The organism is Bradyrhizobium icense, from assembly GCF_001693385.1.
GTDB classification, from domain to species: domain Bacteria; phylum Pseudomonadota; class Alphaproteobacteria; order Rhizobiales; family Xanthobacteraceae; genus Bradyrhizobium; species Bradyrhizobium icense.
Map to the genome: position 1 here is coordinate 898,673 of NZ_CP016428.1, position 108,918 is coordinate 1,007,590.

Annotated in this window: 115 protein-coding genes, 2 tRNA genes and 2 pseudogenes (2 of these 119 only partly in view); 65 read left to right on the top strand and 54 right to left on the bottom strand. The window is 62.9% G+C overall.

All coding sequences use genetic code 11. The annotated features are described in order from the left end of the window. The 14 genes and pseudogenes from LMTR13_RS04270 to LMTR13_RS04335 form a co-directional block, all read left to right on the top strand. Positions 1-701, top strand: the 3' portion of a protein-coding gene (locus LMTR13_RS04270) for an alpha/beta hydrolase (protein WP_065726812.1). The gene continues 154 nt to the left of window position 1, outside the view; the window shows 701 of its 855 coding nt (coding positions 155-855); its start codon lies beyond the left edge, outside the window; the stop codon is at positions 699-701. A gap of 4 nt (positions 702-705) precedes the next feature. After that, positions 706-1,474: pseudogene (locus LMTR13_RS04275) on the top strand (calcium:cation antiporter). 191 nt (positions 1,475-1,665) lie between these two features. Further along, complete coding sequence (locus LMTR13_RS04280) at positions 1,666-2,145, top strand: Na+/H+ antiporter subunit E (RefSeq protein ID WP_083218688.1); 480 nt, start codon at positions 1,666-1,668, stop codon at positions 2,143-2,145. Further along, complete coding sequence (locus tag LMTR13_RS04285) at positions 2,145-2,426, top strand: MrpF/PhaF family protein (protein WP_065726814.1); 282 nt, start codon at positions 2,145-2,147, stop codon at positions 2,424-2,426. The genes LMTR13_RS04280 and LMTR13_RS04285 overlap by 1 nt, the downstream gene beginning before the upstream one ends. Next, on the top strand, positions 2,423-2,782 hold the full coding sequence (gene mnhG / locus LMTR13_RS04290) for a monovalent cation/H(+) antiporter subunit G (RefSeq protein ID WP_065726815.1): 360 nt from the start codon (positions 2,423-2,425) through the stop codon (positions 2,780-2,782). The genes LMTR13_RS04285 and mnhG overlap by 4 nt, the downstream gene beginning before the upstream one ends. Positions 2,783-2,805: 23 nt before the next feature. After that, entirely contained in the window at positions 2,806-3,336 is a 531-nt protein-coding gene (locus tag LMTR13_RS04295) for a DUF4040 domain-containing protein (protein WP_065726816.1), read from the top strand. Further along, positions 3,333-3,749, top strand: a complete 417-nt coding sequence (locus LMTR13_RS04300) for a Na(+)/H(+) antiporter subunit B (protein ID WP_065726817.1) — start codon at positions 3,333-3,335, stop codon at positions 3,747-3,749. The genes LMTR13_RS04295 and LMTR13_RS04300 overlap by 4 nt, the downstream gene beginning before the upstream one ends. Then, entirely contained in the window at positions 3,746-4,114 is a 369-nt protein-coding gene (locus LMTR13_RS04305; RefSeq protein ID WP_065726818.1) for a cation:proton antiporter subunit C, read from the top strand. Before LMTR13_RS04300 ends, LMTR13_RS04305 begins: the two co-directional genes overlap by 4 nt. Beyond that, positions 4,111-5,604 carry a monovalent cation/H+ antiporter subunit D family protein gene (locus LMTR13_RS04310; RefSeq protein WP_065726819.1) on the top strand — a complete coding sequence of 498 codons (1,494 nt, stop codon included), beginning with the start codon at positions 4,111-4,113 and terminating at the stop codon, positions 5,602-5,604. Before LMTR13_RS04305 ends, LMTR13_RS04310 begins: the two co-directional genes overlap by 4 nt. Then, positions 5,601-7,070 (top strand): monovalent cation/H+ antiporter subunit D family protein, encoded by a 1,470-nt coding sequence (locus LMTR13_RS04315; RefSeq protein ID WP_065726820.1) that lies wholly within the window; start codon positions 5,601-5,603, stop codon positions 7,068-7,070. The genes LMTR13_RS04310 and LMTR13_RS04315 overlap by 4 nt, the downstream gene beginning before the upstream one ends. Positions 7,071-7,074: 4 nt before the next feature. Then, the gene (locus LMTR13_RS04320) at positions 7,075-7,314 is read left to right on the top strand and encodes a hypothetical protein (RefSeq protein ID WP_065726821.1); all 240 of its coding nucleotides are present in this window, start codon (positions 7,075-7,077) and stop codon (positions 7,312-7,314) included. Further along, positions 7,304-8,989: a Na(+)/H(+) antiporter subunit D gene (locus LMTR13_RS04325; RefSeq protein ID WP_065726822.1), complete on the top strand. Its 1,686-nt coding sequence runs from the start codon at positions 7,304-7,306 to the stop codon at positions 8,987-8,989. The genes LMTR13_RS04320 and LMTR13_RS04325 overlap by 11 nt, the downstream gene beginning before the upstream one ends. Before the next feature lie 17 nt (positions 8,990-9,006). Then, on the top strand, positions 9,007-9,291 hold the full coding sequence (locus tag LMTR13_RS04330) for a cupin domain-containing protein (protein WP_065732416.1): 285 nt from the start codon (positions 9,007-9,009) through the stop codon (positions 9,289-9,291). A 208-nt stretch (positions 9,292-9,499) separates the two neighbouring features. Continuing rightward, a complete protein-coding gene (locus tag LMTR13_RS04335) occupies positions 9,500-10,549 on the top strand; it encodes a hypothetical protein (RefSeq protein WP_065726823.1) in 1,050 nt (349 codons plus the stop codon). A 118-nt stretch (positions 10,550-10,667) separates the two neighbouring features. Here LMTR13_RS04335 and LMTR13_RS04340 read toward each other — a convergent pair whose 3' ends face one another. Together LMTR13_RS04340 and rpsU are read right to left on the bottom strand one after the other, a co-directional pair. Next, on the bottom strand, positions 10,668-11,312 hold the full coding sequence (locus tag LMTR13_RS04340; RefSeq protein WP_065726824.1) for a tetratricopeptide repeat protein: 645 nt from the start codon (positions 11,310-11,312) through the stop codon (positions 10,668-10,670). A gap of 218 nt (positions 11,313-11,530) precedes the next feature. After that, positions 11,531-11,833, bottom strand: coding sequence for a 30S ribosomal protein S21 (gene rpsU / locus LMTR13_RS04345; RefSeq protein ID WP_028350145.1), 303 nt, complete (start codon positions 11,831-11,833; stop codon positions 11,531-11,533). Positions 11,834-12,152: 319 nt separating this feature from the next. Between rpsU and aqpZ the strand changes: the two genes are divergently transcribed. After that, positions 12,153-12,875 carry an aquaporin Z gene (gene aqpZ, locus LMTR13_RS04350; protein WP_065726825.1) on the top strand — a complete coding sequence of 241 codons (723 nt, stop codon included), beginning with the start codon at positions 12,153-12,155 and terminating at the stop codon, positions 12,873-12,875. A 31-nt stretch (positions 12,876-12,906) separates the two neighbouring features. Here aqpZ and LMTR13_RS04355 read toward each other — a convergent pair whose 3' ends face one another. Together LMTR13_RS04355 and purE are read right to left on the bottom strand one after the other, a co-directional pair. Next, the gene (locus LMTR13_RS04355; RefSeq protein ID WP_065726826.1) at positions 12,907-14,010 is read right to left on the bottom strand and encodes a 5-(carboxyamino)imidazole ribonucleotide synthase; all 1,104 of its coding nucleotides are present in this window, start codon (positions 14,008-14,010) and stop codon (positions 12,907-12,909) included. Continuing rightward, positions 14,007-14,495: a 5-(carboxyamino)imidazole ribonucleotide mutase gene (purE, locus tag LMTR13_RS04360; RefSeq protein ID WP_065726827.1), complete on the bottom strand. Its 489-nt coding sequence runs from the start codon at positions 14,493-14,495 to the stop codon at positions 14,007-14,009. Before purE ends, LMTR13_RS04355 begins: the two co-directional genes overlap by 4 nt. A 151-nt stretch (positions 14,496-14,646) precedes the next feature. Between purE and LMTR13_RS04365 the strand changes: the two genes are divergently transcribed. Continuing rightward, the gene (locus tag LMTR13_RS04365) at positions 14,647-15,330 is read left to right on the top strand and encodes a GGDEF domain-containing protein (RefSeq protein WP_065726828.1); all 684 of its coding nucleotides are present in this window, start codon (positions 14,647-14,649) and stop codon (positions 15,328-15,330) included. Between the two features lie 27 nt (positions 15,331-15,357). On the opposite strand, the pseudogene LMTR13_RS04370 reads toward LMTR13_RS04365, so the two are convergent. From LMTR13_RS04370 to LMTR13_RS04380, 3 genes and pseudogenes are all read right to left on the bottom strand, one after another. Then, a pseudogene (locus LMTR13_RS04370) lies at positions 15,358-15,608 on the bottom strand (hypothetical protein). A gap of 28 nt (positions 15,609-15,636) precedes the next feature. After that, the gene (locus LMTR13_RS04375) at positions 15,637-15,843 is read right to left on the bottom strand and encodes a hypothetical protein (RefSeq protein WP_065726829.1); all 207 of its coding nucleotides are present in this window, start codon (positions 15,841-15,843) and stop codon (positions 15,637-15,639) included. A 199-nt stretch (positions 15,844-16,042) separates the two neighbouring features. Continuing rightward, positions 16,043-16,249, bottom strand: a complete 207-nt coding sequence (locus LMTR13_RS04380) for a YdcH family protein (protein WP_028350152.1) — start codon at positions 16,247-16,249, stop codon at positions 16,043-16,045. A gap of 240 nt (positions 16,250-16,489) precedes the next feature. Between LMTR13_RS04380 and LMTR13_RS38640 the strand changes: the two genes are divergently transcribed. Next, positions 16,490-16,675 (top strand): YdcH family protein, encoded by a 186-nt coding sequence (locus tag LMTR13_RS38640; protein ID WP_057858669.1) that lies wholly within the window; start codon positions 16,490-16,492, stop codon positions 16,673-16,675. Positions 16,676-16,762: 87 nt separating this feature from the next. Here LMTR13_RS38640 and LMTR13_RS04385 read toward each other — a convergent pair whose 3' ends face one another. Then, positions 16,763-17,866 carry an NAD(P)/FAD-dependent oxidoreductase gene (locus tag LMTR13_RS04385; protein ID WP_065732417.1) on the bottom strand — a complete coding sequence of 368 codons (1,104 nt, stop codon included), beginning with the start codon at positions 17,864-17,866 and terminating at the stop codon, positions 16,763-16,765. 258 nt (positions 17,867-18,124) lie between these two features. Here LMTR13_RS04385 and LMTR13_RS04390 point away from each other — a divergent pair, with 258 nt between their 5' ends. Together LMTR13_RS04390 and LMTR13_RS04395 are read left to right on the top strand one after the other, a co-directional pair. Beyond that, entirely contained in the window at positions 18,125-20,830 is a 2,706-nt protein-coding gene (locus tag LMTR13_RS04390) for a sensor domain-containing protein (protein ID WP_065726830.1), read from the top strand. 78 nt (positions 20,831-20,908) lie between these two features. Continuing rightward, on the top strand, positions 20,909-22,381 hold the full coding sequence (locus LMTR13_RS04395) for a glycerol-3-phosphate dehydrogenase (RefSeq protein WP_065726831.1): 1,473 nt from the start codon (positions 20,909-20,911) through the stop codon (positions 22,379-22,381). Positions 22,382-22,391: 10 nt separating this feature from the next. On the opposite strand, the gene LMTR13_RS04400 is transcribed toward LMTR13_RS04395, so the two are convergent. Together LMTR13_RS04400 and LMTR13_RS04405 are read right to left on the bottom strand one after the other, a co-directional pair. After that, complete coding sequence (locus LMTR13_RS04400) at positions 22,392-23,717, bottom strand: tetratricopeptide repeat protein (protein WP_065726832.1); 1,326 nt, start codon at positions 23,715-23,717, stop codon at positions 22,392-22,394. 36 nt (positions 23,718-23,753) lie between these two features. Further along, on the bottom strand, positions 23,754-24,254 hold the full coding sequence (locus tag LMTR13_RS04405; protein WP_065726833.1) for a GlcG/HbpS family heme-binding protein: 501 nt from the start codon (positions 24,252-24,254) through the stop codon (positions 23,754-23,756). Between the two features lie 169 nt (positions 24,255-24,423). Here LMTR13_RS04405 and LMTR13_RS04410 point away from each other — a divergent pair, with 169 nt between their 5' ends. Genes LMTR13_RS04410 through LMTR13_RS04420 form a run of 3 tightly spaced genes read left to right on the top strand, consistent with a single transcriptional unit; the run spans position 24,424 to position 27,316 of the window. Then, on the top strand, positions 24,424-25,590 hold the full coding sequence (locus LMTR13_RS04410; RefSeq protein WP_065732418.1) for an ABC transporter ATP-binding protein: 1,167 nt from the start codon (positions 24,424-24,426) through the stop codon (positions 25,588-25,590). Then, positions 25,587-26,501, top strand: a complete 915-nt coding sequence (locus LMTR13_RS04415; protein ID WP_065726834.1) for an ABC transporter permease — start codon at positions 25,587-25,589, stop codon at positions 26,499-26,501. The genes LMTR13_RS04410 and LMTR13_RS04415 overlap by 4 nt, the downstream gene beginning before the upstream one ends. Beyond that, on the top strand, positions 26,501-27,316 hold the full coding sequence (locus LMTR13_RS04420) for an ABC transporter permease (protein ID WP_065726835.1): 816 nt from the start codon (positions 26,501-26,503) through the stop codon (positions 27,314-27,316). The genes LMTR13_RS04415 and LMTR13_RS04420 overlap by 1 nt, the downstream gene beginning before the upstream one ends. Positions 27,317-27,321: 5 nt before the next feature. Here LMTR13_RS04420 and LMTR13_RS04425 read toward each other — a convergent pair whose 3' ends face one another. The 7 genes from LMTR13_RS04425 to LMTR13_RS04450 form a co-directional block, all read right to left on the bottom strand. Next, positions 27,322-28,173 carry a carbohydrate ABC transporter permease gene (locus tag LMTR13_RS04425; protein WP_065726836.1) on the bottom strand — a complete coding sequence of 284 codons (852 nt, stop codon included), beginning with the start codon at positions 28,171-28,173 and terminating at the stop codon, positions 27,322-27,324. Beyond that, positions 28,170-29,042: a carbohydrate ABC transporter permease gene (locus LMTR13_RS04430; protein ID WP_065726837.1), complete on the bottom strand. Its 873-nt coding sequence runs from the start codon at positions 29,040-29,042 to the stop codon at positions 28,170-28,172. The genes LMTR13_RS04425 and LMTR13_RS04430 overlap by 4 nt, the downstream gene beginning before the upstream one ends. Positions 29,043-29,261: 219 nt before the next feature. Beyond that, on the bottom strand, positions 29,262-30,647 hold the full coding sequence (locus tag LMTR13_RS04435; protein WP_065726838.1) for an ABC transporter substrate-binding protein: 1,386 nt from the start codon (positions 30,645-30,647) through the stop codon (positions 29,262-29,264). A gap of 232 nt (positions 30,648-30,879) precedes the next feature. After that, positions 30,880-31,356, bottom strand: a complete 477-nt coding sequence (locus LMTR13_RS04440; RefSeq protein ID WP_065726839.1) for a DUF2269 family protein — start codon at positions 31,354-31,356, stop codon at positions 30,880-30,882. Further along, a complete protein-coding gene (locus LMTR13_RS04445) occupies positions 31,356-32,615 on the bottom strand; it encodes an SDR family oxidoreductase (protein WP_065726840.1) in 1,260 nt (419 codons plus the stop codon). Before LMTR13_RS04445 ends, LMTR13_RS04440 begins: the two co-directional genes overlap by 1 nt. A gap of 123 nt (positions 32,616-32,738) precedes the next feature. Then, positions 32,739-32,900, bottom strand: coding sequence for a DUF2934 domain-containing protein (locus tag LMTR13_RS38645; RefSeq protein WP_083218692.1), 162 nt, complete (start codon positions 32,898-32,900; stop codon positions 32,739-32,741). 302 nt (positions 32,901-33,202) lie between these two features. Next, positions 33,203-33,382 (bottom strand): DUF3072 domain-containing protein, encoded by a 180-nt coding sequence (locus LMTR13_RS04450; protein WP_065726841.1) that lies wholly within the window; start codon positions 33,380-33,382, stop codon positions 33,203-33,205. 109 nt (positions 33,383-33,491) lie between these two features. Here LMTR13_RS04450 and LMTR13_RS04455 point away from each other — a divergent pair, with 109 nt between their 5' ends. The 3 genes from LMTR13_RS04455 (at position 33,492) to LMTR13_RS04465 (ending at position 34,754) form a co-directional block, all read left to right on the top strand. Further along, positions 33,492-33,764 (top strand): hypothetical protein, encoded by a 273-nt coding sequence (locus LMTR13_RS04455; protein ID WP_156795427.1) that lies wholly within the window; start codon positions 33,492-33,494, stop codon positions 33,762-33,764. 147 nt (positions 33,765-33,911) lie between these two features. Continuing rightward, on the top strand, positions 33,912-34,139 hold the full coding sequence (locus tag LMTR13_RS04460) for a hypothetical protein (protein ID WP_065726843.1): 228 nt from the start codon (positions 33,912-33,914) through the stop codon (positions 34,137-34,139). Between the two features lie 129 nt (positions 34,140-34,268). Continuing rightward, the gene (locus LMTR13_RS04465; RefSeq protein WP_065726844.1) at positions 34,269-34,754 is read left to right on the top strand and encodes a hypothetical protein; all 486 of its coding nucleotides are present in this window, start codon (positions 34,269-34,271) and stop codon (positions 34,752-34,754) included. Positions 34,755-34,830: 76 nt separating this feature from the next. Here the strand turns inward: LMTR13_RS04465 and LMTR13_RS04470 are convergent, their stop codons facing one another. Beyond that, positions 34,831-36,762, bottom strand: a complete 1,932-nt coding sequence (locus tag LMTR13_RS04470; RefSeq protein WP_065726845.1) for an AsmA family protein — start codon at positions 36,760-36,762, stop codon at positions 34,831-34,833. Between the two features lie 266 nt (positions 36,763-37,028). Here LMTR13_RS04470 and LMTR13_RS04475 point away from each other — a divergent pair, with 266 nt between their 5' ends. The 3 genes from LMTR13_RS04475 to LMTR13_RS04485 are packed head-to-tail and all read left to right on the top strand — an operon-like array spanning position 37,029 to position 39,075. Then, positions 37,029-37,766, top strand: a complete 738-nt coding sequence (locus LMTR13_RS04475) for a CoA transferase subunit A (protein ID WP_065726846.1) — start codon at positions 37,029-37,031, stop codon at positions 37,764-37,766. Then, a complete protein-coding gene (locus tag LMTR13_RS04480) occupies positions 37,766-38,416 on the top strand; it encodes a 3-oxoacid CoA-transferase subunit B (RefSeq protein ID WP_065726847.1) in 651 nt (216 codons plus the stop codon). Before LMTR13_RS04475 ends, LMTR13_RS04480 begins: the two co-directional genes overlap by 1 nt. 26 nt (positions 38,417-38,442) lie before the next feature. After that, complete coding sequence (locus tag LMTR13_RS04485) at positions 38,443-39,075, top strand: GNAT family N-acetyltransferase (protein WP_065726848.1); 633 nt, start codon at positions 38,443-38,445, stop codon at positions 39,073-39,075. A gap of 46 nt (positions 39,076-39,121) precedes the next feature. On the opposite strand, the gene LMTR13_RS04490 is transcribed toward LMTR13_RS04485, so the two are convergent. The 3 genes from LMTR13_RS04490 to LMTR13_RS04500 all read right to left on the bottom strand — a co-directional run bounded on the left by LMTR13_RS04490 (position 39,122) and on the right by LMTR13_RS04500 (position 43,228). After that, the gene (locus LMTR13_RS04490; RefSeq protein WP_065726849.1) at positions 39,122-40,768 is read right to left on the bottom strand and encodes an ABC transporter permease; all 1,647 of its coding nucleotides are present in this window, start codon (positions 40,766-40,768) and stop codon (positions 39,122-39,124) included. Between the two features lie 272 nt (positions 40,769-41,040). Continuing rightward, complete coding sequence (locus LMTR13_RS04495; RefSeq protein ID WP_065726850.1) at positions 41,041-42,066, bottom strand: Fe(3+) ABC transporter substrate-binding protein; 1,026 nt, start codon at positions 42,064-42,066, stop codon at positions 41,041-41,043. A gap of 196 nt (positions 42,067-42,262) precedes the next feature. Then, positions 42,263-43,228, bottom strand: a complete 966-nt coding sequence (locus tag LMTR13_RS04500; RefSeq protein ID WP_083218694.1) for a threonine/serine dehydratase — start codon at positions 43,226-43,228, stop codon at positions 42,263-42,265. A 57-nt stretch (positions 43,229-43,285) separates the two neighbouring features. Here LMTR13_RS04500 and LMTR13_RS04505 point away from each other — a divergent pair, with 57 nt between their 5' ends. Both LMTR13_RS04505 and LMTR13_RS04510 read left to right on the top strand, forming a co-directional pair. Then, positions 43,286-43,603, top strand: a complete 318-nt coding sequence (locus LMTR13_RS04505) for an ArsR/SmtB family transcription factor (RefSeq protein WP_065726852.1) — start codon at positions 43,286-43,288, stop codon at positions 43,601-43,603. Between the two features lie 137 nt (positions 43,604-43,740). Continuing rightward, positions 43,741-44,226 (top strand): Crp/Fnr family transcriptional regulator, encoded by a 486-nt coding sequence (locus tag LMTR13_RS04510; protein WP_065726853.1) that lies wholly within the window; start codon positions 43,741-43,743, stop codon positions 44,224-44,226. Here LMTR13_RS04510 and LMTR13_RS04515 read toward each other — a convergent pair. The 6 genes from LMTR13_RS04515 to LMTR13_RS04540 all read right to left on the bottom strand — a co-directional run bounded on the left by LMTR13_RS04515 (position 44,165) and on the right by LMTR13_RS04540 (position 52,160). Continuing rightward, positions 44,165-44,992: a metallophosphoesterase family protein gene (locus LMTR13_RS04515; protein ID WP_065726854.1), complete on the bottom strand. Its 828-nt coding sequence runs from the start codon at positions 44,990-44,992 to the stop codon at positions 44,165-44,167. The two genes, LMTR13_RS04510 and LMTR13_RS04515, sit on opposite strands and share 62 nt — an antisense overlap. 149 nt (positions 44,993-45,141) lie before the next feature. Beyond that, complete coding sequence (locus tag LMTR13_RS04520) at positions 45,142-47,601, bottom strand: spermidine synthase family protein (protein WP_065726855.1); 2,460 nt, start codon at positions 47,599-47,601, stop codon at positions 45,142-45,144. Positions 47,602-47,712: 111 nt separating this feature from the next. Further along, positions 47,713-49,029 (bottom strand): mannosyltransferase family protein, encoded by a 1,317-nt coding sequence (locus tag LMTR13_RS04525; protein WP_065726856.1) that lies wholly within the window; start codon positions 49,027-49,029, stop codon positions 47,713-47,715. 166 nt (positions 49,030-49,195) lie between these two features. Beyond that, positions 49,196-50,695 (bottom strand): tripartite tricarboxylate transporter permease, encoded by a 1,500-nt coding sequence (locus LMTR13_RS04530; protein ID WP_065726857.1) that lies wholly within the window; start codon positions 50,693-50,695, stop codon positions 49,196-49,198. Further along, positions 50,695-51,195 (bottom strand): tripartite tricarboxylate transporter TctB family protein, encoded by a 501-nt coding sequence (locus LMTR13_RS04535; protein WP_065726858.1) that lies wholly within the window; start codon positions 51,193-51,195, stop codon positions 50,695-50,697. The genes LMTR13_RS04530 and LMTR13_RS04535 overlap by 1 nt, the downstream gene beginning before the upstream one ends. Beyond that, positions 51,192-52,160, bottom strand: coding sequence for a Bug family tripartite tricarboxylate transporter substrate binding protein (locus LMTR13_RS04540; protein WP_065726859.1), 969 nt, complete (start codon positions 52,158-52,160; stop codon positions 51,192-51,194). The genes LMTR13_RS04535 and LMTR13_RS04540 overlap by 4 nt, the downstream gene beginning before the upstream one ends. A 196-nt stretch (positions 52,161-52,356) precedes the next feature. Here LMTR13_RS04540 and LMTR13_RS04545 point away from each other — a divergent pair, with 196 nt between their 5' ends. Then, positions 52,357-53,076, top strand: a complete 720-nt coding sequence (locus LMTR13_RS04545; RefSeq protein ID WP_197520999.1) for a glutathione S-transferase family protein — start codon at positions 52,357-52,359, stop codon at positions 53,074-53,076. Positions 53,077-53,110: 34 nt separating this feature from the next. Here LMTR13_RS04545 and LMTR13_RS04550 read toward each other — a convergent pair whose 3' ends face one another. Beyond that, the gene (locus tag LMTR13_RS04550) at positions 53,111-56,152 is read right to left on the bottom strand and encodes a PAS domain-containing protein (protein ID WP_065726860.1); all 3,042 of its coding nucleotides are present in this window, start codon (positions 56,150-56,152) and stop codon (positions 53,111-53,113) included. A gap of 291 nt (positions 56,153-56,443) precedes the next feature. On the opposite strand from LMTR13_RS04550, the gene LMTR13_RS04555 reads away from it, so the two are divergent. The 6 genes from LMTR13_RS04555 to LMTR13_RS04580 all read left to right on the top strand — a co-directional run bounded on the left by LMTR13_RS04555 (position 56,444) and on the right by LMTR13_RS04580 (position 59,587). Next, on the top strand, positions 56,444-56,827 hold the full coding sequence (locus LMTR13_RS04555) for a phasin family protein (RefSeq protein WP_065726861.1): 384 nt from the start codon (positions 56,444-56,446) through the stop codon (positions 56,825-56,827). Positions 56,828-57,088: 261 nt separating this feature from the next. After that, on the top strand, positions 57,089-57,523 hold the full coding sequence (locus tag LMTR13_RS04560; protein ID WP_065732420.1) for a phasin: 435 nt from the start codon (positions 57,089-57,091) through the stop codon (positions 57,521-57,523). Positions 57,524-57,743: 220 nt separating this feature from the next. Further along, positions 57,744-57,820, top strand: a tRNA-His gene (locus tag LMTR13_RS04565). Between the two features lie 127 nt (positions 57,821-57,947). Further along, complete coding sequence (locus LMTR13_RS04570) at positions 57,948-58,304, top strand: hypothetical protein (protein ID WP_065726862.1); 357 nt, start codon at positions 57,948-57,950, stop codon at positions 58,302-58,304. Between the two features lie 97 nt (positions 58,305-58,401). Continuing rightward, positions 58,402-58,731: a hypothetical protein gene (locus LMTR13_RS04575; RefSeq protein WP_065726863.1), complete on the top strand. Its 330-nt coding sequence runs from the start codon at positions 58,402-58,404 to the stop codon at positions 58,729-58,731. A 175-nt stretch (positions 58,732-58,906) separates the two neighbouring features. Then, positions 58,907-59,587 (top strand): ParA family protein, encoded by a 681-nt coding sequence (locus LMTR13_RS04580; RefSeq protein ID WP_065726864.1) that lies wholly within the window; start codon positions 58,907-58,909, stop codon positions 59,585-59,587. 69 nt (positions 59,588-59,656) lie between these two features. Here LMTR13_RS04580 and LMTR13_RS43120 read toward each other — a convergent pair whose 3' ends face one another. After that, entirely contained in the window at positions 59,657-59,788 is a 132-nt protein-coding gene (locus LMTR13_RS43120) for a hypothetical protein (protein WP_256470245.1), read from the bottom strand. A gap of 232 nt (positions 59,789-60,020) precedes the next feature. On the opposite strand from LMTR13_RS43120, the gene LMTR13_RS40270 reads away from it, so the two are divergent. Then, a complete protein-coding gene (locus LMTR13_RS40270; RefSeq protein WP_156795428.1) occupies positions 60,021-60,161 on the top strand; it encodes a hypothetical protein in 141 nt (46 codons plus the stop codon). 51 nt (positions 60,162-60,212) lie between these two features. Here LMTR13_RS40270 and dapA read toward each other — a convergent pair whose 3' ends face one another. The 3 genes from dapA to trxB form a co-directional block, all read right to left on the bottom strand. Further along, positions 60,213-61,145: a 4-hydroxy-tetrahydrodipicolinate synthase gene (dapA, locus tag LMTR13_RS04585; RefSeq protein ID WP_065726865.1), complete on the bottom strand. Its 933-nt coding sequence runs from the start codon at positions 61,143-61,145 to the stop codon at positions 60,213-60,215. A 463-nt stretch (positions 61,146-61,608) separates the two neighbouring features. Next, a complete protein-coding gene (locus LMTR13_RS04590) occupies positions 61,609-62,529 on the bottom strand; it encodes a LysR family transcriptional regulator (protein WP_065726866.1) in 921 nt (306 codons plus the stop codon). Between the two features lie 2 nt (positions 62,530-62,531). Further along, positions 62,532-63,497, bottom strand: coding sequence for a thioredoxin-disulfide reductase (gene trxB / locus LMTR13_RS04595; protein WP_065726867.1), 966 nt, complete (start codon positions 63,495-63,497; stop codon positions 62,532-62,534). 281 nt (positions 63,498-63,778) lie between these two features. On the opposite strand from trxB, the gene LMTR13_RS04600 reads away from it, so the two are divergent. Further along, positions 63,779-64,258: an Lrp/AsnC family transcriptional regulator gene (locus tag LMTR13_RS04600; protein ID WP_028350193.1), complete on the top strand. Its 480-nt coding sequence runs from the start codon at positions 63,779-63,781 to the stop codon at positions 64,256-64,258. Positions 64,259-64,384: 126 nt separating this feature from the next. Here LMTR13_RS04600 and LMTR13_RS04605 read toward each other — a convergent pair whose 3' ends face one another. The 5 genes from LMTR13_RS04605 to LMTR13_RS04625 form a co-directional block, all read right to left on the bottom strand. Then, complete coding sequence (locus LMTR13_RS04605; RefSeq protein WP_065726868.1) at positions 64,385-64,804, bottom strand: DoxX family protein; 420 nt, start codon at positions 64,802-64,804, stop codon at positions 64,385-64,387. 494 nt (positions 64,805-65,298) lie between these two features. Beyond that, the gene (gene greA, locus LMTR13_RS04610) at positions 65,299-65,772 is read right to left on the bottom strand and encodes a transcription elongation factor GreA (protein WP_156795430.1); all 474 of its coding nucleotides are present in this window, start codon (positions 65,770-65,772) and stop codon (positions 65,299-65,301) included. A gap of 217 nt (positions 65,773-65,989) precedes the next feature. Then, complete coding sequence (gene carB / locus LMTR13_RS04615) at positions 65,990-69,454, bottom strand: carbamoyl-phosphate synthase large subunit (protein WP_065726870.1); 3,465 nt, start codon at positions 69,452-69,454, stop codon at positions 65,990-65,992. A 321-nt stretch (positions 69,455-69,775) separates the two neighbouring features. Beyond that, positions 69,776-69,851 (bottom strand) — tRNA-OTHER (locus tag LMTR13_RS04620). Between the two features lie 79 nt (positions 69,852-69,930). Next, positions 69,931-70,635, bottom strand: coding sequence for a class I SAM-dependent methyltransferase (locus LMTR13_RS04625; RefSeq protein ID WP_065726871.1), 705 nt, complete (start codon positions 70,633-70,635; stop codon positions 69,931-69,933). An 86-nt stretch (positions 70,636-70,721) separates the two neighbouring features. On the opposite strand from LMTR13_RS04625, the gene LMTR13_RS04630 reads away from it, so the two are divergent. Continuing rightward, complete coding sequence (locus LMTR13_RS04630) at positions 70,722-71,291, top strand: Dps family protein (protein ID WP_065726872.1); 570 nt, start codon at positions 70,722-70,724, stop codon at positions 71,289-71,291. 247 nt (positions 71,292-71,538) lie between these two features. Then, complete coding sequence (locus tag LMTR13_RS04635; RefSeq protein ID WP_065726873.1) at positions 71,539-71,877, top strand: hypothetical protein; 339 nt, start codon at positions 71,539-71,541, stop codon at positions 71,875-71,877. 7 nt (positions 71,878-71,884) lie between these two features. Here the strand turns inward: LMTR13_RS04635 and LMTR13_RS04640 are convergent, their stop codons facing one another. The 4 genes from LMTR13_RS04640 to carA form a co-directional block, all read right to left on the bottom strand. Continuing rightward, on the bottom strand, positions 71,885-72,418 hold the full coding sequence (locus LMTR13_RS04640) for a cupin domain-containing protein (RefSeq protein ID WP_065726874.1): 534 nt from the start codon (positions 72,416-72,418) through the stop codon (positions 71,885-71,887). A 146-nt stretch (positions 72,419-72,564) separates the two neighbouring features. Next, positions 72,565-73,065 carry a PaaI family thioesterase gene (locus LMTR13_RS04645; protein ID WP_065726875.1) on the bottom strand — a complete coding sequence of 167 codons (501 nt, stop codon included), beginning with the start codon at positions 73,063-73,065 and terminating at the stop codon, positions 72,565-72,567. 85 nt (positions 73,066-73,150) lie between these two features. Further along, positions 73,151-74,112 (bottom strand): IS630 family transposase gene (locus tag LMTR13_RS38650; RefSeq protein WP_156795382.1). Its coding sequence is split into 2 segments (ribosomal slippage): positions 73,151-73,773 and positions 73,773-74,112, totalling 963 coding nucleotides; the frame shifts between segments, so codons are not numbered across the junction. 235 nt (positions 74,113-74,347) lie between these two features. Next, positions 74,348-75,538, bottom strand: coding sequence for a glutamine-hydrolyzing carbamoyl-phosphate synthase small subunit (gene carA, locus LMTR13_RS04660; protein WP_065726876.1), 1,191 nt, complete (start codon positions 75,536-75,538; stop codon positions 74,348-74,350). Positions 75,539-75,838: 300 nt separating this feature from the next. Between carA and LMTR13_RS04665 the strand changes: the two genes are divergently transcribed. The 8 genes from LMTR13_RS04665 to LMTR13_RS04695 all read left to right on the top strand — a co-directional run bounded on the left by LMTR13_RS04665 (position 75,839) and on the right by LMTR13_RS04695 (position 82,333). Further along, positions 75,839-76,294, top strand: a complete 456-nt coding sequence (locus LMTR13_RS04665) for a GatB/YqeY domain-containing protein (protein ID WP_065726877.1) — start codon at positions 75,839-75,841, stop codon at positions 76,292-76,294. Positions 76,295-76,385: 91 nt separating this feature from the next. Continuing rightward, positions 76,386-77,912 (top strand): FAD-dependent oxidoreductase, encoded by a 1,527-nt coding sequence (locus tag LMTR13_RS04670; RefSeq protein ID WP_065726878.1) that lies wholly within the window; start codon positions 76,386-76,388, stop codon positions 77,910-77,912. Between the two features lie 204 nt (positions 77,913-78,116). Continuing rightward, positions 78,117-79,727: an acyl-CoA synthetase gene (locus tag LMTR13_RS04675; RefSeq protein ID WP_065726879.1), complete on the top strand. Its 1,611-nt coding sequence runs from the start codon at positions 78,117-78,119 to the stop codon at positions 79,725-79,727. A gap of 32 nt (positions 79,728-79,759) precedes the next feature. Continuing rightward, positions 79,760-80,230 (top strand): MarR family winged helix-turn-helix transcriptional regulator, encoded by a 471-nt coding sequence (locus LMTR13_RS04680; protein WP_065726880.1) that lies wholly within the window; start codon positions 79,760-79,762, stop codon positions 80,228-80,230. An 84-nt stretch (positions 80,231-80,314) separates the two neighbouring features. Continuing rightward, on the top strand, positions 80,315-80,542 hold the full coding sequence (locus LMTR13_RS42120) for a nuclear transport factor 2 family protein (RefSeq protein WP_236843275.1): 228 nt from the start codon (positions 80,315-80,317) through the stop codon (positions 80,540-80,542). Next, positions 80,503-80,682, top strand: coding sequence for a hypothetical protein (locus LMTR13_RS42125; RefSeq protein WP_236843276.1), 180 nt, complete (start codon positions 80,503-80,505; stop codon positions 80,680-80,682). Before LMTR13_RS42120 ends, LMTR13_RS42125 begins: the two co-directional genes overlap by 40 nt. A gap of 2 nt (positions 80,683-80,684) precedes the next feature. Continuing rightward, positions 80,685-81,122 (top strand): hypothetical protein, encoded by a 438-nt coding sequence (locus tag LMTR13_RS04690; protein ID WP_065726881.1) that lies wholly within the window; start codon positions 80,685-80,687, stop codon positions 81,120-81,122. Between the two features lie 350 nt (positions 81,123-81,472). Then, positions 81,473-82,333, top strand: coding sequence for a DUF2189 domain-containing protein (locus LMTR13_RS04695; protein WP_083219408.1), 861 nt, complete (start codon positions 81,473-81,475; stop codon positions 82,331-82,333). A gap of 69 nt (positions 82,334-82,402) precedes the next feature. Here the strand turns inward: LMTR13_RS04695 and LMTR13_RS04700 are convergent, their stop codons facing one another. Together LMTR13_RS04700 and LMTR13_RS04705 are read right to left on the bottom strand one after the other, a co-directional pair. Then, entirely contained in the window at positions 82,403-82,933 is a 531-nt protein-coding gene (locus tag LMTR13_RS04700; protein ID WP_418219752.1) for an SRPBCC family protein, read from the bottom strand. After that, on the bottom strand, positions 82,926-83,240 hold the full coding sequence (locus LMTR13_RS04705; RefSeq protein WP_065726882.1) for an ArsR/SmtB family transcription factor: 315 nt from the start codon (positions 83,238-83,240) through the stop codon (positions 82,926-82,928). Before LMTR13_RS04705 ends, LMTR13_RS04700 begins: the two co-directional genes overlap by 8 nt. Positions 83,241-83,359: 119 nt before the next feature. Between LMTR13_RS04705 and LMTR13_RS04710 the strand changes: the two genes are divergently transcribed. The 3 genes from LMTR13_RS04710 (at position 83,360) to LMTR13_RS04720 (ending at position 86,078) form a co-directional block, all read left to right on the top strand. Then, the gene (locus tag LMTR13_RS04710) at positions 83,360-84,802 is read left to right on the top strand and encodes an LVIVD repeat-containing protein (protein ID WP_156795431.1); all 1,443 of its coding nucleotides are present in this window, start codon (positions 83,360-83,362) and stop codon (positions 84,800-84,802) included. A gap of 11 nt (positions 84,803-84,813) precedes the next feature. After that, entirely contained in the window at positions 84,814-85,368 is a 555-nt protein-coding gene (locus LMTR13_RS04715) for a hypothetical protein (RefSeq protein WP_065732423.1), read from the top strand. A 92-nt stretch (positions 85,369-85,460) separates the two neighbouring features. After that, complete coding sequence (locus tag LMTR13_RS04720) at positions 85,461-86,078, top strand: LysE family translocator (protein WP_065726883.1); 618 nt, start codon at positions 85,461-85,463, stop codon at positions 86,076-86,078. A gap of 65 nt (positions 86,079-86,143) precedes the next feature. Here the strand turns inward: LMTR13_RS04720 and LMTR13_RS04725 are convergent, their stop codons facing one another. Next, the gene (locus LMTR13_RS04725) at positions 86,144-86,992 is read right to left on the bottom strand and encodes an N-formylglutamate amidohydrolase (RefSeq protein WP_065732424.1); all 849 of its coding nucleotides are present in this window, start codon (positions 86,990-86,992) and stop codon (positions 86,144-86,146) included. Between the two features lie 152 nt (positions 86,993-87,144). On the opposite strand from LMTR13_RS04725, the gene LMTR13_RS04730 reads away from it, so the two are divergent. Beyond that, entirely contained in the window at positions 87,145-87,543 is a 399-nt protein-coding gene (locus LMTR13_RS04730; protein WP_065726884.1) for a gamma-glutamylcyclotransferase family protein, read from the top strand. Here the strand turns inward: LMTR13_RS04730 and LMTR13_RS04735 are convergent. From LMTR13_RS04735 to LMTR13_RS42135, 4 genes are all read right to left on the bottom strand, one after another. Then, a complete protein-coding gene (locus LMTR13_RS04735; protein WP_065726885.1) occupies positions 87,540-88,106 on the bottom strand; it encodes a chlorite dismutase family protein in 567 nt (188 codons plus the stop codon). The genes LMTR13_RS04730 and LMTR13_RS04735 overlap by 4 nt on opposite strands. An 82-nt stretch (positions 88,107-88,188) precedes the next feature. Beyond that, positions 88,189-88,503 carry a BrnA antitoxin family protein gene (locus LMTR13_RS04740; protein ID WP_065726886.1) on the bottom strand — a complete coding sequence of 105 codons (315 nt, stop codon included), beginning with the start codon at positions 88,501-88,503 and terminating at the stop codon, positions 88,189-88,191. Further along, on the bottom strand, positions 88,445-88,600 hold the full coding sequence (locus LMTR13_RS42130) for a BrnT family toxin (RefSeq protein ID WP_236843442.1): 156 nt from the start codon (positions 88,598-88,600) through the stop codon (positions 88,445-88,447). The genes LMTR13_RS04740 and LMTR13_RS42130 overlap by 59 nt, the downstream gene beginning before the upstream one ends. Further along, positions 88,591-88,764 (bottom strand): BrnT family toxin, encoded by a 174-nt coding sequence (locus LMTR13_RS42135; protein WP_236843277.1) that lies wholly within the window; start codon positions 88,762-88,764, stop codon positions 88,591-88,593. The genes LMTR13_RS42130 and LMTR13_RS42135 overlap by 10 nt, the downstream gene beginning before the upstream one ends. A 248-nt stretch (positions 88,765-89,012) precedes the next feature. Here LMTR13_RS42135 and dnaG point away from each other — a divergent pair, with 248 nt between their 5' ends. From dnaG to LMTR13_RS04765, 4 genes are all read left to right on the top strand, one after another. Next, the gene (dnaG, locus tag LMTR13_RS04750; RefSeq protein ID WP_065726887.1) at positions 89,013-91,016 is read left to right on the top strand and encodes a DNA primase; all 2,004 of its coding nucleotides are present in this window, start codon (positions 89,013-89,015) and stop codon (positions 91,014-91,016) included. Between the two features lie 341 nt (positions 91,017-91,357). After that, entirely contained in the window at positions 91,358-93,469 is a 2,112-nt protein-coding gene (gene rpoD, locus LMTR13_RS04755; protein ID WP_065726888.1) for an RNA polymerase sigma factor RpoD, read from the top strand. Between the two features lie 148 nt (positions 93,470-93,617). Then, positions 93,618-94,274, top strand: a complete 657-nt coding sequence (locus LMTR13_RS04760) for a 3'-5' exonuclease (protein WP_156795432.1) — start codon at positions 93,618-93,620, stop codon at positions 94,272-94,274. Continuing rightward, positions 94,258-95,274, top strand: a complete 1,017-nt coding sequence (locus LMTR13_RS04765; protein ID WP_065726889.1) for a hypothetical protein — start codon at positions 94,258-94,260, stop codon at positions 95,272-95,274. The genes LMTR13_RS04760 and LMTR13_RS04765 overlap by 17 nt, the downstream gene beginning before the upstream one ends. A gap of 63 nt (positions 95,275-95,337) precedes the next feature. On the opposite strand, the gene LMTR13_RS04770 is transcribed toward LMTR13_RS04765, so the two are convergent. After that, entirely contained in the window at positions 95,338-95,574 is a 237-nt protein-coding gene (locus LMTR13_RS04770; RefSeq protein WP_065732426.1) for a hypothetical protein, read from the bottom strand. A 144-nt stretch (positions 95,575-95,718) separates the two neighbouring features. On the opposite strand from LMTR13_RS04770, the gene LMTR13_RS04775 reads away from it, so the two are divergent. Then, a complete protein-coding gene (locus LMTR13_RS04775) occupies positions 95,719-97,065 on the top strand; it encodes an MFS transporter (RefSeq protein ID WP_065726890.1) in 1,347 nt (448 codons plus the stop codon). A 27-nt stretch (positions 97,066-97,092) separates the two neighbouring features. Here the strand turns inward: LMTR13_RS04775 and LMTR13_RS04780 are convergent, their stop codons facing one another. Continuing rightward, on the bottom strand, positions 97,093-98,670 hold the full coding sequence (locus tag LMTR13_RS04780; RefSeq protein ID WP_236843278.1) for a glycosyl hydrolase family 79 N-terminal domain-containing protein: 1,578 nt from the start codon (positions 98,668-98,670) through the stop codon (positions 97,093-97,095). A 256-nt stretch (positions 98,671-98,926) separates the two neighbouring features. Between LMTR13_RS04780 and LMTR13_RS04785 the strand changes: the two genes are divergently transcribed. Further along, a complete protein-coding gene (locus LMTR13_RS04785; RefSeq protein ID WP_065726892.1) occupies positions 98,927-99,718 on the top strand; it encodes a lytic murein transglycosylase in 792 nt (263 codons plus the stop codon). A gap of 34 nt (positions 99,719-99,752) precedes the next feature. On the opposite strand, the gene LMTR13_RS04790 is transcribed toward LMTR13_RS04785, so the two are convergent. Next, positions 99,753-100,274, bottom strand: coding sequence for a hypothetical protein (locus tag LMTR13_RS04790; RefSeq protein WP_065726893.1), 522 nt, complete (start codon positions 100,272-100,274; stop codon positions 99,753-99,755). Between the two features lie 156 nt (positions 100,275-100,430). On the opposite strand from LMTR13_RS04790, the gene LMTR13_RS04795 reads away from it, so the two are divergent. Beyond that, positions 100,431-101,252, top strand: a complete 822-nt coding sequence (locus LMTR13_RS04795) for a lytic murein transglycosylase (RefSeq protein WP_065726894.1) — start codon at positions 100,431-100,433, stop codon at positions 101,250-101,252. A gap of 118 nt (positions 101,253-101,370) precedes the next feature. Here LMTR13_RS04795 and LMTR13_RS04800 read toward each other — a convergent pair whose 3' ends face one another. After that, positions 101,371-102,213, bottom strand: a complete 843-nt coding sequence (locus LMTR13_RS04800) for an SDR family NAD(P)-dependent oxidoreductase (protein WP_065726895.1) — start codon at positions 102,211-102,213, stop codon at positions 101,371-101,373. Positions 102,214-102,364: 151 nt separating this feature from the next. On the opposite strand from LMTR13_RS04800, the gene LMTR13_RS04805 reads away from it, so the two are divergent. The 5 genes from LMTR13_RS04805 to LMTR13_RS38655 all read left to right on the top strand — a co-directional run bounded on the left by LMTR13_RS04805 (position 102,365) and on the right by LMTR13_RS38655 (position 107,072). After that, positions 102,365-102,766 (top strand): response regulator, encoded by a 402-nt coding sequence (locus LMTR13_RS04805; protein WP_065726896.1) that lies wholly within the window; start codon positions 102,365-102,367, stop codon positions 102,764-102,766. 48 nt (positions 102,767-102,814) lie between these two features. Further along, the gene (locus LMTR13_RS04810) at positions 102,815-103,432 is read left to right on the top strand and encodes a LysE family translocator (protein ID WP_065726897.1); all 618 of its coding nucleotides are present in this window, start codon (positions 102,815-102,817) and stop codon (positions 103,430-103,432) included. Positions 103,433-104,082: 650 nt separating this feature from the next. Further along, positions 104,083-105,306, top strand: a complete 1,224-nt coding sequence (locus tag LMTR13_RS04815) for a GGDEF domain-containing protein (protein ID WP_065726898.1) — start codon at positions 104,083-104,085, stop codon at positions 105,304-105,306. Between the two features lie 36 nt (positions 105,307-105,342). Further along, on the top strand, positions 105,343-105,966 hold the full coding sequence (locus LMTR13_RS04820) for a peptidoglycan recognition protein family protein (protein WP_065726899.1): 624 nt from the start codon (positions 105,343-105,345) through the stop codon (positions 105,964-105,966). A 144-nt stretch (positions 105,967-106,110) separates the two neighbouring features. Beyond that, positions 106,111-107,072, top strand: a protein-coding gene (locus tag LMTR13_RS38655; protein ID WP_156795382.1) for an IS630 family transposase whose coding sequence is annotated in 2 segments (ribosomal slippage) — positions 106,111-106,450 and positions 106,450-107,072 — 963 coding nt in all. Because the reading frame shifts where the segments join, the coding sequence is not laid out codon by codon here. 170 nt (positions 107,073-107,242) lie between these two features. On the opposite strand, the gene rpoH is transcribed toward LMTR13_RS38655, so the two are convergent. Both rpoH and LMTR13_RS04840 read right to left on the bottom strand, forming a co-directional pair. Then, positions 107,243-108,139, bottom strand: coding sequence for an RNA polymerase sigma factor RpoH (gene rpoH, locus LMTR13_RS04835; protein ID WP_065726900.1), 897 nt, complete (start codon positions 108,137-108,139; stop codon positions 107,243-107,245). A 215-nt stretch (positions 108,140-108,354) separates the two neighbouring features. Next, on the bottom strand, positions 108,355-108,918 hold the 3' portion of the coding sequence (locus LMTR13_RS04840) for an RluA family pseudouridine synthase (protein WP_418219753.1). The gene runs 522 nt beyond the window's last position; 564 of the gene's 1,086 nt are visible here — the last part of the coding sequence; the start codon falls outside the window, past its right edge; the stop codon is at positions 108,355-108,357.

Here is a 108,918-nt window from a genome sequence, read left to right on the forward strand (position 1 = left end):
ATGTCCTGACGACAGCCGACGGTGAGAAGGTCATCGTCTGGCATGTTCCGGCCAAGTCGGGGCGTCCGGTCGTCCTCTACTTCCACGGCAATGGCGATTATCTCGCCGGCTTCTTCGGCCGCTTTCGCGGCCTGATCGCCGACGGGATAGGGGTCGTCGCGCTGTCCTATCGTGGCTATGCCGGTTCGAGCGGGCGGCCGAGCGAGCAGGGATTGCTGCAGGACGCCGCGGCGGCCTATGCCTTCACGGCAGCGCGATACAGCCCGGACAAAATCGTTGCGTGGGGATTCTCGCTTGGCACCGGCGTCGCAGTGGCGCTGGCGGGCGAACAGCCGGTCGGAAAGCTGATCCTGGAATCGGCCTATACTTCCATTGTGGACGTCGCCGCGTCGGCATTTTGGTTCGCGCCGGTGCGGCTATTTATGCGCGATCGATTCCACTCCGACCGGCACATCGCCCGGATCAGGGTTCCGCTGCTCATGATGCATGGCGCGCTCGATCCCACGATACCCGTTGCCTTTGGCGAACGGCTGTTCGCGCTGGCGAACGAGCCGAAACGGTTTGTCCGCCTTGCCCGGGGAGGTCATAACGATCTCGACAATTTCGGCGCGATTGAAATCGCGCGGAATTTTATCAACCTTGCGCAGGGATGGTCGCAGCATGGACGGGCATATCTTCCGTCCACGAACCGGGGAACGTGACCGCATGAGCGCACACGGACCGATGCCGCGATCGGCCTGGATATTCCCCACGCTTGCGGTGCTGCTCTTTGCCGTGGCTACCGGGCTCGGAGCAGGCTTTACGCCGTCGGCCGGCGCGTTCGTGTTTGCGGTGCTGCTGCTCGCAATCCTGTTTGGCACCGTGTTCGCAGCCGTGCACCATGCCGAGGTGATTGCCGAGCGGATCGGCGAGCCCTACGGCACGCTGTGCTGACGCTCGCCGTCACCAGACCATCCGGCATCGTGATTATTTCATCAACCAGGCCGAAGGAAAGGCGGCTGACGAATCCCAACTGTCCAACCGGATGCTGGCGCTCAGCGTCGCGCTCCTGCTTGTATCGCTGTTGGCGGTGGTGCTGCTGGCCAAGAAATTTTCGGCGGTCGTCGATGCCGTGACCGCGATGATCGGGGCGCCGCCGGCGTTTGCAGGCATCGTGGTGGCGCTCTTGATTCTGCTGCCGGAGAGCGTTGCCGCTATCGGCGCTGCGCGCAGGAACGACCTGCAGAAAAGTATCAATCTCGCGCTCGGCTCTTCGCTCGCCACGATCGGGCTCACGGTGCCCGCGGTCGCGGTCGCCGCCCATACCCTCGACAAGCAGTTGGTGCTCGGCCTCGATGCCCGCGAAATGGTGCTGCTGGTGCTGACCTTCGTCCTCAGCATGCTCACCTTCGGTACCGGCCGCACCAACATCCTGTTTGGGCTGCTGCACATGGTAGTCTTCGCCGTGTTCCTGTTCCTGGTGTTCGTGCCTTGACCGGATGGACGCGCGTCAGCCGCCGTGCACCGTGCAGAGATGAGGTAGACTAAGGATGGACAAGTCGATCTGCTTGTCTTCGATACGCTTCCAATTTACCTGCTAAAGAAGATAAGATTAATGGTGAAGGGGCGGGCTGGAGGGGCAACATGCTGTCTGGCTCCTAGCCGGCAGCGGGACGACGAGTAGGGATGGGGATGCGGCACCTTGGTCTGGCGGGCTTTCTGTTCGCTTTCTGGCTCGTGCTATCAGGGCATTATACGCCGATGCTCGTGGCAGCCGGCGCCGTCAGTGCGGTGCTGTGCGTCCTCGCCATGATCCGCGGGCGTGTGGCCGATGCCGAAGGGTTCCCGATCGAGCTGTTGTCGGGAGCGGTTACCTATTTCCCGTGGTTGCTTCGCGAAATCGCCAAATCGGCATGGGCAGTCACCAAGATTATCCTGCATCCCAACCTGCCGATCTCGCCCACGATGACGGTCGTTCGAGCCAGCCAAAGGACGAGCACCGGCGTGGCGACCTATGCCAATTCGATCACGCTCACGCCCGGCACGATCACTGTCGGCGTGAACGGCAGCGAGCTCACCGTTCATGCCTTGGTAAGCGAGGGTGCGCTGGATCTCGAAGGTGGCGCGATGGACCGCCGCGTCAGCCAGTTCGAGGGCAGGGCGTGATGTTCGCTGCTGCCGCTGCCGCCATTCTCGCTGCTCTTGCCCTTGCGATCACGCGCGCCATCAAGGGGCCCACCGTGTTCGATCGCGTGCTTGCAGGCAACGCCGTCGGTAACCTTGCGATTGTGCTGCTCGCCGTCGTTGGCTTCCTGACGGGGCGTCCGGAATTCCTCGACGTCGGACTGACTTATGGCCTGCTCAATCTGATAGGCACTCTCGCGGTGCTGAAGTTCTTCCGTCACGGAGATCTCGCTTACGCAGCCGACGAGGAGCAGAGATCATGACGATCGTCGTCGAGATTGCGAGCTGGGGGCTGATCCTCCTCGGTTCGTTCTTCACCCTCGTAGGTGCTTTCGGGCTCGTCCGCATGCCGGAAGTCTTCACCCGCATGCACGCGGCGAGCGTCACCGACACGCTCGGCGTCGGCTTTTTGATCCTCGGCATGTGCTTGCAGGCCGGCTTGGGCCTGGTGACGCTGAAGCTCGTGTTTCTTCTGGCGCTGTTCTTCTTCACCGGCCCGGTGGTGACGCATGCGCTCGCCCAGGCATGCCTGCATCAGGGAATCAATCCGGAGCTGGCGGAAGACCGCCGCAGCGTCGCCCGCCTGCAGTCTGCCGACCCGGATGGGAGGCTGCCATAGAACTGCTGATCAACACGGTGCTCATGACGCTGCTTGCGGTAGTGACGATCGCCATCGTGCGCCAGCGCAGCCTGTTCGGTGTCGTCATTCTCGCCAGCGTCTACAGCTTTCTGATGGCGAGTGTACTGGTCGTGCTCGACGCTGTGGACGTAGCGATGACCGAGGCGTCGGTCGGGGCCGGTGTCTCCACAGTGCTGTTGCTCGCAACCTTGCATTTGATCAAGACAACCGAGATCCGCTCTGTCCGGTCGCATCTCATGCCCTTGGTTATCGCGGTCGGCACCGGCGCGATTCTCGTCTGGGGTACGCTCGTCCTGCCGCCGTTCGGCACCCCCGAAGCGGTAATCCACCAGCACGTCGCGCCGCGCTATGTCGCGGATACGATCAAGGAGACCGGTGTTCCGAACGTCGTGACGTCGGTTCTGGCGGACTACCGCGGCTACGATACGCTCGGCGAGACGACTGTCATCTTCACCGCAGGCATCGGGGTCCTGCTGCTGCTGCACAGGGCACGACGGCGAGGTCGCCCCAATGATGGGGAGACGTCGCGGTGAGCCTCGACCTGATCCTGCGCGTCGGCACCAAGCTGATCCTGCCGTTCATCCTGCTATTCGCGCTCTACGTTCAGTTCCACGGCGACTATGGCCCGGGCGGCGGGTTTCAGGCCGGCGTCATTGCGGCCAGCGCCATCATCCTGCTCTCGATCACTTTCGGCCTCGATGCGGCGCATCGCATCGCGCCGCAGCGGCTGGTGGAGCTTATGGTACCGCTCGGGGTGCTGATCTATGCCGGTACCGGCGCTGCTGGCTTGCTGATGGGCAAGAATTACCTCGATTACTCCGTGCTCGCGCATGATGCAGTCCATGGCCACGAACTCGGTATATTCCTGGTCGAGGCCGGCGTGCTGATCACGGTCGCGGGTACCATGACCGCCCTGTTTTATGCCTTCGCCGAGCGGGGGCGATGATGGAAACACTCGCGGCTGCCCTTAGTCACTACAACTATGTCATCACCATTTTTCTGATGATGATCGGCCTCTACATCGTGGTCGTGCGCGGCAACATGGTGAAGAAGCTTATCGGCCTCTCGATCTTTCAAACCTCGGTGTATCTGCTCTATATCGCGCCCGGAAAGATTATCGGCGGGACCGCTCCCATCATCGACCCGGCATTCAAACTCTACTCGAATCCCCTGCCTCATGTCCTGATCCTGACCGCCATCGTCGTCGGCATGGCCACGCTCGCGCTCGGCCTCGCGCTAGTTGTCCGCATCAACGAGGCCTACGGCACGATCGAGGAGGATGAGATCTTCGAAAGGGACCGCGAGACATGAGCGCGGTCTGGCCGCACCTCCCCATATTGCAGGTGATCATTCCGCTGTTCGGCGCCTTGCTTGCCGGATTTGCGCGTCGCGCCGGCCCAGCCTTCGCGATAGCCCTGGTGGTGAGCTGGCTGATGCCGTTGTGCGCCGGCGCAATGCTGTGGCAGGTCTTGGCGAGCGGCCCGATCTCCTATCACCTCGGCAGTTGGGCGCCGCCCTGGGGCATCGAGTACCGGGTCGATGTCCTCAACGCCTTCGTGCTGGTGCTGGTCTCGATAATCGGGGCCGTGATCATGCCGTTCGCGCGGCGCTCCGTCGCCTTCGAGATCGAGGAGGGGCAGCGGGCCTGGTTCTATTGCATGTATCTGCTGTGCCTCACGGGCCTGCTGGGAATTACGATCACGGGCGACGCCTTCAACGCCTTCGTCTTTCTCGAAATCTCATCGCTATCGACCTATGTGTTGATCGCTCTCGGCCGCGACCGGCGCGCGCTGCTCGCCGCGTTCCAGTACCTGATCATGGGTACGATCGGCGCGACGTTCTACGTCGTCGGCGTTGGCTTGCTCTATCTGGTGACCGGCAGCCTCAACATGGTCGATATTGCCGCACGCCTCGGGCCCACCTGGGCCGACAACTCGCGCGCGATCATAGCAGCGCTGGCCTTCGTGACGGTGGGCGTCAGCCTCAAGCTCGCTTTGTTCCCGCTTCACGTCTGGCTGCCGAACGCCTATGCCTATGCACCGTCGTGGGCAACCGCCTTCCTCTCGGCCACCGCGACCAAGGTCGCGATCTATCTCCTGGTGCGCTTTCTTTTCTCGATCTTCGGCGTGGCCATAGACCTTCGCGGTCTGCCGGTCGCCGCGATCATCGTCGCACTGTCGCTCGCCGCGATGTTCGTCGCTTCCCTGATCGCGGTGTTCCAATCCAACGTGAGCCGCATGCTCGCCTATTCCTCCGTCGCTCAGATCGGCTACATCACGCTCGGCATCGGCTTCGTCAATCTGGCCGGGCTCACCGGCGGGTTGGTACATATCGTCAATCACGCCTTGATGAAGGCGGCCCTGTTCCTCGCGGTCGGAGCGATCTTCTTCCGCGTCCGCACCGTACGGCTTTCGGAGCTTGCCGGCATCGGCCGCAAGATGCCGATCACCATGGCGGCTTTCACGGTGGCGTGCTTCGGCCTCGTCGGCACGCCTGGTACCTCGGGCTTCATATCCAAATGGTACCTGGCACTTGGCGCACTCGAAAAAGGTTGGTGGATCGTGGTCTTCCTGATCGTGGGAAGTTCGCTGATCGCGTTGGTCTATGTCGGCCGTGTGCTCGAACTAGCCTGGCTGCGTGAGCCCTCGAAGGCGATCGCAGATGCCAGCGACCCGCCGCTGTCCATGCTGCTGCCGCTCATGCTGCTGGCAGCCGCTACGATTTATTTCGGTTTCGATACCGAATGGACCGCGGGAATTGCCAGTATGGCTGCCAAGGACTTGCTGGGAGGGCTGCGATGACCGCAGCTCTTTCTTCCCAAGGCATTCTCCCCTTGGCCCTGCTGGCGCCGTTTGTCGGTGCGCTGATCCTTCCGCTGGTTCACAAGATGCCGAACCTGCGTGAGGCGGTGACGCTCGTCACTGCAGCGGCGCTGTGCCTCCTCGTTGTGTGCCTGCTGGGGCCGGTACTGGACGGCGCACGGCCAGAACTGACTGTTATCGACGTCATCCCGGGGCTCACGGTCGCGTTCAAGGTCGAACCGCTCGGTATGCTGTTCGCGCTCATCGCCTCCTCGCTGTGGTTCGTCAACTCGGTCTATTCGATCGGCTACATGCGCGCCAACGACGAGCCACGCCAGACTACTTTCTATGTCTGTTTCGCCGTAGCGCTCGGCAGCACGATCGGGATTGCGTTCGCCAAGAACCTGTTCACGCTGTTTCTGTTTTATGAAGCGCTGACGCTCTCGACCTATCCGCTGGTCATCCACAGGCGGAATGAGGAAGCCGTTCGCGCCGGCCGGACTTATCTGGTGCTCCTGCTCGGCACATCGCTCCTGCTGTTTCTGCCGGCGATCATCGCCACCTGGGTTCTCGCCGGGACGCTCGATTTCAGGCCCGGCGGCATTCTCCCGGCTGGGCTCAGTGCGCCCATCATCGCCGCTCTGCTCGCGCTCTACGTCTTCGGCATCGGCAAGGCGGCGGTAATGCCGCTGCATCGCTGGTTGCCAGCGGCTATGGTGGCGCCGACGCCGGTCAGCGCGTTGCTGCATGCGGTAGCCGTGGTCAAGGCGGGCGTGTTCTCCATCCTGAAAGTGGCGGTGCTGGTTTTCGGCGTCGACACGCTCGGCGCCGCAGGGCAATCCGCCTGGCTTACGGTCGTCGCGGGAACGACCATCCTGGTCGCTTCCATCATCGCTCTGAAACAGGACAATCTCAAACGCCGGCTTGCCTATTCGACCATCTCGCAATTGTCTTATGTCGTGCTTGGCGTTGCCATCCTGGCGCCGATCTCGGTTGCGGGTGCGGCGATGCACATTGCCGCGCACGCCTTCAGCAAAATCACCTTGTTCTTCGCGGCCGGATCGATCTATACTGCGGCGCATCTGACCGAGGTGAGCCAGCTCGACGGCATCGGTCGCCGCATGCCCTGGACGATGGGGGCGTTCACAATCGGCGCGCTCGGAATGATCGGCGTTCCCCCCACGGCCGGCTTTCTCGGCAAATGGTTCATCCTTACCGGGGCGATGCAGACCGCCAACTGGCTGGCGGTCGCCGTCATTTTCGTCAGCACGATCCTCAATGCAGGGTATTTCCTGCCCATCGTCTACCGAGCATTCTTCTGCGAGCCCGTGGGCGGGCACGACAAGTCGGGCGAGGCGCCTTGGCCGATCGTGGTCGCGCTCACGGCGACGGCAATCGGAACGATATTGATGTTCTTGTTTCCCGATATCCCCTTTGCGTTGGCGAAACTATTGAGCGGGCGGTGATGGCATGAATGATCATTGGCTGGTGCGCCAAAGCACGATCAGGCTGCTCTGGATTGTTTTCGCCGTCGTACTGGCAGCGACGGTGTTGATGGACCTCGTGATCGAGCACCATCCCTATTTCGGGCTCGACGGGACATTCGGCTTCGGCGCGTGGTTCGGGTTCGTGAGCTGCGTCGCGATGATCGTGTTCGCCAAGGCGCTTGGCGCCATCCTGAAGCGATCGGATACGTACTATGACAGCTAGTGTCGTGATCCCGCCGGCCGTCGGGCTGATTCTCGGCGGCCTGATTTTGCCGATGCTGCAGGTCAGGTTGCGCTGGCTCGCGGTTCTGGTCCTGCCGCTGGTTACGCTGTTGCTGGTTTGGCAAGTGCCCGACGGCGTGTCGCTCAGGGCTTCTTTCCTTGGATACGAACTCGCGCTGGTCAAAGGCGATGCACTTTCCCGTTTGTTCGCAACCGTGTTCGCCGTCATGGCGTTCGCCGGCGGCCTGTTTGCGCTCAACCAGAACCGGGTGGTCGAGCTTGCCGCGGCCTTCTGCTACGCCGGCAGCGCCATCGGCGTCGTGTTCGCCGGCGATTTGCTCACGGTCTTCATCTTCTGGGAGCTGATGGCGATTGCCTCCACGCTGGTGGTGTGGAGCGCGGGGCCTCAGGCGCGCGGGGCGGGATTGCGATATGCCGCGATCCATCTCCTCGGCGGCGTTCTGCTGATGGCCGGCGTCGCCGGCGAGATCGCCGCGAACGGTTCGGCCGGCTTCAGCAAAATGGCTCTCGACACGCTGCCGCGCTGGCTGATGCTGGCGGGCTTTCTCGTCAACGCCGGCGCGCCACCGCTTTCCGCCTGGCTGCCGGACGCCTACCCCGAAAGCTCGTGGAGCGGCATGGTCTTCCTGTCGGCGTTTACGACCAAGACCGCGGTCTACGTCCTGCTGCGCGGCTTTCCGGGCACCGAGCTGCTGATCTATGTCGGGCTGTTTATGGTGTTCTACGGGATCGTCTACGCGATTCTCGAAAACGACATGCGCCGCATCCTGGCCTACAGCATCATCAACCAGGTCGGATTCATGGTGACGGGCATCGGCATCGGTACCGAAATGGCGCTCAACGGCGCCGCAGCCCACGCCTTCACCCACATCATCTACAAGGCGCTGCTCTTGATGTCGGCAGGCTCGGTTCTCTACATGACCGACAAGCGCAAATGCACGGATCTCGGCGGACTGTTCCGGACCATGCCAATTACGACCGTCTGCGGAATCGTCGGCGCGCTATCGATCTCCTCGTTCCCGCTGACGTCCGGATTCGTGTCGAAATCGATGATCTCGGAAGCCGCTGGCATGCAACATCTCGCATCGGTGTGGTACCTGCTCGCCGCCGCCTCGGCGGGCGTTTTCCTGCACGCCGGCATCAAGTTTCCCTGGTTCGTCTTCTTTCAGAAGGATTCCGGCCTGCGGCCGGACGATCCGCCGTGGAACATGCGGGCCGCGATGATCTTCTTCGCCGTTCTCTGCATCGGGATTGGCGTGGTCCCGGGGCCGCTTTATGCGCTGCTGCCCTACAAGGTCGATTTCGTTCCGTACACGGCGAGCCATGTGGTTTTCTATCTGCAATTGCTGCTGTTCTCCGGACTTGCGTTCTTTCTGATGCTCGGCTGGCTCAAGCGCACGCTGACGATCACACTCGATCTGGACTGGCTCTACCGGCGGTTTGGGCCCGCGCTGGCGCAGCACCTCGATCGCGCGGCAACGGGCGCATGGAATGGCTGCGTCAATGTCGCGATGCATGGCGCCCGCGGAATTCCTGAAGGCATCCAGCAATATCTCGGCCCCGAAGGCATTCTCGCCCGCAATTGGTCCACCGGCGCGATGGCGTTCTGGATGACCATCATGCTGGCCGCCTTTTTGGTCCTGTCCTATCTGTGATCGCGAAGGAGACGCCCATGCTCGCCGCCAAGTCCGATGTCCAGGTCGACACCCCCGAAGTCCGCGTCACCGAGTGGCGGCTGGCGCCGGGCAGCGCCACCGGCCATCACACCCACGAAATGGATTACGTGATCGTGCCGGTGACCTCAGGCGAGATGACCATCGTCGCGCCGGACGGCGAGCGCACCAAGGCGCAGCTCGCCTCCGGCAAATCCTATTTTCGAAAGGCCGGCGTCCAGCACGATGTGCTGAACGAGACCGCAAGCGAGATCGTGTTCCTGGAGGTCGAGCTGAAGCCCTGACCCATCCATCTCGGCTTCCAGGTTGGCTTCACCGGGCAGCAACGACGCATGCTGCGCTGCGCCCTGGCGAAGCGGGCAGTTTCGATCGAACCAAGCCGGTTTCGTTTGGCCTGCACGGGAACTGCTGAATTGCCACCGATCTGTCGCACTTGATCCCTCAATGTGCCTCAAAGTTCCGGCAATTGGAGGGCCGCGGGGAGTGGCCGGAATGCTGAATTACCTGAAGAAATTTGCGGTGGACATCTTCCCCTCGGTGGCCGCGACGGTCATCGGGGCGTACATCGTCAACCACTACATCGTGACCAGGCCAAGCGCGGACGCTCCTGCCGCGGCGGCCGCGGCCACCAATCCCGGAAAGGCTGAAGCCAAATCCGACGCCAAGTCGACCGAGACCATGGCCAGCGTCAGCAACCTTCCGGCCGCGGGCGTCAAGGCTAGGGGTATCTCCGAGAAGGCCATCATGGAGAAAACCGCTGCCGAACGGTCGGCGGTGGTCGAAAAGGCCCAGGAGAAGGCCGAAGCGAAGGCCGAAGCGAAGGCGGACTCCAAACCCGATACCAAGTCCTCCGATGCCAAACCTTCCGATGCCAAATCTTCCGATGCCAAGGCCTCCGATTCCAAGTCTGATGTGAAATCGGCCGAAAGCCCGGCCGACGCTACGAGCAATCCTGCCGACCAGCGCCGTCATGCAGCGCTATCCCGCGAAAAGGAAAAGATCAGGGTGGTGCTGCCATCGCCCGTGCAGCCCGTGAATTCTTCGCCGGCTCCAGTTGCGGCGGCTGCACCCGCTGTTCCCGTCGAGACGGCGGTAGCGCCCGATGAACGGCGCGATGCCAACGATCTGGCGCGCGCCGCGATCGAGCGCCTGCGCGCCAACGGCGAAGCATCGCCGCGCGCCTCCGAGACGGCCCGCGCACCTGAAGCGCCAAAGGAAGCCCCAAGGGAAGCGGCGAGGGTTGCGAATGCGCCCGCGATCGCAAATGCACCCGCGCTTCGTCCGCTGCCGCCGCCGATCATGGTCTCGGGCTCACCCGCTGGCGAACCCTTTGGTCAGGGTTCGTCGCAGCAGACACGGCCGCCTTATGCCGAGACCGTCGACCCGAACCGCCCAGTTCCGCCCGCCGATATTCCGGTCTCGCGCCCGCTCGATCTGCGTGCCGATGGTGCAGAACCTTCCGTGCGTGAACGCGCCACGGCGGCTGCCGAAGATGCGTTGTCGACCGCGAAGTCGATCTTCCACGCGGTGCTGCCGAAGTAATCTGCGAATCTGCGACAGAGGCATGCCCTCGGACTTGGTCCGGGGCGGCCTTCCGCCTGGCGCAAGGAAAGCGCATCAAGCTGCAGCCGGATGCTGATTCAAGCAAAATTAAAAGCCTCTAGCCGCCGGTTCGCGCAAGTCCGCTTCGCGCGGCTTCGTCCTTGGGCCGGAGCGCGAGCGCGCGGCCGTAGGATGTGAACGCCTTGGCCTTGTCGCCCAGGCGCTCATAGGTGACGCCGCGCGCCGACCAGGCTTGCGCGCTGTTGGGATCGGCCTGTACCGCTTCGTCGAGATCGGAAGCGGCTTCCTTCGCCCTGTCGATAGCGAGGTAGCTGGTCGCCCGCGCCAGCAGCGGCTCGACCTGTTGCGGCGTCAGGCCATTGGCCGCGGTGAAATCCGCAATCGCGTGCTCATGCTGCTTGTCGGCCTGGTAGATCAGGCCGCGGCCGTACAGGGCCGGCACGTTGTAGGGATCGAGTGCCAGCGCGCGGTCGAATTCCGCGAGCGCTTCCTCGGTCTTGCCGGATTTGGCGAGCGCCAGGCCGCGCGCAGCGTGGCCTTGGGCATCGCTGACGCTTTGTCCGCTGATCGTGCCGGTCGGCTTCTGCTCGACGGCCTGGGGCTTTTCCCTGTCCGATCCCCACGATCCCAGATCGAATGAACAACCGCCGAGAGGAAGGGTGAGAACGATCGCTAGCAGCGCGATGGGGACGGCCGTGAAGCGCGAAGCGCAGGGAAGGGCGTTGCAATCCGTAACGGCCATGCAGCGGAATACTCTCGCGTGTTGGATCGCGCATAGGTAACCCGACGGGCCGCAAAATGCATCGGTCAAAATAGCCGCAACAGCCGGCGAAGGAGACGCGAGTGATCGAGCAGGCCCGCGCGCAGAGGCGCCGATAATCCAATACGCGGGTCTGGATGGCGAAAACAAAAACGCGGGCCCGAGGCCCGCGTTCTCAATTCAAATCTCTCGAAACGCGCTCAGCGCGGTCCGCGCGGACCTGCACCCGGCCCACGGCCGCCAGCGCCACCACGGTCGCCACCGGGACCGGCGCCGAACACCGGCTTGGGCTTCATCGGCAGCAAGCCTTCACGCTGCAGCTTCTTGCGGGCCAGCTTGCGCGCGCGGCGCACGGCTTCGGCCTTTTCACGGGCCTTCTTCTCGGACGGCTTTTCGTAGTGGCCGCGAAGCTTCATCTCGCGGAAGATACCCTCGCGCTGCATCTTCTTCTTCAGCGCCTTGAGGGCTTGATCGACATTGTTATCGCGGACGAGAACCTGCACGCGGCATCCTCTTTCAATTGATCGGATAGGAATTCTGGTAAAGCGAAGGGCCGACCAAAGGCCTGGCCCTTAACCCTGAGCGCGGGCATGTAGCAGACAAAACCGCAAATGTCCACCTGGGAAGGCGGTTTTCGGCCCCGAAAAGCTGCGAAAATCGGCTGGATTCGGCCGCTAGACAGAGCGTTTTCAAGCGAAGCGGACACCGGTCGCGTCAAGAAAACGCGTCAAAACAAGAATCTAGAGCCCGTTTCCTCAAATAACGAGCCCTTCACGGACCCTCCCTAATATCCAGCAGCGCAAAAACATGCGGGAGGCGAGAATGAATACCAAAAAATATACCGCTGAAGCGATCGGCACATTTTGGCTCACTTTTGCGGGATGCGGCAGCGCGGTCATCGCCGCCGGCTTTCCGGAGGTTGGAATCGGCCTGGTCGGTGTCTCCTTGGCATTCGGCTTGAGCGTCGTGACCATGGCTTATGCGATCGGCCACATCTCGGGCTGCCATCTCAATCCCGCCGTTACGATCGGCCTCGCGGCCGGCGGACGGTTTCCGGCGCAGCAGATCGTTCCTTACGTGATCGCTCAGGTGATCGGTGCTGTGGCTGCCGCGGCGCTGCTCTATGTGATCGCAAGCGGCGCGCCCGGCTTCGATCTGGCCAAGGGCTTTGCCTCTAACGGCTATGACGCGCATTCGCCCGGTCAGTACAGCATGGTGGCGTGCTTCATCACCGAGGTGGTGATGACCATGATGTTCCTGTTCATCATCATGGGCGCTACCCACGGCAAGGCGCCTGCGGGCTTTGCGCCGCTGGCGATTGGATTGGCGCTGGTGATGATCCATCTCGTCAGCATCCCCGTCACCAACACGTCGGTGAATCCCGCGCGCAGCACCGGGCCCGCGCTGTTCGTCGGAGGCTGGGCGCTGGCGCAGCTTTGGCTGTTCTGGGTTGCGCCCTTGATCGGCGGTGCGCTCGGCGGCGTGATCTATCGCTGGCTCAGCGAGGAGCCCGCCGGCGTCGTGGAAGGCTTGAAGACGGCCTGATCTGCGATCGCGCCCCGGCGCGAGCAAAGCGCTACTTCTTGCTGGCCGGTGCCACCTCGGTGACGTGGCCCATCTTGCGGCCCGGCCGCGGTGCGCCCTTGCCGTAGAGATGAACCGTGGCGCCGGGAACCGTCAACCATTGCTCGTAGTCGAGGATATCGTCGCCGATCAGGTTGGTCATGGTGACCTGGCCGTGGCGAACCGGCTTGCCGAGCGGCCAGCCGGCTATCGCCCGGATGTGCTGCTCGAATTGCGAGACCGAGGCGCCATCCAGCGTCCAGTGCCCGGAATTATGCACCCGCGGCGCGATCTCGTTGACCATCACGTGCGGTCCGCCGTTCCCGGCAACGACGAACAACTCGACTCCGAGCACGCCGACATAGTCGAGCGCATGGGCGATCTTCTCGGCAACGGCTCGCGCCTGTGCAGCCAGCTCATCCGATATCGCGGCGGGCACACGCGAGAATTTCAGGATGTGATCGCGGTGCTCGTTTTCGGTGACATCGTAGCATTCGACATGGCCGTCCACCGAGCGCGCGGCGATCACGGAAATCTCTCGCTCGAAGGGAACGAAGGCTTCGAGGATCGCGGATTTGGTGCCGAGGTCTTCCCAGACCTGAGCGGGATCGTCGCCCTCGCGAACGATCGCCTGGCCCTTGCCGTCATAGCCGAAGCGGCGGGTCTTGATCACGGCGGGAAGGCCGATGCGCGCAATAGCGGCCTGCAGGCTTTCCAGTGACGACACGTCGGCGTAATCGGCGGTGTCGATGCCGAGCCGCTTGACGAAATCCTTTTCGATCAGCCGGTCCTGCGTGGTTTCGAGGATTTTCTGCGCCGGCAATACCGGACGGCGCGCAGCCAGCACCATGGCGGTGGCGGCCGGCACGTTCTCGAATTCATAGGTGATGACGTCGACATCGTTGGCGAACAACTCCAGCGCCTCGACGTCGGCATATTCGGCGCAGGTTGCGTTCAGCACGACGTCGAACGCGGGCGAGTCCGGGTCCGGCGAAAACACCTGGCATTTGAGGCCGAGGCGCGCCGCCGCTATGGCCAGCATCCGGCCGAGTTGTCCGCCGCCGAGAATTCCGATGGTGTCGCCCGGCTTCAACTTCACCTTGCCTGAAGCCGTCACGCCGAACCCTCCGGGCGCTCCTTGACGGCGTCCGTCTGCTGCTTGCGCCAGGCAGCGAGCCGCGCGGCGAGGGCGGTATCGTTCAGCGCGAGCACGCTGGCCGCGAGCAGGGCGGCGTTGATGGCCCCGGCCTTGCCGATCGCCAGCGTTCCGACCGGAACGCCGGCCGGCATCTGCACGATCGAGTAGAGCGAATCGACCCCCGACAGCGCCTTGGATTCGACGGGAACGCCGAACACGGGCAGTTCCGTCAGCGCCGCAGTCATGCCGGGCAGGTGCGCCGCGCCGCCTGCGCCGGCAATGACAACCTTGAAACCTTGGGCTTTGGCGCCCTTGGCGAAGGCAAACAGCCGGTCCGGGGTCCGGTGGGCCGAGACGATGCGCTTTTCGCAGTCGATCCCGAGCGCCGCCAGCGTCTCGGCCGCGTGGCGCATGGTCTCCCAGTCGGACTGGCTGCCCATAATGATGGCGATCGGTGCGGTCATCTCGTCAATTCTGTTCAGGAATCCAGAAACATAGGCCGATTATAGGATCGGCCCGCGGCTCATCCAAGGCGTGGCAAGGGATCAGGAATGGACTATCCTGTCTTGGTGAATCCCGGCAAGCCTTCATAAGCGTGCCTGCACAGGGAAGGCCATGAAGAAGAAAACCAGGGCGACCGCCTCCAGGGCCGGAAAACGCCCCAAAAGTGCGGCTTCCGGGCGAAAATCCGCACCGCGGCGCTCGCCGCCAGCGGCATCCCGGCCGCCGGCAGCGTCCAACGAAACCAAGGCGACGATTCGCCGGCTGAAGGCGCAACTGGCCCAGACTCAGGCGCAGATCGAGGAACTTCAGGCCTCCGCCGATACCGACTTCCTGCTGGGCATTCCGAACCGGCGCGGTTTCGAGCGCGAGCTCAATCGTGCGATTGCCTACATGAAACGCTATCGCGCCTCTGGTGCCCTGGTCGTGCTCGACGTCGATCGCTTGAAGCCGATCAATGACGCCTTCGGTCACGCCGCAGGCGATCAGGTGCTCAAGGCCATCGTCGCGGCGCTGCTGGCGCAAGTGCGCGCTTCCGACGTAGTCGGCCGGCTCGGCGGCGACGAGTTCGCGCTGCTGCTGTGGAATCTCAGTGAGACCGACGCCAGGGCCAAGGCGGCGGCGCTGGAGGAGGCGATCGATCGCCTCAGCTTCGTGTTCGATGGCCACACCATCAGCGCGGGCGCCTCCGCGGGCGTCTCCGTTCTCGATACCCACTCCGAAGCCGGTCGCGCGCTGGAAGCGGCCGATAGCGCCATGTACGTGCGCAAGGCGCTGCGGCGGCATGAGGCGTCGTGAAGGGCGTAAGCCGAGAGCAATGACGACCTAAAGCCCACTGAGATCGTCCGGCACGTTACCGAATTTGCGCAGCAGTTTCGCGTCGCCGAATTCGCCCATCATGGGATCGCCGCTGCGGCTGAAGGCCACGGCGCCGATGCTGCCGGCCATCCGCGACATTGTCTCGGCCCGCCGCAGGGCGGTGGTCGGGCTCTGGCATTCTTCCGCGGCGCCCGCCACGGCGAGCCGCTATCGTCTTGCAGGAATGGCATTGCGACGTAGTAGGTGACATCGGCCATTGTATCGCTCCAGTGTGATCGCTCCAGATCAGGCCGCGTTGCTATTCGCACGTTTGGCCGGCACACAGCCGGCCGCTATCGTGGCCTGCAGCTCCTCCAGTTCGATTTCCAGATACTCGTTCGCCATGATCAGCGCCTTGATGGTCGAACGCAGATTGCCGTCGCACATCGCAATCGCCTGATCGCAGGCCTGCTCGTAGTGGTTGTTGTCGGACAGGGGCGGTGTGGTGGACATGGCTGGACTCCCGAGGCTGGCGGCAGGAAGGCATGTTCTCTTTTTGTTCTCATTGAGTCAAGTCGCATCCGCCAGCCGGAGGCCTTTTTTGCCGGCCGCCCGGCAAGCTTATCGCGCCATGGCGTGTGGATGTCGGGGAAAAGGATCTGCCGAAAGGCCGATAGCTTTGCGCGCCGACTTGGGCAGAACGCGGCAACGATCAGGCGATGATGTCGGGCGTGATCTGGTCTTCGATGAAGGCGATGCGGTCGCGCAATTGCAGCTTGCGCTTCTTCAGCCGCTGCAGCCGCAACAAGTCCGGCGCCGGCGACTGATGCAGCGCGTCGATCGCCGCATCGAGATCGCGATGCTCCTGCTGCAGCCTGGCGAGCTCGGTTTCAAGCTCGCGCTCATCATCGTCGGTCATGGTCTACGTTAGCTGAAAGCGCGATCAGGTTGCGAACGGATTCTTCGGAAGCTGGTGGTGAATATCGTCCCTGCGAGGCCGCTCCGCAAGCTGACTGGGTTCCATAGTCACGATTGGTTACAGATAAATCCGAAAATATGAGAGGCCCCGATTCTGGATTCCCATCGACAGATTCGGCGGCTGGTGTACACTCGCGCGTCCGGATCGAACCTGAGGTTTCACCCACCGAGGAGATTTCGTATGGCACTACAGGCGCATCTTGTTGAACTTGAACGTAAACACAAGATTCTCGAGAATGAATTGCACGAAGCGCTCGTGCACCTTTCCACAGACGACCTGCAAATTGTCGAGTTGAAGCGCCGCAAGTTGATGGTCAAGGATCAGATCGAGCGGTTGAAGCAAACCGCCGACGAAACCCTCCACTAGGTAAGTCCAGCGAAGTATCGAAAATCCCCACACGGCCGGATGGGCGCCGTTGCGCTCGTCCGCCTGTCGGCGATACTTCAGCCTCCGTCACAGCTCCGCCAGCGCGCCGACATGATCGGCGATCGCGAGCGACGACGTCAGTCCCGGCGATTCAATGCCGAACAGGTTGATCAATCCGGCGACGCCGTGATCGGCAGGACCCTGGATCAGAAAATCCTGCGTGGCGACGGCCGGCGGCACGATTTTCGGCCGGATTCCGGAATAGCTCGGCATCAGCGCGCCATCCGGCAGCGTCGGCCAATAGCGCCGGATCGCGGGATAGAAACGCTCGGCGCGGGCAGGATCCACCGCATAGTCGATGCTCTCGACCCATTCGACATCGGGGCCGAAGCGTGCCTGACCGGCCATGTCGAGAGTGAGGTGCACGCCGAGCCCACCCGGCTCCGGCACCGGATAGATCAGGCGTGAAAACGGAGCCCGCGCGCCGCAGCTAAAATAGTTGCCCTTGGCGAGATAGGCGCAAGGAATCATTTCGATCGGCATACCCTCGATGCTGCGCGCCACCGCGGACGCGCTCAAGCCCGCCGAATTGACGAGCAGGTTGCATGCAAGGGTTATCGGCGCATCGCCGCCGGCTTCGATTTCGATACGACCGGCGTTGGCTTGGGCGTGCAGCAGCGGGGTGTGGAATGCGAAGGCAGCGCCGGCTTCTTCCGCATCGCCCCGCAGCGCCAGCATATAGGCGTGGCTGTCGATGATGCCGGTGGACGGCGACAACAGCGCCGCATCGCAACTCAACGCCGGCTCCAGCTCGCGCGCCGCTTCGCCCGTCAGCAACTGCATGTCGTCGACGCCATTGGCCTCGGCATGCGCGCGGATCGATTGCAGCTTTTCGGTCTCCTTCGGCGTCGTCGCCACGATCAGCTTGCCGCACTTGCGATGCGGAATGCCGTGGTCGCTGCAATACTGGTAGAGCGCGTGCTTGCCGCTGACGCACATCTGCGCCATCAGGCTGCCGGCACGGTAATAGATGCCGGCATGAATCACCTCGCTGTTGCGCGAGGAGGTGACGGTACCGATGCCCTCGGCCGCCTCGAGCACGATCACCTCGCGGCCCGCCTGGGCCAGGCGTCGCGCGATCGCGAGCCCGACCACCCCCGCTCCGATGACGACGCAATCGACCTTGTCCATGTCAGCTTCAGGCCCGGAAATCTGGCGCAGGAATCGGCGCTTGCCGCGCCCGGCAATCATCGTTCCGTTCGCTGCAGCAGTCGAACAACCCGTTGGTTTGCTTCGAAATAAGCAGCAAACGTAGTCCCGTTAGTGAAGCATTAATCATGTCGGGCCAATTGCCGTAATTTGGGTCATATTTTAGAATTGTGCGGGTAGTCGTTTACCCGATCCAAACCCGTCAAGCCAGACACTCCGCCCGCAAACCTCGGGTGGGTAATGGCTGACAGCAACCGGCAGGCAGGACGGAAGAATTCGATTCCGGCGCAGGCCCTCGTCTGTCTGCTCGCCACCGCTGCGCCGTGCGGGCTGGCGTGGGGGGCTGGGCTCTCCACGGGCTTTGCCCCGGCGAGCCATATTGGCGAATTCGATTCCACCATGGTCTGGGAGGTCCTGATCGGCGGGATCGTCGTTGCCTCCTTCCTGGCCGCGATCGGCATCTGGATTTTGGCGGCATTGCGCAGGGCGAAGAGCGCCCAATTGCAGCGCAGCGCATTCATCAGCTCGGCGCTCAACAATCTCAACCAGGGCGTCATGATGACCAACGCGCAAAATCGCGTGGTCTTCTGCAACGACCGTTTCCTCGAAATGTACGGGCTGAGCCGCACCGAGATTTCGAGCAGCATGACCGGCCGCGAACTGCTTCAACTGCGGCGCGAGCGGGGACTGCTCAATCTTACAGTCGAGGAGTTCGGCAAGCTTGCCCGCCGCCCGGAAGGCGTCGTTACCGAACTGCCTGACGGTCGATCGGTATTATCGAAGATCTTCCGCCTGCCCAATGGTGGGACGATCGGAACGCATGAGGATTGCACCGAGCAACGCCAGCTCTCACGCAAACTGGCGTCGACCACCAAGTTCCTGGAATCGGTGCTCGACAACGTTCCAGTCTGCGTCGCCGCCAAGAACATCGAGGACGGCCGCTATATCTTCGTCAACCGCGCGTTCGAGCGCTTCTCGCGCTTCTCCCGCGATCATGTCATCGGCAAGCGCGCCGACGAGATCTTCACGCCCGAAACCGCAAAGAGCATCGAGACGGCGGACCAGGCGGCGCTGAGCGCGCCGGAAGGTTACCAGCGCGGCGAATACGTCGTCGAACGGGGCGGTGACAAACGCGTTCTTTCCTCCAACCGCGTGGTCGCGCGCAACGAGAACAACAAGCCGGAATTCCTGATCGCGCTGTTCGACGACGTCACCGACCGCCGGTCGCTGTCGCGCGAACTCGAAAACACCAAGAAATTCCTCGAACTGGTGGTCGACAACATTCCGGTGTCGCTGATCGTGGAGCGCGTCAGCGATGGACGCTACCTGCTCGCCAACCGCAGCGCCGAGACCATTCTCAATCGCCGCCGCGAGGATGCTACGGGCCTTACCGCCGCCGACATCTTCAATCCGCGCGAAGCCAAACTGATCATCGCGCGCGACGAGGCCGCGATCAAGAAGCGCGGCCTGCTCACCGAAGAGCACCCGATCTCCACCAAGGACGGGTTGCGGCTGTTCCTGACGCGCCGCATGACGGTGCTCGACGAGGCCGGCGAGCCGCAATATCTGATCAAGACCCATGAGGACGTCACCGATCGTCGCCAGACCGAGTCGCGGATGGCGCACATGGCCTACCACGACGGCCTGACGGATCTGCCGAACCGCGCCGCCTTCCTGCAGGCACTGGCCCAGATGATCGAGGCCTGCGCCGGCACGGACGAGGAATTCGCGGTGCTATGCGTCGACCTCGACGGCTTGAAGGAAATCAACGACGTGTTTGGCCACGCCACCGGCGACAAGCTCCTGATCGAGGTGGCGGGCCGGATCCAGGCCTGCGCCCGTGGCGGCGTGGTGGCCCGGCTTTCCGGCGACGAGTTCGGCCTGATCATCGACGGCAAGCAGCCGGAGGCGGGCAAGGCGCTTGCCGAAAAACTCGCGCAGACGATGTCGGACGAGTTCGTGATCGACGGCAAGTCGGTGCGGACCGGGGTGACGACCGGCATCTCGGTATTTCCGCATAATGGTTCGGACGCGGCTTCGCTGCTGGCCAATTCCGGCGCGGCGCTGTTCCGCGCCAAGCAGAAGTCGCGTGGCTCGATCAGTATTTTCGAACCGGAGATGGACCAACAGATCCGCGACCGCCGCGTGCTGCACCAGGATCTCTCGATGGCAATCAGGAACGGCGAATTGTCGCTGTACTACCAGCCGCAAGCCGCGGCGGGCCCGACGGTCGGCACCAGCAAGGTCATCGGCTTCGAGGCGCTGGCGCGCTGGATCCATCCGGTGCGCGGCTTCGTGTCGCCGGGCGATTTCATTCCGCTTGCGGAAGAAAGCGGCCTGATCGTCGAAATGGGCGTCTGGATCCTGCGCGAAGCCTGCCGGGAGGCTGCCTCTTGGCCGGTGCCGATGCAGATCGCCGTCAACCTGTCGCCGGCGCAGTTCATGCACGGCGATGTGGTCAGTCTGGTGCATTCGATCCTTCTTGAGACCGGCCTCGCGCCCGACCGGCTCGAGCTCGAAATCACCGAAGGCGTACTGATCGAGGATTTCGACCGCGGTCTGGCGCTGCTGCGGCGGCTGAAGGCGCTCGGGGTGCGGATCTCGATGGACGATTTCGGTTCCGGTTACTCCTCGCTGAGCTATCTGCAGGCGTTCCCGTTCGACAAGATCAAGATCGACCGCACCTTCGTCATGAATCTCGGGCGCAATCCGCAGTCCGCGGCGATCGTTCGCGCCGTCATCGATCTCGGCCATGGCCTCGAAATGTCGATCGTCGCCGAAGGCGTGGAGACCCAGGAACAGCTCGGCTTCCTCGCGGACGAGGGCTGCGACGCGGTGCAGGGCTATTTCCTCGGCAAGCCCCAGCCGATCGGGCACTACGCCGCGCTGGTCGGCCGCAGCGCCGCAAACGACGTCGAGACCGAGCGTAAACTCGCCAGCGCCTGATTTCAGCTACGACATCCACTTTTGGCCATCATGACCTAGTGTAGTGAACTCAGGTTCTCTGCAAGTCACCTATAGCGTATGGCGGACTACGATCTCGCGATCATTGGCGGCGGGTTGAACGGCGTCAGCATCGCGCGCGACGCCGCCGGACGTGGCTTGCGTGTCATCCTGCTGGAGCAGGGCGATCTCGCCGCGGGCGCCTCGTCGGCCTCGCCGCGGCTGATCCACGGCGATCTGGCGAGCCTCGAGCGCCGGCATTTCTTGCGGGTTCGCACGGCGCTCGCAGAGCGCGATATCTGGCTCAGGATCGCGCCGCATCTGGTGCGCCCGATGCGCTTTGCGATTCCCGCGCATTCGGATGAACGCCAGGCCTGGCAGTTGCGCTCATGGCTGCTGTTGTACGATCGGCTGGCCTCGCGCAGCGGTCTGCCGGCCTCGGCGACCGTCGACGTCACCCATCATCCGATCGGCAACGCGCTGAAGCGGCCGTTCGGCACCGCCTTTGAGTATTCCGACTGCGTCGTGGACGATTCCCGGCTGGTGGTACTCACCGCCGTCGATGCCGGGGCGCGCGGCGCGGTGATTCGCACCGGCGCGCGTTGCACCCGGGCCGAACGGGGCAAGGAATGGCGGCTGGTGACGATCGATCGCGGCTTTCGCCAGGTGATCACGGCAAGGGCGGTCGCCAATGCCAGCGGCGCCTGGACGGCGTCTGTCGCCGAGACGGTGCTGCGCGTGCCGCCGCCGAAGCTTGCCGCCGAACAGATGGACCAGGTCGTGGTCCGCCGCTTGTTCGACAGCGACAATATCTATGTGTTTCAGAACAGCGACGGACGGCTGATCTTCGCAAGCCCCTACGAGCGCGATTTTACCCTGATCGGCACCGCCAGCCATGCCTTCAAGGGCGACCCCGCCATCGTTGCGATGGCGGCCGGTGACGTCGCCTATCTCTGCGATGCGGCGAACCGCTATTTCCGCGAGCGGATCGAGACCGTGGACGCAGTGCGTACGCTTTCCGGGGCCAACGTGGTGCGGAACGCCGCGAGCGGGCGCGACGGGGCGATGACGCTCGACCACGGGCGCGGAAGAGCGCCGCTGCTCACGGTGTTCGGCGGCGACGTCACGACGTCGCGGCTGCGGGCGGAGCAAGCTGTCTCGAAGCTGACGCCGTTCTATCCGATGTCGGCGCGCTGGACCGCGAAGGCGCCGCTGCCCGGCGGCGATTTTGCCTGGGACCGCTTCGACAATGAAGTCGACGAAGTGCGCGAACGCTGGCGGTTTCTCGGCGAGGAGGAAGCGAAGCGCCTGGTCGCCGCCTACGGAACGAACGCCAAGGCGATCCTTGGCGAGGCCAAGGAGCGCGGCGACCTCGGTCCCGCTTTCGGACCGGAATTGACGGGCGCCGAAGTGCGCTATCTCATGCAAACGGAATGGGCGCGATTTCCGGACGACATTTTGTGGCGGCGCACGAAGCTTGGCCTCACCATGCCGCCCGCGGACCGCGAGGCGCTGGCGGCGTTCATGGCGGCGGGTTGCACCGGAACGAAGTAAGCCGTGTCCTTCAATTCCGCGGCGCTGCCACCTCTTGCGCCGCGCGCGACCACGCCTCGTCGCGCGCCGATGGCCTGCGGTCGAGCCGGGCCGAGATGCGGCTCGCAGCCGCTTCGCCGCGACCGGCGCGAAGGTACGCGACGATCAGCGTGTCCTCCCACAATTCGCGCTGGGCGTGGCTGCCGCCGATCCGCGTCAACTCGGAAATGGCCGGCTCAAGCAGGCGGATCGCCTCCGCATTGTCGCCCTCCGCAAACGCGCGGATACCGCGGCAGAGATCGATGGCGGCCTGCCCCGGCAACAGCTTGCCGTCGGCGGCGCGCGCTTCGAGCTGCGCCAGTCGCGCCTCCAGCGCATCGCTGCCGGTCATTGCGGTAGCCAGCGCAAAATGAACGTCGGCAAAATGCGCGCCGGCTTGCGGAAAGTAGTTTTCGCCGTAGGAGGCGATATCCCGCCAATGCGGCTCCAGCCCGGTCTGGCCGGCCAGCGCAAGCCGCCACAGCAGCGAGGCGCCGTCGGTGAAGATGTTCAGCGGCGGATACGGCCGGTTCGCCGGCTTGATATGCTGCTCGTAGATCGCAAGCGCGCCGTCGAGATCGCCGTCGTCGAGCAAGGTCAGCGCGACGTGCCAAGCCAGATGCCCATGCAGAAAACTCTGGCGGTCATGCGCGGGCATCCATTGCGAAAGGAAATTACGGCCGGGCTCCATGTCGCCCTGCTCGAACATCGCATGCGAGAGGCCATGCGCCGCGTTGGCGTTGGCCGATCGCAGTCCCATCGCGCGCTCGGATAATGTCCGACCGGTGGAGAGATTTCCCGCCTCGGTGTGCGACCAGCCGAGGTAGCTGACAAACCACCAGTCCTCGCCATAATGCCGTGCGTGGCGTTCGCAGATCGCGAGCTTGGCCGCATCGTGGTCGGGACGACCCGAGAACGCGTAGAGACCGAACGCGCCGAGCAGGATCGACAACACTTGCGCGTCGCGCGGATACTCTTCGAGATGCGCCTCGGCGCCGGTCACCGCGAGTTTCGGCTTGCTCTCGATCGCGGCGGCCATGATCTCGACATGGCTTTTTTCGCGCGGGGTGGCACTGGCGGCCAGTTCGCGGGCCTGCGCCGCCACGGCACGCGCCTTGCTGCCCTCCATGTTGAGCTGATGCAGCCGGGCGCGGCCGATATGCGCCAGCGCAAAGCCGGGATCTTCCGCAATCGCCTTGTCGAAAGCGTCCTCGGCACCGTGCCAGGCCGACAGCATGCAGTCGACGCCGTCGCGATAATGCGCCGCGGCGCGATCCGAGGCGGTTGTCAGTGGGAGATCATATCTGTCGCGGTTCATCGTTCATGTCCTAGGAGCGCGATGACATCGTCAGGTCTAGAAATCGAGCTTGTCGCGTATCGCGGCGATACCTGCCTTGGCGCAGGCTTCGTCCGCGTCGCCGCCCGGCGCTCCGGAGACGCCGACGGCGCCCACCAGCGAGCCTGCCGCTTCAACGGTCACTCCGCCGCCGATGATTACGGAGCCGGGCAGGTTGCGGATTCCGGCCTGCATCGTTCCGGGCTGGCTGAGGGTATTGAGTTCGGTCGTGTTGGTGCGAAAGCTCACGGCCGTCCATGCCTTGCCCGAAGCGGTCGATACCGTGTGGGGACCTGCAAAGCGGTCGCGCAGCAGCACTTGCGTCACGCCGAAGCGATCGACGATGGCGACCGCCACCTGAAAGCCGCGATTTTGGCAATCCGCCAGCGTCGCGCGCGCCAGATCGAGCGCCACCTCGGGGCTCAACGATTTGTAGGTGACGAGGGCTTCCTGTGCAGCGGCCGGGCTGGCGGGCAGGGAAGCAATCGCCGTTGCGGCCAGCAAATTCCGAACGTTCATCAAATCCCTCCCGATCATTCCTATCACGCGCGGTGGCCAGCCTTTGCGAGCTCCGAACCTTACCAGAGACGGGAGCTGCATCCAGAATATTGTGGCTGCTTGTTCCGGGCCGGTTGAGCGGATGGCGATCCGCCGCTAGCGTGCGGCCATGACGGCGCAGGCAAATGGCATGAGCGGGCAATCGCCTGAGATCGACGCAGCGAAAATCAATACGGCACCGACCGCGGCGGCCGACATGCCGCTGCTCCGCGTCGAAGGGGTGTCGAAGGCATTCGGCGATTTCCGCGCGGTGGACCGGCTCTCGCTCGACATCAAGGCAGGCGAGTTCTTTGCGCTATTGGGCCCGAGCGGCTGCGGCAAGACCACGCTGCTCAGGATGCTTGCCGGCTTCGAAACGCCCGACGAGGGCCGCATCCTGCTCGGTGGCCGCGATATCGCGCCGGTGCTACCGCATGATCGGCCGGTCAACATGATGTTCCAGAACTACGCGCTGTTTCCGCATCTCTCGGTCCGCGACAACATCGCATTCGGCCTGAAGCGCGCCGGGATGGCGCGCGCCGCCATCGATACCCGCGTGGGCGAGATGGTCGCGCTGGTCAAGCTCGAGGGCATGGAGAAGCGCAGGCCGGATCAGCTTTCCGGCGGCCAGAAACAGCGCGTGGCACTGGCGCGCTCGCTGGCGCGGCGGCCCAAGGTCCTGCTGCTCGACGAGCCGTTGGCGGCGCTCGACAAGAAACTGCGTGAAGGCACGCAACTCGAGCTGATGGAACTGCAGCGCCGCCTCGGCATGACATTCATCGTCGTCACCCACGACCAGGAAGAGGCGATGACGATGGCGAACCGGATCGGCGTCATGGATGCCGGCCGGCTCGAACAGGTCGCCACCCCGCGTGATCTCTACGAGGCGCCCGCCTCGCGCTGGGTCGCCCAGTTCGTCGGCGACGTCAACCTGTTCGACGGCGAGGTCACCTCGCGCGAAGGCCATCGCCTGACGATCGCGACCCGCGACGGCGGGACTATCGTGGTCGCCGAGCCGCGCGATCCCGCCGGCAAGACGGAGGTCTCGGTCGCAATCCGCCCCGAGAAGGTCAAGCTGTCGCGCCGCGGCCCGGCATCGGACGCGGTCAACGCACAGGCGATCAACCGACTTGAAGGCGTCGTCACCGACGTCAGCTATCTCGGCGGCTCGACCGTCTACAAGATCAAGCTCGATTCCGGCGCGGCGCTGCGCTCGTCGATCGCCAATACTGCGCGGCTCGATCTCGACACCTTGAGCGCCGGCCAGCGCGTGGTGGCGTGGTTCACGCCCGACGATTGCGTGGTGCTGGAGCGATGAGCACGCGCCGCATCTTCGCGCAGCCGGCGCGGTATGCCGCCATCGCGCCCTACCTGTGGATGGTGCTGTTCTTCCTGGTGCCATTCGTCTTCGTGCTGAAGATCAGCCTGTCGCAGACCGCGATCGCGCAGCCGCCCTATGTACCCGTGTTCGATCTTTCCGAAGGATGGAGTGCGATCAAGGCGGCCTTCGCGCAGTTGTCCTTCGATAATTTCAGGCTGCTGATCTCGGACAGTCTCTACATCAGTTCCTATTTGCGCAGCGTCGTTGTTGCCGTAACCTCGACATTGATCCTGCTGCTAATCGGCTATCCGATCGCCTACGGCATGGCGCGGCTGCCGCAGCGCTGGCAGCCAATTGCGATGATGCTGGTGATCGTGCCGTTCTGGACCTCGTTCCTGATCCGCATCTATGCCTGGATCAACATCCTGCAGCATGACGGCCTGCTCAATAAGGTGCTGCTCGCGCTGCATCTGGTCTCGTCGCCGGTGGTGTGGCTCTCGACCGACACCGCGATGTATCTCGGCATCGTCTATTCCTATCTGCCGTTCATGATCCTTCCGCTATACGCGACGCTTTCCAAAATGGACTCCTCGCTCCTGGAAGCGGCAGCCGATCTCGGTTCGTCGCCGCGCCAGGCGTTCTGGCTGGTGACGTTCCCTCTGTCCTTGCCCGGCGTCGGCGCCGGCGCGCTCTTGTGCTTCATCCCGATCATCGGCGAATTCGTGATCCCCGATCTGTTGGCCGGCTCCGGGTCGATGATGATCGGCCAGACGCTGTGGCTGGAATTCTTCACCAACAAGGACTGGCCGGTCGCCGCCGCCGCTGCGGTCGCCTTGCTGGCGCTGCTGGTGCCGCCGCTACTGCTCTACGACCGGCTGCAGCGCCGTCGACTCGGAGACGCGAAGTGATGGCGCGGCACGTCAACAGGCTATCGCCATTCAACATCACCGCGCTCGCGCTGGGGGTGGCGTTTCTATATCTGCCGATCGTGATTCTCGTCATCTATTCGTTCAATGCCTCGCGCCTGGTGACGGTGTGGGGTGGCTGGTCGCTGCGCTGGTACCAAGAATTCTTCAACGACCGCGCAATGCTGGATGCGGCATGGATGAGCCTGCGGGTTGGTGCGGTATCGGCCACGATCGCAACGCTGCTCGGCACGCTGGCGGCGGTGGGATTGGTTCGCGGCGAACGCTTCCGGGGGCGGACACTGTTTTCCGGCATGCTCTACGCGCCGCTGGTGATGCCGGAGGTGATCACAGGGCTGTCGCTGTTGTTGCTGTTCGTGGCGCTCAACGCCGAGCGCGGCTTCTGGACCGTGACGATCGCCCACACCACGCTGACCATGTGCTTCGTCACCGTGGTGGTGCAGTCACGCCTCGCCTCGCTCGATCGCAGCCTCGAAGAGGCCGCGATGGATCTTGGCTGCGATCCGGTGCAGGCATTTGTTCGGGTGACGCTGCCGCTGATCCTGCCGGCAATCGCCGCCGGCTGGATGCTGGCCTTCACGCTCTCGCTCGACGACGTCGTGATCGCGAGTTTCACCACCGGCCCCGGTTCGGCAACGCTGCCGATCCGGATCTATTCCGAAGTGCGGCTGGGCGTGAAGCCGGAGATCAACGCGATCTGCACCATCGTGATCGCGCTGATCGCGGTGCTGATCGTGATCGCCTCGCTCGCCTCGAAACTGTCGAGCGCGCGCGGCGAGAGCGCGGCGCCCCTATAGCCGCGTCACGACTTCACCGCACCCGCCGTCAGTCCTCCCACCATATACCGCTTGAACGCGTAGTAGATCGCGGCCGGCGGCAGTGCGTAGATGAAGCCGGTGGTCATCAGCAATTCCCAGGGCGAGTCGTCGGCGGCCAGGAAGTTGCCGAGTGCCACGGGAAGGGTGATCTCGGTATCCTTCGACAGCAGCAGGAACGCGTAGAGATATTCGTTCCAGGCGAGCAGGATCGCGTAGGTGCCGATCGCCACCAGCGAGGGCATCATCAGTGGCACATAGACCAGGCGGAACAGCTGCAGCGTGGTTGCCCCGTCCATGGTGGCGGCTTCATCAAGTTCGACTGGCAGCTTGTCGGACGCCTGCTTCAAAACCCAGATCGCGTAAGGAGACGCGATCGTCACCATCGCGAGAATCAGCGACCAGTGATTGTTGAGGAGGCCGTAATTGCCCATGGTGCGGTACATCGGCACGGCGAGGAACGCGGCCGGGATGAAATAGGTGAACAGCGCCAGATTCATCACCCAGCGCCCGCCGGGGACGCGCAGCCGCGAGATCGCGAAGGCGGCCGCGGTCGCGATCAGCAGTGTCAGCGCGCCGGCGGAAACCGCGATCACCACCGAATTCCAGAACTGAATCCAGAAATCGCGCAGGAAGTAATGCTGCTGGTTGAACACGATGCTGAAATTGTTCAGCGTCGGATGATCGGGCCAGAGTTTTCCAGAGAACGCGTCCTCCTTCGGCGAGATCGCGAACAGGAACATGTGATAGATCGGAACCATGGTCCAGATGAACACGGGAATGCCGATCAACAGCAGTTTTGCTTCGGTACCGACCTCGCGGAGTGTAGGCAGCTTCATCGCGACAACCGTTTCATCATGAAATAGACCAGCGGCAGCACAAGCGGCAGCGCGCAGACGATGGAGGCCATCGCGAGCGAGAGCTGATCGAGCCGGAGATAGCGGATGCCCAGCGTGGCGAGCACGTGGGTGAGATCGGCGGGCCCGCCGCCGGTGAGCAGATACACGCTGTTGAAGTCGCCCAACGTCCAGATCATCGAGAGCAGCGTGCAGGTGATGTAGAGCGTCTGCATCGACGGCCAGGTGATGTAGCGGAATTTCTGCGACCAGCTTGCGCCGTCGACCTCGGCGGCTTCATAGAGATCGTGTGAGATCGCAAGTCGCCCGGTCATCAGGATCAGCGTCCAGAACGGCAGCGATTTCCAGATGTGCACGCCGATCGCCATGCCGAGCGCCACCGTCGGGTCGTTCAGCCAGTTCGGGCCGTCCTCGGCGGTGAGCTTGAAGATCAGTTGGTTGATCACGCCCCATTCCGGATTGAGCATGAAGCGCACGGAAAGAATCGTCGGGATCGACGGTACCGCCCAGGGCAGGATGAACAGCACTGACAGCCATTTGATCCAGGTGCGCTGCTGCGCGAAGAAGCCCGACAGGAACAGCGCGATCGCCATTTTGACGTTGATGCCGACAAGCAGGAAGATCAGCGTGTTGACCGCAGCGCGCGCGAAGATCGGATCGTGATAGAGCGCGACGTAGCTCGCCGGATGCCGCGCCAGCCAGAGTCCATAGCCGACCGGGTAGACCACGAAGGCCAGGAACACCAGCAGATAGGGCGCGAGCAGCACGATGCCCCAGACCTGCGGCGTTGTCAGGCGGGCTGACAAAGGCGGGCTTGCTATCGCGTGATCGCCCGAAAGCGTGATTGCCATAGATTTACTCTCAGAACGATATGCTGGCCGCGACAACGCCGTCGTCCCTGCGAACGCAGGGACCTATAACCACAGGCTTCTGTTGTTGCGCGAAAGCCGTCGACCGGCATTTTTCAAAACGGCCGCCGCGGCCTCGCGATGAGCGCAAGCGCTCACGCGGGGGTCCCTGCCTTCGCAGGGACGATGGACATACTTTCGCGGCGGCCGGCATTGATTACATCAACCCGCGACCTGCTTGATGCGGGCGATCAGTTCGTCGACGGCCTTTTCGACCGGCACCTTCTCGCTGACCACGCGGTTCATCGCCTTGGCCCAGACGTTCTCGTTGTTCAAAATCGTGAACTTCCAGTTCTTGGTGAAGTCGAACGGCGTGGTGCCGCCGGTGAACTGATTATAGACCGCCTTGCGATGCCGGTCGGCCTGCCAGAACGGGCTCTGCTGGCTGGCAGTCGTCACCGGGAACCAGCGGCCGAGCGCGCCCTCGATGTAGGGCCGCACGTTCTCTTCCTGCAGCAGGAACTTGATGAACTCCTTGCCCTCCGCCTTGTTCTTGGCGACCGTGAACATCAGGCCGGTCTTGACGTCGGAGCGATACTTGATCGGCGTGCCGTCCGGCTTGTTGGGGAACGACGCGGTGATGATGGTCTCGTCGTAGTTCTTCTTGCCGAGCGCGCGCTGTTCCGGCGTCAGCGCCGGATTGTTGGCGTCGTCGAGCCATTTTGCCGCGATCGAGATCGTGAAATTGTGCGTCATCACGATCGTCTTGTTGTGGAAGGCGACGTTGTTGTCCGGATCCTTCCAGGTGGTGGAGGAGGGCGGCGTGCAGCCCTTGATATAGGTGTCGGTGTAGTCCTTCAGCGCCTTGATCAAATTTTCGCGCACCTTGGGATCGTCGACCAGGAGCTTGCCGTCGTCATCGACCAGCTTGACGTTGTAGGCGTCCATGAAGGTGTAAAACGACTGGAACGAGTCGGTGGATTCCACGCCCATCGGCTGGCCGACGGCATAGACGCGCTGACCGGTTGCCTTGCGTGCCGCCGGCTGCACCTTGTTGCACCAGAACGACCAGTAGTCTTCCCACTTGGTCGGGATGTCGCTCTGCTTGAAGCCGGCCTGCTCCAGCATGTCCTGCCAGATCTGGACGTGCATGCTCTGCTGCTTCAGCGGAAAGCCGTAATAGCCCTTCTTCTTGGCGACGTCGTTGTAGAGGTAGGTGGTCTCCAGCGTATTCGGCGCGAACGCGGACTTCATCGGCAGCAGGATGTCGCCGAGATCCTCGAGCTTGCCCTCGAACGCCCACTTGCCCTGGGCCTGCACGTCATAGCTGTCGGAATAGGCGACATCCGGCACGGTGCCGGAATCCAGCGCCGCCACCGTCTTCGGAATCATGTCCTGGATGGCGTATTGCGAAAGCTCGACCTTGATGCCGGTCTTGGCCTCGAATTTCTTGATCGCCTCCAGTAGCGCATCGTCCTCGGATTTGTAAAAACCCTTGCCGAACCAGACCGTGATGGTCTTCTGCTGGGCGATCGCTGGCGCCGTGGCGTAAAACAGCCCGACGGCTGCGACCGCGAGTGAAAGCGACTTTATTCTTCTTGATCTCACCTTGTTCTCCCTGAAAACGCCGGATTATTTAACCGGTTGGATAATGATAGCGCAACCATGCAGCATTATCCAGATGGCGCGGTGCAAACTTCTGTAGGGGGATATTCGCGGCGCAAATGCGGCAAAGCGCCTGCGCACGCTTTGATCGTTTTGGTTCTACAATTTTGGTTCAATCATTTTTGCGTCTTGGATGCCGGAAGCCGGGGAGAGTCTTCGTCGATTGCCGACGCACTCAGAAAACCCCAATCTGCGGCTTGGCGATCATCAGCCACAATATCACGGCGACCGCGGTGAACGCCGGAATGCCGAAGGCAAACCATAGCCAGAAGATCCGGTGATATTCTTTCGGCAGCGGCTTGCCTTCCGCCGCGGCGATCGAGGCGAGGTCGCGCAGGCGTATTTGCATCCAGACGACCGGCAGCCACAGCGCGCCGGTGATGACGTACAGCACGATCGACCAGACGATCCATCCGTCCCAGAACGAATAACCGACGTTTAGCACCAGCAGCGTGCCGGTGATGGGCTGCACGACGACGGCTGTCGCCGTGAAGATGAAGTCGGCGATCACGACGATGCGGGCGACGCCGGCGATGACGGCCGGCTTGCCGCCGAGGTGGGCCGCCAGCATGAAAAAGGCGATGCCCGCGCCGGTGCCGAGCAGCACGGCGGCGCCGACGACATGGAGATATTTGAGGACGAAGTACAGCACTAGCGGTCCTCAAGCACGGCAAGCGCTGCGAAATGCAAGACGATGATCGGCCAGATCTTCAGCATCGGTCCCAAGGGATCGGCCCAGAGCCGCGGCACCAGGATGGTGCCGATGATCGCGTAGGCGAAGGAAATGGCGATGGCCGCGTAGAGGCCGTAGCGGCTGGTCGGCCTGTAGGCGATCGCAAGTCCGATGACCAGATCGGCCAAGGCGCCCGCGATGACCGTCAGCGCCGCAGCCGTCCCTTCCACGCCGCCTTCGCCCATCAGGCCCATGCCATAACCCCAGCCGGGTCCCAGCGAGACAAACGCGGTCGAGAGCCAGAACAGGGACAAGACGACGAAGATCGCGGGCTTGACCAGGTACATGCCGGCAAACCAGCGTTCCTGCACCGAAGCCGGCTCAGCGGCGAAGAATTCCGGAAGGCCTTTGGGGTGAAGCCCGAGCCGCTGCATCTCTTCGAGATTGCCAACGGCACCGCGCACCATCTCGCGCTCGGCCGTGCTGCGTACTGGCGGCCGCCAGCCGAGATACGAAACCATGTCGCCGAACTTGTACATCAGGCCGGAAGCGAACTGCGGAAGGTGAATCTCCCGTGCCGGCGGCCAGCGGCACCAGCGGCGGAAGAGCGCAACGACCTCGCCGAATGAATAGCGCTGCGGGCCGACCAGTTCGACAACCTGTCGTGCGGGCGCGGCGGGATCGAGAAAATGCTCCACGGTCCGCACCACGTCTTCAAGCAGGACGACCTGGAGCCGTCCCGTGTTCGGCATCACGGGAATTGCGGGCAGCGCAGCCAGGCCTCGCATCAACGCGCTGGCGCCGTAGGCCGGGCGGCCGATCACCACCGACGGCCGGAGGATGACCCAATCGAGGTCGCGCTCGATCAGCGCCTTGTCGCCTGACAATTTCGATCGGGAAAAATCGCTCGGGGTTTCGCGGTCGACGCCGATGGCGGAAAAATGGATGACGCGGCGGATCCGGAGCTGTTCGCAAGCGGCAAAGAGATTTGCGATGCCGTGGTGATGCACCATTGAGGTGGAATCGCCGGGGCTGTCCTGGAGTACGCCCGCGCAATTCACGACCGCCTCGACGCCATCGAGATGCGGCAGCCAGTAGGAGGGCGAGGTCGCCTTGGAAATGTCGACGCTGTGAGTTCCGCTCCTGCTCATCGAAACGACCGCATGACCACGCGAGGACAAGTACGCGACGATTGCCGATCCAATCAGTCCGGTCCCTCCTACAACGGCAATCTTCATGACCGGCTCCGCGTTGAGAAGTCAGGCCTGCTTCCGCGAACGTACGCGCCGAACGAATTTCTCCAGAAGGGGGAGCGCTTCAAACAAGGTGGCCAACAAGAGCCCGGCGACGTTCGCTTCTGTCTACAGGGTGTCGGGCGTGCGGACGGGCGAGGTTTTGTCCTCATTTCGCAACTCTTGCTCTGCCAGGCGCCAGAATTCCTCCTCCTTGCCTTCCGGCCTGCCGTTACGCTCCCAGATCTCATAGGCGCGGTTCTTGATTTCCCGTTCGGTCGGTTCGGTCATTTCAGGTCTCCTCCATTAATCTCGGTACGGTGGCCGTCGCATCGCGCGCTCGGCGGCTGGTCGAAGCGTACGGCTGTTGCGGCGCTGCGATCCCTTATCTTCGCGCGTGAAGTCAGGACGTCGCGCCTGCACGCGGCACCGCGTGACGGCTTTCCTTCATCTCAAGGATAAGCACGCAGCGAAGAGCAATGTTCCTGGATCAAACCGGGCTTGGGCCGGTTTTGGATTGACGGCGGCACGTCGATTTGGGCTGTGGCAACGCTCCATGCCTCTTCGTTCCGGTCAGGGAGCGGGCCGGCGGCTCAAAACGAGTTCGCCAGCGCGATCTCCGCCTTGAGCGCCGCGATCCGCCGCTCGGCTTCCCGCGCCGTCAGGTCGTTCTCAAACAGTTTTGGCTGGTAGGCCTCGGCGCTGAGCGTGCGCAGCGTCGCCAATTGGCGCGGCGTCATCGGCGCATCCACCTGGTCCGGGAGACGGGACATCTAGAACCCCAAAGAATCTTTGATTCGATCCGAACTCTTAACTTGAAATTTGTTCTTTATTTGTTCTTATAGGGTTCTACCGCAGCGAGGTGGCCCCATGGACAACAAATTGAACGAAATTCGCAGAAAAATCAGGTTCTTACGCTCGGAGATGCTGGGTGCGGAGGATAACATCCGCAAACAGGTCAACCGGGACGAGGACTGTTCGGAGGCAGCAATGCGTCTGATGGCCATGCGGGCCACCATGGTCGGCCTCATCGGCGAGCGGAACAGGCTCGGCGGCGAAGAGCGGCTGCTCAATGTCGATGAGCGGCTGAAGCTGGATGTCCGTGCGCTCAGCAGGAAGCCAGCGGTCGGGGCGACCGGCCGCCGTGAGCGATGATCCGATTGAGGACCTGCGCCGGCGGATTGCCGAACTGGACCAGCTTACGCGTCAGCTCAATCAATCCGGCCTGGATAACGCGCGGGCGCAGCTCCTGCTCGCGCGCAAGCGGGCGGAGCTGGACGATTTCATCAACCGAGGCCGGCGATGTCAGGACCGCTCAGATGGTATGACCCCAACGCAGATAACCCGCCGTGGCTGAAAGCCCTGGCGGAAGTCCGGATCAGGGCGACGCGGGAAGGATGGTGCCACGCCCACGTCCAGGCAATCGTCGTCGCGATCGACCAGTATGCCGAAGCGGCGCTGGGCAACCGGGATTACTTTCTCAACAGGCCGCACAGCATAGGTGATCGCCGCCGCGACGACATTCCATGAAGACGGTTCAGTAGCCCGGATGAGCCAACGGGTCTCGCGAATGCGCGCGCCCCCGTTGGCTCATCCTGGCTACGCCGGCTTTAAATTCGTCTCAATTGAATTCAGCATAACAATTTTGGGAGAGGTTGCATGCTTGAACGATGCGGCTACCGGGCGGCGCTTTACCTTTTGGCTTTGATCGCGACCGTGAATTTCAGCCTTTTCATCTATTCGCAGTGGTATCTGCCGCGTCTTGGCGATGGTCTTGCGATTCACACGGTGGCAGCGCTGGTCATTTTGCTGGGTCTTTGGCTGTTCAGCAAAATTGCGCGATACGCAGGTGCAGTGTTTTATTTTCTTTCTGCGGGATCTGCCGCCTTTGCATTTTGGGACTTTGCTGGCCCGGTGCATGCCGGCGTTATCTGGGGCGCGACAATAGGAGTTCTGAGTCTGGCTGCCGCATTGATCCTCGTTTTCTCAAAACCGTTCGCAAGAGAATTTGCGGCCGAGCGCGAAAAGCGACCTGAGTATAAGAAGTATCTCCTTCACGCGTTCACATTTGCGGTCGTCGTTGCGGCGGGAGCCGGCGCCTTGGTCGACGTCGTCGCTTTGTTTTCCAGCTACCAAGGCCAGTAGGGCGGATCAGCCGCAGGCGCAATCCGCCAACTCGGTGTCGTTAAGGCGGATTACGCTGACGCCAATCCGCCCTGCGTTAATTCGCTTTCGCCGGCGAACCCGCCGCAGCCTCGGGCACCGCCGGTTGCCGTCCACCACCCGTAAACCGCTCGATCACCGAGCGCACCGCATCGCGCGTCTTGCGATCCTTCACCGCGTCGAGCAAGGGCGCTGCGCCCGGCGAGCGGCGGATCAGGCTTTCCGGATCGGGAAACACCAGCGGATCGTCCCACGGACCCTGCACCACGAAGGGCAGCTCAAATGCCTTGTCGCCTGCGGCAGCGGCCGGCGTCAGGCTGGCGACGCCCTTGAGGTCGTACTCGCGAGAAGGCACCGAGGCGGTGCCGGTCAGCGTCAGCCGCGTGGTCGGACCGTCGACGCGGATGTCCTCGACGGTGGCGATGCCGTCGTTGAAGCGCACCGAAACATTGAGATTGTCGTAGGGCGTCGTGCCCGAGCGGAAATTGCCGCCGCCGGATAGCGGCCGGCGCTCCAGGCGCTTCAGGAGTTGTTCGACATTGAAGCCCGCGATCGCGCCGTTATGGCCGGTCAAGGTCGCGGAGCCGTCAAGGGACGAGGCAAGGCCGAACGGGCTCGAGCCGGAGGCCATCAGCGAGACGCCGATATTGCCGCGGCCGGAGAGTTTGGTGATGCCGAACAATTCGCTGGCGCAGGCCTGCAGGTCGACATCGGTGAACTGGAATTGCGCCTTGACGTCGGCGATCGCGTCCGAACGCGCGATCCCGAACGAGCCCTTGGCGATGCCGCCATACATCTGCGCTTCGCCGACCGAGAGCGCCAGCGCGCCGCCGCGCAGATTGGCGCCGAACGCGGTGCGGCCAAGTCTCGTCGGGCCGACGATCACCCTCGCCGCCGACAGGCGCATGTCGAGGTCGGTCGCGGAGAGCGAGCTCAGGTCGAACAATTGCCGGTTCCAGTCGCGCGCGCCGCTGGCGAGCAGGCGGACGGTCGAGATATAGGGCGTGAAATCCAGGTTGCCTGCGGCCAGTGTCGCCTGCAGCATCTGGCGACCGTTATTGGCGAACGTCATCACGCCCTCGGCGGCATTGCCGTCGAGCTCGACATTCACGTTCGTCAGAGCGACCGAAGCGCCGACGACGCTGGCGCGGGCCTTCAGCGTGAAACGGCCGAACCCGCCGCTGCCGGGCACCGGCTGCCCCATCCAGCGCAACGCGTTGCGCAGGGAAACGCTGTCGACGGTCACCGTGCCTTCCATCATCAGGCTGGTGCGGTTGGCCAACGAGCCGTCGAAAGCGAGCTTCAGCGGTGCGCTGACCAGCCGCGCCTTCAGACCCGAGCGGTCGCCCGAGAGCATCGCGACGAAGTCGCTGGCCGAGATCGAGCCGTCGACGCGTTCGCCGCGCCAGTCGAATTGCCCGGTCGCGGCGAACGAGCGCGAGATCGACGGCCAGGCGAGCGAGAGATCGATGTCGTCGAGCTGTTCCTTGACGTTGTTGGCGGCGTCCTCGTATTTGAGCTCGCCGTCCTGAATCCTGATTTCCGAGAACGACACCTGGTTTTCGGCGCCGGGCTTCATCGTGCGCGCGATCCGTTCGACGAACGGCGTCCAGTTGCTCGCGCCACCAGCGTCCCTGACGACGTGGATATGCGGCCGCAGCATCATGACATCAGCGATTTCGAAGCGGCGCAGCAGCAATGGCAGCAGGCGCAGATTGGCGGTCAATACCTCGACCTGCAGCGCGGGGTCGGCGGTGCCGCCGCCCTTCAGCCCGACATTGTGGAACGAGACATAGCTGCCCGGAAACACCGACACGTCGATCGCGCCGGTGACGACCAGATCCAGTCCGGTGACCGCGCGGATCTGCGCCTCGACCGCCTGCCGCAGCGCGTCGCGGTTGATGAACCAGGAGGTTCCGATCAGGGCGAGCACGGCCAGGCCGAACAGCGCCGCAACCGGCATCCCCAGGCGCTTCATTCCTTGGGCCATCGTCAATGACATATCCGGATCTGGCTAAACCGAACTCGGGTTGATGCTAAAGGTCAATCTTGATTAGGGCAGGCGGCGCAAAGGTTAAGCCCGTGCCAACCCACGCAACTTGAAGGCTTTTCTTGACCCTTTCAAGGCCGACATGGCGCTCGGAGGGCGGCTCGGCGGCATAATCCACCCGTCATTGACGCACCGCGAAGAATTCGCCTAATAATCCGTAAGATAATGCCCGGCTTTCAGCCGTTCCCTCCATCAGGTCATACTCCATGAACAAGGTTTACCCCGACGCCAAATCGGCACTCGACGGCGTCCTCAAGGACGGCATGATGATCATGTCCGGCGGTTTCGGTCTGTGCGGTATAGCCGAGACCTTGTCGGACGCGATCCGCGATTCCGGCGTCAAGAATCTGACGGTGGTTTCCAACAATGCCGGCGTCGACGGCATCGGACTGAGCCGGCTCCTGGAAACCCGGCAGATCAAAAAGATGATCTCGTCCTACGTCGGCGAGAACAAGCTGTTCGCGCAGCAATACCTCGCCGGTGAACTGGAACTCGAGTTCAATCCACAGGGCACGCTGGCCGAACGCATCCGCGCCGGCGGCGCCGGCATCCCGGCCTTCTACACCAAGACCGGCGTCGGCACGCTGATCGCCGAAGGCAAGGAAGTGAAGGAATTCGACGGCGAGAGATACATCATGGAGCGAGGCCTGTTCGCCGATCTCGCCATCGTCCACGCCTGGAAGGGCGACACCGCCGGCAACCTGATCTACCGCAAGACCGCGCGCAACTTTAACCCGATGATGGCGACCGCCGCGAAGATCACGGTGGCGGAGGTCGAGCACCTGGTTCCGGCCGGCGAACTCAATCCTGACCACATCCACACGCCCGGCATTTTCGTCAAACGCATCATCGAAGTCGGGACGGCGAAGAAGCGCATCGAGTTCCGCAACACCCGCCCGCGTCCGTCGAGCGCGTCCGCGGCGGCAACGGGAGTAGAAATCTGATGGCCTGGACCCGCGAACAGATGGCGGCGCGCGCCGCGAAGGAACTGCGCGACGGCTATTATGTCAATCTCGGCATCGGCATTCCGACGCTGGTTTCGAACTACATCCCTGAAGGCATCGACGTCTCGCTGCAGAGCGAGAACGGCATGCTCGGCATGGGACCGTTCCCCTACGAGGACGAGGTGGACGCCGACCTGATCAACGCCGGCAAGCAGACGGTGAGCGAATTGCCGTCGACCAGCTATTTCTCCTCGGCGGATTCCTTCGGCATGGTGCGCGGCGGGCACATCGACCTGTCGATCCTCGGCGCGATGCAGGTGGCGCAGAACGGCGACCTCGCCAACTGGATGATCCCCGGCAAGATGGTGAAGGGCATGGGCGGCGCGATGGACCTCGTCGCCGGCGTCAAGCGCGTCGTGGTGGTGATGGAGCATTCCGCCAAGGACGGCCCAAAGCTCTTGAAGAAGTGCAACCTGCCGCTGACCGGCGAACGCGTGGTCGACATGGTGGTGACCGATCTTGCGGTCTTCACCATCGACAAGCACGGCAAGGACGGCATGGCGCTGATCGAGCTCGCCGACGGCGTCACGTTGGACGAGGTGAAGGCCAAGACCGAAGCCGAGTTCCGCGTCGCGCTGAAGAACGTCTAGGCAAACGGCAATGGGCGGTCGCGGTCATGACACCGGAGATTCGCCAAGGGCGCGCTGACGACGCCGATTTTATCGCGCGCACCATCCTGCTGGCGCAGCGCGGTCCAAGGCCACTCGGCTGGTTCGACTTCGCGCTCGCGCAAGCCGAGCCGCAGGTGCTTGATTTCATCGGCAGGCTGGCGATTGCGAAGCCGCGATCCTGGTACCATGTCTCGCAATTCCTGATCGCCGAGATCGACGGCAAGCCGGCGGCCGCGCTCTGCGCCATGCCCTCGCGCGAGACACGCGACACAATGCGATCTGCGATCGAGGAGATCGCGCTTGCGGTCGGCATGAGCGGCGCCGATATCCTCGCGCGCGGCGCCTATGCGCGTCCCTGTTGGGTGCAGGGCGGCGAAGAGGATTGGCTAATCGAGCACGTGGCATCGCAGCCCTCTGCGCGTGGCCGCGGGCTGATCCAGGCGCTGATCGCGCGGGCTCTGTCGGAGGGCGGGGCTGCTGGTTTTTCGCGCGCCTCTATCACCTTTGTCATCGGCAACGACGCGGCAGAACGATGTTACGCCAAGGCAGGCTTTGCCTTCGCCGAGGAGAAGCGCGATGCAGCGTTCGAAGCGTTGACCGGTTCGCCGGGCTTCCGTCGTTTTGCGCGCGGAATGTAGACGTACGTCGTCCCTGCGTTCCGCAGGGACGATGGTGTTGCTCGACCTACGCCGGCCCGCTCGGAATGTCCGAAAACCGCGTCAGCCACGCCACCGGGCCGATGCTCGCGGCGACGATCAGCAGCGCGGCGAGCGCGCCTTCCTCGAAGCTGCCGCGGCTGGCGTATTGGTAGATCGAGGTCGCCAGCGTTTCGACGTTGAGCGGCCGCAACAGCAGCGTTGCCGGCAATTCCTTCAGGCAATCCACGAACACGACGATGACCGCGCCGAGCATGGCGGGACGCAGGAGCGGCAGATGGATCAGCCGCATCGTCGTGGTCTGGCCGGCGCCGACGGCGCGTGCACTGTCGTCGTAGTCGCGCGGAATCCGTTCGAACCCAGCCTTTATGAATCCGGTCGGCACCGCCAGGAACCGGATCACGTAGGCGATCACCACGGCAGCACCCGAGCCGATCAGGATCAATCCCGGCAGCGACCATCCGAGCCATCCGGCGAGCGCGTTCAGCGCGTTGTCGATGGCGAGCAGGGGTGCGAGCAAGCCGAGCGCCAGCACGAGGCCGGGCAGCGTGTAACCCAATTGCGCGAAGTTCATCGCGACGAAGCGCAGCCTGCTCGGCCGCCAGCGCCAGGCCAGAATGGTCGCAAGGCCGAGCAGCAGCGCGGCCAACGTGGCAAGGCTTGCGAAGGCTACCGAGTTGAAGGCATCGCGCCACAGCGCTACGTCGAAATTCGCGAACAGCCCGCGCTTGAAACTCTGCTGTGCGAGATAAAGCAGCGGCACCAGAAATCCGAGACAGACCGGCAGCAGGCAGACTGCAAATGCACATCCGCCCTTGATGCCGGTGAGCGGGGTCCGTGGCGTGAGCCGCGGACTTTCGGCAGAAAACTCCGTGGTGACGTTGCGGCGTCCGTAACGCTCGATCGCGATCAGGCCGGCCACGATCGCCAGCATGAAGCAGGACAACTGCGCCGCGCCGGCAAGGCTGCCGCGGTTGAGCCAGGTCGTGAACACCGACACCGTGAGGGTACGGACGCCCAGGTATTCGCTGGCGCCGATGTCGTTCAGCGTTTCCAGCGACACCAGCGCGACGCCGACCGCCAGCGCGGGACGCGCCATCGGCAGCGAGATCCGCCAGAAGATGGTCCAGCGGCTGGCGCCGAGCGTCTTCGCGGCCTCGGCGAATTCCGCGCTCTGGTACTGGAACATCGTGCGAGCCGAAAGATAGACGTAAGGGTAAAGCACCAGCGCGATCACGACGACCGCGCCCGGCAGCGAGCGCAAATTCGGAAGCACGCGCACCGCGTCCTGCAGCGGAAGCCAGAGCGCGAGCGTCTTGTGGACCAGGCCCAGTGGCTCGAACAGGTCGACATAGACGTAAGCCGCGAGGTAGGTCGGGATCGAAAGCGGCAGCGGCAGCAGCCATAGCAGTATCTGCCGGCCGCGGAATTCATGCAGCGACACGGCCCATGCCGTGCCGGTGCCGATCGCAAGCGACAGGGCGGCGACGCCGCCGAGCAGCAGCGCAGTGTCGAGGAGGGTAGCCGGCAGCACGTAGTCGATCAGGTGCTGCCAGACGTCAGGCGCCGGCTGCAGCGCGAGCGCAATGATCGAGATGACGGGGGCTGCGACGAGGATGGCGGTCGCAACCGCAATCGCTGCCGCGATGCGGCCCGAGCGCGTGACGGGACTCACGTCGTCACACGTCGGCGAGGTAAGCCGAGGTCTATCCGCTGGCGCAGGTGGGCTCCCTCCCCCCCGCAACCGGGGTTTACCCCGGTTGCGCACCTTGATTTTGCGCAAATCGGGCAGGCCCGACTTGCGCCGGGGGAGGGCTGGGGAGAGGGGTAAGCCACGAGCACCGCCGTTGCCGCCACCCCTCTCCCTAGCCCTCCCCCGCAAGGGGGGAGGGGACGCAGTTGTGTGTGCGGCGCGATCACGAGTCTAATGCTTCGCCACACCGCCGTTCAATTATCGAACCCGACCTTGTCCACCAACGTCGAGGCCGCCTTGCGGTTGGTGGCGATCTTGGCGATCGGCAGCGGGTCGGCGACGAGCTTTCCGTAGCCCGCAATCGTCGGGTTGATGGCGACGCCGGCGCGAACCGGATATTCGTAGTTGGCATCGGCGTAGATCTTCTGCGCCTTATCACCGACCAGCCATTCGATCAGCTTGACGCCGTTGGCCTTGTTGGGCGCCTGCTTGGCCAGCAGCACGCCGGAGAGGTTGACGTGGGTGCCGCCGCCCTCAAACGTCGGCAGGACCACCTTGGTGGCTTCCGCCCACGGCTTCTTCTCCGGATCGTTGTTCATCATCAGCGCCCAGTAATAGGTGTTGGCGATGCCGATATCGCATTTGCCGGCCGCGATATCGCGCGCGACTTCGCGGTCGCCGCCAGAGGGCTTTTGCGCCAGGTTGGCCTTGAGGCCGCGCAACCATTCCTCGGCCTTGGCCTCCCCGTACTTGGCCACATAGGCCGCGAACAGCCCGTTGTTGTAGATGTGCTGGCCGGAGCGGATGCAGATCTTGCCTTTCCACTTGGGATCGGCGAGCTCTTCATAGGTGATCTTGTCCTGCTTGACGCGGTCCTTCGAGGTGTAGAGCACCCGCGCGCGCATCGAAATGCCGGCCCAGTGGCCGTTTGGATCGCGATATTGCGCCGGCACGATCTCGTCGATCACCACCGACTTGATCGGCTGGGTAACACCGGCCTGCACGGCATCGTCGAGACGACCGATGTCGACCGTCAGCAGCACGTCGGCGGGGCTGCTCGCGCCTTCCGCCTTCATGCGCTGCTCGAGACCGGAGCTTGCCGAGACGACGTTGACCTTGATGCCGGTGTCCTTGGTGAAGGCATCGAACAGCGGCTGGATCAACTTGGTTTCGCGGTAGGTGTAGACGTTGACCTCGCCGTCGGCGAACGCCGTCGAGGCTCCGAACGCGGTAAAACAAAGCAACGCTGCGGTTGCGGCGGTAGCGCGAAAATTCATCATGTGAGCTGCCCGACAAAGCTGGTGAAGATGCCGGTCTCAGTAGCGCAGCGGCTGCCACGCCGTCAGCGACTGGATGTCGCGAATGGCTCGATTTAGAAGGATTCCACGCTACAGTTTAGAGTGATTCCAAATATGCGGGCCATCGCACCTTGCGGCCTGCGAGGCACGGCGGGGACGCAGATCGCAGCGGCACAACCTAACGGCTGCCCATAGCGAGGTCGAAATCGACAGCGGCGGTGTTGCCGCCGCTGATGACGACGGCAACGCGTTCGCCGGCGGTGGGCCTGTAGGCGCCCGACAGGATCGCGGAAAATGCTGCTGCGCCGCCCGGCTCTGCAACAATGCGCAAGGCGCGCCAAAGCGTCGCCTGTGCGCCGGCGATTGCCGCGTCGGAAACCAGTACGGTTTGTCGCGCGTATTTCTGTACGATCGGGAAGACCTGTTCGCCGACGCGCCGCGGCGCAAGCGAATCCGCAGCCAGCCCACCAGCCTCGGCATCGACCGGATGGCCGGCTTCAAGGGCCTTGGTCAACGTCGGCGATGCAAGCGGCTCGACGCCAACCACCTTGATGCGGCCGGCATACCAGGCCGCGATCCCGGCGATCAGCCCGCCGCCGCCCACCGATACGAGCAGCGTGTCGATATCCGGCGCCTGCTCCGAGAGCTCGAGGCCGATCGTCCCTTGTCCCGCGATGGTTTCCTTCTGATCGAAGGCCGGCACCGGCAGTGCGCCGGTTCGTTGCGCCCATATCTCGCTGGCCGCGAGCGCATCGGCATAGCGGTCGCCCTCGATCGCGAGGTCGGCGCCATAGTCGCGGATGCGCTGTACCTTCGCCGGCGAGGAGACGCTCGGGACGAAAATCTTGGCCGGCTTCCCAAGCTTCATCGCGGCATAGGCGACTGCCGCGCCATGGTTGCCGCCCGACGCCGCGACGACACCGGCTTGCGGTACATCGCGGGTCAATAGATTGGCAAAGGCGCCGCGCGCCTTGAACGAGCCGGAATGCTGGAGAAGCTCGAGCTTGAGCGTCAGGTTATGGCCGGCAAGACCAAACTCGGCGCCATCGACCTCGACCACCGGCGTCCGCCGGATGAAAGGCCGGATGAGCCGCTCGCATGGTGCGATCATATCCGAGGTTACGGCATCCAGCGGCGAGTCCATTACAAGATACCTCCCACGACTCGTTGACAGGAATTAGTCATTTAGCTAATTAGCAATATGCCTTCTTTGCAAGACGACGTCGAGTCTGCTTTTCGCGCGCTCGCCAACGATCGGCGGCTTTTGATCCTGGAGTGGCTGAAACGTCCCCGGGCGCATTTTCGCGAGCAGGTCGACGGCGATCTCGTCAAGGACGGGGTCTGCGGGGTGTTGATCGCCGAAAAGCTCGGCGTCAGTCAGCCCACCGTGAGCGAGCACCTGAAAATACTATCGCAAGCGGGACTGGTGAGCGCCAAGCGCGTCAAGCAGTGGACGTTCTACAAGCGCGACGAAGCGCGCATCGCCAAGCTGAAGGCCGCTATGCTCGAAAAGATCTGATGTTCGGTCTTTGGCCACGCCATCTTGCGGGGACTCCGGATTTTCCCGTGCTGACATTTTGAGCAGCGACGCTCGCTTATCCGTTCGACCTTGGCATCATCAACGCCTAGTCTCGGCTGAAACGGGGATGATGCAAAATGCGCGCGGTGCTGGATTATTGTACCGGGGGGACGAAGCGATCCGTGCCGGCCGGCACGCTCGTGCTCCATGAAGGCAGCAGGACCGGACATCTGTTCGTGTTGCTGGAAGGACGGCTGGAGGTCATCAAGGGCGATAGCGTCGTCGCCGTTCTGACCGAGCCGGGGGCGATGCTGGGCGAAATGTCGGTGCTGCTCGAGCAGCCGCATACCGCGACCGTGCGCGCCGCCGCCGATTCCGTCGTCTACGAATTCGATGACGCCGCGGCGTTCCTGCGCGACCAGCCCGCGATGGCGCTCTTGATCGCGCGTCTGCTGGCGCAGCGCCTCAACGTCGCCAACACCTATCTGGCCGATCTGATGCATCAATATGCCGGCCAGGGTAACCATCTCTCGATGGTCGGCGAGCTCCTGCAGAGCATGATCAACCTGCCGCCGACGCAGGTTTCGCCAGGCTCGGATCGGCAATCCGACCCAAGGATATGAGCCAGGGCGGAACGATCGTGACCGGCGCGGCCGGCCGCTGCAGGGGCGCCTTGAGATCGATGTAATGCGCCTCGCCCGCCGGCAGCCAGAACGCCGTGCCCTCATCGAGATCGAGCACGATATAGACCGGCGGACGACCAGGCTGCAGCCCCGCATTGAACACCCAGGTTGCGCCCAGTCGGTCGAACCACGAGCCGTCGGCGATGAACGGCGACTGATGCACGTGGCCCGAGATCACCATCGACGGCTGATACTGCTCGATCCATTGCGCCAGTTCGACGTCGCCGAAGAACCGCTTGCCGCCCCAGCTCGTCGGCGAATCAGCCGGCGGCGCGTGATGCACCCAGATCCAGCGCGGCGCCCGAGCTGCCGCGGCATCGCGAAGCTGGGCCTCGATCCGGCCCTTGACCAGCGGCCCGTCCCACCACGGACACACCGTGAAGCCGACGTCAGCGATGGTCAGGCTGTCGCCGTCGCAGGCGATGCCGAGCTCGCGGACCTCGCCGATCCAGCGCGCGATCTTCTCGCCTTCGGCGCTGCGGTCGTCGAGATCGTGATTGCCCGAGCAGAGAATGACGCGCGTCGTTTGGGACAGCAGCGACAGGTATTTCTTCACCACCAGAATCTGCGCGCGGAAATCGACGAACGATCCGATATCGAGCGCGTCGCCGGCAAAGATGACGACGTCGAATTCAGGCGCTGCCGCCAATAGCCAGTCGAACTGCGGCAATGAATAATGCAAATCGGCAACGACAAGGCATCGCATAAAAATCAAATCCAAAAATGCCCGGGAAACAGGCGATCCGCTGGCGGATGTATTCAGGCAGGCTGGATTCGAGCAAGAATTGTGCCGGTCGTGATCAGACGGGATCCGTCCGTCTTGTCTGGCCGAAGATGCGGTATTCGGACTTCCCTTTACTGATGTGGCCGCCGAATCGTGGCGCCTTCCTTTGCTGCGACGCTAGCCTCGGAGCTAACGGGGCCCTTCTCGGCTGACATGTCGATCGACTGCACCCAGCGGCTTGCAATGATCACGAAGGCGCAGACCGCATAAGAGCACACCCCCAACGCATAGGTGTTGGCGATGCCGAACTGGATCGACAACGCCACACCCAGCACCGAGGCGAACATCGACGTAATTCCGTTGGTGCTCCAGAAGAACGGCAGCAGTTCATGATGACGGCGCCAGACACCGAGGCCGAGCGGAAACATCATCCCCATGCAGAGTGCAGGAGGAGCCAGCAGCAGGACAGACACCAGAATGCGCATGTCGGTTGACAGCGCCCGCCCCCACGTGGTGACCAGCGGCGTCAGCAGCCCTGCCACCACGAGCGTGGTGAGGAGGGCGGCAATCCTGAAGACGGTGACGCGTGATCGGGAGGAGGTATCCGCACCGACCGTGGCGCTGCCAATCCCGCTAAAGAGAAGAATTGTGAATAGCACGACGCTCAGCCCGTAAACGGGGTGTCCGAGAAAGACCATCAGGCGCTGCATCTGCGATATCTCGATCAGCATGAAGCCTATCCCGATCGCGCTGAAATAGGCCACGGGCGGCGTCAGTGTCGCCATTGGCATCCGCGTCGCAAGACGGAGGAAGGGCAGCACGATGTAATATCCGCAAGCGCAGAGCGCTACGATGATGAGCAAGCCGGTGACACCGATCGCGACATTGTTGCTCATGATGTCCCAACTATGGATGCTCACGAAATCGCTGAAGCGCGACGTATAGAAGAAGAACGGATTGTCGTCCGTCGAAGCAGCGATGTTTTCCGGCAGCGAATCGAAGAAGGCCTGGTCTGCCTTGTCGGACAGCAATGTCGCGGTGATGGCATCGAAGGTGACGTCCGGGCCCAACAATATCTTGAAGCCCTGCGCCTGAAGCCTCTCGCGCGCGCCTTGCCATTGTGCGTCGCTGAATGCGTCAGGCCGGGTAATGACCGTCACGATGTTGCCGACGTTGACCGCAACGACGTGATGCCGCAGTTCTCCGGCCGAAACTCCCTTGCGCTGCAGCGCGCTCGCGGCAATCGCAATCAGCCGGTACAGCTCGCCACGGTGCTTCTCGGCACCGTACCAGCGTGATACCGACAACAGCCCGCCAGGCTTGAGCGCCCGGTAAAAATCATCCCACGCCTCAACGGTATAGAGACGATTTTCGGTGAGCGTAAGGCCACCGGCCACCGTCGCCGCCCAGGTATCGATGAGCGAAATCTGCACGAGGTCGTACCGCTCGGACGAGTGGTTGATGTAGCTTCGCGCTTCGGCATTGACCAAGGATACACCGGGCTGGCGATCGAGATGGCCAGAGAAATCGGCGAATTTTTCGGTGAGCACTTCGAAGATCGCCGGGTTGATCTCAATTGCGCGAATCCGGCTGGCGCCGAAGAGCAGACCGGAAAGGATGTCACGACCGCCGCCGACGCCAACGACAGCGACGTCGGTCGCCGGCTGCACGAGGTAGGCTGCATTGATGACATCATCCTTCAGATAGGCGAGCTTTCCGATGTCGCCATCATATCTGGTGATGACCGTGCCTGCATCGGCATCGATGTCGAGGTGGTGTTGGTCGACCCGGGCATCAGGAGTGCGGACTAGGCCCCAGCCAATCGGGACCTTCTCGGCCAATTCGCGCACCCTTACCCGCGAATAGGTATTCCAGCGTTCGAACAGCGTGCCGGTCTGCTCAGCGCCCTTGGCCCAGAACACACCGAGATGGCTTCGACCGGTCAGGTCAAGGCCGGAGTGCATGGTGGCCGCGACGGCCAGCGCTAGCGCGACAGCCCCGCTCAAGCGCACACTGCGGATGTCATCGCTGGTTCGCACGACGATCCAGCCAACGCCGGCAGCAAAGGCCCCGATCCATAACGTGGCGCTTACGGGGTCAATCACCAGCAGTATGAAGATCACCCCGAGACATCCAACTGCGGCGCCCAGGAGATCGGCCGCATAGAGCCACCCGCCGCGATAGGGCAAGCGTGTGAGCAACAGCGTGATGCAAACCCCGCCTTCCGTGAACGGAGCCACGAAGGCGATGGTCGCCAGCGCCAGAGCGAGGGGCACATTTTCTGCAGATACGACGAGCGGCACGCACAGGAAGACGATCATTGCGCCAACGCTGCTGAGTGCGAACCATGACGCGTGTCGCGCAAATTCGATTCCGACCCGCTCGGCGGCATAACGGGCGGGCTTGCCGTAGACCTGCATCGCTCCACGAGTGAGCCCCAGCATGGCAAGTGAAATGGCCGCGAATGCGAAATGATAGTGAAGCATAACGCTGAAGAAGCGCGTTATCAGGATCTGGTAGGAAAGCGTCGCGAACGCCAGCACAAAGATTGCCAGATAATAGCGACCGGGAATCTTGGATACGGAGTGCAATACGCTGCCCTCTTGATGGGGGACTTTATTGAGTGCGCTTTGACCGTTCGCGCTACACGCGATCGCCGGATAACTTCCTGCTCAAGCAGGTCATCGCGGGTATTGTAGCGATCAACCAATCCAAATTCTACGAGCAAACAAGGCTGTGTTCATGAACAAGGACGCGCCGAGGAGTCCTATCACTCCTGCCAAAAGCCACTTCGCTCGCAATCCTAAACTCGCCAACGTCACAAACAGGGGAAATGAGACGAGATTGAATCGACTCATTGAGACGAAGCCTGCTGGCCCGCCGCTGAGTGTTAGATATGGCAGCAACAGGACTGCCACGGCGAACAGTGTCCAGCTTGCGCGCAGTCGAGACCAACCCAAAACGATCAGGGTGATGAACAATAATGTAAACCAGCTGGCTTGTCCCCATGGATTCCAATCATTGAGCACCATTCGTGTGAACGGCTCAAGCCTCAGTGCCGCGATCAATCTTGTCGCTAGCGTCGTTCCTTGATGGAATGCCATCTGCCCCTCGGCAAAAGCGAACGGAGTTCCGAAAGCGCTCCAGAGGTAGATCATGAATAACCAGATGCCCGACGTCGCAAGAAGGACGCATGGCACAAGGGCAGGAAGGAACTTCGTCTGATCGCGATTGGCCCACATCTCCCAAAGAAGGACAGGCAACAGGACGACGCCCGTCGATCGGGTAGAGACTGCCAAGCCTGCCAGCAGTGCTGCCGACAAATAGTATCTTCGTTTCAAAGCAAGAAAAAACGAGACGATCAGCAGCAGTGCCAAGGGCTCGGTATAGCCGGCCGATAGCAAGACCGAAGCGGGAAAAAAGCTGAGCAGCGCGGTTGTGGCGAGAGCCAGTTGATCGCCAAATTCCTCGCGAACCAGCTTGAAAAGGACCACAATCGCGAGCAATCCCGCGACGTTCGATACCAACAGCAATGCATCCGCAGGCGTGAGACCGCTAATCGTCGCCAGGCCCCGTGCGAGCATCGGATACAGCGGGTAAAATACGATGTTCTGTTGAACAGTCGGATCGCCGTTATACTGATAGCCATCTGTGACGATCTTGAAATACCATTCCGAATCCCATTGCAACAATTGGTGGTACCAGATTGGTCCCGCAGACCAGACATCGGCCCTCCCGATGGTCAGATATTTTTGAGAGAATACCAGTCCGAGCGCGACCACCACCCGCGAACAAAAAAATATCAAGATGGCCAAACAATAGGGAAGCCAAGAAGGATCTCTCCGGATCGGATGGCGCGTCTCCATGTCGATACTGTCGCTCCGGAAGAGCTCAAGATCAATTGCCCCAGGTGTACCGCTTTGACATTTGGCGGGCTTGAAGCGGCAGATTTCCGAACGCCCTGCTTTGAGATGGATCTCGGCCAGCCTGAAGATCTTGGAGGACGCGGGCTGCGGCAACCATGATGTCTGTTTCGGGGGAAAACCGAACCTGGTTAGGCCGTCTGAATGTCGCCTATCTGGCCCTTTTCGGACTTCAGGCGACGTCTGCTTCTAGTCCGCAAAGCGCCGGATAGTGGACATCGATCAAGCCGCGCTCACGAATCTGGATTGATGAGTACACGGACTAGTCCTCGCTCGCCTTGAACCGGTTCATCCCCTTCAGCACAAACGGCGCCACTAGCGCGATCAGCGCAATGCCGAGCAGCGTCGCCGACATCGGGCTTTGCAGCAGCACGAGGGGATCGCCGAGGCTGATCGCGAGCGCGCGGCGCAACTGGCTTTCGGCGATCGGCCCCAGGATGAGGCCGACGACGACGGGCGCGATCGGGAAATCGAACCGGCGCATCAGAAAGCCCAGCACGCCAAAACCCGCCAGCATCGACAGCTCGACCACCGACGGCTTCGCCGCGATCGTGCCCATGGTCGCGAAGACGAGAATGCCGGCGTACAGCCATGGCTGGGGGATCGCGAGCAGTTTCACCCACAGCCCGACCAGCGGCAGGTTGAGCACCAGCAGCATCACGTTGGCGATGAAAAGACTCGCGATCAGGCCCCACACCAGGTCGGGCCGCTCGGCAAACAGCAGCGGTCCCGGGTTCAGCCCATATTGCTGAAAGCCCGCCAGCATCATCGCAGCCGTGGCCGAGGTCGGCAGCCCCAGCGTCAATAGCGGCACGAGGGTGCCGGCGGCGGAGGCATTGTTGGCGGCTTCCGGCCCGGCGACGCCTTCGATCGCGCCCTTGCCGAACTCTTCCGGATGTTTCGACAGCCGCCTCTCGGTCGAGTAGGACAGGAATGTCGGAATTTCCGCGCCGCCGGCAGGCAATGCGCCGATCGGAAAGCCGAACATGGTCCCGCGCAGCCACGGCTTCCACGATCGCATCCAATCCCGCTTCGTCATCCACAGCGAACCGCGCACCGGCTCGATCTGCTCCTCGGCGTGATGGCGGCGCGATGCCACGTAAAGCGCTTCGCCGACGGCGAATAGGCCGACCGCCAGCGTCGTCACCTCGACGCCGTCGAGCAGTTCGGGAATGCCGAACGCGAGCCGGGCCTGGCCGGTAAGCTTGTCGATGCCGATCAGCCCGAGCGTCAGTCCGATGAACAGGCTGGTCAATCCGCGGATTGGCGAATCGCCGAAGGTCGCCGATACCGTCACGAAGGCCACGCACATCAACGCGAAATAATCTTCAGGTCCGAAGCGCACCGCGAAATCCACCAGCCACGGCGCCAGAAATGCCAGGCCGATGGTGGCAATGGTGCCCGCGACGAACGAGCCGATCGCCGATGTCGCCAGCGCCGGACCGCCGCGGCCGGCTTTGGCCATCTTGTTACCTTCGAGCGCGGTTGCCATCGACGCACTCTCGCCGGGCGTATTGATGAGGATGGCGGTGGTCGAGCCGCCATACATGCCGCCGTAGTAGATGCCAGCGAACATGATCAGCGAGCCGCCGGGGTCGAGCTTGTAGGTCACCGGCAGCAGCAATGCGACCGTGAGTGCCGGACCGATGCCGGGCAGCACGCCGACGGCGGTGCCGAGAAACACGCCGATCAGCGCATAGAGCAGGTTCATCGGCTGCATGGCGACGGCCATGCCATGCGCGAGCGCGGCGAAGGTTTCCATTACAGCAGTCTTTCCAGAGGGCCGGCGGGCAGGCTCAACGTCAGTAGCCGATCGAAGGCGAGATAGATCAGCGTGGTCATCACGAGCGCGATGACGAGGTCGGTAAGGATGGCGCGCCGCCCGAACGCCGCCGAGGTGGTGACGAACAACGCCGATGTCGCGAGGATAAAGCCGCCGCCAAGGCCGATGATGGCGATCAGCAGCGCAAGCCCACCAAGGATCAGCAGCACAGGCTTGGGATCGGCGCTCTCGCGCGGCGGCAGGTTGCCGCGCAGCGCGTCGATCAGGTTGGCGATCGCGAGGATGCCGAGCCCGATCGCGACGACGATGGGCATCGCCTCGGGCCCCATGCCGTACATCGTGGTGGATGACAGCGTGCTGGCGTCCCAAACCAGCACCGCAGCAAGTACCGCGAGCGCCGCGGCAATGACCAGACCTGCGGGATCGATGCGCCGCGACGCCGGCCGCTGCGGAAGATCGCTGGACGCGCCGTCCGTCATGATTTGATAAGGCCGACCGACTTCAGCACGTCGGTGACGCGCGTCGTTTCCTTCTTCAGGAAATCCGCGAACGCGTCGCCGGAAAGATAGGCGTCATCCCAGCCCTTCTGCTTGAGGATGTCCTTCCAGGCGTCGGACTTGACCATCTTCTCGACCGCTTCGCTCAGGACTTTGCGCTGTTCCGGCGTGATGCCGGGAGGAGCGACCACCGAACGCCAATTGGCGAGCACGAGGTCGATCCCTTGTTCCTTGAAGGTCGGAATATCGACGCCGGCGATACGCTTCTCCGAGGTGACGCCGAGCGCGCGCAGCTTGCCGGATTTGATCTGTCCTTCGTATTCGCTCAGCCCCGAAATGCCTGCGGTGACTTTGCTGCCGAGAATGGCCGCCAGCGACTCGCCGCCGCCGGAGAACGGAATGTAATTGATCTTCTTGGCGTCGGCGCCGATCGTTCCCGCAAACAACGCCGCCATCACGTGATCGACGCCGCCGGCCGAGCCGCCGGCAAAGGTCACCTTGGCGATGTCGGCCTTCACGGCGGCGGCCAGATCCTGCGCCGTCTTGATCGGCGAATTCGCCGGCACGACGATCACCTGGATCTCCTCGGTGAGGCGCGCAATCGGCGTCACCTGTTCGAGCGTCACCGGCGACTTGTTCATGGCGAGCGCACCGACCATGACGAAGCCGTTCACCATCATCTGGTTGCCGTCGCCCTTGGCGCCGTTGACGAACTGTGCGATGCCGACGCTGCCGCCTGCGCCGGCCACGTTGGTGACCTGGACGCTGCGGGCGATCTTGGCGGCGACCAGTGCCTGCTGCATCGCGCGGGCGGTCTGATCCCACCCGCCGCCGGGGGCTGCGGGCGCCATGATCTTGAGTTCGAGCTGCTGCGAGAGGGCAGGTGCTGTGGTCGCAACGGTCAACGCGACGACCGCGCCGAACAGGCGCGCATGAAACGGGATCATGGGGTTCCTCCAGGCTCGCGCGGAGCTGCTGTGTGTCAATTCGTCGCATATCAGCCGGAAAACCCGCCGCTGTCCAGAAGGACCTTTGCGCGTCCGGACCGGGTCTTTCAGATTTCGCTACGGCCTTGCAGCGCGCGCCACGCGCCTGAGTAGGATGCTATGATGAAGGTGGCCCGTTGAAGTGGGACAGGAATCGATGCACGAGAACGTTCAATCCAGTCGAGCAGCGGATGGCAGCACCGGCCGCAAGATGCGGCTGTTCTCCGGCCCCCTGAGCATGTTCGGCGCCAAGGTTCAGATCGCCCTGCACGAGAAGGATATCGATTTCGAACTGATCATGGTCCCCTTCACCATGAAGGAGGGCTACGCGCCAAAGCATCCGGAAGTCCTGCGCATCAATCCGAAGCGCCAGGTCCCGGTGCTGATCGACGGCGATCTCGAGATTTTCGATTCCACTCAGATCTTCGAGTATCTTGAAGACATCAATCCGGATCCTGCGCTGTGGCCCGCTGCTCCTGCAGCGCGAGCCTGGTGTCGCCGGCTGGAGCATGAATCGGACGAGGTCTATTTCCCTCACATCATCAAATTGATGCAGCTCTGGAAGACGCCGCTCGATCCCGCCGCGGAGCTCGCGCGCGGGAGCGCTGCCGCCTGTTATCGAACCATGGAGAGTGTGTTAGGCGATAGCGAATTTCTCGGTGGCGCCTATTCCTTTGCCGATATCGCGTTCTATATGGCCCAACTCTTCGGCGCGCGCATGGGCGCCGACATGACCGGCGAAACGCCGAGACTTCTGCAATGGCGGCAACGCATGACGGCAAGACCGTCCGTCCTCAAGGTCGTCGGACCGATGGCCGATTACTTGCGTGGCCAAGGCCTCAGCGTTCCCACGTTTCTTCCGTCCAAAGCGACGTGAGCAACGCGGCGCCCACGCGAGCCTGCTTGTCCGGTCAGGCGCGCACCACCGCATGCGGAAACACGATCTCGATCAGCGTGCCGGAGCGGCCGCCGGTCTTGATCTGGAATTTGGCGCGGTTGGCTTCGACCAGCGCCTTGGTCAGCGACAGGCTGACGGCCGCGCTCTCGGATTGATCCGACGGCGCCCGCGTGCGGAACGGCTCTAGCGCTGCGGCGACTTCGTTGTCGTTGAGGCCGTGGCCGGTGTCGCGGACCCGCAGCATCACCTCGCCGAAATCGGACAGCGCGGTCGAGACGATGACCTGGCCGCCGGCGTTGGCGAGATGGATCGAATTGCCGATCAGGTTCAGCGTGATCTGGCGCAACGCCCGCGCGTCCGCGATCACGGGCGGCAGCGTGTGCGCGAGCGACGTGCGGATAATGATGCGCTCGCGGTTGGCCTGCGGCTGCATCACCGCAACGCAGCTCTCGACCAGCTCGTTGAGATTCTGGTTGGTGAAGGCGAGATCGAGTTTGCCGGTTTCGATCCGGCTGAGGTCGAGTAGGTCGTTGACGATGGCGATCACGTGTTCGCCGGCCGCACGGATGTCCTTCATGTATTCGCGGTAACGCTCGTTGCCGAGCGCGCCGAACCGCTCGCCGAGCATCACTTCGGCAAAGCCGATGATGGCATTCAGCGGCGTGCGCACCTCGTGGCTGATCCGGGCCAGCACGTCGGCCTTGGCATTGGCGGCGCGTTCCGCCATCCGCCGCGCCTCGCGCAACTCGCTCTCGGTCTTCCTGGCCTGCGAGAGATCGCGGAATACCGCGAAGAAATTCGGGCCGTCGGCTCGCGTGCGGCCGATGGTCATCGACAGCGGAATGATGCCGCCCTTGCTTTCGCGACCCAGCACCTCGCGGCCGTGATCGAGCAGGCTTTCGACGCCGGAGGCCTTGATGCCGGCGAGATATTCGAACACGCCGTGCCGGCTTTCCGGCGCAAAGAGGTCGGCGAGATTGCGTTGGACGAGTTCGTCGCCGTCATGGCCGAACAGCGCCTCGGCGCTGCGATTGGCCGCGTTGATATTGCCCTCGGCATCGAACATCAGGATGCCTTCGGCCGTGGTGTCGAGGATGGCGGCGAGTTCTTCGGCATTGGCATGGCCGACATCGGACGGCCCGAAAACGTCAGGCTCTGCTGCCGGCTCGGCTTGCGCGATGGCAGCCGCGATCGCCGCGCCTTCGTGGCGCGCGGTCGAGAAGATCAAGGCCAGCGCCGAATCGCCGTCCCACGAAATCGTGTAGAGGCGGGCCTCGGCGGCCGATGACGGCGCGTCAGCATCCGCCGGCCCGCTTGCGGAGATCGTCACCGGCCTGCCGGTGTCCGATGTCGAGGGCGCATTCGACGTGCCGGGTTCGACATAGAGCGCGTCGAGGCCGCCGGCATCTTCCAGTGCATGCAGGCTGGCGTAGCCCATCTGCGTCAGGAAGGCGGGGTTGGCATACAGCAGGCGGTCGAGCCGATAGATCAGGATGCCGACAGGTAAGAGATCGAGCAGCGCCTTGTCGCGCGCGGGTTCGCCTTGCGCGGGCGGTTCGGGCGGCGCCAGCCATTCGGGCGGCTCGCCGGCTGGTTCGCGCGCGAACGCTGCGACGGTTGGTTCAAAGATCGTTTCACCGGTGACGTTCGGCACCGCCTCGCCGCCATTCTCGGTGTCGAGCCGCGCCGACAATTGCCGCGCGAGTTCGTCGAAGGCGCTGTTTTCGACGGGCGTCAGCGATAGCGACCGAGCCTCGCCGGGGGCGCGGAATGGCACGACATTGGGAGCGTCTGCGGGCAATTCCGTTCCGGTGTCCTTCAAGGCTTCGCTGGCGCTTTCCATGACGCTTTGCTTGACGCTTTCCTTGGCGCTTTCCTTGGGAGGTTCCACGGGCGCTTCCAAATCGTTTTGATGTGAAGTCTCGACAGCAATCGGTTCGGGCAATTCGTCGTCCAAAGGCGGTGCAACGCCTGTCGGCTCGGAAAATTCTGGGGCGGGCGGTTGTTGCGGCATTGCCATCCCGCCGGACAATTCGGCCAGGCGCAGGGCGGCGAGCAGGGCGAGGGCGTCGAAATCGCGGCAGACGCCAAAGCCGCGATAGCCGATGAAATTCCGCTGCCCGTCGAAGATCGGCAAGCCGGACAGTTCAACCGGCAGAGTGCCGCCGCCATCGACCGGCCAGTTCAGCATGATGCCGCTCCAGGTCGCGCATGTGGCGAACGCCTTCATCACGCGCCCGTCGGGATCGAGCGCGAAGTTCTCGGCGATCTCGCGCCATGGCCGGCCGAAGCCGGCCGTGGTGCGCGGGCCGATCAGGCCGGTGAATTCGTCGGTGCCGAGCGTGAAGCGGCCTTCCCGATCCATCTGCCAGGTGAAACGCAGCGGCAGGCGGCGCGCCGGTTGGCTGGCAAATACTTCGAGTGCAGGCGATGGCGTGCGTGCAGCGGCCTCAGTCGCGGCCGGCTCCTCCGCGGCGGCAGGCTCGGTAAACGCATCGAACAATGCGAACTCGGCGGGCGCTTCGCCCGATTGCGCCGGCTGTTCGTAATCGGGAGCCGGCTGCGCCGCGACCGGTTGCTCGATGACGGGCGCGCTCGGCTGCGGGGCTGACGTCGACGCCGTGGTGTCGCGCTGCATCCCGTTCTCGGGGGGCTCATGCGCCCGCGCCGGCCGCGGCGCGATCAGCGCAATATCGCCGGCGGCGATCAGGACGCCGTGGCTGCCATTGGGGAAGTCGAACCGCGAACAGCCGCAGGTCGCAAGCATGCCGGGCGCCGCGCCAAATCCCTGTAACCGCTCCAGGCGGATGGCGCCGTTGGCGAGCAGCCGTCCTGCGAGCCGCGCGACCTGCCGCCGGTGCCGGTCGGCCGGTCCGAAGGTCTTCTCGGCAAGGGCTGCGGCGCTGGCGGCGCCGAACAAGCGGACGCCGGCCGGATTGGCCCACAGGATCCGCGTGCCGTCGGCCGTCCACAGCCATGCCGGCAGGCGGCTCGCTGAGTAGGCTGCCAATCGCGGATCGGTCTGCGCCCGCAACTGAAATTCCGTGTCCTTCATCGCAACTACATGACCGTCCGGCATCACGATCGGCAGCCAGAATGCCGACAGCGTTAAGGGATCGTTACTATCGCAAGCCGGTGGCGGCAGGTCCACGGCCCGGCGCGCCAGGGGCGGTTTAAGCGGCGGATAACCTTAACCCGGCTGAACCCTTAGGCCGCCGGCCGCGTTAGGTGGTTGCAAATGGCCGTCAGGGGTCAACCATGAGGAACCTCCGGCGCCATCGTTCCGGCCGCGACCCACGACCCCCGGTATCCGGACGCAATCCCTGCCCACGCAAAGGAGCGCACCATGAGCGACGACGTGCGAGACCGTTTTGAGATACCCAAGGAAATGCGATCGATGGCGGAAGCGAGCCTGGAGCAGGCCCGCAAGACGTTTGAGAAATTCGTCGCCGCCGCGCAGACCACCGCCGATACCATCGAGGAGCGCAATGCCTCGGTGCGCGAAGGTGCCAAGGACGTCAGGCAGAAGGCCGTCGCCTATGCCGAGAAGAACGTGCAGGGCTCGCTCGATCACGCGCAGTCCCTCCTGAACGCCAAGGACCTCAGCGAAGTCATGCGGTTGCATAGCGAATACGTTCAGGGGCAAATGCGTGTGCTGACGGAGCAGGCCAGCGAAATGAGCCAGATCGTCGGCAAGGCCGCCATGGAGGCGGCGAAGCCGAAGGCCTGACCGACGCATATCGGGTTGTATTTCAACCGCGGGATGGACCGGCTGGAACGCGCATCCGGTGCGGGTTCCGTATGCGGCGTCGCACCAGAAATTGCACTGCGTTGCACAAATTTGACATGATAAGGGTGCTTATTGGGCGAGCCCGTGATGGGCACTTCCGTGAGTGCGTGTGTACGTGATCCCTTCGGCGTTCCGGCCGATTGCCCGCCAGGCGTCCGCGAGGGGGAACATCGTTTAACCCCATTGTGAAGGATGCAAGCCGTGACCAGCTCCACCGATCCCTTCTCCGCCGCCATCATTCCCTTCGAAGTTCCCGAACAGATGCGCGCGCTCGCTGAAAAGGGCGTTTCGCAGGCCCGCGACAACTATGCCAAGTTCAAGGATGCAGCCGAAACCCATAACGGCACCATCGAGGCCGTGTTCACCACGGCCAGCAAGGGCGTCAGCGAGTACAACGCCAAGCTGATCGAGTTCTTCAAGGCCAACACCACTTCGTCCCTCGACTTCGCGCAGGAACTGCTCGGCGCAAAGACGCCGGCGGTGGCGCTGGAGCTGTGGACCGCGCATGCCAGGAAGCAGTACGAGACCTTCACCGCCCAGGCCAAGGAGCTCGCTGAGCTCGGTCAGAAGGTTGCGACCGAGACCGTCGAGCCGATCAAGGCCTCCGCCTCGAAGTACTACAAGCCCGCCGCCTGATCGGGCCGAGCCATCGCCAACGGAAAGCCCGGGCGAAGCGGCCCGGGCTTTTTGCTGTCACGGGGCTATTTTGCCGGGCTCCGGCGCGACCCGCATTTGAACGCAACCCGCGCCCAAAACGACTTATAAATCGGACGCTTCTCCGGCCTTGCCAAAGGCAGGCGTTGCACCTAGTTTCCGGCCCATTCGCGCCCCCCTTTTGGGGCCCAGCGTGAGGGATGCAGTTGTAGCTCAGTTGGTTAGAGCGCCTGTCTGTGGAACAGGAGGTCGGTGGTTCGAGCCCACCCAACTGTACCAGTCTTTCCTTCAACTGAACCGCCTCTCGCCTGCCGCGACACTTGTGCTGTGGCGCGTTGGCCGCCCGTGCTTGCGAATCCGGAAGCCTTCACCCACAATTCCACCAGACTATGCGCTGGGGGATTTGATGACGATTTTTCGAGCAGCGAATTTCTGGTTTGGATTGATGCTGACTACGGCGCTGTTCGCATCGACGATCCCAGTCGCCAGTCAGACCTACACCCCCGAACAGGAGCAGGCCTGCACCGGCGACGCATTCCGCCTCTGCAGCTCCCATATCCCGGACATCAGCCGCGTCACCGCCTGCATGGTGCGCAACAAGTCCCAGCTCTCGCCGGCTTGCCGGGCGCACTTCCGTCCCGAGCCCGATGAAATCGGGGCCCGGCCCGTGGGCCGGCCGACGGTCATCCGGCCGGCAGCCCCGCGCAAGGCAACTGCCGCCAAGCCGCGCACCGCCAAAAAGCCGAAAAAGCCCGCGACGTGACGGCGGCGCGCCATTTCAAGACCTCTCCTCGCGACAGACTGACACTTGCCGACGGTCTCTCCAATGAACATCTCCTCGCAGAAGAGGAGAGGGGTCGTTGAGCCAACATCAAAAAGAACTCGACCGGCATTTTGCCTGGTTCGAGAGGAAGCTGCCGCCGGGGCCGTCGAAGTTCGTCGGCTGGGTGCGCAAGCCATCGTCGATCTACGTCCGAGTACCGCTCGCCATACTGCTGGTCGCCGGCGGCTTTCTCAGCTTCCTGCCGGTGCTCGGGCTCTGGATGCTGCCGCTCGGACTCCTTTTGTTCGCGCAGGACGTGCCGCCTCTGCAGAAGCCGCTGGCGCAGGGGCTTGGATGGATCGAACGCAAATGGCTCGAACGTCAGCGCGTAAAACTCGAGCGCGAGCGCGCGAAAAGCGCGCAATAAGCCAGGCGAGGCGGGCTTTGCAATTCCTTTCGGCTCACCGGAGCTGCACGGTGTGACTCAAAAACCAGCCTTATTGGCAATTAAGTGGCTTCATCGCGGCTGGCGATAAATTTTTCTTTCACGAATCAGCGCGGTGATTCATTTTCGGCTTCTGGGGTCAACTGGAGGCCAAGGTATGAACGTAATTGTTTTCGCATCACGTAAGGGGGGCTCGGGAAAGAGTACCCTGGCTGCTCACCTCGCTGCCCATGTTCACAAGGCAACGAAGCCCATCCTGCTCGTCGATGCCGATCCGCAGGGCTCGCTTACGCTCTGGCACAAGTTGCGCGGCACCAATGAGCCGCCGATCAAGGCCGCGGTGAATTCCGTCAGCGGCATCGTCGCTGCCGCCAAGCGCGACGGCATCGAATGGGTGTTCATCGACACGCCGCCGAATTTGTCGGCCGTCGTCGACGACGCGATCCGTAACGCCACCATGGTGATCATTCCGGCGCGGCCCGGCGTGTTCGACGTCAACGCGGTGCAGGAAACCATTCAGACCTGCCGCTCGGCGCGCAAGCCCTACGCGGTCGTGATCAACGGCGCGCCTGCCGAGCGCGACGGCGCCGAGAGCCGCATTGTCAGCCTCGCGCGCGAAGCGCTGGCGAAATTCCGCGCGCCGGTGTGGAGCGGCCAGATCACCAACCGCGCCGATCTGATCATGGCGCTGAGCCAGGGCGAAGGCGCCCGCGAATATTACGCGGAAGGCCGGGCGGCTGCGGAGATCACCAGGCTGTGGGGCGCGATCGAACGTTCGATCAAGGCGATCCGCGGAACGGCGTCGGCATCGGGCGCCATGCACAAGCAGGCGGCGTAACAACGCCGCTCTCGATCTGCCGGGACCGATAAGAACGCGCGGGCTCCGCGCGTTTTTCTTTTGGTGGTCTTACGCCACCATCAGCACGTAGAACACGACGACCGGCGACAGCGTCAGGATCACGGACCAGATGCCGACAGCCCACAAAATGTCTTCGGTCGAAAAGCCCTGTTCAGGAATGTTGTTGTTCTCGAAATGCACGACGCGCCCCCGCGTTTTTCTGTTGTATGGGGGTCTTGATACGCGAACGGCTTTAAAAACCAGGTTGCGATTTCGCTTGCATTTGACGGCACCTGCTACCGCCGATTAACCACCGCCACATCTGGTTAACTTTCTCTGATCGCACGACGTCAAAGTCGAGCGAAGCCTCGCCCGCAACGTTAGAATTTTATGCATATGGATCTCCCTCCAAGAAAACAGACGGGGGATAGCGATGAGCGCTCACGACAGGAAATTTCGGATTCCCGAATACGCCCAAAGCATGCACGACGTTCTTCTGGTGTCGTCATTCGCCGTTTGGGCGATGCTGCTCGGCTTCGCGCCCGTGATGACCTATCGCCTGCTGGTGAGCTGATTCGATTTTCTCCCTCCCGCCGGTGAGGCGAGAGGGAGCCGATCGCATCCGTTAGGCTCGCCGCAGGAGCTGCGGCGTGCGCCGCTCGATCTCCTCGTCCAGCAACGCCGCCAGTTCCGCGCTCACTTCCACCATCGGCAGGCGAACCTCGGCGCTGTCGATCAGTCCGCTGCGTTCAAGCCAGTACTTGGCCGGTGCCGGGCTCGGCTCGGCAAACAACAGCCGGGTCAGCCGGGAGAGCTCCTTCCAGCACGCCCGTGCGCCGTCACGGTCGCCTTGGCGCAGCAGCGTCCGCAGCGATGCGAAGGCCTCGGTCTCCAGATGCGCCGACAAAAGGATCGCGCCGTCGGCGCCGTCGACGAGCGCGTCGTGATATTCCGCATCTTCGCCGGTCAACACGCGAAAGCCGGATGGCCGTCTCGCCAGCAGATCAATCGACTGCGCGCGGTCGGCGCCGCAGTCCTTCATGCCGACGATGTTCGGGTGCTCCGCGAGCTGCAGCAGTGTCTCGTTGCTGAGGCTGACGGCGGTCCGGTAGGGAATGTTGTAGAGCACGATCGGCCACGAGGCGTGATCGGCGAGCGCAGTGAAGTGTTGCACGAGGCCGCGCTGCGACGGCCGGATGTAATAGGGGCTCGCGATCAGATAGCCATCGATCGGCCAGGTCGCGGTCTCATCCAGCACATCCAGCATCTTCGCGGTGGAGGCGCCCGAGAGGCCCAGCAGGATCGGCAAGTGGCGCCGGCTGGCGGAGAGCTCGCTCCGCGTCAACGTCACCAGCCGCTCGAGTTCGCCTGCGCGGAGCGACATGCCTTCGCCCGAGGTCGCCGCGAGAATGAAGCCGTCGACCGGGCCGGCCGTATAGTGCCAGACGAGCCGGCGCAGCGACGCTTCGTCGAGTTCACCGTCGCGAAACGGCGTGATCAGCGGCAGCCACAGGCCCTGCAGCCGGCTTGCCAGGTCGTTGGTCGAAGGGGCAGTCATCGTTCCATCTCCTCTTGGGGGTGAGCCGGAGACGGGACCAACAAAAACACCCCGTCCTGACGGCGGGGCTTCGGGATCGCTAAGTTGCGGCAGTCTAGCGCGCGCGTCGATCTCGGGTCCCCGGATGGGGACCTTTTTTCGACGACAGGGCTGCGCACGAACTCGTGATCATGTGTGGATGATGGAGGCCGCGAACCTCAATGTCAATCTGTGCGGGAACATGACACGGACGCGAAAAAAAGCCGGGCCCGAAAGAGCCCGGCTTGAGGTATTGGCCACGTGAGGCCGACACAATCACCTTCCAAGAGGGATTACTGAACTGCCGCGTCACTGGAGGAGGGGGACATATGCGCGACGCGACCGCTCAGCGTTTGAGTACTATGATCCTCATCAGTGCCTTGCAGCAACCGTCCGAGCCGCATGTCAGTCATGCGGAGAGCGGGGCCTCTATAAAAACAGCTGATTAGGACGGCCAGCGCTGCGCCTTGCTGACCACGAAGTCGCGGAACACCTGCACGCGCGCCACCGTCTTCAGCTCTTCGGGATAAACGAAATAGGTGTCGAGCTGGATCGAGTCGGACTCGCCGAATAGCTGCACCAAGCGGCTGTTCTCCTCGACCAGATAGTCGGGCAGGGCGGCGATGCCGAGCCCCTGCTGGCAGGCACGGACTAAACCTAAGATGTTGTTGACCTTGAAGTAGGCCTCGCGCGGACCCGAGCCGTTGCGCCCTGCATCGATCAGCCAGCTCCGGTTCTGCAGGTGCGTCGGAACCTGCGCGTCGCCGAGCATGATGATGCGATGCGAATCCAGGTCGTCGAGCGTCCGCGGCGTGCCGAAGCGCTTGATGTATTCCGGCGAGCAATAGGCGTGGAAGCCGATCGAGAACAGCTTTCGCTGGATCAGGTCCGGCTGGGTCGGCTTGCGGGTCCGGATCGCGACGTCGGCCTCGCGCATCGACAGGTCGAGATCCTCGTCGGTGACGATCAGCGAGATGCGGATGTCGGGATAAAGCGCGGTGAACTCGTCGAGCCGCGGGATCAGCCAGTTGATGCCGAGCGCCGGCGGCGTCGTGATCTTGAGGTCGCCGCTCGGCCGCTCGCGGCTGTCGGTGAGCTTGGCGCGTGCCGCCTGCAACTGCATGAACACGTCATGCGCGGTGCGAAACAGCAGATCGCCCTGCTCGGTGAGGATGAGCCCACGCGCGTGGCGGTGGAACAGCGAGACCGCAAGCTCCTGCTCCAGCGCGCTGACCTGCCGCGATACCGCGGACTGCGAGAGCCCCAATTGCTCGCCGGCATGGGTAAAGCTTCCCGCTTCCGCCGCCGCGTGAAAGACCTTCAGCTTGTCCCAGTCCATGTCAAATCCGTCTCGTGTTCTAGGCATGACTATTCAGCCGCAGCGCGATCGCTCGCGCGCAAAGCCAGGAAGCGTTCGGCCTCGAGGGCTGCCATGCAGCCAAGGCCGGCGGCCGTGACCGCCTGGCGGTAGGTTTCGTCCGCCACGTCGCCGGCGGCAAACAGGCCGGGAATCGAAGTTGCGGTCGAGTTCGGCGCCACCTCGACATAGCCTGATGGTTTCAGCTTGATCTGGCCTTTGACGAGGTCAGTTGCCGGCGCATGCCCGATGGCGATGAAGACGCCGTCGGCGGCAACATCCGTGAGCGCGCCGGTCTTGACGTTCTTCAGGCGCACATGGGTGACCCTGCTCGGGTTCTCGGCGCCGCAGATCTCGTCGATCGCCGAGTCCCACACCACCTTGATCTTCGGGTTCTTGAACAGGCGGTCCTGCAGGATGCGCTCGGCGCGGAAATGATTGCGGCGATGCACGATCGTCACCTGCGAGGCGAAGTTGGTCAGGAACAGCGCTTCCTCGACCGCGGTATTGCCGCCGCCGACCACGATCACTTCCTTGCCGCGGTAGAAGAAGCCGTCGCAGGTCGCGCAGGCCGAAACGCCAAAGCCCTTGAACTTTTCTTCCGAGGAAATGCCGAGCCAGCGCGCCTGTGCACCGGTGGCGAGGACCACGGTTTCCGCCAGATAGACGTCGCCGCTGTCGCAGGTCAGCCGGAACGGCCGCTGCGCCAGTTCGAGTTTGGTGACGAGATCGGTGACGATCTTGGTGCCGACATGGGCCGCCTGCTTCTCCATCTGCTCCATCAGCCAGGGTCCCTGGATGACGTCGGCAAAGCCCGGATAGTTTTCCACGTCGGTGGTGATGGTGAGTTGTCCGCCGGGCTGGATGCCCTGGATCAGCACCGGCTCCAGCATCGCGCGCGCCGCGTAGATCGCCGCGGTGTAGCCGGCGGGGCCGGAACCGATAATGACGACCTTGGCATGGATAGGCGCAGGCATCGGCGGATCCCTCTCTTATTCGGGGGTTTGTTTTTGACTTGAGTAGAAAGCGCCCGGAAGGAGGTCGCGGCGGCGCTGAAAGTGTCAAATCCAAGTCTAAGATATCTGGGTAGCTATGCAAGAATTGCAATTCATCCCAGCGAATTTTCCCCGGAACTGAAGTAACAATCGCGAAATATGGCGTTGCACGCGCAATAAAATTGCGCAAGCGGCGCGGCCTGCGCTAAGAGAGTTGCAGTAGGGCCCGCCCAGCGCGGCCAGAATCAGGGAACCCGACGCGCGTGTCGAAGAATCTTGACGAAATCGACCTTCGAATACTTGCCGAAATCCAGGCCGATGGCCGAATCACCAACGTGGAACTGGCCAAGCGCGTCGGCATTTCGCCGCCGCCCTGCCTGCGCCGGGTCCGCACGTTGGAGGAGGAAGGCTACATCCAGGGCTATCGCGGCCTGTTGGATCCGCGCCGGTTAGGCTTCGACGTCACCGTGTTCGCTTCCGTCCACCTCTCCAGCCAGGCGGACGCGGATTTGCGCGCGTTCGAGGATTTCGTCCGCGCCGAGCCCCTGGTGCGGGAATGCTGGATGCTGTCGGGCGAGGTCGACTTCATCCTCAAATGCGTCGCGCCCGACATGGCGACGTTTCAGGATTTTGTCACGCACCTCACGGCCGCGCCGCATGTGCGCAACGTCAGAACGTCGCTGGTGCTGCACAATTCGAAATACGAAGCAGCCGTGCCGCTCGATGTGAAGGTGGCGGGGTGACGCGAGGGCGCGTCGTTACGTGCTTCGTAGGGTGGGCAAAAGCGCAGCGTGCCCACCATTCAGAGCAATGTCGTGATGGTGGGCACGACGCGAAGGCGCGTCTTTGCCCACCCTACGAGTCTCTACTTACTTCTTCCGCATCGCGTCGACGCTGTACGGCCCGCCGCCTGCCGTCGAAAGATAAAGACAGGCGAAGCAGAACAGAATCGCGAGCGTGCCGCCGTTGATGAGCGGAAAAAAACTCCTCGGCGCATGACCGATGAAATAAGCAAAGGCCATCTCGCCGGCAAGAATGAAGGCGACGGGCCGTGTGAACAGTCCGAGCAGCAAAAGCGCGCCGAAGATCAACTCAATCAGGCCGGCGGCTCCCGATAGCGACATCAGTTGCACCTTGTTGAGGAAGGCGTAGGCGTTACCCTCCGGAATTGTCGGAAACTTCAGAATCTTGGCGACGCCGTACTGAAACAGCAACAGCCCGGTCATGAAGCGAAACAGGCTCAGCGCCGTCGGTTGCCATTTCGCGAGCAATTTGTCGAATTGGTCCATGTCATCGTCCCCTTTGTTTGACGCGCTAGAATTTAGCGCCACGAGATTACGCGGTCTTGCCGGATCGCGTGTGATGCCGACACAACACCCCTGAAATTGAATCATTCCCCTTCAAGTCCCGCTGTGCGATATTGTTGCGATTGCAGCGCAACAATATGCCACCCCGGCAGACGGCTGTCTTGTCGACGCAAACGACGAGGTTTCGCCGCATCGGCGCCGATCCACTTAGTTATGATCGATAAGCATTGCCCGGGATTCGGATATTCTGAAATCCACCGCGCCACCACTCACAATCCTGTCAGCACGCCGGCAACAAAAAAGCCGCGTGGGAAACGCGGCTTTGTCGCAACAGTAACTTGCAGGTGACTACAGCATGATCCGGAAAAGTGGAGACCGGTTTTCCCTCGCGACAAACGCGGAACGCGTTTGCGCGGAGATCATGCTCAAATCAAAGAGGTAGAGCGGGAGGACGATTTGAAGAACGTCAGCGCGCTTTATCGCCACTCGACCTTGGTGATCTCGTAGGCCTTGGCGCCGCCAGGAGCCACGACCTCAACGGTCGAGCCCTTCTTCTTGCCGATCAGCGCGCGAGCCAGCGGCGAAGTGATCGAGATGCGGCCCTTCTTGGCATCGGCTTCCGGCTCGCCCACGATTTGCCACACCGTTTTCTTCTCGGTGTCTTCGTCGACCAGCGTGACGGTGGCGCCGAACTTCACGGTGTCGCCCGAGAGCTTCGAGATGTCGATCACGTCGGCGCGCGCGAGCTTGTCTTCGAGCTCGGCAATGCGGCCTTCGTTGTGCGACTGCTCTTCCTTGGCGGCGTGATATTCCGCGTTCTCCGAAAGGTCACCGTGCGAGCGCGCCTCGGCGATATGTTCGATGATGCGCGGACGCTCCACCGACTGGCGCTGCTTCAATTCGACCTCCAGGGCGGCATACCCGCTAGCAGTCATCGGAACCTTGTCCATCATCTCTTTCCGTCCTTCCCTCGTGCGAGCCGCCAGAGGTTGCGCGCACGAGCCACGCTTTCGATTTCGATCAGGCCCTTGAACTCGACACACGAACCCGCCAGCCCGTTGATTTTAGGCCCCGTTAGGGGCCTTACAACATCCAAACGGGCGGTGGGTTCCAGCCATGCCGGCTTTGTTGCCGATCGTTTCGCGGGCATTTTCGCCCGGCGAACGATCAGTTTTCGGAAAAATAGCTCTGTAGTGTGCGGACCTCAAGGTCCCCGCCCAGATAGGCGCGGATGCCCTGGGCGGCCGCAACAGCACCCGAAAGAGTGGTGTAATACGGCACTTTATGCAAGAGGGCAGCCCGCCGCAACGAGCGGCTGTCGGCCAGCGCCTGCGGCCCTTCGGTGGTGTTGAAAACGAGCTGAATGTCGCCGTTGGTGATGGCGTCGACGATGTGCGGCCGCCCTTCCAGCACCTTGTTGACCTTCTCCGTCGGAATGCCCTTGTCGGTCAGGAAGCGCTGGGTGCCCGAGGTGCCCATCACCTTGAAGCCGAGCGAGTGCAAGAGCCGGACCGCCTCGGCGATACGGGTCTTGTCGATCTCTCGCACCGAGACGAAGACGGTGCCCTTGCGCGGCACGCGGGTGCCGCCGCCGAGCTGGCTCTTTGCGAACGCCACCTCGAACGAGCGGTCGATGCCCATCACCTCGCCGGTCGAGCGCATCTCCGGACCGAGCACGGTATCGACACCGGGGAAACGCGCGAAGGGGAAGACGGACTCTTTCACGCCGACATGGCCGAGCTGCTTCTTCTTCAGCTTGAAATCGGCGAGCTTCTCGCCGGCCATGATCCGCGCCGCGATCTTCGCCACCGGCGTGCCGACGACCTTGGCGACGAACGGAACGGTGCGCGAGGCCCGCGGATTGACCTCGAGCACGTAGATCTCGCCGTTCTTGATCGCATATTGCACGTTCATCAGCCCGACCACGTCGAGGCCGAGCGCGAGCTCGCGGGTCTGCCGCTCCAGTTCTTCGATCATATTTGCGTCGAGCGAATGCGGCGGCAGCGAGCAGGCGGAGTCGCCGGAGTGAATGCCGGCTTCCTCGATATGCTCCATGATGCCGACGATGAAGGTGTCCTTGCCGTCGCAGAGGCAGTCGACGTCGATCTCGGTGGCATCGGACAGATAGCGGTCGAACAATAGCGGGTTCTTGCCGAGCACGGTGTTGATCTGCCCGGTCTTGTCGTTCGGGTAGCGTGCCTTGACGTCGGCCGGCACCAGCTCGGGTAGCGTCCCGAGCAGGTAATCGTCGAGTTGGGTTTCCTCGCGGATGATCTGCATCGCGCGGCCGCCGAGCACGTAGGACGGGCGCACCACCAGCGGCAGGCCGAGATCGGCGGACACCAGCCGCGCCTGCTCGACCGAATAGGCGATGCCGTTCTTCGGCTGCTTCAGGCGCAATTTGTCGAGCACGCGCTTGAAGCGGTCGCGGTCCTCGGCGAGGTCGATGGCGTCGGGCGAAGTGCCGAGGATCGGCACCTCGGCCGCTTCCAGCGCGCGCGCGAGTTTGAGCGGGGTCTGGCCGCCGAACTGCACGATCACGCCGTGCAGCGTGCCGTTCTGCCGCTCGGTGGCGACGATTTCCAGCACGTCCTCGGCAGTGAGCGGCTCGAAATAGAGCCGGTCGGCGGTGTCGTAGTCGGTCGACACGGTCTCCGGATTGCAGTTGATCATGATGGTCTCATACCCGGCATCGTCGAGCGCGAAGCAGGCGTGGCAGCAGCAATAGTCGAATTCGATGCCCTGGCCGATCCGGTTCGGGCCGCCGCCGAGAATGATGACCTTCTTGCGGTCGGAGGGCGCGCTCTCGTCGGCGAGCGCGCCCGCAAACGGCGCCTCGTAGCTCGAATACATGTAGGCGGTGGGGGAGGCGAATTCGGCGGCGCAGGTGTCGATGCGCTTGAAAACCGGTCGTACGCCGAGCGCGTGACGCTTCGCGGTGATCTCGGCTTCGGTGGACTCGGACAGCACGGCAAGCCGTGCGTCGGAAAAGCCCATCGCCTTCAGCATGCGCATGCCATAGCCGTTCGGCGGCAGGCCGTGCGTCCTGATCTTCGCTTCCATGTCGATGATGCCGCGCATCTCGGCGAGGAACCACGGATCGATCTTGCAGGAATTGAAGATGTCTTCGTTCGACCAGCCGAGCCGCATCGCCTGCGCGACCTGCAGGATGCGGTTCGGCGTCGGCGTGCCCAATGCGGCGCGGATCGCGTTCTTGTCGTCGCCGCGGCCGAGCCCCTCGATCTCGATCTCGTCGAGCCCGGTCAGTCCGGTCTCGAGCCCGCGCAACGCCTTCTGCAGGCTCTCCTGGAAGGTGCGGCCGATTGCCATGACTTCGCCGACCGACTTCATCGAGGTCGTCAGCGTAGTGGAGGCGCCGGGAAATTTTTCGAACGCAAAGCGGGGGACCTTGGTGACGACATAGTCGATGGTCGGCTCGAACGAGGCGGGCGTCGCGCCGCCGGTGATGTCGTTGGCGATTTCATCGAGCGTGTAGCCGACCGCGAGCTTGGCGGCGACCTTTGCGATCGGAAAGCCGGTGGCCTTCGATGCCAGCGCCGAGGAGCGCGACACGCGCGGGTTCATCTCGATCACCACCATGCGGCCGTCGTCGGGGTTGACGCCGAACTGCACGTTGGATCCGCCGGTCTCCACGCCGATCTCGCGCAGCACCGCGATCGAGGCGTCGCGCATGATCTGGTATTCTTTGTCGGTCAGCGTCAGCGCCGGCGCCACCGTGATGGAATCGCCGGTATGCACGCCCATCGGATCGAGGTTCTCGATCGAGCAGACGATGATGCAATTGTCCTTCTTGTCGCGCACCACCTCCATCTCGAACTCTTTCCAGCCGAGCACGGATTCCTCGATCAGCACTTCGTTGGTCGGGGAGGCGTCGAGACCGCGTTCGATGATGTCGAGGAATTCTTCCTTGTTGTAGGCGATGCCGCCGCCGGTGCCGCCCATGGTGAAGGAGGGTCGGATGATCGCGGGCAGCCCGATTTCGGACAGCGCCATCAGCGCCTCGCCGAGCGCATGCTCCTGGTAGCGCTTGCGGCGCTCGTTTTCCCCGATCGTCCATTGCCGCTCGAGCTCATCCAGCGCGTTGCCGGATAGTTTCTCGCGTTCGGCGAGGTATTTGTCGCGATAGGACTTCTTCAGCGCCGAGGCGTTGGCGAGCCGCGATTTCGGCGTCTGGAGGCCGATCTTCTCCATCGCATTGCGAAAAAGCTGGCGGTCTTCGGCCTTGTCGATGGCGTCGGCAGTGGCGCCGATCATCTCGACGTCGAATTTGTCGAGCGTGCCCTGACGGCGCAGCGACAGCGCGCAGTTCAGCGCGGTCTGGCCGCCCATGGTCGGCAACAGCGCAAAGCCGCCGGGGACGACGTAGCGCTCCTTCTCGATGATCTTGGCGACGATTTCAGGCGTGATCGGCTCGATATAGGTCGCATCCGCCAATTCCGGATCGGTCATGATGGTGGCCGGATTGGAATTGACGAGGACGATGCGGTAGCCCTCTTCCTTCAGCGTCTTCACCGCCTGGGTGCCGGAATAATCGAATTCGCAGGCCTGGCCGATCACGATGGGACCGGCGCCGATGATCATGATGGTGGAGATATCTGTTCTTTTGGGCATCAGCTCTCAGACTGGATTTTGGGCACAAAAAAAGGGCGCGCAGCCGCGCGTCCCCTAAGCCAAGAGCGCGGGTCACCCTCGCGCGCGGGTGGTCTTTAGACCAGATTCCGCACCCGCGAAACCCCCAAAGAGCCCCAATCAACCGCGTTTTTTGGAGGAAGTTGCGATGATTGCCGAGGCCCGGCTTCGCCTTTGGGCTACGCCGCGGGAGCCTTCGCTACGATAGGGCTTGCCGAGCCGAGGTCCGCCTTCGCTCCGCTACGGCGCGACAGCCTTCGCCACCGCTGGCTTGCCGAGCCGAAGCTGCGGAGCAGCGAAGGCTGGAGGCCCGGCCTGGATTTGAACCAGGATAAAGAGCATTGCACTGCTCCCGCGTCGACGCTTCCGCCACCGGGCCGAGGCAATCATTGCCCATCACGGTGCGGTGAACCATCCTTACCGTGCTTTAGGGTTAACAACCCTAGCGCGCGTTGTGCTCAATGGCGTTGGAGTGCGTGCCGCGCCACAAATGTCATGCGCCACGGATTGTGGCCGATGTTCTGATGCGCGCGGGAGGCGGTGAAGCCGGCGGCGGCGAGCTTCTCGATCATCTCGCCTTCGCTGTAGCGCTGCAGCCCGACGCGGGTACGCAGTTGGCGGTAGTCCGACAGCGCCGTGCTGGCGAGGCCGTAGAGCGCGTCCTTCAGAAAGCCATGAGTGCGCGCGAACTTCAGGAGCGCCACCACGTCTCTGGCCATGCCGACTTCTGGCCGCAGGATGTCGCCGAGCACCAGGCGACCGTTGGGCTTCAACAACCGGCGAATGACGGCAAACGCTGAATCCAGCTCCCCTGGCGTCATGTATTGCGCGACCGAATTCATGACGACGAGATCGATCGAGCTCTCGTTCATCGTCCGCAGTTCATCGAGCGAGCGGACGCGGATCTTGGTGTTCGGCGCAAAACGCGCGATCAGCCGGCCGCGAACGCCGGGCGCCGGTTCGGCCAGATAGAGTTTTGCGCAGGCATCCGCCACCTTGGCGGCTGAAAGCGCCTCGCCGCAGGCATAGTCCAGCACGACGGCCTCGGGCGAAGCGATATAGCCGATGATATCGCGTGCGATGATCTGGAAGTGCACGTCGCGATGCAGCCTGCTCGCATAAATCGTATGCGTGGAATCGTAGTAGTCGATCCATTCGTCCATCGCAGTCGGGTCCGGCAAAACTGGGGGGTTCCTGCAGCGGAACCGGTACTTAGGTGGGGCGTTAGACGGTCCGGCGCTCCCTGCCAATGCCGTCGTGCCAATTCCTAACAGGAAGGTTCAACGTGAGCAAAACAAGCAATAAATCCGACAAAATATCCCCCGACCTCGATACGCCGACCGACCTGCCACCGGCCGCCGTGGACAAGATCTCGGCCTCGCTCAATACGCTGCTGGCAGACGCTTTCGCACTCTATCTGAAGACCAAGAACTTCCACTGGCACGTCAGCGGCCGTCATTTCCGCGACTATCACCTCATGCTTGACGAGCAGTCGGAAGCGATCTTCGCCACCACCGACCAACTCGCTGAACGGGTGCGCAAACTCGGCGGTACCACGTTGCGCTCGATCGGGCAGGTCGCCAAGCTGCAGACCATCAAGGACAACAACGAGGACTACGTGCCGCCGCGCGAAATGCTGCGCGAGCTGATGGAAGACAACAAGCATGTGGCGGCCGCGATGCGCAAGGCACACAAGCTCGCCGACGAGCACGAGGATTCCGGCACTGCGGGCCTGCTCGAAACCTTCATCGACGAAACCGAGCGCCGCACCTGGTTCCTGTTCGAGGCCAGCCGTCAGGAAGGCGCCAACGTGGCATGAGTCGTTGAGGGCGAACGGCTCCGGCGATAGCCGGAGCCCGCCCGCGCCCGGTCAACGGGCCCGGAAGGCAGGCGCGCACAAAGCAGGCGCGCATAAAGAATGTGCTGCGCGATTCCGATAATCAATTTAAGCGAGCCTGCGCGAGACTGCCTTTATGCTGCATAGCGGCCGGCGCATTTGGGTGTCTGGCGGTCTGGCGATATGAATGCAACTTTAAAGCGCATACTGTAAAATTTGGAATCCAGCGATGCAGAAAATTGTCGAATTCCGTGACGTGACGTCGTCCGGCCGTCGTGCCGGCCCATCCGGACAGCGCGCCGGCGACACGCCGGTCGCGCCATCGGCGCCGCCGTCGATCGAACCGATCTATGCGGTGGTCGATTCATTGTCTCGCACCCTGGAATGCATCAAGACGATGTGCGCGAACGTTCCGAACGGGCCGATCCGCGACAAGCTGGAGATCGAACGGACAAATCTCGTCATCGGGCTTTTCGTCGCGCGGATCGCGGCGATGCGGATTTCGTCGAGCGAGCCGGTGCCGGCGGCCTTGGCCCAGCCGAGTTTTCCGATTGCCAGGCGCGGATGACGGCTTTTCACCGCGTGCTGCGTTTCCATAGCCGGACCAGCGGCCCGTCTTCGCCCCGCACCGGATCGGTCTTCGGCAACTTCACCTCCGGGATCGTCTTCAGCGCCTTGGCGTGGTTCTCCGGCGTCGGACGCGTGATCTGCATCGGCGGTCCGGGCGGATAGGCGCCGACCACGCAGAAATCGGGAGTTGCGAACACGCATTGATGCCCGGTGCCGGCCGGGAGGATGGCGACATCGCCGGGCGTGATCTCGAACTCCTGGCCGCGGTTGCCGCCGAAGCGGACGCAGGCCCGGCCGCGGGCGACGCCGAGCGCCTCATGCACCGTGGCGTGGTAGTGCACATAGTCGTAGACGCCATTGCGCCACATCGCGCCCCAGCCATTTGCGCCGAACAACCCCTCGATGGTCTTCTCCGGGTGATCGTTGGCGACATCGACCGCGCCTTTGTAGACCAGGAACGGCAGGGGATTGTTGGGCACGAGGCCGTCATCCTCGAACACAAAGGTGAGCGGCTCGATATCGGTGCTGACGACGGACATGGTTGCTCTCCACAAATCGCAGCAGATCGTAGGGTGGGCAAAGGAGCGTTAGCGACGTGCCCACCATTCCGCGCGCGGACGTGAATGGTGGGCACGGCGCAAGTGCGCCTTTGCCTACCCTACAGCTCCAAACCACCCTCCGCGCTTCACGTTCCCTTCGGAATCTCGAAAACCAGGCACGTTGTCGTCGCATGCGCGAGCAGCCGGCCTTTGGCGTCGGTGATGCGCGCTTCCGCCGTCGCTGCGCGGCGACCGACATTGAGCGTCTTGCCCTCGCTGCGGACGGGGCCGGTATCCTTGGTCATGCCCCTGATGAAAGAGATCTTGAATTCCAGCGTGGTGTAGCCGGTGCCGGCGGGAAGGGCGCTATGCACCGCGAGCCCCATCGCGGAATCCAGCAGGATCGCGGCATAGCCGCCATGCACCGAACCGATCGGATTGTAATGCCGGAAGCCCGGCACGCTGTAGAACACCACATGTCCCTTCTCGGCGGTGGAATCGAACGGCTCGACGTTCTGCATGATCGGCGGCGCCGGCAGCTTGCCGTCGAAGATGCCGCGGACGAATTCGAGGCCCGACATCGAGGCCATCACCTCCGTCGGCGTTACGCCGTATTCGACCTGCGGAGCGACGGGATTGTCGTCCATGGAGTTGGCTCCCGATGTTCGATGATGAATACCATATTAACGCGCGCCGATGCCCGCAATCATCGTGTCCCGGACGCGGTGCAGCCTAGAGCGTTAGCCTATCAGGTTGCAAGTAGCCGGCGGCGGTGAAGTAGTTTGTGGATTCTGCTGGCGTGTAGGTGTCGACGGTGCGCCCGATAGCGTCCCAAAGGCCGCCGACGGTGCGTTCGGCGGCCTTTCGCAAGCTTGCTTTGAGCTTGGCGAAGGCGTTTTCGATCGGGTTGAAGTCGGGGCTATAGGGCGGAAGGTAGAGAAGCGTCGCGCCAGCTGCCTCGATCATCTCACGTATGCGGGGCCCTTTGTGGCTGGAGAGGTTGTCCATGATGACAATAGCGTCGTCCGGGAGCTCGGGGACGAGCACCTTTTCGATGTAGGTTTCAAAGGCATCGCGATTGATGGGACCATCGAGCACCCAGGGCGCGATGATGCCGCGCGTGGTGAGGGCGGCGACGCAGGTTGTTGTTTTCCAGTGGCCGTGAGGAACGCTGGCCCGCAGGCGTTCTCCGCGCAGACATCGACCATGTGTTCGCGCCATGTTGGTCGATGCCCAGGTCTCGTCGATGAAGACGAGCCGATCCCGGTCGAGCTTGCCCTGGCTCTCGCGCCAGGCCTGGCGTCGCGTCAAGACATCCGGGCGATCTTGCTCTGTGGCATGGGCGGTCTTTTTTTACGCGTGATCTTGTGCCGCTCGAAGAAGCGTCGGATCGTGCCATAACCAAAGGACAGGCCTTGTTTGCTCAAGCTATCACGCAATTCCTCGATGGTGATGTCGGGTGAGGCCTTGAGCAGAGCCACGATCGTCGCATGATGGGCATCAATCCGGTGGGACTTGCGATCGCCGCCCTGAGCTCTCGGCTGGGCATCGCCTTGCTCCCGCTCGCGCGTTCGCCAGCGGCTTACGCTCGCCGCGCTGACGCCAAATCGCTCAGCAGCCTGCCGACCTGAAACGCCGCCTCCAATACAGGCCAGCACACGTTCGCGCAGATCCATCGACAGCGGTTTCGCCATGCCCGCCGGCCTCCAGTCCGGCGACCAGCTTGAATCACTAAAATGCTGATTTGTGAATCCCCGACGATTCAGTCAGATGGGCTAACGCTCTAGACGATGCGAAGCATCGTCCGGCAACGCTGCTCCGCAGAGCCGGGACCCATTTAGCTGGGTGGATGGAGCGTGGGCCCCGGATCAGCAGCGTACCGCGTCGCAAGAGCGGCGCGCGGCGCAGCATCCGGGGCACCGAGAGCGCTTACGCCCGCTTGTTCGCCCGCATCAATTCGGCAAACCGCTTGAACAAATAATGCGAGTCGCGCGGGCCCGGGGAGGCTTCCGGGTGATACTGCACGGAGAACACCGGCTTATCCTTGAGCTCGATGCCGCAATTGGAGCCGTCGAACAGCGAGATGTGGGTCTGCATCGCGCCCTCGGGCAGCGTGTCCTGGTCGACGGCAAAGCCGTGGTTCATCGAGGTGATCTCCACCTTGCCGGTGGTCTCGTCCTTGACCGGATGATTGGCACCGTGATGGCCCTGATGCATCTTTTTCGTCTTGGCGCCGACGGCCAGGCCCAGCATCTGATGACCCAGACAAATACCGAAAGTCGGCGTGCCGGACTGGATCACCTGCTGAATCACGGGCACCGCATATTTCCCGGTCGCGGCCGGGTCGCCCGGGCCGTTGGAAAGAAACACGCCGTCCGGCTTCATCGCCAGAATGTCTTCGGCCGAGGTCGTCGCCGGCACCACCGTGACCTTGCAGCCCTCGCCGGCCAAGAGCCGCAAAATGTTGCGCTTGATGCCGTAGTCGATCGCGACGACGTTGAATTCAGGCCCGTTCTGCCGGCCAAAACCCTTCTGCCAGGCCCACGGCGTTTCGTCCCAGGTGAAGCGCTGGCCGGAAGTCACCATCGGCACCAGGTCCATGCCCTCGAGGCCCGGCCATTCGCGCGCCTCTTCCTTCAGGCCGTGCAGGTCGAACACGCCGTTCTTCGAATGCGCGATCACCGCGTTCGGCATGCCCTTGCTGCGGATCAGCGCGGTCAGCGCGCGGGTGTCGATGCCGGAGAGGCCGATGATGCCGCGGGCGCGCAGCCACTGGTCGAGGTGCCGCGTGGCGCGGTAGTTCGAGGGATCGGTAATCGCCGAGCGCAGGATCACCCCGCGCGCGCCCGGCGTCGCCGCCATGTTCACCGTCTCGATGTCCTCGTCGTTGGTGCCGACATTGCCGATATGCGGGAAGGTGAAGGTGATGAGCTGCCCGGCATAGGAGGGATCGGTGAGGATCTCCTCATAACCGGTCATCGCGGTGTTGAAGCAGACCTCGCCGACGGCGTGGCCTTCCGCGCCGAGGCCGAAGCCTTCCAGCACGGTACCATCGGCAAGCACGAGGAGCGCGGTCGGTTTCAGGTCCGGCCAGGCTGAAGCGTTTTCAGATGTTGTCATGAGCGCACTTCATAGTCGCAAGCGCCCCCGCGCGTCAAAGCCGGAAGGCCAGAAAAGCGAGGGGATTCACATGCGTTTACCGCATATTTGACAACCGGTTCCGCCGGCCCCCCGCGGTTTTTGGCCAAATCCGGCCGGAGCGGGGGGACATTCGGTGCCGATGCTCCCGTCTCCGGCGCGTCGGTCCCTTCGCGGATCGCACCGGAATGCCAGTGGCGTGGCCCGCGCAGCCCCTATATAGACGCGGAATCTTCCGATAGACCAAGATCTTTCCGGCGGCACCATTCTCAGTGAGGCACCATGCTGCGCGACGACATCAACAACGCGGTCAAGGAGGCCATGAAGGCCAAGGACGAGCGCAAGCTCTCCACGCTGCGCATGGTCAATTCGACCATCAAGAACGCCGACATCGACGCGCGCGGGCAGGGCAAGCCGCCGCTGTCGGACGCCGACGTGCTCGGCGTGCTGCAGAAGATGATCAAGCAGCGCCAGGAGTCGGTCGAGCTCTACGACAAGGGCGGCCGTGCCGAGCTTGCCGCGCAGGAGCGCGAGGAGATCGCGGTGATCTCGGCCTATCTGCCGAAGCAGATGTCGGACGACGAGGTGAAGGCCGCGATCTCGGCTGCGATTGCCGAAACCGGCGCCGCCGGCATGAAGGACATGGGCAAGGTGATCGGCGTGCTGCGCGCGAAATTCGCGGGGCAAATGGATTTCGGCAAGGCCAGCGGCTTGGTGAAGGCGGCGCTGACGGGATAATATTTTTTGTGCCTGGGAACCTTCGCGCTGATGAAACATCGAATGAGTTCAAACCCGGAGTGATGACGTAGCGCAAAGCGCGGAGGAAGGCATGGCTGACCAGCAAGCTCCGCCCGCCGGTCCCGACCTGTCAAAGGGCATAGCCCCGTCCGAATTCGCAGGGGAGATGTTGCTCGGCCATGTCGGCGACGATGAAGTGCTGCTGGTGCGTTCGGGATCGGAAATTTTCGCGATCGGTGCGCATTGCACCCATTATCACGGGCCGCTCGCAGAGGGCCTCGTCACCGGCGAGGGAATCCGCTGCCCCTGGCATCATGCCTGTTTCGATTTGCGCACCGGCGAAGCGATCCGGGCGCCGGCGCTCAGCCCGGTCGCAGTCTGGAAGGTCGAGCAGCAAGACGGTCGCATCTTCGTTCGGGAAAAGCGCGAGCAGCCCAAGCCGCAGGTAATGGGCGTCACCGACGCGCCCGGCAGGATCGTGATCGTCGGTGGTGGTGCTGCCGGCTTTGCCGCCGCCGAGATGCTGCGGCGGCAGGATTATCGCGGCGGCATCGTGATGTTGAGCAACGAGGCGGCTGCGCCGGTAGACCGGCCGAACCTGTCCAAGGATTATCTCGCCGGCAGCGCGCCGGAGGAATGGGTGCCGCTGCGGCCGGATGATTTCTACACCGAGGCGAAGATCGACCTGCGGCTCAACACCGAGGTCACGTCAATCGATTCCAACGCGCGCCATGTCGTCACATCGGGCGGTGAGACTATCCCCTATGACCGTTTGCTGCTGGCGACCGGCGCGGAGCCGGTGCGCCTGCCGATACCGGGCGCAGATCAGCCACACGTCCACGTGCTCCGCTCACTGGCCAACTCCCGTGCGATCATTGCGTCGGCCGGCGGCGCGCAACGCGCGGTCGTGATCGGCGCGAGCTTTATCGGGTTAGAGGCCGCCGCGTCGCTGCGCGCCAGAAATATCGAGGTTCATGTCGTGGGTCTCGAGCAGCGGCCGATGGAGCGCGTGCTGGGGCCCGAGCTGGGCGACTTCGTCCGCGCCCTGCATGAAGAGCACGGCGTCATCTTCCATCTCCAAGACACCGTAACCGGTATCGATGGTAAACACGCGACGCTGAAGAGCGGCAGCACGATCGAGGCCGATATCGTGGTGGTCGGCGTCGGCGTGCGCCCGCGTCTTGAACTGGCCGAGAAGGCGGGGCTGGCGATCGATCGGGGCGTCACGGTCAACGCCTATCTGGAAACCAGCATCCCCGACATCTATGCCGCGGGCGATATTGCGCGCTGGCCCGATCCGCATTCCCTCGAGACCATTCGAGTCGAACATTGGGTGGTGGCAGAGCGCCAGGGCCAGACGGCGGCACGAAACATGCTCGGGCAGCGCGAGCCGTTTCACGCGGTGCCGTTTTTCTGGAGCCAGCACTACGATGTGCCGATCAATTATGTCGGTCACGCCGAGACATGGGACGAAATTACCGTCGACGGCGATATTTCCGGCAAGGATTGCCTGCTGCAGTACAAGCGCAACGGCCGCGTGCTCGCCGTCGCCTCGATCTATCGGGACATCGCAAGCCTCGAGGCCGAGCTTGCGATGGAGAAGGCGCGGGCGCCTTAAGTCAGGCCACAAAACGTAACCCCACGTCATGCCCGGGCTTGTCCCGGGCATCCACGTCTTTAAACTCGCGGTAGGCAAGCAAGACGTGGATGGCCGGAACCCAGCTACGCCACGGCTTCACCGGGCACTCCAGTATCAGGCCGGCGTGGCTTTAGCGAAGCCGGCAAGCCCCGGCCATGACGAAGAACGGAAACGACCAAGGCCATGCTCACCGAAGCCTCAACCTATGACGAGCTCTACCGCAACTTCCGCTGGGACATTCCCGCGCGCTTCAACATGGCGACTGCCTGCTGCGACCGCCATGCGGACGGCACCAACCGTCTCGCGCTGATTTACGTCGATGAGGACGGCGCGACGACGCGAACCTCGTTCGACGAGGTGGCCGAGATGTCGCGCCGTTTTGCCAATGTGCTGAAGGCCGACGGCCTGGTGCGCGGCGACCGTGTCGCGGTGTTTTTGTCGCAGTCGCTGGAACTACCGATCGCGCATCTCGCGGCGTTTCGTTCAGGCCTGATCTCGATTCCGCTGTTTGCGTTGTTCGGCGAGGATGCGCTGGAATTCCGCCTGTCGAATTCCGGCGCCAGGGCCATCATTACCGACGAGGCTGGCTGGGAGAAGCTCACGAAAATTCGCGACCGGCTGCCTTATCTTCAGGATATCTACGTCACCACCAGCATCGCGCATGCCGGCGCAAAACCGTTCTGGCCGGCGATCGAGGCGGCAGACGAAGAGTTCCCCACCGTCGACACCTCGGCCGACGATCCCGCCTTGATCATCTACACCTCCGGCACGACAGGAAATCCGAAGGGTGCGCTGCATGCGCACCGGGTGGTGCTGGGTCATCTGCCGAATGTCGAGATGTGCCACAACTTCTTGCCGCGCCCCGGCGACCTGATGTGGACACCGGCCGACTGGGCCTGGATCGGCGGGCTGATCAACGGCCTGCTGGCGTTCTGGTATCACGGCATTCCCCTGGTCGGCCATCGCGCGCGCAAATTCGAGCCGCAGGCGGCGATGGCGATGATGGCGGACCTGGGCATCCGCAACACCTTCCTGCCGCCGACCGCGCTGAAACTGATGCGGCAGGCCGGCGTGAAAAATTCCGGCGTAAAACTGCGCAGCATCTTTACCGGCGGTGAATCGCTGGGCGGCGAATTGCTCGGCTGGGTGCGCGAAACCTTCGGCATCGACGCGCACGAAGTGTTCGGCCAGACCGAATGCAACCTCGTGATCGGCAGCAATTCGAACCTGTTTCCGATCCGCCCCGGCTCGATGGGCAAGGCGACGCCGGGCTTCGACGTCCGCATCGTCAACGATCGCGGCGAGGAATTGCCGAGGGGTGAGCGCGGCGTCATCGGCGTGCGCCAGCCCTGTCCCTGCACCATGATCGAATACTGGAAGAGTCCGGAAGCGACCGCGAAGAAATATGCCGGCGAATTCCTGCTGACCGGCGATCTCGGCGTGCAGGATGAGGACGGCTATTTCTGGTACGTCAGCCGCGAGGACGACGTCATCACCACCGCCGGCTATCGCGTCGGCCCGTCGGAAATCGAGCACACGCTGATGAAGCATCCGGCGGTGGCGATGTCGGCGGTGGTCGGGATTCCCGATCCGATCCGCACCGAATCCATCAAGGCCTGGATCGTGCTGCGCCCGGGCTTTGCGGCGAGCGACGAACTGGCGCGCGAGATCCAGGAGTTCGTGAAGGTGCAGCTCGCCGCCCACGAATACCCGCGCTTCGTACAGTTCGCCGAGACGCTGCCGATGACGGCGACAGGCAAGGTGCTGCGGCGCGAGCTGCGGGCGCTTGGCTAGCTTCTCTTCGGTCAATTCGACGCGGTAGATACATGCAAAAAAATGCTTCTCACGCCGCGGGCCTGCACCGCGCCTCGCTCACGAAGCTCCACGAACTGGATGCGGCGCTGGAGCTCATGTATTACGGCTGGCGCGGCATGACGCTCGCGGCCGACCAGTATCTCGCCACGCTCGGCCTCTCACGTCCGCACCATCGCATTCTTTACGTGGTCGCGCGACAGCCCGACATCTCGATCGGCGCACTGATCGAGATCCTCGGCATATCCAAGCAAGCCGTGAACCGGCCGCTAAACCTGTTGCTGCAGCGTAAACTCCTGACATCGAAGCGGTCGCCCGAGCAGCATCGCTCCAAATTGCTGCGGCTGACGGAAGCAGGAAAACGCATCGAGCAACGGGCATCGGGCCATGAGCGCAGGGTTCTGCGCGAGGCGTTCGATCGTGTCGGCCCGCCCGGGGCTGCCGCCTGGATGGCCGTCATGGGGGTCATTGCCGACAACAACTGACAATTTTCTCAAGTCAACGTGATTGACGTGAGAGCCGCCCTATGTCATCTCCTTCCGGCAGTTGCACCGAGGGAGGGCGCGAGCATGAGCGAATACGCAATGGACCGCGCGGCGGCCGGACGCTTTGTCGAGGCGTGGTGCGCGAACTGGCGCAAGGTCGATATCGACGCGGTCGTTTCGCACTTCGCCGAAAACGCCGAGATGCGCAGCCCGTTGGCGCTCAAATTGACGGAGTCCCCGGTAGTCGCAGGCGCCGAGAACATCCGCGCCTATTGGCAGAGGCTTACGGCGACATCAAGAGCGCAGATCTGAAAATCCTGAACTGGAGCTGGGACGACACGATCGCGCGCCTGACGGTGTGGTGGCAACTGGGCGACAGCCGCGCCAGCGAGTTCATGGACTTCGACGGTGCCGGCCGTGTGGTGCGCAGCGAGGCCTTCTACGGAAAGTAGCCATGCGATTTTCGGATTTCGTACTCCTTCTCAACGCGCTCTGGTTCGGCGCCGCATTCATCCAGTTCAGCATTGCCCAGGGCAATACGCTGAAGATACTGGTACCCCGGGAGGAGCGCGGCAATCCGATCGCGCCGACCTTGTCGGCCAGCGTGGCATTTCTGGGCGCGATCAATCTGCCGATCGGCCTGCTGTCGCTCTATCTGTTGGTTGCCCGGCCGGCCTTCTTTCAGGCGATCGAAGCGCAGCTCGCGTTGTTCCTGTTCTTCGCCGCGTGTCACTTCAGTCAGTTCGCCTACAACCTTCCGGTCCTCATGCGCGGAGGACGCGTCGGGGTGGCTTATTGGCCGGTACTGAGGGGGCCGATGCTCAGGATCTTCGTCATCGATGCCACGCTGTTCGTGGCCAATGCGGTCGTGGCGATGGTGTTGGGGTCGTGACGGCGAGCCGGCGGCTCGCCGCCCACGAATACCCGCGCGCCGTGCAGTTTGCGGAAACGCTGCCGATGACGGCGAACGGCAAGGTGTTGCGGCGGGAGTTAAGGGTGCTGGGGTGATGGGCAACTCCCGCCGTCGTCCCTGCGAAACGCAGGGACCCATAACCACCGGCCGTAATTGTTGAGCCCGGATTTAGTTCTCTGTCTTTCCAGCAATAATGGCCGCGGAGTATGGGTCCCTGCGTTCGCAGGACGACGGGGAGGGCGGTGCTCGCCTCTCAAATGTTGACCGAGATCAACACGTCTCCCGCGCCGTCTGCCTCAATATCCGGAAGGCCAAATGCGGAGGAATCGATGGCCACGGTCTCCGGAAAAGCCGATCCGGTGGTGCGCCCGATTGCGGCGTCCGATATCGCGGAGGCGCTGGGACGAGGGTTGCGGGATTTTCAGGCAATGCCGCTTTACGGGCTCGCCTTTGGCGCGCTCTATGCCGCCGGCGGCATTGCGATCCTGCTCTGCCTGACGGCGTTCAGTATGGTCTATCTGGCCTATCCGCTCGCTGCCGGCTTTGCGATGATCGGCCCGTTCGTCGCCGTCGGGCTTTACGAGGTGAGCCGCCGCCGCGAGACCGGGCTGCCGATCTCGTTTCCCGCCATCTGGGCAACAGTGAGCACGCGCAGCGAGATCGGCTGGATGGCCTTCGTTACGCTATTCGTGTTCGTGATCTGGATGTATCAGGTGCGTCTCCTGATCGCGCTGCTGCTCGGCCTCAACGCCTCCTTCGCCAGCCTGAACGAATTCATCACTGTGGTGCTCACCACCAACGAGGGATTGTTGTTCCTTGCCATCGGCAATGCCGTCGGCGCCGCACTGTCGCTGATCCTGTTTGCGCTTACCGTGGTGTCGTTTCCGCTGCTGCTCGACCGCGACGTCGATTTCGTCACCGCGATGATCACCAGCGTACGCGCGGTCGTGACGAGCCCGCTGCCGATGATCGGCTGGGCGGCCCTGATCGTGGTGCTGCTCGCGGTCTCGGCGATGCCGTACTTCCTCGGCCTCGTGGTGACACTGCCGGTGCTCGGCCACACCACATGGCACCTCTACCGCCGGATCATCGCGCCGGTGGGTGAGCGAAAAGAGATGCTGTCGTCCCTGCGAACCGCAGGGGCCCATAGCCACCGGCCGCAATTGTGTTGCACGCTGGTCGTTATTTAGTCTGTTCCAACAACGACGGCCGCGGAGTGTGGTCCCCTGCGCAGGGACGACGAAAAACTGACGGCGATGTTACGGCGTCCCGATCCCCAATTCCTTCAGCGCAGCCAGCATCCGTTCCGGCGGCTGCATCTGGATCTCCAGCGCGTTGCCGGTTTCGAGGAGGCTCTTCAGGCTGGAGAGGATCGCGGGCCAGCCGGTGCGGCCACCCGAGAGGATATCGTCGCTGATCTCTCTATCATGCGACTGCAGCATCGTCAGCTTCACGGCGTCGCCGACCTGCTCGATCTCGTAGGTGACGAGCGTCGGCCCGAGCTTCTCGAGCAGCGCCGGCCAGTTGACGTTGAAGGTGACGGTGAGCCTCTTCAAGGGTTCGCATTCGATCACTTCGCCCGAGATATGCAGTGCGCCGTCCGGCGTGCGCATGATGAAGGCGCCGCCGACCCTGAGATCGACTTCCACCGCGTGGCCGGAGAAATACTGCCTGGAAAACTCCGCCTGCGTCAGCGCCTCCCACACTTTCTCCGGCGTCGAGGCGATGTAGATGGTGTAGACGATGGCAGGCTTGAAGTTCTTGACGTCGATTTCCTTCCGCTTACTCATCACGCTTCTCCAACCGTCGTTTCAACTCAGAGAGCGCGACGAGTTTCCCGCGCTCGAATTTCCTGATCCAGCGTTCGCCGATCTGATGGATCGGAACCGGATTGAGGTAGTGCAGCTTCTCGCGGCCATGTTTGTGCGTCGTGACGAGGTTGGCCGCCTCGAGAATCCCAAGGTGCTTGGTCACGGCCTGCCGCGTCATCGCAAGCCCGTCACAGAGTTCGTTGAGCGTCAGTCCGTTTTTGGCGTGAAGCCTGTCCAGCAAAGAGCGCCGTGACGCGTCGGCAAGCGCTTTGAAGACCTCATCCATGCCAAAAATAATAGGCAACTAAATGGTTGCATGTCAAGCTGTGTTTTGGGTACAATCTCAAGGATGTGTTATCGTGCCGTCAGCCAACGCAGATTGGCTTTGAACAATCGGGGTGGAACATGAGCGGTCGCCTCAAGCTCGCAGCCTGTTTCTCGATCTATTTCCTTGCATCAGGCCTGGTTTGGGCGCAGCAGCAGGTGATTGGGGCGCCGCCCGAAGCACTCAACATGAAGCTGGTTGGAACCAGCGATCTGCAGGCGCGCAGCGCCTATCAACCCACCATCCATCATCAGGGCGAGCGCTGGATCGCCTATATCGGCCATCACGGCGGCAGCGACGAGACTCCGATGCCGGTCAATCCGCAGATCGGGAAGGCCGAACCGAACGGCACGTCGATCATCGATGTCACCGATCCCTCACAGCCGAAATATCTGCGCCACCTTCCGGGTCAGGAGGGCAAATATGAACGCGGCGGCGCTCAGATGGTGCGGATCTGCGACGGCAAGGCATTGCCGAAGGGCGATCGGAACGCGGTCTATATGTTGCGCACCTTTGGCGGCGAGGCGCATGAGATCTGGAACGTTGCCGATCCCGCCAATCCCGTGTTGATCACGCGGATTGCGGGATTGAAGGACACGCACAAGAGCTGGTGGGAATGCGACACCGGCATTGCCTTCCTGGTGTCGGGCGCGCCGGACTGGCGCACGCGCCGCATGACGCAGGTCTATGATCTTTCCGATCCCGCGCACCCGCAGAAAATCCGCGATTTCGGTCTTCCCGGCCAGGAGCCGGGCTCGACCGGTGCGGTGCCGACCGAATTGCACGGGCCGATCTCGACCGGGCCGTCCGGCAACCGGGTTTATTTCGGCTACGGCACTAACAAGGGCGGGATTTTGCAGATCGTCGATCGCGACAAGCTGCTCAACGGTCCCAAAGAGCCGACCGCGGACAATCTGCGCTCGCCGGAAATTGCGCGGCTGACCATGTCGCCGTTCAACGGCGCCCACACGACGTTTCCGATGCCGGGCATGCCGATTGCGGAATTCGCGCGCGACAAGGACGGCAAAACCCGCGACATCATGATGATCGTCAATGAGGCGATTTTGAACGAATGCAACGAGCCGCGGCAGATGGTGTGGTTCGCCGACGTCACGGTCGAAAACCGGCCGATGATGATCTCGAGCTACACCGTGCCGGAGGCGAGCGGCACATTCTGCGAGCGGGGCGGGCGGTTCGGCGCGCATTCCTCCAACGAGAGCATGGCGCCGGTCTTCTACAAGAAGATGGCGTTCATCTCCTTCTTCAATGCCGGCGTCCGCGCGCTCGACATTCGCGATCCCTTTCATCCCAGGGAAGTCGGCTATTTCATCCCGTCGATCACGGCGGCGACCGACAAACGCTGCGCCAAGATCGACGGCAAGGACCGCTGCAAGGTCGCAATCCAGACCAACAATGTCGAGACCGACGAGCGCGGCTACATCTATATCGTCGATCGCGCCAATACCGGCCTGCACATCCTGGAACTGACCGGCGCGGCGCGCACCGTCGCCGGCCTGCCGTGAGGATGCCGGCGATGCGCCGCTGGCCGGTCATGGTCGTTGCGGTCGTGACGCTCGGCGCGTTGTCGGGCGCCGTGGCCTATCAGCACGTCGTGCCGCGCCAGGGCGACCATAAAGGCGCGTGGCAGGAGATCGCCTGGCCATTCCCGCGCGACGGCTGGCCTGCCGGACGCGCCTTTCGTTGCCGCGGCGCGTCGTGTGGCGATGGCGTCGAGGTATACGTTCGGCCGAAACTCGGCTTCTGCAATTGCGACCGCGGTGTCGCCGATGACGACGAAGTCGACCGCGTCGCCGATGTTGATTTGATCAGCCAGGGCTTCGTGCCGCTCGCGCCGGGCGAGGTCGTCCAGGTCGCCGATATGGCCGGGCGGACCAGGGCCTATGATCTCAAAGCATCCGATGGTTCGCGGCGCGTCGCCACCGGCATCGCCGTGTCGCGCCGCTGCGATCTCCTCGTCGCCGTCGCGCACGGTAACGGTGACGCGTGGGAAACGCGGCGCGCGGCGCTGGCGTTGCTGGCGAACCGCGAAATGACGCGCTGGATGATGGCCGCGATGGAGGGGCGATGACGATAAAGACGGGAGAGGGAGCAGAAGCGCAGCTTCCATCTCTCGTCCGCGCATGCATAATGACGTAACCGCTCTCCCACCGAGTTCATCCCATGTCCCTCCAGGTCTATCTCGCCTTTGTCGCCGCCTGCATTGCGCTCGCGCTGTTGCCGGGTCCCGTTGTCACGCTGCTGATCGCGAACGGCCTGCGGCACGGCACCCGCGCGGCGCTGATCAATTGCGCCGGTGCGCAAACCGGCCTCGCCATCGTGATCGGCATCGTCGCGGTCGGGCTCACGTCGCTGATGGCGACCATGGGCTACTGGTTCGACTGGGTGCGCTTTGCCGGCGCCGCCTATCTGATATGGCTCGGCATCAAGCTGATCTGGCAGCCCGCGGAAGGCGTCAACGCCGACGAGCCGCCACCGCCGCCGCGCGGCGGATTTTTCCTGCAGGGCCTGCTGGTGCTGCTCTCCAATCCGAAGGTGCTGGTCTTCTTCGGCGCGTTCATTCCGCAGTTCATGGACATGGAGAAGGACCACTTCCCGCAGGTGGCCTTGCTCGGCATCACCTTCATGGTGATCGCGGCATCGACCGACGCGGTCTACGCGCTGCTGGCCGGCCGCGCGCGAATGTTCTTCTCCAAGCAGCGGACGCGGCTGGTGTCGCGCGTCTCCGGCGGCTTCATGATCGGCGGCGGCATCTGGCTGGCGCTGACGCGAGCGCGGTGAGCGCGCGGTCCCGTCTACAGGTGAGCTTGCTTCAATGGAGCGGCATAGTCAGGTGAGCCCCCTAGCTAGCCCTCCCCCGCAAGAGGGGAGGGAACGGGCCCTTCGCCTTGGCGAGACGCGATCAGTTGCTGCTTGCGCAACATCTCCTCAATTTCCCCAAGTATCCGCGCCAGCCGTTCGGCCCACGCTTTTTCGCCCGCCTGATCCGAAATCAAATCCTGGCGGATTTCGATGCCCGTATTCATCAACCCGCGCGCCTCGCCATGCACCGGAATCGTGTAATCGGTCTCGTCGCTGACCGCATAGGGCTCGTTGTCGCCGACCACCAGATCGCCCTCGGCGCGCAACAGCTTTAGCAACAGCGGCGGCAGATGCTTGTCGCGGTGGTAGAGCGTGCCGATATGCCAGGGCCGTGCGATCCCGGCATAGACGGGCGTGAAACTGTGCAGCGACACCAGCACCGTCGGCATGGCAGTGCTGCTGCGCTGGTCGATGATCTCGTCGATCCGCCGGTGGTACGGATCGAAGATCTGCGCCCGCCGTATCGCGGCTGCCTCGCGCGAAATGCCTTCATTGCCGGGAATCGTGGTCGCCTCGCTGATGCGCGGTATCGAGCTTGCGACATGCGGCGGACGGTTGCAGTCGATGACGAGCCGTGAGTAGCGCTGCACGATCAGATGAGCATCGAGATGTCTTGAGAGCGCTTCCGCGACGCCGGCAATGCCGATGTCCCAGGCAATATGGCGTGTCAGTTCGCTCTCGGGCAGGCCGAGGTCGCCGAGCACGCGCGGAATGAGCCTTCCATAGTGGTCGCACGTGAGCAGAAACGGCGAGCAGCCTGCGCTGTTGTATTCGTGGACTGGAGGAACATCCTCGGCGCTGAGGAGCAGGGCGGGGCCGGCGGCGTCGTTCAACGTAGTTTCCTTGAAGGATTGCGGTTCGATGAGAATTATCAGAATCGATGGTCGCTTGACGATGCCGTTCCGGATGCTTCCCCACAAGACCGTTTTGGCGCCGGGCCGCCCGGTGGATTGCATCGCTTCGCCCGCAATGACATAGAAATTCCATGATTTCAGATCGACTGTTCGTCTACGGCACGCTGATGCGCGGCTTCGACCATCCGATGGCGCAGCTATTGTCGCGCAGTGCGGATTTTTTGGGCACGGCTACCTGCCGCGGCCGGCTCTATCTCATCAAGCATTATCCGGGGCTGGTGCTGTCGGATGAGCCTGACGACGTCGTGTTCGGCGAACTCTATCGCCTGCGCGATCGCGACGCGTTGCTGGCCGAGTTCGACATGTATGAGGCCTGCGGCGCCGGCTTTCCTGAGCCGACCGAATACATCCGCCGCATGCTGCCGCTGTCGCTCGAAGACGGTACCGTCGGCGAGGCGTGGACCTATGTCTACAACTGGCCGGTCACCAGCCTGCCGCGCATCGCCTCGGGGAAATTTCTGGAGGACTAGCCCGCATCCAGCCTTTCCCGCTCCAATCTGATATCCACCTCGCGCTCGACATAGCGCCATTCCTCGGTGGCGCGCAGCGTGCGGACCAGCTCCTCGAACGTATCAGCATGTTCGGGCGCGTATTCGAACCAGGTCAGGAAGTCGAAGGGCTCGCCGAGATCGCGGCTGTGATAGAGCTGGCGGGCGATCGCCGGCAGGTATTTCAGGCTGTCGGCGATGTGGTGGGATTTGTCCTCGAAGATCTGCCGCCGCTCCTCCTGCGTCAGCTCCCACCACGCCGCCGATTTCTTGATCGGGATCAGTGCGGCATAGGTCGCCTCAGGCCGGCCGATCTCGGCCCGCGCGGCCTCGAGCTCGTTCTTCTCAGCGCGCTCGGTGTAGCGCAGATGGCTGGCGACGCCGGCCAGCCGCCAGGAGGTCGGCGAGGGCAGGATCGGCAATGCGATCGACAGGGAATGCACAACCGACAGCGACGGCGTTGGCGAAAGCGCCGCGCCCTTGACCGGCGCAAACCGCGTCACCCGCCACGCCCCGCTCCTGCCACCCCGGAACACCGTGAACATGCGGGGTATGGAAGCGCGGAACTGGAAGGGATTCAAGCCTCACGCCGTCATTTCCGGCGCGCGAAGCGAACCTGAAATCTCGTCAGGCCCGCTTCTTCGGCTTGACCTTCTGCTGCATGTAGGAGCGCAGCACCGCATTGATACGGCGCTGATAGCCGTCGCCTTCCTTCTTGAAGAAGTCGAGCACGTCCTCATCGACGCGAATGGAGATGGCTCTTTTCTTCGCGGGAATAACCAGAACGGCATCAGACCAGTCGACATCGATCGCAGCCGCATCGGGATCGTTTGCGACGGCCTTGGCGATCTCTTCATCGGTGAGCGCGTCGACTCGCGCCCAGTCAGTCTTGCCCTTTCGGCGGTCGCCCCATTTTCGCGTGACGATATGCTCTTTCTTCATTTTTCCTTGCGCGGCGAGCTGAGATGATCCGGATAACGTCCGCCCGCCGTGTAAACACGACGGTGATCAGTCGATCTCCTGATGAGCCTACAGCGATCCAGCGCTCCTCGTTGTTGCGATCGGATCGTCGAAGAAGATAGGTTCGTAAAAGATTTCGATTGCACCGTCGAAATCAATTCCGTGTTTGGCAAGATTCGAATCGCTTTTACGACTATCCCACTCGAACCCATTAACGGATTCATGGTCGAAGCTTTCGGTCATGTTCACGTTCCATACGATAGTGGCCTCGCGCGACTACCCACGGACGATTCCATCCCGAAATTTTCTTCTATTGTTGTATGTATATACAAATGTATCGCGCCTGTCAACCCGACCAACCGCTCGGATTTTTCCAAGACTGAATGACCTGTGAATAGCGGCGAGAAGCCCGATAAACATCGCTTTCGGGGTCGTCCTCCCTATATCCCTATCGGTTGGCACAAGCCTTCGACTCGGCAAAAACTCACCCCATGCGCTTCACGCCCCAATTTCTCGACGAACTGCGCGCCCGGCTTCCGGTTTCGGAAGTCGTGGGCCGGCGCGTCAAGTTGAAGAAGGCGGGAAGGGAATTTAAGGGGCTGTCGCCGTTCCAGCAGGAGAAGACGCCCTCTTTCACGGTCAACGACCAGAAGCAATTCTACCACGACTTCTCGACCGGAAAGCACGGCAACATTTTCGACTTCGTCATGGAGACGGAAGGCGTGTCGTTTCCGGAGGCCGTCGAGCGCCTCGCCGGGATGGCCGGCATGGCGCTGCCGGCGGCGACCCCTGACGCTGCGCGCCACGAGCAGCGCCGCAAGACGCTGCACGACGTGATGGAACTTGCGGCAAAATTCTTTGCCGATACGCTGGCCTCGCGCAACGGCGCCAAGGCGCGCGGCTATCTCGGCGACCGCGGCATTTCGCCGGCAACGCAATTGCAGTTTCGCCTCGGCTATGCCCCGGGCGAGCGCTTTGCGCTGAAAGAGTATCTGGGCGCGCAGGGCATTTCCACCGAGGACATGGTGGAAGCAGGGCTACTCGTCGGCGGCGACGATATTCCCGTGCCCTATGATCGCTTCCGCGACCGCGTGATGTTTCCGATCGCGGATGCCCGAGGCCGCGTCATCGCCTTCGGCGGCCGCGCGCTGGAAAAGGACGTTCCGGCAAAATATCTGAACTCGCCGGAAACGCCGCTGTTTCACAAGGGCGACAATCTCTACAACCTCGCCACCGCACGGCAGGCGACGCATAACGGCGCGCCGCTGATCGTGGTCGAAGGCTATGTCGACGTCATCGCCATGGTCACCGCGGGCTTTGCCGGCGCGGTTGCCCCGCTCGGCACCGCGCTGACCGAAAACCAGCTCGCGTTGCTCTGGAAGATGGCGGACGAGCCGCTCCTCTGCTTCGACGGCGACCGCGCCGGACAGAAAGCAGCGTACCGCGCCGCCGATCTGGCGATGCCGAATCTGTTGCCCGGCAAGAGCCTGCGCTTCGCGCTGCTGCCGGAGGGGCAGGACCCCGACGACCTCGCGCGAACCGGCGGCCGCGTCGCGATCGAAGAGGTGATCGGAGCCGCGCGCGGGCTCGCTGATATGATCTGGTCGCGGGAGATCGAGGGCGGCACGTTTGCAACTCCCGAACGGCGCGCGGCGCTGGAAGCACGTATCAACGAACTCTCCAACGGCATCCGCGACGAGGTCGTGCGCCGCTATTATCGCCAGGATCTCGCCGAACGCCTGCAGCGCACCTTTGCGCCGGACGGCGCCCGTGGCGGCTATGGCCGGGGTGGCTTCCAGACCAGGCGAGGCGAATCACCCCGCGGCTTTGCCCCGCGCGGAGCCGGGCCGGCCGGCCGATTCGCCCCCCGTGGCGGCCGCCCGCCGGGGATAGTTTCAGGAATTGCCCCCGGCCCCTACCAGGCGGCGAGCCCCCAGCTTGCGACCAGCCCGATCATGCGCGGCCAGCGCAGCGCGATGTCCCGCCGCGAGGCCCTGATCCTGCAATCCCTGATCAACCACCCCTGGCTGCTGCACGATCATCTGGAGGAAGTGGCCGCCCTGGAACTGGCCCATCCCGAGGCCAACAAGCTCCGCGCCGGCATTATCGCAGCCTTCGCCAACGACCATCACCATTCCCCCGATGTCGAGGAGCAGGCCGAGAAAATGCGCGCCGATCTCGAAGCACGTGGATTAGGCGAGGTTCTTCAACGGGTTGAGCGGGCGATCACGACCGCGGCGGTATGGGCCGCCATGCCCGGTGCGGCCCGCGAGGACGTTTTGGCGACCTGGCAGCAACTCGTTGTCTTGCATCAGAAAACGCACGCCCTACTTAGGGAGAGGAAAGATGCCGAACTGGCATTGGCCGAGGAGACCAGCGAGGCCAATCTGGCATGGCTGAAGGACGTCAGCGCCCGGCTGGACTCCCTTGACGGCACCGAGGCCCTGATCGAGGGCTTTGGCGAGCTTTCGGGCCGGTTCCGCAAAAGTGTTTGACGATTAAAAAATGATGCGGACGGCCTTGGCCGGGCCCGCGAAAAGACTCGCCAAATCCATGATTTGGCGGCAAAAACAGGGTTAAGCAAAGCTTAAGGGCCTTCGGGCTACGAAAGACAGAAACCGGTGATGCGGAAGGCAGGGGTGGCGACGGTCTGCGCCGCCCTTTGCGCGTCGTAACCATGGTGCGGAAAAGCGGGTGCCGCTTTCGGCCGATCATGCGAAGGCGAATGAACAGAGCAAGGTGACGGTCGAACGACGTCATCTCGAACGAATTGAGTTGAAGAGCGCGGGTGGCGGCGACGCACGCCCGCATGAAGCGCGTTTCGGGAGCTTGATGAATGGCCACCAAGGCAAAGACGCTGCAGGTTAAGGACAAGGAAAAAGACGACAAGGCAGCGGACGCCCCTGAGAAGGATAGCCCCGACGCGCCGTCGCCGTTGCTCGACCTGTCGGATGCCGCGGTCAAGAAGATGATCAAGCAGGCCAAGAAGCGCGGCTTCGTGACCTTCGATCAGCTCAACGAAGTCTTGCCCTCCGACACCACCTCGCCCGAGCAGATCGAGGACATCATGTCGATGCTCTCGGACATGGGCATCAACGTCTCCGAGGCCGAGGAGGCCGATGAAGAGGCCGAGAAGGAAGAGGCCGACGACGACACCGACAACGAGCTTGTCGAGGTCACGGCGAAGGCCGTCACCGAGGTCAAGAAATCCGAGCCCGGCGAGCGCACCGACGATCCGGTGCGCATGTATCTGCGCGAGATGGGCACGGTCGAGCTGTTGTCGCGCGAAGGCGAAATCGCGATCGCCAAACGCATCGAGGCCGGCCGCGAGGCGATGATTGCAGGTCTCTGCGAGAGCCCGCTGACTTTCCAGGCCATCATCATCTGGCGCGATGAACTCAACGAAGGAAAGATCTTCCTTCGCGACATCATCGATCTCGAAGCCACCTATGCCGGCCCCGACGCCAAGAGCAACATGAACCCGGCGATGATCGCCGCCCCCGCAGGCGACGGCCAGGCCGCCAACGGCGAGGCCGCGCCGGCGCACGTTGCGCCGCCGGCTGCACCTCCCGCGCCGACTCCGTTCCGTGCAGCCCCTGCGGGCGAGGCGGAGACGGAAGAGAAGGATCCCGCGGAAGCCGCCGCCGAAGGCGACATGGATGACGACGAGTTCGAAAACCAGATGTCGCTGGCTGCGATCGAGGCCGAGCTGAAGCCGAAGGTGGTCGAGACCTTCGACAAGATCGCGTCCGAATACAAGAAGCTGCGCCGTCTGCAGGAGCAGGACATCGCCAATCAGCTTCAGAGCGAGTCGCTCTCGCCTTCGCAGGAGCGCAAGTACAAGAAGCTGAAGGACGAAATCATCGTCGAGGTGAAGTCGCTGCGCCTGAACCAGGCGCGCATCGATTCGCTTGTCGAGCAGCTCTACGACATCAACAAGAAGCTGGTCTCGTTCGAGGGCCGCCTCTTGCGCCTCGGCGACAGCCACGGCGTCGCGCGCGAAGACTTTTTGCGCAACTACCAGGGCTCGGAGCTCGATCCGCGCTGGCTCAACCGTGTCTCGAAACTCTCCGCCAAGGGCTGGAAGAATTTCGTCCATCACGAGAAGGACCGCATCAAGGAGCTGCGCCACGAGATCCAGTCGCTGGCGGCGCTGACCGGTCTTGAGATCGGCGAATTCCGCAAGATCGTGCACGGCGTGCAGAAGGGCGAACGCGAGGCGCGACAGGCCAAGAAGGAAATGGTCGAGGCCAACCTGCGTCTGGTGATCTCGATCGCCAAGAAATACACCAACCGCGGCCTGCAGTTCCTCGATCTGATCCAGGAAGGCAATATCGGCTTGATGAAGGCGGTGGACAAGTTCGAGTATCGCCGCGGCTACAAGTTCTCGACCTACGCCACGTGGTGGATCCGGCAGGCGATCACGCGCTCGATCGCCGACCAGGCCCGCACCATCCGCATCCCCGTGCACATGATCGAGACCATCAACAAGATCGTGCGCACCAGCCGCCAGATGCTCAACGAGATCGGCCGCGAGCCGACCCCGGAAGAGCTCGCCGAAAAGCTCGGCATGCCCCTGGAGAAGGTTCGCAAGGTCCTGAAGATCGCGAAAGAGCCGCTCTCGCTGGAGACACCCGTCGGTGACGAGGAAGATTCACACCTCGGCGATTTCATCGAGGACAAGAACGCGATCCTGCCCATCGACGCGGCGATCCAGTCCAACCTGCGCGAAACCACCACGCGGGTGCTGGCCTCGCTCACCCCGCGCGAAGAACGCGTGCTCCGCATGCGCTTCGGCATCGGCATGAACACCGACCACACGCTGGAAGAAGTCGGCCAGCAGTTCTCGGTGACGAGAGAGCGTATCCGCCAGATCGAGGCGAAGGCGCTGCGCAAGCTGAAGCATCCGTCAAGGAGCCGGAAGCTGCGGAGCTTTTTGGATAACTGAGGTTGCTTATGCCCTTGTTCTTCCGAGGGCTTGAGAGTGACACGAGGACTAGCTTAGCTGAATCAAGAGAAGAAGCCGCTTGTGGAGCGGTTTCTTAATTGATCGTCCCTGACTTGAAGAAGGCTTACGAACAAGGTTAGGGTTGTCTATGCTGATTGGCGCCAAGAGCTTTCAAAATCGTGAAGAAGGGCATGCGGAGCGGCTCAGCGAGAACGCTTCGGATCTATATTTTTCGGCTGATGTTGAGACTGACGGACCTATTCCGGGACCATATTCCATTTTGTCGTTCGCGATTGTGTATGCTGGGTCGTTCGACGGGCACAAATTCGTGCGTCCGCAGGATTACAATCAAGTTTTCTACCGCGAGTTGAGGCCGATTTCCGATTCTTTCCAGCAGGAAGCTTTGGATGTAAACGGGCTTGATCGCGATCGGCTGTGCGCGGAAGGCGCCGCGCCTGAGTCAGCTATGACTGAGGCGTTCCATTGGATTACTGCGAATGCAAATGGCGCGAAGCCGGTACTGGTTGCATATCCGCTCAGTTTTGATTGGACTTGGTTGTATTGGTATTTCACAAATTTCTGTCCGAAGGGCTCTCCTTTCGACTATTCACGATGCTTTGATATAAAGACTGCACATGCGGTCAAGGCCGGGATACCGATATCGCGAGCCGGTCGTTCGAAACTTAATTCCTATTTGTCGTCCAAGCGGCAACACACCCATCATGCCGTTGACGACGCGATTGAGCAGGCGGAGATTTTCGCAAACATATTCGAGTGGGCGGGTGTTTATGAGCGAACTCGTTAGACGCCGGGACTATTCTGCCGAGATCATCCAAAAACTTCGAACTGAATTCGTTGGTGCCAGCAAGTTTGCCGCAGGTAAAGCATGCGTCTATGCGACGGGGTCGTTCGGCCGCTGGGAAGCCAGCGAACATAGCGACTTGGATCTATTTATTGCAGGAATGAGCGAGAGGGTTCCGCGCGCCGATAGTTCCGGCGAAGATTTCGGGCCGGCAAACATCCTCAATCATCTTGACGAAATCTGTGTACAAGCGGAACTCATCCAGCGATCTCGCAGTCTTGGATTTCCGGAGTTTTCTGGAGATGGCCGATATCTCGATCATCATTCCATCTATGAGTTTACCAACGCGCTCGGAACAGAAAAAGACGATGTAGCAAATACATTTACAGCGAGGCTTCTGTTATTGCTGGAGAGCAAGCCGCTTGTGGAAGACGGGATCTACGACGAGATCGTCAGGGGTGTCATCGATAGTTACTGGAGGGACTATCCGGATCACAACGCAACCTTCATGCCAGCATTTTTGGCGAATGATATTCTGAGAATTTGGCGAACCTTCTGTGTGAACTATGAAGCTAGGACTGAGCGAGAGCCTGAAGATAAGAAGGCTAGTGGGAAACTCAAGAACTACAAGTTAAAGCACAGCAGGATGCTAACCTGCTATTCCGCCCTCCTGTACCTGCTCGCAGTCTACAATTCAAAGAAATCCGTTGCGCCTTCCGATGCAGTTGCAATGACGAAGTTGACTCCAACCGGACGATTGGAGTGGCTTCAAGACAACGTCGCTCCAAAGGAAGCAAAGGGCACGCTCGTCAACCTTTTAGGCCACTATGATCGATTTTTGGAGACGACCAACTTTAAGGAAGAAGATCTGATCCAGAAATTCTTGGATAAGGAATTGCGCCACAAATATGCGGCAGCAGCTCATGAATTCGGTGATTCAATGTTTGAAGCGTTGGAGATAATAGGAGCGAGAAGTCCGTTCCATCGACTTTTGGTCGTCTAGGCCTTTGACTTGCCGACTTAGATAGCGATCAAGTCGGCCCTGACCGTCCAGATGCGCGGCGTCTTATTTCTTCTTCGCCCCAACCCGACTGATGCTCTTGATCTTGAGCTGCGGGCGGCCGGATTTCTCGGCGATCTCGCGATCCTGCTCCATGATGTAGCCGCGTGCCGGCTCGTCGCCGTCAAGCCCGCCGAGCAGTTCGGCAGGCACGCGTCGGTTGGAGCGCTGCGAGTCGTCTTCATAGACGACATTGAAAAAGGCGAATTCGCCTTTGGGATTGGTTCCGGGTTTTTTGGCCATGGGCGGCTTGTCGTCGATAGGACCGTCGCTGTCAATCGCCATCGCTCCGCGCCGGTTTTGCCTTGCGGGACGCCGGCGACGCGATTGTCTATGACCACTTTGCCGACATACTGTTCGCCTGAAACAAGGGGAAGGGCATTGGTGATGCCGGCAGCTTGCAACACCAAGAGTGATCTCCGACCGGTGCTGATGGCCTGCTGCCTTGCCATGCTGGCGGTGGGGGACAACAGCACGGCGATCATGGCGGCGCTGCCCGAAATGAGAGCTGGCCTGCAACTTGGTCCGGCGGAAGTCGAATGGGTAGTCAATGCCTATCTGCTCACCGCAGCGATATTCATAATCGTCGGCGGCGGCGCGGCGGATCAGCTTGGGGCGCAAAGATCCTCGGTTGCGGGCATCGCCCTGTTCGCCCTCGCCTCGCTGATCATTGCGCTTGCACCAGCCGGATTCGTGGTGGTCGGGGCTCGTGCGCTGCAGGGGCTGGGGGCTGCGTTCGCCGTGGCCGGCACGCTTGCCGCAGTGACCGAAGCTGCGCCCGACGCGCGGCGGGCGGAGGCGATCGGGGCATGGACCGGCTTCCTGATGCTCGGCTTCAGCATCGGTCCGCTGATTGGCGGCGCCGTGACGCATTACGCGGGCTGGCGCTTTATCTTCTGGCTGAACGTCGTCGCCATGGTGCCCGCAGCGCTGATGCTGTTGCGGCATCCCGGAGCGGAAGGCCGCCGCTCGGTTTCGATGGACTGGGTGGGCCTTGGCATTCTCGCGGTCTTCATGGTGACGTTGATAACGGGATTGCAGGCGTTAGCGCATGTTCGAGTCAATCCGCAAGCCGCAATCGTCCCGCTCGCGCTGGCAGTGATTTCGTTTCTTGGATTGATCCGGACCGAGACGCGGCGCTCTTATCCGCTCGTCGATTTCGAACTGTTCTCGAACCGCAATTTCGCGGTCGCCGCTGGCCTCCTGTTCCTCGTGATGTTCGACATCATGACGCTGCTGCTCTACTACAATCTCTTTGCGCAATCCGCAGGCGGACTCGGCATGTCCGCCGTTGCTGCCGGCCTATCGCTGCTGCCGCTCTCGGTTGCGCTGTTTGCCTTCGCGCGAACGGCTCCTTCCATTGGAATACGGATCGGCGTGCGGCGCATGCTGACAGCTGGATCGCTCCTGCTTGCGCTCGGCTGCGCGATTATCTGGTCGTCGTTTCAGATCGAAGCGATATACACTGTTCTGATGCCAGGCCTCTTTATCGCCGGCGCTGGAATCGCGCTCATTTACGCTTCGGCACCGCGGCTCGGACTTGCAACGTTGCCCCAATCGCAGACGGGAAAAGGCTCCGGGCTACTGAATTCGTGCAGCTTTCTCGGCGGCACAGTCGGGGTGACGTTCGGGGGCATCGTCTTCGCGCTGAGTGGATTCTCCGGCGTGCTCGTGCTTCTCGGAGTTTCAGCGCTGGCCAGCGCGGTGCTCTGCCTTCGGCTGCGCGCGGATTGAAGCCCGCTGGACGGACCGGGCAACGATTCAATCGCATGCCGGATTTTTTGCGTCCGCGACCGTGAGGAAAGCGATCGTGGCAGGTCCGATCTCGATCGAACCCGGCGGCGATGTCACTGCGGCAAGCCGCGGAAGATCGTCATTCGGGCCGAGCTCCAAAACCGTTCCATTCAGCTTAACCGTGTCGCTCTGAAGATCGTCCGCCGAAAGCGTGTAACGCTCGCTCGCCGCAGGCAACCGCAGCATCGCGGTGGTCGTCCTGTCAGTATTGATGGCGAGCAGTGTGACGGCGCCGCGCGCGCCCCATCGGCAATGCGCGTAGAGGTGAATCCCCTCGTGCACGCCGGCGTCGAGAACGGTCGTGCCCATCAGCCTGCGCCACAGCAGCGCCGCCCAGTAGTTTGGCCGCGGCCGCAACGTCGTCTCCTCGAGCAGGCCGTAATCGCTGGCAGCCAGCGTATTGTGCGCCACGATCTGGACGGCAGCCCTGGCAAGCCGGCCGAGCTGATCGAGATATCGGAACGTATCGAGGAAAGTGGCGGCCCAGGGATTGCCGCCGCAGGCGGCCTCGGCGGTTTCGGTCAGCCACATCGGCTTACCAGGCGCAAACTCGCCCCTCAGCGATCGGTAAAACGCGAACGTTTGCTCTGTGCTCTTGAGCCACGCTTCCGAAAGCGCGGCCTCCGGCGTGGTCTGGCCCGGAATCCCGGAGCATCGCTGCGAGAGGGCGCCGTAGTGATGATAGGAAAACGCGTCGATGCCGGGGCCGGATGCGGCAAGCAGATCCCGCGTGCTGATGAATCCGGAGCTCGATTGCGACGCCATCGTCTCTCCGACCGAACCGGGACCCAGGACGATCACATCCGGTTCGCTGTCCCTGATGAACGCAACAAAGGCCTTGAAGTCCCGCCCGTAAGCCGCCGCATCATATCCCGTCGGCGCACCGCCCATGGCGGTCAGCGTCGGCTCATTCATGAACTCGGCGGCGGCAATTCTGCCACCGACGGATTTGGTGTAGTCGAACAAGTGCCGCGCCTGATCGCTCCGCCATCGACCTGCCGCGTCCCGGGCACCGCGGCTTATCGCCATCGAGGTCACGATCTCCGCGCCGGCCGCGCGGGCAAAGTCGATGACGCCTCTCCAGCGCTCGCGGCTCAGCACCGCGCGGAAGCCGTCAGGCGGCGGCGTCGGAGGCGTCGCATCGCTTCCGGCAAAGTAGGTGCTATTCGCCCAGGTGCCGCTGACGCGGATGTAGGCTGGAGCGAGAGCGGCAGCCAATGCGCGCAGCCGGCGGTTCGACAGGTCGATCGGCTCCCGATACGCGTAGAGATCAGGCTTTGCGCCCGCCGGGATATTTCCGGTGTTATCAGCGCCGCGATTTGGCGGCGCCGAGGCACTCGCTTTGTAAGGCTTCCAGAACCGTCCGCCGGTGACCTCGACCATTTCCACATTGTACGATTGAAAGCGCTCGTCGACGGTGCCGAGGCGGGGCAAGCGCGACGGATCGACGGAAGGCGTCGACACCTGGGCGGCTGCCTTGTGGCTTGCCGCGAGCGCGGCGATCACAATGCCAATTCCGACTTTGCAGCCACTGGATCTGGTCATAGCCATCGTCCTTGGGATGCGCCAAGGCGGGCGTCGGCCTACGCGTTGGCGCTACGGCGCCACCAATTCGACACACGGCGATTCAACGAACGGTCAGCGTATCGATCGATTCAAATTAGTCGCAATCATGGCCGTTTTCGAGATGGCTAAGGGATACAGATTCTGCCCATGCATCTGCCGCAACTCTCGAAGCGCGGCTGAGGACGTGCTAGAAACCGATGCGTACTTGCAGCGCTCTCTCAGGAATGGTCTTTCCATGCTCCGTATCGCATTTGCTTTCAGCGCCACTGTCGCATTGTTCGCATCGTTGAGCCCCCACGCCCACGCCGCCCAATGCGGCAGCTCCGCCGCCGGCTACGAATCCTGGAAGCAGCAATTCGCAGGCGAAGCCCGTGCAAAAGGCATCGGCGCCTCCACCATCCAGGCCTTGATGGCGACGAACTACGCGCAAACGACGATCAATGCCGACCGCGGCCAGCGCAGTTTCAGTCTCTCGCTCGATCAGTTTCTCGCCAAGCGCGGCGCCACCGCCATCGTTGCGAAGGGGAGGCGGCTCAAGCAATCGCAGGCGGCGCTGTTCGCTTCCATTCAGAGCCGCTATGGCGTGCCGCCGGGGCCGCTGCTCGCGATCTGGGGCATGGAAACCGGGTTCGGCAGCCAGCGCGGCAATCAGAACATGCTCGCCTCGATCGCGACGCTCGCCTATGACTGCCGGCGCTCAGCCTATTTCACCGAGCATCTCTACGCGGCGCTGCAATTGATCGATCGCGGCGCGCTCCCTGCCAGCCAGCGCGGCTCGATGCATGGCGAAGTCGGCCAGACGCAGTTCATGCCAAAAGCCATTCTGGCTTACGGTACCGGCAATCTCGAAAACGCGGCGAACGCGCTGATGTCGACCGCGAACTTTCTGCGGGCGCATGGCTGGCGCGCCGGTGCGGGCTATCAGCCGGGCGAGCCGAATTTTGCGGCGATCCAGGCCTGGAATGCCGCGGGCGTCTATCAGAAGGCGATCGCACTGATGGGCCGTCAGATCGACGGCGGGGAGTAGGGCCTCGCTGAGCGCAGGCGTAATTGGCCGCCGCCTATGCAGCGGAGGCCGTATCGATCGCGCCACGTCCTGCCTTCTGCTGGCTCGCGAGGATGTTCTGCCACAGCGCGGCAACGCTGCGCTGCGTCTCCGGCGCGATCAAGCAGTGTCCCTGGCTGTCGAACCCGCAGAACCTGGCGGAGGCATCGCCGCGGACGCGGGCGAAGGCCGCGTTGATTGCTTCCAAACATTCCATGACCTGTTCGACGTTCTGCAATCGGGTATGATAGAGGATGTCGATCAGGCGGAACGCCATCACCGGCGGCTGGCCGAACGAGATGCCCGGCCTTGCGAATTCGAAGAACACGTTGAACGCCGGCATCAGGCCCTGAATTTGCGCCAGCACGGCCGCCGCCTCCTCGGGATTGCAGGCAACGAGGTGCTCGGCTTGCGGATGCTGCGCCGCCGGCGCATCGGCCGCCAGGCCGAGCGAGGCAATGACTTGATGCTCGATCCATTGCCGAACCGGCACGGGAGCATTGCGGATCTGGTCCGTGGTCAGGGTTATTCCGATCATCGGGGCTCTCCTTTGGCGCCAATCCTAGGAAAACCGGGACGCGCCAATATTGACGCGGATCAAATGGCCCGCGCAAACCCGTCAAGCCTCGAACCGGGAAAGCGGACATGCTAGAAGGCGGGCCGATTTGCCCGTGCCCTCCAGGAATGCTTCCCCATGCTTTCATCCCGTTCTGCATTTGCCGCGCTATTCTGCGCGCTTGTCTCCCTGGTCCTTGCCAGTCCTTCCCACGCCGCCCGCTGCGGCGGCGATTTCAACACCTTCGTTTCCGCGATGGCGCAGGAAGCGCAGGCGGCCGGCGTGTCGCAAGCGGTGATCGGCCAGGCCTTTGCCGGCATCACGCAGGACCCGGCGGTGCTCGCTTTCGACCGCCGCCAGCGCGGCACCTTCAACAAGACGTTCGAGCAATATGTCTCCACCCGCGTCGGCCCCGGGCGCATCAACATCGGCCGGCAGATGCTGCAGCGGCACGCGTCACTGCTGGCGCGCATCGAACAGAAGTTCGGTGTGCCGCCGCAAATCATCGTCGCGATCTGGGGGCTGGAGTCGGACTACGGCAAGGGCGACATTGGCAAGATGCCGGTGATCCGCACGCTGATGACCATGGCCCATGATTGCCGCCGCACCGAATTGTTCCAGGGCGAACTCCTGGCCGCGCTGAAGATCGTGCAGCGCGGCGATCTTCCGCTGCGCGACCTGATCGGCGCCTTCGCCGGCGAGCTCGGCCAGACGCAATTCCTGCCGTCGTCCTACATCAAATACGGCGTCGATTTCGACGGCAACGGCCATGTCGATCTCCGCCACAGCGTGCCGGACGTGCTCGCCTCCACCGCGAACCTGCTGCATGTATCTGGCTTCAAGGCCGGCGCGCCGTATGGCGAGGGCACGGCGAATTTCGAAGCGATGCGGGAATGGAACAGGGCCACGATCTACCGCAAGACGATCGGCTACTTTGCGGACCGGCTGGTGGGACGCTAGCCACCGCTCTCCGTCATTCTTCGATGTGCAATAGTATGTGTTGCATTCCCGCTCCAGCAACGGCACCGGTGGTTATGGGTCCCTGCGTTCGCAGGGACGACGGCTGTTGTGCCATCGCTCACTTCGCCTGCGCGCCCATCTTCTCGATCCGTTTTGCCAACACCGCCCAATAGGTCGCCGGGCGAAACCGCTGCAGGAGGTCCATGAACTTGGCGTCGTTGCCGATCAGAATGCGCGGCTGGTTTTTCTCGATGCCGAGAATGATGCGTTGCGCCGCGGCCGGCGGCGTGGTCCTGGCGATCGTATCGAAACGCTCGATCGATTCGGCGCGGCGCGAATTGTCGGCGATGCCAGAGCCGGTGCGGGAGTTGCGCACGATGTTGGTCAGGACACCGCCGGGATGCACCACCGAGAGCTTCACCGGGCTGTTCGCCATCGCGAGTTCATGCCGCAGGCTTTCGGAGAATCCGCGCACCGCGAACTTCGCCGCGCAATAGGCGGTCTGGCCGGGCGGGGCGACGATGCCGAAGATCGAGGAGAGGTTGACGATATGCGCCTCGGGCCTCGTCGACAGATGCGGCAGGAACGCGCGCGTGCCGTGCACCACGCCCCAGAAATTGATGTTGATCAGCCACTCCATCTGCGCCTGGTCGACCTCGGCGAAGGCGCCGAGCAGGGCGACGCCGGCATTGTTGATGACGATGTTCAGCTCCGGATGCGCGCTGGTAGCCGCGTTGGCAAATTCCTGGATCTGCGCGGGCTCGCCGACATCGACGCGGTGGGTCGTTACCTTGCGCTTGTGTGCCTTTCCGATCTCGGCGGCCACCTGCTGCAGCCCGGCCTCGTCGCGGTCGGCGAGCGCGAGATCGCAGCCGCGCGCGGCCAGTTCCAGCGCCAGGGCACGGCCGATGCCGCTGGCGGCGCCGGTCACGGCGGCCGCGCTTCCAGATATCGCAGTCATGTCGGATCAGGCTCCTTGCAGGTCGAGGACGAGCGGGTTCCTGCAAACTTTCGCAAATTGGAACCGAACCATAAAGCGGTTTCCGCGCTTAGTGTCGAATACCCGACAAAGGCGGCATCGCCAGCCGACGCGATCCTGAGAGGAGGCTCATATGGGACAATCGAAACCCCATCGCGCAACCGCCCTGATTGTCGAAGACGACCCGATGCAGCGGAACATGATCTGCCTGCTGCTGGAGGAGAGCGAGGTCGATGTCATCGAATGCGAGAGCGCCGAGGCGGCCGAGCTGGTGCTGGAGCGCGCCGCCGGCAGTCTGGTTTTGATGATGACCGACGTGCAGCTTGCCGGCAACATGGACGGCGTCGAACTCGCGCACATCGCAAGGAAGTACAATCCCGAGATGGGCGTGATCGTCACCTCGGGCAAGCCGCTGCATCAGGAATTGCCCGATGGCGTGCTGTTCTGGGCCAAGCCCTGGGCGCCGCTCGACGTGATCCGCGAGGCGGAGCGCATGGTCTATGCAAGAGAGCACGGCGGCGAACAGCGTCCGTAAGCCGCCGCCCTGCTTTCGCGCCTGACGCCGCCGTGTTAATGGCAGGACATGACCCTGTCGTTCCTGCTGACCTCGCTGATCGTCGTCGCTTCCCCCGGCACCGGCGTGCTCTACACGCTGGCAGTGGCGCTGACGCTGGGCGCGCGGCCCGGTATCGCGGCGGCCTTCGGCTGCACCCTCGGTATCGTGCCGCATATGCTGGCCGCCATGCTCGGGCTCGCCGCCGTGCTGCACACCAGCGCTCTGGCGTTTGCCGCGCTGAAATGGTGCGGCGTGGCGTATCTGCTTTATATGGCCTGGCAGGCATTGCGCGAGACGGGTGCGCTTGCGATCGACACCCGCCCGGCAGCGCGGGCGCGCTCCAGCCGGCGCGTCATCGTCACCGCCGTCCTGGTCAACATCCTCAATCCAAAGCTCTCGATCTTCTTCCTCGCCTTCCTGCCGCAGTTCGTGGCGATCGACGAGCCGCATCCGTTAGGCCGCATGCTGGAATTGAGCGCAGCCTTCATGGCGATGACGTTTGCGGTGTTCGCGGCCTACGGCCTGTTCGCCGCCGCGGTGCGCGACCGCGTCATCACGCGGCCGAAAGCGATGGCCTGGCTGCGCCGCAGTTTCGCGGCGGGATTTGCCGCGCTCGGCGCCAAGCTGGCGTTGGCGGAGCGGTAGATTTTTCGCGCCGCCATCAGTGCAGCAACGGGATCCATATCGAGTTCGTAGCCGCAAATAAAAAGGCGGACCTTTGGCCCGCCATTCTCCAAAAATTCACCCGGAGTTGGGAGCCCGGGCGGAGCTGAGCACTCCACCCGGGCCGAAATTCACTTCTTCTTCGACTTCTTGGCCTTCTTGGCCTTCGCCTTTTTCGCCTTCTTCGCTTTCTTAGCCATAGTATCCTCTCAAGGTTTTCATGGATTGAAACGCGACACCGAGGCATGCTTGGCGGAGGGCCAGCCTCGCAACATCCTCGTGCACGATCCCAGCAGATTCGCAGGCCGATGCCGCGTGCCGTCATGGCGGTGTCATCACGTTATCCACAGTTGTTATGCGTTTTGATGCGATTTCTAGCCGAAACCAGCGTCGCCGCCGCCGTTCGCATGCGCGCGCATCATGCTTAACGATGTCCGAACGCGCGCGATCTTCATCAATTCAAAACCACGGTTTGGATTGGTCGGCGGCCGTCAGACTCCGTTAAGCGGCGCAGATGCACCTTGTCCCGTAAGACGACGGGGATCGTCGTGGGAGAAGGCGGGGCGCGCGGAAGTCCCAGGCGGCCGTTAGACAACAGGGGAGACGGGACGTGCACGCGTCCTGAGTTCGCGATGCTGAGCGTTCCAACGCTGTGGACGGTGTTCGTCATCAATTTTCTCGCGCTGGGCCTGATCTGGGCCTACGTCATGCGCTGCTATCCGTCGTTCGAAGCCGCGCGGTTCTGGACCGGCTCGGCATTCACAGCGGCGGCGGGCGCTGCGATGGCGATGCTGCGCGTAGTCTTCCCGGATTCTCTCGTGCCGTTGCTGTTCGCCGGCACCACGCTTGTACTGGCGATCTGCCTTGCCACGATGGGAATTCAGAAATTCTTCATCCGGCCCGTTTCGTGGCTTCACACCTCGTTGACCACCGGCTTTGGCTTTGTCGGTCTGTCCTTTTTCATTTTCGTCTACGATAGCGTGCCAGCGCGGATGACCGTCTTCACGATCGCCCAAGTGCTGCCGATGGCGATGGGCCTGAAGCTGTTGCTGACCCCGCATCAGGGTCGCATCAATCCGGGCGCCCGGCTGGCCGGAATCGTCACCATCATCATCATGATCATTTTGGCGGCTCGGTTGGTCGGCGCGGTCACCGGAATGGGCCCCAGCTTCTCCTACATGCATTTCACCCCGGCGCAGTCGGTCGTCATCCTGGTGCTGGTGTTCCTGTCGATGTCGCTGAATTTCGGCTTCCTGCTGATGGCAATGGACCGCCTGCGCAACGAGGTCGCGGAACTGGCACTGCTCGACGATCTCACCGGCGTCGGCAACCGCCGCCATCTGGTGCAGCGGCTCACGGAAGAATGCGCGCGCTCGGAGCGCAGCGGCCAGCCCTTCGCGCTGTTGGTAATCGATCTCGACGGCTTCAAGGGCATCAACGATACCTACGGTCACGCCGCCGGCGACGCCTGCCTGCAGCATTTCACCCTGATGGCGCAAACCCGGCTGCGGCCCGGCGACATGCTGGCACGCACCGGCGGCGACGAATTCTGCATCGTGTTGCCGTCCTCGACGCTGCGCGAGGGCGCGATGATCGCGCGCCGCGTGCTGGAAGTCTGCCGCGCGGATGCCGAACAATGCACCGGCAACGACATCCCGATCGCGGTCTCGATCGGCGTCGCGCAATGGACCCGCGAGATGGGCGGCTTCCCCGATCGCCTGATCGCTGCCGCCGACCATGCGCTCTACGACGCCAAGAAGGCGGGCCGGAACGGCTTTGCTGTCTACGATCCGGCGCCGCCGCTGGCGCCCGAACCCGAAACGGCATCGGACATGGCCCTGCGCAAGCGGGCGTGACCATGGTAATCAGGCCCGTCACCGGGGGCTTGAGACATGAATCTTCGTTTGCTCACGCTGGCGCTTGCCGCCCATGCACTTTCGGCTTCCGCCGCCGCGCAAACGCCCGATCTCGCCGCGATCTCGCGGTCGGCGGGCACGCCGGATATTCCCGGCTTGAAGATGGTCTGGCTGGCGCCATGGGGCGATCTCGCAAAGGCCCATCCCTGGCGCAACATCATCGTGCATCAGACCGAAGGGCCGGCCGGCTCCGCGCGCGGCGGCGCGCTGGCGCAATCGAAGAACCCGACCCGGCGCGGCGTCATGGTCTGGGTCGAGACCGACGGCACGGTGTACTGGGCAGTCGGCGAACATCTCGTTCCTACCCATGGCGACGGCGCCAACCGCAACGACAACAGATACATCGACAACGGGTCGACCTATCGCCAGGTGGTCGGCAGCAATTCGGTCGGCGTCGAATTCGCCGGCAATTATCCGGACGTGACGCGGGGCCCGACGGATGCGCAAATCGCGGCGTGGCGTATTCTGGTGAAGGTGCTGCGCGCGCGTTACGGCATTCCGCTCGATCGCGTCTATGCGCACAACTGGATCGACTACAAGGACGCCCGCTATTGCGAGGGCTGCGCCCTGGCAAAGATGGCGCGGGAGTGGGGTGAGTAGGGGCGGGCTTCATCAACACGTCGTCCTCGCGAACGCGAGGACCCATAACCACTAGAGCGTTGGCCCATCTGACTGAATCGTCGGGGATTCACAAATCAGCGTTTTAGTGATTCAAGCTGGTCGCCGGACTGGAGGCCGGCGGGCATGGCGAAACCGCTGTCGATGGATCTGCGCGAACGTGTGCTGGCCTGTATTGGAGGCGGCGTTTCAGGCCGGCAGGCTGCTGAGCGATTTGGCGTCAGCGCGGCGAGCGTAAGCCGCTGGCGAACGCGCGAGCGGGAGCAAGGCGATGCCCAGCCGAGAGCTCAGGGCGGCGATCGCAAGTCCCACCGGATTGATGCCCATCATGCGACGATCGTGGCTCTGCTCAAGGCCTCACCCGACATCACCATCGAGGAATTGCGTGATAGCTTGAGCAAACAAGGCTTGTCCTTTGGTTATGGCACGATCCGACGCTTCTTCGAGCGGCACAAGATCACGCGTAAAAAAAGACCGCCCATGCCACAGAGCAAGATCGCCCGGATGTCTTGACGCGACGCCAGGCCTGGCGCGAGAGCCAGGGCAAGCTCGACCGGGATCGGCTCGTCTTCATCGACGAGACCTGGGCATCGACCAACATGGCGCGAACACATGGTCGATGTCTGCGCGGAGAACGCCTGCGGGCCAGCGTTCCTCACGGCCACTGGAAAACAACAACCTGCGTCGCCGCCCTCACCACGCGCGGCATCATCGCGCCCTGGGTGCTCGATGGTCCCATCAATCGCGATGCCTTTGAAACCTACATCGAAAAGGTGCTCGTCCCCGAGCTCCCGGACGACGCTATTGTCATCATGGACAACCTCTCCAGCCACAAAGGGCCCCGCATACGTGAGATGATCGAGGCAGCTGGCGCGACGCTTCTCTACCTTCCGCCCTACAGCCCCGACTTCAACCCGATCGAAAACGCCTTCGCCAAGCTCAAAGCAAGCTTGCGAAAGGCCGCCGAACGCACCGTCGGCGGCCTTTGGGATGCTATCGGGCGCACCGTCGACACCTACACGCCAGCAGAATCCACAAACTACTTCACCGCCGCCGGCTACTTGCAACCTGATAGGCTAACGCTCTAATGTTTGTTGTTGCGGCGCGGACGACGGACATCGCCCTTCTCACATCCGCCGCGGCGTATGGGCCCCTGCGGTTCGCAGGGACGACAGCGATATTGGTGCAGCAGCACGCACCTCCAAAACAAAAAGCCGGCGTTGCCGCCGGCTTTCGTCAACTGATACCTCTGCCGCGATTAGTGCGCGGCTTCGAGTTCGGCTTCCTGTCGGGCAATCGTGCCCTTGACGGCCGACTGCACCTTTTCGAACGCGCGGACCTCGATCTGCCGCACGCGTTCGCGCGAGACGCCGAATTCGGCGGCGAGGTCTTCCAGCGTCATCGGCTCTTCCGCCAGGCGCCGCGCCTCGAAGATGCGGCGTTCGCGCGGGTTGAGCACGCCGATGGCGCCGTTCAGCGCCCGACGGCGATGATCGAACTCCTCGTGCTCGGCCATCACGGCTTCCTGGTTGGGCGAGTTATCGACCAGCCAGTCCTGCCATTCGCCGGCTTCGCCGTCGTCGCGGATCGGCGCGTTGAGCGACGCATCGCCGCCGAGACGGCGGTTCATGTCGATCACGTCCTGATCCGTCACGCCGAGGCGCTTGGCAATCAGCTTCACCTGATCGGGGTGGAGATCACCCTCGTCCAGCGCGGAGATCTTGCTCTTCGCCTTGCGCAGGTTGAAGAACAGCTTCTTCTGGTTCGCGGTGGTTCCCATTTTCACGAGCGACCACGAACGCAGAATGTACTCTTGAATCGAGGCCTTGATCCACCACATGGCGTAGGTGGCGAGACGAAAACCCTTCTCGGGCTCGAATCGCTTGACCGCCTGCATCAGGCCGACATTGCCCTCTGAGACGACCTCAGAGATCGGCAAGCCGTAGCCGCGATAGCCCATGGCGATCTTGGCCACGAGCCGGAGATGGCTGGTGACAAGGTGATGCGCCGCGTCGCGATCGTCATGCTCGCGCCAGCGTTTGGCGAGCATGTATTCCTGCTGGGGTTCCAGCATCGGAAATTTGCGAATCTCGGCGAGGTATCTAGAGAGACCGGATTCTCCATTGAGAACCGGCAACGTAGCTGTACGGGCCATTTGAGCGCCCTCCAGTGGTTCAGGCCCCCGATAGCGGCGGGCCCGGCAGGTGATCGCTGTGTTAAAGCCAATCACGCTGCGATGTTCCGCGTTGGATATTCAACGCATATGCAACATAGCAAAAAACGAACAAATAGGGAAGGAATGCTGACGTCACGTCCCCGTGTGGCAGATGTAACCTATTGGTATAGCTTAAGTTTCCTGAAAAGCCTGCGTCATAGGGCCGCTTCCAGGGCGCTCTGCAGGAGGATGAGATCCTCCGGCAGGGGCGCTTCCCAATGCAGAAGTTCTCCCGTCCGGGGGTGCTCCAGGGCGAGCAGATAGGCGTGCAGAGCCTGCCGGCCGAGGGCGGCCAGCGCCGCCTGGCCCTCGGGGCCAAGGCGGCCGGCCTTGGTCTTGAAGTGCGGGCCATAGACGGCATCGCCCATCAAGGGGTGGCCGATATGGGCAAGATGCACCCGGATCTGATGGGTCCGTCCGGTCTCGAGCTGGCAGGCGAGGAGGGAAGCGACCGGCTTGCCGTCGCGTCCCTGATAGGCCGCCTGCAATTCCCAATGGGTGACGGCCTCGCGGCCGCTTTGGCGCACCGCCATTTTTTCGCGTGCATAGGGATGCCGGTCGATTGGGGCTGCGACCGTGCCGCGCTGGCGGTTGGGTACGCCCCAGATGAAGGCCATGTAGCCGCGCTGCATCGGACCGGTGCGGCCGTGATCGGAAAATTGCGCGGTCAGCGATTGATGGGCGTGGTCGTTCTTGGCGACCACCATCAGGCCCGTCGT

What these genes read in the sequence shown, in the direction of transcription:
- LMTR13_RS04705 (WP_065726882.1), bottom strand. Translation starts at nt 83,240, where the DNA reads ATGGATGAGGTCTTCAAAGCGCTTGCCGACGCGTCACGGCGCTCTTTG.
- LMTR13_RS04665 (WP_065726877.1), top strand. Translation starts at nt 75,839, where the DNA reads ATGCTGCGCGACGACATCAACAACGCGGTCAAGGAGGCCATGAAGGCC.
- LMTR13_RS04395 (WP_065726831.1), top strand. Translation starts at nt 20,909, where the DNA reads ATGGCGGACTACGATCTCGCGATCATTGGCGGCGGGTTGAACGGCGTC.
- LMTR13_RS04530 (WP_065726857.1), bottom strand. Translation starts at nt 50,695, where the DNA reads ATGGAAACCTTCGCCGCGCTCGCGCATGGCATGGCCGTCGCCATGCAG.
- LMTR13_RS04445 (WP_065726840.1), bottom strand. Translation starts at nt 32,615, where the DNA reads ATGAAGATTGCCGTTGTAGGAGGGACCGGACTGATTGGATCGGCAATC.
- LMTR13_RS04405 (WP_065726833.1), bottom strand. Translation starts at nt 24,254, where the DNA reads ATGAACGTTCGGAATTTGCTGGCCGCAACGGCGATTGCTTCCCTGCCC.
- LMTR13_RS04605 (WP_065726868.1), bottom strand. Translation starts at nt 64,804, where the DNA reads ATGGACCAATTCGACAAATTGCTCGCGAAATGGCAACCGACGGCGCTG.
- LMTR13_RS04460 (WP_065726843.1), top strand. Translation starts at nt 33,912, where the DNA reads ATGTCAGGACCGCTCAGATGGTATGACCCCAACGCAGATAACCCGCCG.
- LMTR13_RS04500 (WP_083218694.1), bottom strand. Translation starts at nt 43,228, where the DNA reads ATGGACTCGCCGCTGGATGCCGTAACCTCGGATATGATCGCACCATGC.
- LMTR13_RS04540 (WP_065726859.1), bottom strand. Translation starts at nt 52,160, where the DNA reads ATGATCCCGTTTCATGCGCGCCTGTTCGGCGCGGTCGTCGCGTTGACC.
- LMTR13_RS04425 (WP_065726836.1), bottom strand. Translation starts at nt 28,173, where the DNA reads ATGAAGCTGCCTACACTCCGCGAGGTCGGTACCGAAGCAAAACTGCTG.
- LMTR13_RS04635 (WP_065726873.1), top strand. Translation starts at nt 71,539, where the DNA reads ATGCAGAAAATTGTCGAATTCCGTGACGTGACGTCGTCCGGCCGTCGT.
- LMTR13_RS38645 (WP_083218692.1), bottom strand. Translation starts at nt 32,900, where the DNA reads ATGACCGAACCGACCGAACGGGAAATCAAGAACCGCGCCTATGAGATC.
- LMTR13_RS04815 (WP_065726898.1), top strand. Translation starts at nt 104,083, where the DNA reads ATGCTGAGCGTTCCAACGCTGTGGACGGTGTTCGTCATCAATTTTCTC.
- LMTR13_RS04365 (WP_065726828.1), top strand. Translation starts at nt 14,647, where the DNA reads ATGAAGAAGAAAACCAGGGCGACCGCCTCCAGGGCCGGAAAACGCCCC.
- LMTR13_RS04625 (WP_065726871.1), bottom strand. Translation starts at nt 70,635, where the DNA reads ATGGACGAATGGATCGACTACTACGATTCCACGCATACGATTTATGCG.
- LMTR13_RS04385 (WP_065732417.1), bottom strand. Translation starts at nt 17,866, where the DNA reads ATGGACAAGGTCGATTGCGTCGTCATCGGAGCGGGGGTGGTCGGGCTC.
- LMTR13_RS04770 (WP_065732426.1), bottom strand. Translation starts at nt 95,574, where the DNA reads ATGGCCAAAAAACCCGGAACCAATCCCAAAGGCGAATTCGCCTTTTTC.
- LMTR13_RS04545 (WP_197520999.1), top strand. Translation starts at nt 52,357, where the DNA reads ATGCACGAGAACGTTCAATCCAGTCGAGCAGCGGATGGCAGCACCGGC.
- LMTR13_RS04465 (WP_065726844.1), top strand. Translation starts at nt 34,269, where the DNA reads ATGCTTGAACGATGCGGCTACCGGGCGGCGCTTTACCTTTTGGCTTTG.
- LMTR13_RS04505 (WP_065726852.1), top strand. Translation starts at nt 43,286, where the DNA reads ATGCCTTCTTTGCAAGACGACGTCGAGTCTGCTTTTCGCGCGCTCGCC.
- LMTR13_RS04305 (WP_065726818.1), top strand. Translation starts at nt 3,746, where the DNA reads ATGATGGAAACACTCGCGGCTGCCCTTAGTCACTACAACTATGTCATC.
- LMTR13_RS04700 (WP_418219752.1), bottom strand. Translation starts at nt 82,933, where the DNA reads ATGAGTAAGCGGAAGGAAATCGACGTCAAGAACTTCAAGCCTGCCATC.
- LMTR13_RS04580 (WP_065726864.1), top strand. Translation starts at nt 58,907, where the DNA reads ATGAACGTAATTGTTTTCGCATCACGTAAGGGGGGCTCGGGAAAGAGT.
- LMTR13_RS04330 (WP_065732416.1), top strand. Translation starts at nt 9,007, where the DNA reads ATGCTCGCCGCCAAGTCCGATGTCCAGGTCGACACCCCCGAAGTCCGC.
- LMTR13_RS04695 (WP_083219408.1), top strand. Translation starts at nt 81,473, where the DNA reads ATGGCCACGGTCTCCGGAAAAGCCGATCCGGTGGTGCGCCCGATTGCG.
- LMTR13_RS04670 (WP_065726878.1), top strand. Translation starts at nt 76,386, where the DNA reads ATGGCTGACCAGCAAGCTCCGCCCGCCGGTCCCGACCTGTCAAAGGGC.
- LMTR13_RS04590 (WP_065726866.1), bottom strand. Translation starts at nt 62,529, where the DNA reads ATGCCTAGAACACGAGACGGATTTGACATGGACTGGGACAAGCTGAAG.
- LMTR13_RS04720 (WP_065726883.1), top strand. Translation starts at nt 85,461, where the DNA reads ATGTCCCTCCAGGTCTATCTCGCCTTTGTCGCCGCCTGCATTGCGCTC.
- LMTR13_RS04675 (WP_065726879.1), top strand. Translation starts at nt 78,117, where the DNA reads ATGCTCACCGAAGCCTCAACCTATGACGAGCTCTACCGCAACTTCCGC.
- LMTR13_RS04550 (WP_065726860.1), bottom strand. Translation starts at nt 56,152, where the DNA reads ATGAAGGACACGGAATTTCAGTTGCGGGCGCAGACCGATCCGCGATTG.
- LMTR13_RS04795 (WP_065726894.1), top strand. Translation starts at nt 100,431, where the DNA reads ATGCTTTCATCCCGTTCTGCATTTGCCGCGCTATTCTGCGCGCTTGTC.
- LMTR13_RS04410 (WP_065732418.1), top strand. Translation starts at nt 24,424, where the DNA reads ATGAGCGGGCAATCGCCTGAGATCGACGCAGCGAAAATCAATACGGCA.
- LMTR13_RS04640 (WP_065726874.1), bottom strand. Translation starts at nt 72,418, where the DNA reads ATGTCCGTCGTCAGCACCGATATCGAGCCGCTCACCTTTGTGTTCGAG.
- LMTR13_RS04295 (WP_065726816.1), top strand. Translation starts at nt 2,806, where the DNA reads ATGACGCTGCTTGCGGTAGTGACGATCGCCATCGTGCGCCAGCGCAGC.
- LMTR13_RS04430 (WP_065726837.1), bottom strand. Translation starts at nt 29,042, where the DNA reads ATGGCAATCACGCTTTCGGGCGATCACGCGATAGCAAGCCCGCCTTTG.
- LMTR13_RS04315 (WP_065726820.1), top strand. Translation starts at nt 5,601, where the DNA reads ATGACCGCAGCTCTTTCTTCCCAAGGCATTCTCCCCTTGGCCCTGCTG.
- LMTR13_RS04375 (WP_065726829.1), bottom strand. Translation starts at nt 15,843, where the DNA reads ATGTCCACCACACCGCCCCTGTCCGACAACAACCACTACGAGCAGGCC.
- LMTR13_RS04680 (WP_065726880.1), top strand. Translation starts at nt 79,760, where the DNA reads ATGCAAAAAAATGCTTCTCACGCCGCGGGCCTGCACCGCGCCTCGCTC.
- LMTR13_RS04765 (WP_065726889.1), top strand. Translation starts at nt 94,258, where the DNA reads ATGAGCGAACTCGTTAGACGCCGGGACTATTCTGCCGAGATCATCCAA.
- LMTR13_RS04710 (WP_156795431.1), top strand. Translation starts at nt 83,360, where the DNA reads ATGAGCGGTCGCCTCAAGCTCGCAGCCTGTTTCTCGATCTATTTCCTT.
- LMTR13_RS04805 (WP_065726896.1), top strand. Translation starts at nt 102,365, where the DNA reads ATGGGACAATCGAAACCCCATCGCGCAACCGCCCTGATTGTCGAAGAC.
- LMTR13_RS04475 (WP_065726846.1), top strand. Translation starts at nt 37,029, where the DNA reads ATGAACAAGGTTTACCCCGACGCCAAATCGGCACTCGACGGCGTCCTC.
- LMTR13_RS04340 (WP_065726824.1), bottom strand. Translation starts at nt 11,312, where the DNA reads ATGGCCGTTACGGATTGCAACGCCCTTCCCTGCGCTTCGCGCTTCACG.
- LMTR13_RS04645 (WP_065726875.1), bottom strand. Translation starts at nt 73,065, where the DNA reads ATGGACGACAATCCCGTCGCTCCGCAGGTCGAATACGGCGTAACGCCG.
- LMTR13_RS04495 (WP_065726850.1), bottom strand. Translation starts at nt 42,066, where the DNA reads ATGATGAATTTTCGCGCTACCGCCGCAACCGCAGCGTTGCTTTGTTTT.
- LMTR13_RS04630 (WP_065726872.1), top strand. Translation starts at nt 70,722, where the DNA reads ATGCCGTCGTGCCAATTCCTAACAGGAAGGTTCAACGTGAGCAAAACA.
- LMTR13_RS04285 (WP_065726814.1), top strand. Translation starts at nt 2,145, where the DNA reads ATGTTCGCTGCTGCCGCTGCCGCCATTCTCGCTGCTCTTGCCCTTGCG.
- LMTR13_RS42120 (WP_236843275.1), top strand. Translation starts at nt 80,315, where the DNA reads ATGAGCGAATACGCAATGGACCGCGCGGCGGCCGGACGCTTTGTCGAG.
- LMTR13_RS04820 (WP_065726899.1), top strand. Translation starts at nt 105,343, where the DNA reads ATGAATCTTCGTTTGCTCACGCTGGCGCTTGCCGCCCATGCACTTTCG.
- LMTR13_RS04735 (WP_065726885.1), bottom strand. Translation starts at nt 88,106, where the DNA reads ATGTTCACGGTGTTCCGGGGTGGCAGGAGCGGGGCGTGGCGGGTGACG.
- LMTR13_RS04810 (WP_065726897.1), top strand. Translation starts at nt 102,815, where the DNA reads ATGACCCTGTCGTTCCTGCTGACCTCGCTGATCGTCGTCGCTTCCCCC.
- LMTR13_RS04415 (WP_065726834.1), top strand. Translation starts at nt 25,587, where the DNA reads ATGAGCACGCGCCGCATCTTCGCGCAGCCGGCGCGGTATGCCGCCATC.
- dnaG (WP_065726887.1), top strand. Translation starts at nt 89,013, where the DNA reads ATGCGCTTCACGCCCCAATTTCTCGACGAACTGCGCGCCCGGCTTCCG.
- LMTR13_RS04320 (WP_065726821.1), top strand. Translation starts at nt 7,075, where the DNA reads ATGAATGATCATTGGCTGGTGCGCCAAAGCACGATCAGGCTGCTCTGG.
- LMTR13_RS04280 (WP_083218688.1), top strand. Translation starts at nt 1,666, where the DNA reads ATGGGGATGCGGCACCTTGGTCTGGCGGGCTTTCTGTTCGCTTTCTGG.
- LMTR13_RS04800 (WP_065726895.1), bottom strand. Translation starts at nt 102,213, where the DNA reads ATGACTGCGATATCTGGAAGCGCGGCCGCCGTGACCGGCGCCGCCAGC.
- LMTR13_RS04690 (WP_065726881.1), top strand. Translation starts at nt 80,685, where the DNA reads ATGCGATTTTCGGATTTCGTACTCCTTCTCAACGCGCTCTGGTTCGGC.
- LMTR13_RS04535 (WP_065726858.1), bottom strand. Translation starts at nt 51,195, where the DNA reads ATGACGGACGGCGCGTCCAGCGATCTTCCGCAGCGGCCGGCGTCGCGG.
- LMTR13_RS04515 (WP_065726854.1), bottom strand. Translation starts at nt 44,992, where the DNA reads ATGCGATGCCTTGTCGTTGCCGATTTGCATTATTCATTGCCGCAGTTC.
- rpoD (WP_065726888.1), top strand. Translation starts at nt 91,358, where the DNA reads ATGGCCACCAAGGCAAAGACGCTGCAGGTTAAGGACAAGGAAAAAGAC.
- LMTR13_RS04760 (WP_156795432.1), top strand. Translation starts at nt 93,618, where the DNA reads ATGCTGATTGGCGCCAAGAGCTTTCAAAATCGTGAAGAAGGGCATGCG.
- LMTR13_RS04470 (WP_065726845.1), bottom strand. Translation starts at nt 36,762, where the DNA reads ATGGCCCAAGGAATGAAGCGCCTGGGGATGCCGGTTGCGGCGCTGTTC.
- LMTR13_RS04570 (WP_065726862.1), top strand. Translation starts at nt 57,948, where the DNA reads ATGACGATTTTTCGAGCAGCGAATTTCTGGTTTGGATTGATGCTGACT.
- LMTR13_RS04480 (WP_065726847.1), top strand. Translation starts at nt 37,766, where the DNA reads ATGGCCTGGACCCGCGAACAGATGGCGGCGCGCGCCGCGAAGGAACTG.
- LMTR13_RS04510 (WP_065726853.1), top strand. Translation starts at nt 43,741, where the DNA reads ATGCGCGCGGTGCTGGATTATTGTACCGGGGGGACGAAGCGATCCGTG.
- mnhG (WP_065726815.1), top strand. Translation starts at nt 2,423, where the DNA reads ATGACGATCGTCGTCGAGATTGCGAGCTGGGGGCTGATCCTCCTCGGT.
- greA (WP_156795430.1), bottom strand. Translation starts at nt 65,772, where the DNA reads ATGGACAAGGTTCCGATGACTGCTAGCGGGTATGCCGCCCTGGAGGTC.
- LMTR13_RS04730 (WP_065726884.1), top strand. Translation starts at nt 87,145, where the DNA reads ATGATTTCAGATCGACTGTTCGTCTACGGCACGCTGATGCGCGGCTTC.
- LMTR13_RS38640 (WP_057858669.1), top strand. Translation starts at nt 16,490, where the DNA reads ATGGCACTACAGGCGCATCTTGTTGAACTTGAACGTAAACACAAGATT.
- dapA (WP_065726865.1), bottom strand. Translation starts at nt 61,145, where the DNA reads ATGACTGCCCCTTCGACCAACGACCTGGCAAGCCGGCTGCAGGGCCTG.
- LMTR13_RS04555 (WP_065726861.1), top strand. Translation starts at nt 56,444, where the DNA reads ATGAGCGACGACGTGCGAGACCGTTTTGAGATACCCAAGGAAATGCGA.
- LMTR13_RS04775 (WP_065726890.1), top strand. Translation starts at nt 95,719, where the DNA reads ATGCCGGCAGCTTGCAACACCAAGAGTGATCTCCGACCGGTGCTGATG.
- LMTR13_RS04335 (WP_065726823.1), top strand. Translation starts at nt 9,500, where the DNA reads ATGCTGAATTACCTGAAGAAATTTGCGGTGGACATCTTCCCCTCGGTG.
- LMTR13_RS04715 (WP_065732423.1), top strand. Translation starts at nt 84,814, where the DNA reads ATGCGCCGCTGGCCGGTCATGGTCGTTGCGGTCGTGACGCTCGGCGCG.
- carA (WP_065726876.1), bottom strand. Translation starts at nt 75,538, where the DNA reads ATGACAACATCTGAAAACGCTTCAGCCTGGCCGGACCTGAAACCGACC.
- LMTR13_RS04400 (WP_065726832.1), bottom strand. Translation starts at nt 23,717, where the DNA reads ATGAACCGCGACAGATATGATCTCCCACTGACAACCGCCTCGGATCGC.
- LMTR13_RS04380 (WP_028350152.1), bottom strand. Translation starts at nt 16,249, where the DNA reads ATGACCGACGATGATGAGCGCGAGCTTGAAACCGAGCTCGCCAGGCTG.
- LMTR13_RS04485 (WP_065726848.1), top strand. Translation starts at nt 38,443, where the DNA reads ATGACACCGGAGATTCGCCAAGGGCGCGCTGACGACGCCGATTTTATC.
- trxB (WP_065726867.1), bottom strand. Translation starts at nt 63,497, where the DNA reads ATGCCTGCGCCTATCCATGCCAAGGTCGTCATTATCGGTTCCGGCCCC.
- LMTR13_RS04310 (WP_065726819.1), top strand. Translation starts at nt 4,111, where the DNA reads ATGAGCGCGGTCTGGCCGCACCTCCCCATATTGCAGGTGATCATTCCG.
- LMTR13_RS40270 (WP_156795428.1), top strand. Translation starts at nt 60,021, where the DNA reads ATGAGCGCTCACGACAGGAAATTTCGGATTCCCGAATACGCCCAAAGC.
- rpoH (WP_065726900.1), bottom strand. Translation starts at nt 108,139, where the DNA reads ATGGCCCGTACAGCTACGTTGCCGGTTCTCAATGGAGAATCCGGTCTC.
- LMTR13_RS42135 (WP_236843277.1), bottom strand. Translation starts at nt 88,764, where the DNA reads ATGACCGAAAGCTTCGACCATGAATCCGTTAATGGGTTCGAGTGGGAT.
- purE (WP_065726827.1), bottom strand. Translation starts at nt 14,495, where the DNA reads ATGACCGCACCGATCGCCATCATTATGGGCAGCCAGTCCGACTGGGAG.
- LMTR13_RS04790 (WP_065726893.1), bottom strand. Translation starts at nt 100,274, where the DNA reads ATGATCGGAATAACCCTGACCACGGACCAGATCCGCAATGCTCCCGTG.
- LMTR13_RS04450 (WP_065726841.1), bottom strand. Translation starts at nt 33,382, where the DNA reads ATGTCCCGTCTCCCGGACCAGGTGGATGCGCCGATGACGCCGCGCCAA.
- LMTR13_RS04785 (WP_065726892.1), top strand. Translation starts at nt 98,927, where the DNA reads ATGCTCCGTATCGCATTTGCTTTCAGCGCCACTGTCGCATTGTTCGCA.
- LMTR13_RS04420 (WP_065726835.1), top strand. Translation starts at nt 26,501, where the DNA reads ATGGCGCGGCACGTCAACAGGCTATCGCCATTCAACATCACCGCGCTC.
- aqpZ (WP_065726825.1), top strand. Translation starts at nt 12,153, where the DNA reads ATGAATACCAAAAAATATACCGCTGAAGCGATCGGCACATTTTGGCTC.
- LMTR13_RS04325 (WP_065726822.1), top strand. Translation starts at nt 7,304, where the DNA reads ATGACAGCTAGTGTCGTGATCCCGCCGGCCGTCGGGCTGATTCTCGGC.
- carB (WP_065726870.1), bottom strand. Translation starts at nt 69,454, where the DNA reads ATGCCCAAAAGAACAGATATCTCCACCATCATGATCATCGGCGCCGGT.
- LMTR13_RS04780 (WP_236843278.1), bottom strand. Translation starts at nt 98,670, where the DNA reads ATGACCAGATCCAGTGGCTGCAAAGTCGGAATTGGCATTGTGATCGCC.
- LMTR13_RS04390 (WP_065726830.1), top strand. Translation starts at nt 18,125, where the DNA reads ATGGCTGACAGCAACCGGCAGGCAGGACGGAAGAATTCGATTCCGGCG.
- LMTR13_RS04740 (WP_065726886.1), bottom strand. Translation starts at nt 88,503, where the DNA reads ATGAAGAAAGAGCATATCGTCACGCGAAAATGGGGCGACCGCCGAAAG.